The sequence below is a fragment of the [Lactobacillus] rogosae genome (genome assembly GCA_900112995.1).
In the GTDB taxonomy this organism is placed as follows: domain Bacteria; phylum Bacillota; class Clostridia; order Lachnospirales; family Lachnospiraceae; genus Lachnospira; species Lachnospira rogosae.
In genome coordinates, this window is record FONU01000006.1 from 1 (window position 1) to 115,343 (window position 115,343).

The following is a 115,343-nucleotide window of genomic DNA, read 5'->3' on the forward strand; positions in this document are numbered from 1 at the left end:
CGCTATTAGGATATATCCTGTATTTATATGCTTTTAACACCTACTGTCGCCACCTTCCTACCCTTGATTTTCTATATATTTTCGTGGCATCTCTTCTGAAACATTTCCTACACTGCATACAAAATATCCGTCCGTCCAAAAAGTATGTTCTTTATCTGTCTCCATATATCTGATAATGACTTTATGCTTTTGACATATCTCATAAGAAAACTGCTTTATATCATCTGATATTTGTTTTGACATCAGCAATTTCTTTCTATACTTGCATACGAAAATAATATGATACTGTAACAAATATTTGTGTCTGTTTTTTGATTTCCACGTTCCCATAACGCAAGTATAGCACACCCCTCCGCTTCCGGCTACCTTAACCCACCGTCTAAAGCCAGTGGGATTGCGGTAGCCCTATTTCAACTTCTTTAATCTTACAAACAACCTTATACCATTCGGACACATCTCTTCAAGTTCCTCAAGGCTGTATCTTCTCAAATAAACAACCTAACAGCTACAGTATCCCTGTAGCCGCAATACACTAAAAAAGAGGCTTAACGCCTCTTAAATATAAAATATTCACTTAATTATAACCGCCAGCCTTGGTAATACATTTCTCACAGCAAACTTAATATTATGACAACTCAAATGCCCCTGTATACAAGCTGTAATATGTTCCCTTGCCGGCAATAAGTTCATCGTGTGAGCCTCGCTCAATTATATTGCCGTGGTCAAGTACCATTATGGCATCTGAATTGCGGACAGTTGAAAGTCTGTGTGCTATTACAAATACTGTTCTGCCCTTCATTAAGTTATCCATACCTCTCTGGACAAGTGCTTCTGTTCTTGTATCAATTGAAGATGTCGCCTCATCAAGAATCATTACTGGTGGGTTGGCAACTGCTGCCCTTGCAATTGATATAAGCTGTCTTTGTCCCTGTGAAAGACTTGCACCGTTCTGTGTAAGTACTGTCTGATAGCCGTCTGGAAGTCTTGTTATAAAGTCATCTGCATTGGCAAGCTTAGCGGCTTTAATACATTCCTCATCGGTCGCCAAAAGGTTACCATATCTTATATTATCCATAATAGTTCCTGTGAACAGATTAACGTCCTGTAATACAATGCCAAGTGAATGCCTTAAATCGTCTTTCTTAATTCTATCAATGCTTATTCCGTCATAGAATATATTTCCTGAATTAATATCATAAAATCTGTTAATCAGGTTAGTTATAGTCGTCTTTCCTGCACCTGTTGCACCAACAAATGCTATCTTCTGTCCTGATTTAGCCCATAGATTAATATTATTAAGTATAATCTTATTCTCATTATATCCAAATATTACATCATCAAATACGACCTTTCCCCTAAGAAGTATATAACCTGTTGTATTATCAGCTTTCCTACACTTCCAGGCCCATCTGCCGTCTTTGTCAGTTGTTTCTGTAACTTCACCTGCTATAAATACCATTCTGGCATCTTTATTGTCGGCTTCTTTGTTATTAAGCTCTTTATCATCACACTTTACGCGTACTAAAGTAACATCACCTTCATCTTCTTCAGGCTTTTCATCAATAAGTCCGAATATTCTTTCTGCTCCTGCCAACGCCATAGCTATCATACTAATCTGCTGTGCTATCTGCGATACTGGCATACAGAATGTCTTAGAAAGGTTAAGAAATGCTACTATCATTCCGACAGTAATTCCACCAACCCCTCTTAATGCAAGAAATCCTCCGATAAGAGCAATGAGAACATACTGTAAGTTACCAAGCTGTGAGATTGCCGGCATAAGTATGTTACCGTATTTATTGGCATTAGTTGCATCACTGCAAAGCATTTCGTTATTCTTATCAAAATCGTACTTTGCCTCATCCTCGTGACAGAATACTTTAATAACCTTCTGTCCATTAATCATCTCCTCGATGAAACCTGTAACCTTACCTATTGTTATCTGCTGTCTTATAAAATATCTGGCACTTGCCCCGCCAATCTTCTTAGAAACAATCTGCATAATGCAGGTTACTGCTAATACAAGTATTGTAAGCGGTATACTGTTGACAATCATAGACACAATAACAACTACTATTGTCACAACTGCTGAGATGAACTGTGGAAGAGCCTGCGATATGAACTGTCTTAATGTATCAGTATCATTAGTATAATGGCTCATTACATCACCATGTGTATGAGTATCGAAATATCTTATTGGAAGTGTCTGCATATGTGTAAACATATCATCACGGATTGCTTTTAAAGTTCCCTGTGATATTTTAATCATCATTTTGTTGTATGCAAATGTTGATAATACACCAACAAGATACAGACATCCAAGCATAATTATTGTCTTTAATAATGGTGCAAATGATGGATTAACTTCTGATAACATAGGTGTTATATAGTTATCTATAAGTATCTGTAAGAATAATGAACTTACTACTACTGTACAGGAACTAATAAGTATACATACAACAACCATAAAAAATGTCAGTTTATGTCTGCCTACAATATATGACATAAGTCTTTTTAATGTCTTTCCATCTATTGATGGCTTCCCTGATTTATTACCAGTCATACTGATATCAGCCTTTTTCTCATTACCTGCCATTACTGCTCATCTCCTTTCGTCTGTGATTCATATATTTCTTTATATATAGCATTTTCTTTTAATAACTGCTCGTGTGTTCCACAGCCATCAATCTTTCCGCCCTCCATTACAATAATGCAGTCTGCATCCTGAACTGATGATATTCTCTGTGCTATTATTATCTTAGTTGTATCTGGTATTTCATCTTTAAATGCTTTTCTTATTAAAGCATCTGTCTTAGTATCAACGGCACTTGTAGAATCGTCAAGAATAAGGATTTTAGGCTTTTTAAGAAGTGCTCTTGCTATACATAATCTCTGCTTCTGTCCGCCTGATACGTTAGTACCACCCTGTTCGATATATGTATTATATTTCTTAGGGAATGTCTGGACAAATGGATCTGCCTGTGCAAGTTCACAGGCGTGTATTATCTCTTCATCTGTTGCCTCTTTATTACCCCAGCGTAAATTTTCTTTAATAGTTCCGGAGAATAATACATTTTTCTGAAGCACCATTGCAACTTCATTTCTTAATGTATAGATATCTATATCCCTTACATCAACACCGCCAATCTTAACGCTTCCCTCTGTTACATCGTAAAGTCTTGGTATAAGCTGCACTAATGAGCTCTTACCGCTTCCTGTTCCACCTATAATTCCTAGTGTTGAACCGCTTGGAATATTGAGGTTAATATTTTTAAGACATTCTTTTTCTTTATCATCTATATAACTAAAGCTTACATTATCAAACTGGATTGAGCCGTCATTTACCTTATCCTCTGGATTGTCACAGTTGTGAAGTGTACTTTCCTCGTCAAGAATTTCAACAATACGCTCAGCCGAAGCTCTCGCCATATTAATCATAACCATAACCATTGATAACATCATAAGGCAGTTAAGAATTGTCATAGCATAAGCTATAAGACTTGTAAGCTCACCAGTTGTAAGTGCTGTAGCTCCTGATGTAATTATCATTCTTGCACCGAACCAGCATAAGAAAAGCATACACGAATATATGCAGAACTGCATAAGCGGCATATTGTATGCAACAATACCTTCAGCCTTTAAGAACATTTTATATATCGCTTCTGATACCTTAGTGAACTTCTTTTCTTCAAAATCTTCACGGACAAAGGACTTAACTACTCTCATACCTGTAAGATTTTCTTCTACTACTTCATTAAGATTATCGTATATCTTAAATACTCTCTCGAAATATATATGCGATCTGCTTACTATTATATAAAGTCCAATACCAAGCACTGGAATTGCAATAAGAAATATTAATGAAAGCTTAGTACTTGTCATAAATGCCGCAATAAGTGCGAATATAAGCATAAATGGTGCTCTTACCGCAATTCTGATAATCATCATATAAGCATTCTGCACATTAGTTACATCTGTTGTAAGACGTGTCACAATACTTGATGATGAGAACTTGTCAATATTCGCAAATGAATACTCCTGAATTTTGTAATACATATCCTTTCTTAAATTCTTTGCAAAGCCTGCCGAAGCTGTGGCACATAGACCTCCTGAAAGGATACCAAATACAAGACCTGCCATTACGCAGAGTATAAGCAAAGTCCCATATTTAACAAGTGCACTTTCATTACCTGAACTTATTCCTGAATCAATCATCTTTGCCATCATAAATGGGATAAGTATTTCAAATATTACCTCAAATACGATACACACTGGTGTCATAATTGATACCATTTTATATTCCCTTATTGAACGGGAAAGCTTTTTAATAATGTCCATATCATTCCTCTTTTCTGTACACAATTGCTACTATACATATGTTACTGGCTGAATATCTTCCCCAATTAACATTGCTATTCTTAATTATTATCATCTGGTGTACACAGACAAATTAATCCTATCAGCGTGAACGATTTTAACACTATTATTAAAAAAATGGAATTTGTAAAAATACAACACCATTAGATTTTTTCTAATGCACTCTTGAAATATTAATATATTATGAACTATAATCAATTATGCAGATTATTTAATATAATTAAGGAGGTTTTTATGACTACACAGCAGTTAGAATGTTTTATAAGAGTTGCCGACAAGCTTAATTTTACAAAAGCTGCACAGGAAATGTTTCTTACAACCCCAACTGTCACACACCATATTAAAAGCCTTGAGGAAGAACTGGGTGCAACACTTTTTATAAGAACACCGAAAATGGTACAGCTTACCGATGCCGGTGCTGAATTCTATGGAGATGCAAAGGATATCCTTAATAGAATTAATCTTTCAAGCAAGAAGATTGCCAATGTGGTATCCCAGTCATTGTCCTATATAAGAATTGGCTGTACAAGCAATGCAGAATTAAAGGCACTTAAACCAGCATTAAAAGAACTAAGAAAATGTATGCCCGATATATATCCTATGCTGTTTCTGCGTGACTACTCACGCCTTAAGACTATGTTTGAAAGCGGACATATAGATATAATGCTCGTTACTAAAGATATGATTGAAAATACCGATTGCACTTTCAAGCCTATAAAGAATATGAAAAGCTATGCCTTGATATCTGACGACTATAATAAGACTACTGAGGATAATAAAGACTTACATTCAATGTCAGCTATTTCCTTTGATGACTTAAAAGGACACTGCCTTTTACTGCTTAACCAGCGTTTAATTCCTTTCACACAGGGAAATCTTTTACAGGAAAAGCTCGTGCTTCATTCACAGGATAATTATCACTTTATATGTGAGAACAGCCAGACAAGTGAGCTTCTTGCACAATGTGGCTATGGCATTGCAATACTGCCTGAATTCTGCATTGATACCCCGCTTGATAACTGCCGCATCCTGCCCATTACAGACCAGCGTGAAATACAATACGGAATAGCCTATAACAAGACCCGCTCTACCAAAGACACCAAGAAAATCTGCAACATATTAACAAGTAATCTCAAACCGCAATAAAAAGAATTTACTATTACACAAAATATAATACCGCATATATTCTACAACTTTTATGTCCCATAACCGGATACGCATTAATCTGTAGAATATATGCGGCATTTATTAATTATATTCTTTAATTATTATACATTATGCTTATGCAAAACTGAATATCGCTGTAAATACTCCTGCTGAAGCAATACCCATTATTATACCTGCAAGCAATACTCCTCCAAGAACAGCAATTACACTCTTCTTAAAGCCCATATCAAGGAAGCTTGCTGCAAGTGTTCCTGTCCACGCACCTGTACCAGGTATTGGAATACCAACGAATAATAAAAGTGCTATAAAAAGACCATTCCCAGCCTTCTGCTTTAACTTTTCTCCACCTTTGTGACCCTTTTCAATACAAAATGTAAAGAACTTTCCGATATATTTCTTGTCTGCACCCCATTCAAGAACACGTCTTGCAAAAAGATATATAACCGGAACCGGAAGCATATTACCTATTACACATATTATATATGACTGTAATAATGGAAGCTGCATTCCCTGTGATATAGGAATTGCTCCTCTAAGTTCAACAATAGGTACCATTGATACAAGAAAACATATAAGATATTTTTTTAACATTTTTCACCTCATCTAATTAATTAAACATATATACTGCATCTTTATAATCGTATTCTAACCGCATATATTATATGATGATAACACACTTATATATGTATATGCAATACTATATAACATCAAATAATGATAACTGGTTGCTCTCTGCCATTCCATCAAGAAGTCCAAGCTCGCCAAGCTTCTCTATAACCGTCTGTCCAATCCTGGCTCTCTGGCGCAGGTCGTCCTTTGATAAGAACTCACCATCCCTTGCGGCTATCTCTATTGATTCTCCAGCAGACTCACCAACCTTGGATATTACCTTAAATGATGGCATAATCTTTCCATCTATTATCTGAAATGACCTTGCCTTTGCCTTGTATATGTCAATAGGTACGAACTCAAAGCCTCTTGCATACATTTCCTGAACAATACGCATATCCTTAAGCTCATCATCTTCAACATTGGATATCGTGCCGTCTGCTTTCTTAGCTTTGTAGTCATTAATATAATACTCTAATCGTTCCCTTCCCATTGCCATTTTTTCATAATCAAAGGCATTGGCTCTTATACTGTAATATGCACAGTAGTAAGCCAGCGGATAGAACACCTTGCAGTAAGCTACTCGCCATGCCATCATAACGTAAGCTGCGGCATGTGCCTTCGGGAACATATACTGGATTTTATTACAAGACCATATATACCAGTCTGGAACACCGTGTTCCCTCATAATCTGCTCCCATTCAGGTGTAAGTCCCTTACCTTTTCTTACCTTCTCCATTATTGTAAATGCAAGCTCACTTTCAAGTCCTTTCTGGATAAGGTATATCATAATGTCATCTCGTGTACATATCGCCGTAGATATGGTTGCCTTGCCCTCTTTAAGAAGTGTCTGTGCGTTACCAAGCCATACATCAGTTCCGTGTGAAAGCCCTGCAATTCTTACAAGGTCAGAAAAATACTGTGGCTTAGTATCAATAAGCATCTGCATAGCAAAATCTGTACCAAACTCTGGTATTCCAAGTGCACCAAGCTTACAACCGCCAATATCCTCAGGTGTAATTCCAAGTGCCGAAGTATCCTTGAATAAAGACATTACTTCTCTTGAATCCAGTGGTATTTCCAGCGGGTCAATACCTGTTAAATCCTGCAGCATTCTAATCATAGTAGGGTCAAGATGTCCAAGAATATCAAGCTTTAACAAGTTGTGGTCGATACTATGGTAATCGAAATGTGTTGTTACAATTCCACTCTTTACATCATTAGCAGGGTGCTGTACCGGTGTAAATGAATGTATCTCATCACCAATAGGAAGAACTACAATTCCTCCTGGATGCTGTCCTGTTGTTCTTCTTATATCTATACAACCCTCAGCAATACGTTCTATTTCACAACGGCGTTTAACCTTGCCTCTTTCCTCAAGATATTTAAGAACATATCCATACGCTGTCTTTTCGGCAACAGTACCGATTGTACCAGCCTTGAATGTCTGTCCCTTTCCAAATATAACCTCTGTATAAGCATGTGCCTTACTCTGGTATTCATTAGAAAAGTTAAGATCGATATCAGGCTCTTTGTTACCCTTAAATCCTAAGAATGTTTCAAATGGTATATCAAAACCTAATTTATTTAACTTATGACCACAATTAGGACACACCTTATCTGGCATATCACAGCCTGCACCACCAGCGAACTTCTTAACTTCCTCTGAATCAAAGTCAACATAAAAGCACTCTGGACAAAGATAATGCGGACTAAGCGGATTAACCTCTGTAATACCAGCCATAGTTGCCGCTAAAGATGAACCAACAGAACCTCTTGAACCTACAAGGTATCCATCATCATTTGACTTCCATACAAGCTTCTGTGCAATAATATACATAACGGAGTAACCATTAGATATAATTGAATTAAGCTCACGCTCAAGTCTTTCTGTAACAATCTGTGGAAGTTCTGGTCCATATATTTCGTGTGCCCTGTTATGGCATATATTCCTTAACATCTGATCTGAATTCTCAATTACAGGAGGACGTTTATCAGGACGTACCGGACTAATCTTCTCGCACATATCCATTATCTTATTCGTGTTAGTTACAACTATCTCATATGCCTTATCATTTCCAAGATAATCGAACTCAGAAAGCATTTCCTCTGTAGTATGCAGATACAGTGGTGGCTGGTTATCCGCATCGTCAAAGCCTTTTCCTGCCATAATTATTCTACGGTATATTTCATCTTCTGGATTAAGAAAATGCACATCACACGTTGCAACTACAGGCTTGTCGAACTTTTCACCTAAAGATATGACTCTTCTGTTAAGATCTCTTAAGTCCTCCTCGTCTTTAACGTAATAATCTTCCTTCTCAATCATAAAACTGTTATTACCGATTGGCTGCACCTCAAGATAATCATAGAAATTAACTATTCTTGCAATCTCCGCATCTGATCGTCCATTTACCATAGCACGGAACAACTCTCCTGCCTCACACGCACTTCCTATTATAAGACCTTCCCTGTACTTATTAACAAGGCTCTTTGGTATCTTGGGAAATCTGTTAAAATACTGCAGATGTGAAGCCGACACAAGCCTGTACAGATTAATTCTTCCCATCTCATTAGAGGCAAGTATTATACAGTGGTACTGGTGAAGCTTCTTAATTGACTCATCATCAAGCGTTCCCTCTTCATTAAGCTTATCAAGTGTATATATATCCCTCTCATAAAGCATCTGCACAAGCTTTAAGAATATATGTGCTGTTGCCTCTGCATCATCAACCGCCCTGTGGTGGTTATCAAGCACAACATTAAGATGCTTGGTTAATGTATCAAGCTTATAATTATGTAATGCCGGTATAAGGAACTGTGACAAAAGCACTGTATCTATATAAGTAGGTGCAAATTCTATCCCCATTTTCTCAGCATTATTAATTATAAAACTCATATCAAATTCCGCATTGTGGGCTACCATAACACAACCCTTACAGAATTCTATAAAATCAGGCAGTATCTGCTCGATAGTTCCTGAATTCATAACCATCTGGTCATTAATACCTGTTAAATTCTCAATTCTAAAAGATATAGGTATCTGTGGATTAACAAATGTTGAAAATCTGTCTACAATCTCATTATTCTTAATCTTTACCGCACCTATCTCTATTACCCTGTCTACCAAAGCCGAAAATCCCGTTGTTTCCAGATCAAATACAACGAATTCCCCTTTAAAGTCCTGTCCAGCCGGATTAATTACTATCTTCCTGGTATCATCGACAAGATATGCCTCAACACCATATATAACCTTAAAATCTAACTTCTCACCCTTTTTATTATACTTAAACTCCAGATCCTGCATAGTGTGATAAGCTTCCGTGAATGCCTGCACAACTCCGTGGTCAGTAATCGCAATTGCCTTGTGTCCCCAGCTTATCGCCTGCTTTATTATATCCTTGGCATAAGATACACCATCCATATCACTCATCTTGGTATGGCAGTGAAGCTCTACCCTCTTATGAAGTGATAAGTCATTTCTTACTGACCTGTTATCACTTCCTTTTCGTATTCCTGACACATTGGCTATAGTAATCTCCTGATCATACTTATCCATTGAAGCTATGCCTTTTATCTTAAGAAAATTACCCTTTTTAATGAATTCATAAAGATCTGGAAGCTGTTCATTTCTTGCAAACATTTTCACTACAATGCTGTCTGTAAAATCTGTAACAACGATAGATAATATAGTTCTTTCGTTTCTTATCTCTCTTGTTTCTATGCTTCTTATCATACCATTTATGACAACTTCACCTATTGGCGATTCTATCTGTTCTATGGCAGTAACTTCATCGTCAAAGTCCCTTCCATATAATATATCTGTATTAGCTGGCTTTCTATAACGTGTAAGATCTTTTCCAGAAGCTCCTCTTTCATTAAAAAATGCAGCGGCTTTAGCTTTCTGTTCGGCATACTTTTTGTTCTTCTCTGCCCCATTATCGCTCTTGGCTTCTTCGCCTGCTGCCATAAAGTTATCTTCAATCTGCTTAATTCTAAGATTAAGCTTATGTTCATTTTCTTTCTCATAACGCTTCTCAAGCTTGGCAACATACTTATATTCAACATCTATCTCAAAGCCAAAACGGTTAAGAAATATAAGCTGAAAATATTCCTTAAGGTCATCTGCATAGGTTCTTGCAAGAAATCCGTCCTCTAATGTAAGCACAAGCAGGTCATCCTTTTCAAACTCCCACGTTGAATTCTTTAAAAGATTATACTCAAGTGTCCAGTATTTCTCCAATTCAAATAATATGCTGTCATAATACACATCCATTATTGTCTGTGGCGTATACTGCTTTGACAGATTATATCTGTCTATAATTCTTACATCCATATTCTGTATACGGAATATCTGCTTTTTAAGGGCATCTTCTACCCTGTATATTATCTTCTTGCTTATAACCCTGTCATTCTTTATGTATACTCTCGCCAATGAGTTCGTTGATGTCTTGGATACTCTCGTAACCTCAACATTTTCCATATACATACCAATATCCTCTGGCAGTTTTAATGTCTTAAATACTTCAAAAAATCTACGCATCTTTAACCAACACCTTCTGCCAAAGGATAATAATAATCAGTCTTTCCAATTATCTAATTCGTCCTTCAGCACTGCTAACAGTTTATCTTCTTCAAACTTCTTAATTATTTCGCCATGCTTTATAAGAACACCACAGCCGTCACCACCTGCTATTCCTATATCAGCCTCCTTAGCTTCTCCAGGGCCATTTACAACACAGCCCATAACAGCTATCTTAATATCAAGGTCATAGTTTCTAACAAGCTCCTCAACCTTTGAGGCAAGACCGATAAGGTCAATTTTAGTTCTTCCACAGGTAGGACAAGATACAACCTCAATACCACCTTTTCTTAAACCAAGTGTCCTAAGAATAAGCTTAGCTGCCTCTATCTCCTTTACAGGGTCATCTGTAAGTGAAACTCTTATTGTATCACCTATGCCCTGTCCTAATATAAGCCCAAGACCTATTGATGACTTAATGCTTCCGCTGAATAACGTACCCGACTCGGTAATTCCAACGTGAAGCGGATAATTAGTCTTCCTTGCTATAAGTTCGTGTGCCTTAACACACATCATTACATCTGACGATTTAATGCTTATAACAAGATTATCATAACCAAGATCTTCTATAATCTTTACTTTATCAAGTGCACTCTCAACAAGTCCTTCGGCTGTAACACCGCCATATTTCTCTATAAGGTCTTTCTCAAGTGAACCACTGTTGACCCCTACTCTTATAGGGATATTCTTAGCCCTGGCAGCATCTACAACAGCCTTAATCTTATCTGTTCCACCGATATTGCCTGGATTAATTCTTATCTTGTCAGCACCATTATTAATTGCCTCTATTGCCATTCTGTAATCAAAATGTATATCTGCAACCAATGGAATATGAATATGCTTCTTAATCTCCTTGATTGCTTTAGCGGCATTAATATCTGGAACTGTACATCTTATAATATCACAGCCTGCTTTCTCTAAAGCCAGTATCTGGCTGACAGTTGCCTCAACATCATCAGTTCTTGTGTTAGTCATAGACTGAATCATTATAGGATTGCCGCCACCGATTAACTTATTGCCTATTTTTACAACCTTTGTATTATCTCTATACATATTAAGCCTCATTTCTTAATTAAAAAAGTCCTCTTATATCTTTAAACATAACATATATCATAAGAACAAATAAGAATATCATACCAACAAAATGCACCATACCCTCGTGTTCTTTCTTGACCGGCTTGCCTCTTAATACTTCAAGTATAAGAAATACAAGTCTTCCGCCATCAAGTGCCGGTATTGGAAGAAGGTTCATAACGCCAAGGTTGGCACTTATAAGTCCTGCAAGATTTAAAAGATTAAGGATTACATAAAATGTTCCATCTGCCTTGCTTTCTTCTACAATATTACTCATAGCACTTACTGTTCCGACAGGACCAGAAAGATCATTAATCCCCACCTGTCCTGTAAACATCATTCCAAGGCTCTTAACTACAGTATTAACACTATATCCAACTTCCTTAAATGCATAGCCGATTACTGATATAGGCGAAACCTTCTGTCTTGCCCCATAACTTGCAAAGCCTGTATAGTAATATTCATTCTCTACAGAATCCGGTGTCACATTTAACTGCATTGTACTACCATCTCTGTTTATTGTAATATCAACACTCTCGCCATTACACTGTCCTACAAGCTCAATAATCTTGGTACTTCCGTCAACTGCAACGCCATTAACCGCTGTTATTATATCACCCTTCTTAATCCCAGCCTTCTGTGCTGGTGTTCCGTCAGATACGCCTGCTATTGTCCCATTCTGCTCTAAAGTAACACCCATCTGGTACTTCTGCTGTTTAACATATTCAGGAGTAAGAGTTGTTGTATATTTCTGTCCATCTCTTTCATATGTTATATTCATAGTATCATCAGCGTGGTACACCCTATAGAAAGAATAATCCCTGTAAAATGTTATCTTCTGGTTATTAACCTTTATAATCTTGTCACCTTCCTGAAGCCCTGCACTTACCGCTGGTGAATTATCATATACAACATCAACCATACAAGGGTCATAGCCTATACTTCCAATAATTACAACCGAGCAGACAAATGCCAGTATAAAGTTAAATATTGGTCCAGCTGCTATAACTGCAATCCTTGCCCACACTGATTTATTAGCAAATGATTTGGACATATCATAGCCAGCTTCCAGTGCTTCCTGCTTTTTCTTCTCAGACATATAGCTTCCAGCCGATGTATTATCAGATGAATACCTTGAAGCATTTCCAAAGCCATTATCTTCTGCTGTTTTACCATTGCAAAAGTCATTATCCAACTCGCTTCCAGATTTGCCAGTATTATTGCCTTCTGTTGCATCTTCCTGCTCATCATCATCTGCCTCTAAGAAATCCTCACCAAGCATTATACAGGCTCCACCAAAAGGAAGCAGCTTAAGACTATATTCTGTTTCACCTTTCTTAAAATGTATAAGCTTAGGTCCAAATCCAAGTGAGAATTCCACAACTGTAATTCCATTTGCCTTAGCTACAATAAAATGTCCAAACTCGTGTATAATTATGATTATGCTTAATACAAGTATCGCTAATATTATATTTATAACCACTCTGCTCCTCCATTCTTCAAACGGTTTTCTATCATTTCATAGACTGTCTGTTCTGTTTCTAATATTTCGTCTACAGACGGATTATCAATATAACGTACTTCATTCATTGCATACTCTATAATATCAGGTATATCAAGATACTTTATCTTTCTGTCAAGGAACTTTGCAACTGCAAGCTCATTTGCCGCATTAAATGCTGTTGGAATGTTACCGCCCTTATCAGAAGCTGTATAAGCAAGCTTAAGTCCTTTAAATGTATCCATATCAGGCTTTTCAAATGTAATATTGCCAAGTTCAAAGAAATCCACTCTCTTAGTGTTAAGCTCTCTTCTATGAGGATAATAGAGGGCATACTGTATAGGAAGGCGCATATCAGGACTTCCAAGCTGTGCCATTATTCCTCCGTCAATGAATTCAACCATAGAATGTATTATGCTCTGTGGCTGTACAACCACTGTGACCTTAGATGATGGAACATTGAATAACCACTGTGCTTCCATTACCTCAAGGCCTTTATTAACCATAGTTGATGAGTCTATCGTTATCTTTCTTCCCATAGCCCAGTTAGGGTGGTTAAGTGCATCCTCAACTGTCACATTTACAAGGTCAGCTCTTTTCTTTCCTCTGAATGGACCACCTGATGCTGTAAGAAGTATTCTTTCAACCTCCTTAGGATATTCGCCGTTAAGTGACTGAAATATCGCTGAATGTTCGCTGTCTACAGGATATATATTAACATTATTGTCCTTAGCAAGCTTCATTATAATATGTCCTGCTGTTACAAGTGTCTCCTTATTGGCAAGTGCAATATCCTTATGTGCTTCAATTGCTTTAATCGTTGGAACAATGCCCATCATTCCAACAACGGCCGTAAGAACAATATCAGCTTCTTTATGTGTTGCCGCTTCTATAAGTCCCTCATCACCATACACTATCTTTACATCAATATCTGAAAGCAGAAGCTTTAACTCGCCCGCAAGCTTTTCAGTTCCAATACATACCAAAGATGGTCTGAATTCCCTTACCTGTTCTGCTAATTCTTTCACTCTTGTTCCTGCTGCAAGTGCAACAACCTTTATATCTTTATTTCTTCTAATAACATCTAAAGTCTGAGTTCCTATTGAACCAGTCGAACCTAGAACTGATATTCCTCTCATTATCTACACCCTTTCCTAATCTATACTATAGTAACTTTAAAGTCCTATACTGTTAAGCAGTATTATCGCCCAGTATACAACCGGTGCTGTGAATATTACGCTGTCAAATCTATCCATAATTCCACCATGTCCCGGAATTAATGTACCATAATCTTTAACATTATAATTTCTCTTAATTGCAGATGCCGCCAAGTCACCAACTATTGACAATAACGCCCCTGCAAGGCTTGCTACTGCAAATGCCACAGACGAATTATCAATAACACCTGCCATTTTAGAACTTACTAAAGCTCCGTATACCGCACCGAGTATTGTTGCACCAATCACTCCGCCTATTGCACCTTCAACCGACTTCTTAGGTGATAACACAGGTGCCATTTTGTGCTTTCCTATGCACACTCCTGTGAAATAAGCAAATGTATCATTTCCCCACGAAGCAATAAATATAAGCCACACAATAAATATTCCATTATCTGACATTCTTGTTTCATATATATAAGCTATCATCACGGTTACATATATGATTCCAAAGAATGCCCACATAACATTTTCCGCCTTATACTTTGGAAACGTGAATACATACACGCTCATCATAACAAGAAATGTTACTACAAGAATTAGCGTAGTATATCTATGCTCTGCTATGTTAAGGCTTATAAAATATGCTATTGTTGCCGCATATGCACATATTCCCAATGGTGTCTTTTGAAGATTGGTGACCCTTAACAATTCAAAATTACCTATAAGTGCTACCATAAGACATACCGCATATAACAGCCAGCCACCAAAATACAATGATGGAACGGCAATTGCCACAAGGCATATTCCGCTTATTATCCTCTTTAACAAATTCTATTCCTCCTTAACTCCGCCATATCTTCTGTCTCTTTTATTATATTTCTCACAAGCCTTAATAAGTTCTTCCCTATTAAAATCCGGCCAGAATACATCTGTAAAGTAGAATTCTGTATATGCAAGCTGCCATGGAAGATAATTAGAAAGTCTTTGCTCGCCACTAGTTCTTATCAAAAGATCCGGGTCAGGAATATCCTTTGTGTCAAGATTAGCATTTATCATAGCCTCATCTATAGCCTCTGGTGCAATCTTTCCCTCTTTAACATCCTGTGCAATCTTCTGGACGGCTCTTACAATCTCATCTCTGCCACCATAATTGATTGCTATTGTGAAATTGAGTCCTGTATTATTCTTAGTCTTTTCTTCAAGATTATTAATACTCTCAACTATATCATCACTTAATTCTTCCCTGCGTCCTATAACACGGCACCTTACATTGTTCTTCATAGACTTCTTGACACAATCTTTAAGATACTTTCTTAAAATGCTCATAAGAGTGCCTACTTCTTCTTCTGAACGCTTCCAGTTCTCTGTTGAAAAAGCATATACTGTAAAATATTGTATGCCAAGGTCATCTGCAACATACAACATATCTTCTACAACTTTACTTCCCTGCATATGTCCATATGTTCTTGGCATATGCTTCTTTTTAGCCCAGCGTCCATTACCATCAAGTATGACAGCAACATGAGCAGGTATCTTAAGCCCTAATTCCTCATTATATTTATCCATACATTACCCCACAGTCAATATTTTATAGTTTCATATATCGGTATCCTTATAACTTCATATTTAGATACATTTATCATTTCATATATTATTATATTTTTATATGCCAGATAGCATCATTATATTAATGTATATATAATATTATCCATATAACTTATTAGGAGGCTGTTGCTATAAACCAACAGCCTCCCCATATATTATTCATTATACTGTAAGTATCTCAGAAGTCTTTTCTTCTATTGCCTTATCTATTAAAGCTATATATTTATCTGTAAGCTTCTGAACATCATCTTCAAGATTCTTAGCTTCATCATCTGAAAGCTCTCCTGCCTTGTTCTCTTTCTTAACAGTATCATTAGCATCTCTTCTTACATTTCTTATGGCAACCTTAGCATTGTCACCCTTCTTCTTTACGTCCTTAGCAAGTTCTTTACGTCTTTCCTCTGTAAGTTCAGGGAATATAAGTCTTATTACCTTACCATCATTATTAGGTGTAAGTCCAAGGTCTGATACAAGAATAGCCTTTTCAATATCTTTAATAAGGCTTGCTTCCCAAGGCTGAATCTGAATCATTCTTGCTTCTGGAACAGAGATATTAGCCACCTGCTGAAGTGAAGTAGGTGTTCCATAATAATCAACCTTAATTTTATCTAATATATGTGGGTTAGCTCTTCCTGCTCTTATTGTTGTGTAGTCCTCTTTTAATGAGTCTACTGATTTCTTCATTTTATCTTCGTATTCTTTAATGTCACTCATTATATTTCTCTCTTTCTTAATATCTTTTATTATATAACTGAATATTACAATAAATCGGCAAATTAATCAACAGTTACAATTGTTCCATTAAATTTACCTGAAAGTGCATTAACAATGCTGTCTTTCTCATTAAGTCCAAATACCATAAGCGGCATCTTATTCTCCATACACATAACAGAAGCCGTCATATCAATTACGCCAAGATGCTTATCAACAACATCTGTAATGGATATTTTATCATACTTCTTAGCTTTTGGATTGATCTTAGGGTCGCTGTCATATACGCCATCAATTGCCTTAGCTAAAAGTATAGCATCTGCATCTAATTCAATGGCTCTAAGCACTATACCTGTATCTGTTGAGAAATATGGATGTCCTGTTCCACCTGCAAAGAATACAACCATCCCCTTTTCAAAATACTTATTAGCTCTATCCTTAGAGAAAAGCTTTGTCATACTTCCACACTCAAATGGTGTAAGTATATTAGTCTTAAGTCCCTGTGATCTGAATATTTCTGATACATATATGCAGTTCATAATGGTTGCAAGCATACCAATCTGGTCAGCCTTTGTTCTGTCGATATTATCATTAGAACGTCCTCTCCAGTAGTTACCACCACCAATTACAACACCTACATTAATGCCTTTGTCTATAATCTGCTTTACCTGTCCTGCTATATCCATAATTAATTCATCATCATAGCCTGACTTCTTATCACCTGATAAAGCTTCTCCACTTAACTTAAGAATTACTCTTTTAATGTCGTTCATATTATTTCTCCATTCTTTATATATATTGTATTTTATCAGAGTACTAACTATTATCTTTACCGATTATTAACTGTTATTTCTTTATTATCTATAATATCTGTTAATTCGCTGGCCTGCTGCCGGCTGTACTGTTATCAGCTGACATATTATCTGCTGCTTTGCCATCGACCGCTCTGTCGTTAGCTGACTTACTATCTGCTTCTTTGCCATCGACTGCTCTGTCGTTAACTGACTTGCTATCTGCTGACTTGCTGTCTAACCCTGCTGTCTCTTTATTGACACTACTCTTAATCTCGTCTTTGTTATGCTTTCCAACTGCCTTTATATCAAATATTGAAGATGTATCAACATCGGCATAGCACTGCGAACATCTTCCATCTATTGTAGCTCCATTATTAATCTGAACTGACTTAGACTTAATATCACCAACTATTACAGCGGATGAGTCTATGACAACCGGGCCATTAATGTCCACATTACCTTTAACAGCACCAGCTATAACGGCAGATGTTGCTGTTATATTACCTATAACAACTGTACCCTGCCCTATCTTAGCTGAACCCTTAGACTGTATATCTCCTGAAATCTTTGCATTATTAGCAAACACTTCATTAGCCATAATCGCTCCTTCTATTGTACCGCTTACTGTAAGCTTTCCACAGCAGGCAACATTACCTTCAACAGTTCCAAATACATCTATAGAACCTACTGAGTCCAAATCACCGCTGACAACAAGACCTGCTGTTATAACCGCTGTCTCCTCTGCCATCTGCTCTAACTCCGATCTTGGTTCATCTTGTGCAACACTGTCACTGAACGTCTCTATAGCTTCGCTCTCATTATTAAGCTCTGCCTCAAGCTTATCTGTAATAGACTCTCTGCTCTCTGAGCCTGTAAGCTCACTTTTCATTCCAGCTGCTAACTTAGCCAGATCATTATCTTCTAATGTATTGACCATCATATCTTCTTTAACTTCTTTTCCAAGTCTGCTGAATACATCTTTAGAATTATCATCAGATTTACTGCCAAATAAGCCCATCTTAATCCTCCATTAGTCTGATATATATAAAATATTGTCCATTATAACCAGCACTGATTATAACCATAATTCAAGCCTGTCTTATAATGCAAACCAGCCAAAAAAATGTATTGCATTATAACAATCATTATCCGATTAATTATAACACAATACATTATATTCTTCAATATTAATTAATCTCTAAGTGTGAACTGTGAAATTAATTCATTCATAGCTTCTGCCTGTGCAGAAAGCTCTTCACTTGTAGCAGAACACTCTTCTGATGCTGCTGAGTTAGACTGTACAACTTCTGAAATCTGGTCGATTCCCTTTTCAGCCTCTCTCATAGCTGCAATCTGAACATTAGAGTTCTCGCTAAGCTGCTTAGATACATCAGCAATATCATTGATTCCCTGAACAACTGAATCCATTGATTCAGCAACCTTCATAGCTACTGTATTACCTTCTTCTATTTCATTTAATGCACCTTCAATAAGAGTTCTTGTATCAACGGCTGACTGGGCACTCTGGTCAGCAAGCATTCTAATCTGCTCAGCAACAACTGCAAAGCCCTTACCAGCCTCACCTGCTCTTGCTGCCTCAATAGCTGCATTAAGAGAAAGAAGATTAGTCTGGCTTGCAATACTTTCAATATCAGAAATGATATTCTCAATCTTCTTAGATGTATCACTAATACGCTGCATAGCTTCCATAAGTGAGTGCATCTCTACCTTGCTGGCATCAGCATTCTTCGCATGGTCTACAGCCTTGTCACTTGTCTTTTGTAAATTATCTGCTGTATCTGCAATCTGCTCAGTAAGAGTTGCTATTGTAGCCTGAAGCTCTTCAACAGCTCCAGCCTGTTCTGTAGCGCCTTCTGCTAATTCCTGTGCAGACTGTGCAAGGTTCTCTGAACCTACTGTTACCTGCTGTGATGATTCATCAACACTCTTAAGTGTAGCATCCATCTTTCTATTCATATTACGAATTGCATCTTTAAGATTAACAAATTTACCAACATATTTATCTTCGATATCTGTCTTAATCTTAAAGTTACCGGCTGCCATCTCATCCATAAGTCTGCTTAAGTCGCTGATGATAAGATTAAGGTCAGCAGCCATCTCCTTAGCTACATTATTCATATAAGCTATCTCATCATCAATCTCACTTTCTGGGAATTCGCTGTCAAGATCACCTGCTGCGAACTTCTTAAGTCTTTCAGCCAATGCTTCTACTGGCTTCTCAATATTATCAGCAATTCTTCTTCCAAGGTGTGTTGACATATATACACTAAATGCAATAATTGCAACAACTAAAACAATTAATATATACATAAGAACATTCAATGTATTCTGTACTTCATCACCCTTAGTAACATTGATATCCATTATATTCTTTAATGCAGCATATACATTATCGTACATAGGTGAAAGCTCTTCAATCTCTTTCTTCTGAGCTGCACCAGAAGCTCCATTATCTGTTGTAGCACCCTGCTTTAAAATGCTGTCAGCCTTGGTCCAGTAACCATTAAGTGCTGATTCAACCTGTGCATAAGCATCTTTACCGGCCTTAGTTACTATTGTCTTCTCAACATCTGCCATATAACCTTCAATTGCTGACTTCTTAGTCTCATAATCCTTCTGTTCATCAGCAATCTCATTCATATCTGTATAACCAATTACAGCTCTTAACGAACTTCTTGCCTCAGAGAATGTTGTCATAGCCTTACCAATATCTCCCTGGGCAAATCCATAATTAGTAAGTGCATTATGATACTGGCTGCTTATTGCAAATAATGAAATACCACATATAACAAGACCAATACTGCATACAAGAGAAATTATAGTAAAGCTCTTGTTCAACCTTTTTCTAATCGAATCTTTTACATTCATATCTTTCTCCTTTTTATGTAACTTTTTTGTTTCATACAAGGCGTGCATAAAATACACATAATATTATACCCCGCATATATTAATTGTCATATGCTGATATTTTATATCCTGATATATAACATACTAATATATACTTCACAGCATTAGATGGTTCTTTTAATATGACATAATAAATCCAATTTTCCAACAATTATTATTCAAGATTAACACGTCTCATATATAACTTAAATTTATTATATCAATCACTCTTTTATATTTCAATAGAAATTATTAAATTTCATTAAATACTATTCAGAACAAAGAGTCACTTTGTGACTCTTTGCGCGCCCATGTGGGCACGCAAGTGCATCTTCATCTCCACATGGGTCGCATCCTTGCGGAGTGTTTTTACTTTATAGGAAATGCAATTTCCTATAAAGTAAAAAACCATATCCTGTATTAACAAGATATGGTTTAGTAAATATAATTATTAATTACTGAAGCTGAGCTGCAACTTCCGCTGCGAAATCTTCATTCTTCTTCTCAAGACCTTCACCAACTTCAAAACGAACAAAGTTCTTAATAGTAAATGGTGAACCAGCTGCCTTGCCTACTTCTGCAATATACTTAGATACTGACTGCTTTCCATCCTCAGCCTTAACATATACCTGATCCATAAGGCAGATTTCCTTAAGCTGCTTAGACACACGGCCTTCTACTAATCCATTAAAAATCTTATCAGCAGCAATATTAGCTCTGTCAGCTAATGCAAGCTCAGCTAACTGAGAAGCAGCTTCCTTTGAAAGGAAGTTGAATAAATACTGCATATTGCTCTTATGTTCTTCATATGTTGCAATATCTTCATCGCTCCATACTTTATCATTAACAGCCTTATCAATTAACTTATTTAAGATTGGCTTTGGAAGAGTAGCTGGGTCATTTAACGCACTCTCTTCGATGATTTCTCTTAACTTAGTAAGTTCTTCCGCTGACATATCATTTCTACTGATATACTGTGGGTTCATAGCTGCTATCTGCATAGCAATGTTAGTAAGTGCTTCTTTAACTGCATCTCCTGTAGCACCTTCTGCTGCAACAAGAACGCCAATTCTTCCACCACCGTGAACATATGAAGCAACACAGTCACCTGTAAGCTTTTCAAATCTTCTTAAAGAAAGCTTTTCACCGATTACGATAGTCTTTTCTTCAAGCTCAGACTTCATATCAAGAATTGCACATACATCTTCGCCATCTCCAGCCTTATCAACTGAAGCCTTAAGAGCCTTATCAGCTACGTTCTGAACAAATTCCTGGAATACAGCGTTCTTTGCAACGAAATCTGTCTCTGAGTTAACTTCTACTACTACTGCTGTGTTGCCTTCTGATGCAACTCTTGTGATACCTTCTGCTGCGATTCTGCCGGCTTTCTTTTCTACCTTAGCTGCTCCGCTCTTTCTAAGAACATCAACAGCTGCTTCCATATCTCCATCTGTCTCTGTAAGAGCCTTCTTACATTCCATCATACCTGCACCAGTAGACTCTCTAAGTTCTTTAACCATTGCTGCTGTAATTGCTGCCATTTTACTTTCCTCCAAATTATAATATTTTAAAATAATCTTAAAAAATGCTTCAACCTGAAACTACAGGCTGAAGCATACATAAACTTAAGTCAAACCTTAAATATTAAGCTTCCTCAGCTACTTCTTCTGCATCAGCGGCTACAGCTTCTTCACCCTGATTAGCTTCGATAACAGCGTCAGCCATCTTTGAAACGATTAAGTTAACAGCTCTGATAGCGTCATCGTTACCAGGAATAACATAATCTAATTCATCTGGATCACAGTTAGTATCAGCGATACCGATTAATGTGATACCAAGTGCGTGTGCTTCCTGAACGCAGATTCTTTCCTTCTTAGGATCTACGATAAAGATAGCATCTGGAATTCTCTTCATTTCCTTGATACCACCAAGGTTCTTCTGAAGCTTTTCTAATTCCTTCTTTAAGTTAATAACTTCCTTCTTAGGAAGAACATCAAATGTTCCATCTTCCTGCATTGTTTCGATTTCTTTAAGTCTTGCAATTCTTGACTGGATTGTCTTGAAGTTAGTGAGCATACCACCTAACCATCTTTCGTTAACGAAATACATACCACATCTTGTAGCTTCATTAGCGATTGCATCCTGTGCCTGCTTCTTTGTACCTACGAAAAGGATTGTACCACCATCAGCAACGATATCAGAAACTGCCTTATAAGCTTCATCAACCTTTCCTACTGACTTCTGTAAATCGATGATATGGATACCATTTCTTTCTGTGTAGATGTACTCAGCCATCTTAGGATTCCATCTTCTTGTCTGATGTCCGAAATGAACACCTGCTTCAAGTAACTGCTTCATTGAAATTACGCTCATTTTAATACCTCCATTGGTTAAATTATCTTTTGCAGGCTTCCTGGATTATGCAACACATCCCGTATAGCCACCGTCTGCGTACAACGGCACCCGCTATGCCATCCACCTGCATGCTTTTTCACACGAAATGTATTATATCAATACCATTAAATAATTGCAAGCATTTTTTATACAAAAACAAACAGCAAAGATAAATACAGGCTGACCAAATAATCTTAGTCAGCCTGTGTGTTATTATTATTATCTACATCGCTTCTTGTTATTATTCTTGCGATATTCTCATATGAATCACCCTTAATCAATTCAAAGTTGCCCTGCTGGACTATTCTTGAATATCCATAAGTTGCCATATACTGTGTAAAAGCATCTGCATCTTCTATAACACCCTTATTCTTAAGTATCTTTGATATATCAGCCGCAACCTTTATATTCTTAGGATTGATATTAACTATAACCTTATCTTCCTCCGATACATACCTTGTTGTAGCTGTAGTAGAACTATCCGTCGCTTTTACTACCGAATTCTTTGCTGTGTCAGCTGATGTTGTATCTTCGTTACCCTTATTCTCTGAATGTTCTGTGCTTTCAGCCTGTATTGTTTCATTATCTTTATCCGATTGTGTTGTATAGGCTATAACAGAACCAGTCGTCTCCTGTGGGACATTTGAACCATTAACATTATTATTAACCGCTGTAACTTTGTCAGCAATAAGCATAATAAGAACTGCGATAATAATTCCGCTTCCAAGACCGCTTAAATAATATCTTAACTTCATTGTATAATGCACCTGTTCCTTAATTCTAACATAATTTCACCTGATAACAATCAGTATTAATCACTTTATACACTAACCTCATTAACCAGTAATTACTTTTATTCGCCTGCTGCATTAACATATAACTTGATAACAAGACGAACCTCTCCAACTCCAAACTTTAAACGTTTAGCTATATCAATATCGTTATAGCCATTATTATATAAGGTCATAATCTTCTGATTCTTATCTAACTTATCATCAAGTGGAAATTCATCAACACTTATTCTCTGTGGTGCTTTCTGTGTTTCATCAAGCTTTATAAGTCTTTCCCTTACTGTTCCCATTCCTCTTGCCTGTGTGTTAGTTGCATTGACACTCTTAACTGTAGTCTTAATCTCTTTATCCTTCTCGTTAAGCATATCATACATAAACATTACTTCATTATGATTACGATTGATTTCTTTTAGAACATTGTCTGCATACTCATTCATTTCAAGAATCTTGGTATTGGATATTTTATCAAGGCTTGCCTCAGTCTTTTCTTCTATATCCTGCATTTTCTTCTCAATTATGTCATCTATAGCCTTTGATACCTGTGACACTTGCTTTGCCGAATCATAATCTGATACATATGAAGCAGTATCAGCCTGTTCTTTATTATCAGTTATTCCAAGTATAATGCTTATTATAACGCATATTATACCTATAACTATTAAAACTATCGCTACAGTTCCCATTATCTCTCCATTAATCATACTTTGACGTCAAAGTCTATATCTTCCAAGTCTTTAATAAACACTTTACCGTCTTCTGATGTCTGATTTTTCCTTTCTTTATGTCCAGACTGATACTCGTTATCACTTTTATCCTTAGCATCAAACTTTTTCTGTCTGTTATTAGGGTCTTCTTTATGATTCACCTGTTCAGCTCTTGTGTGGATATCTTTCTGTAACTGAACCGCCGTCGTCTGCTGTTCTACCATAGGTCTGACATCTTCATTATGTCTGACTTGTGATACCGTATTCTGCTGTTGAATCATACCAAATTCCATCGGTCTTACTATCATATCAACACCTCTTTATCACAATTAACCACTTAATAATTAAAGTGGCAGACTCTTTATTTCAGCTCCTTCTTTTCTGAACTGGCAATAATCATATTTTTCTTTCAGGAACATACATATATCACCAAACATAAGCTTAGTACCAACATAAGCCCTGTTGCTTACCTTTATACAAGCATTCTTTTCTTCACCTATGCAGGATCTTATGTCTTCGTATTCTTTCTTTTCTTTAGCCAGCTGCTGATCCATAACCAAAAGGTTACGCATAGTCTTTGAGAGCATCTCCTGCTTCTCAGGACTAAGTGTTCCTTCTGCATCCTGTTTCTTTCTAAGTGCTGTCATAAGCTGTGCAAGCTGGATTTTCTCATCCCCCATCTTACTCAGGCCCTTCTTAAGCTCATCCATCCGCTTCTTCATTGTAGGGTCAACACCAACTCCTACAACTGTAGCTGTACCCATTTCATTACCTATGGTCTTTGCCTGTATCATAACTGTTGATTTAACATCGCCACCTATTATAAGACCATTCTTTCCATTGGCATTGATAACACCTTTAGCTACTACCTTGCTATGAAGAATAGAATCTGCTTCAATATTACCGCCTGCCTCAACAAGCTGTACGCTTTCTATGAACTTGGATACAATTTTACCGCCTGCCTTTATAACAGCCTTGTTCATTCCCTGAACTCCTCTGTTTAAAGTGATATCTCCACCAGCTATTACTGTTGCACCTTCAACCACACCTGTAACTACTACATTGCCCGATGCCTTAACAGTAAAGCCTGCAAGTACATTTCCTTTAATACTGACATCACCATTGTAATCTATATCACCAGTTGAGTTATCTACATCAACAAGCTCAAGCACATTAGATACAAACACTTTATCAGACTCAAGTACTACGTGTCCGCTTACCAGTGTAATTAATTCTTTGCCATCTTCCGATATTACAAGATTACGCCCAAATCTGAACACAACGTGCTTTACCTTATCTGGATTAACACTTCTGTTAAGTACATCTGTTCCAGCTTCACCAACATACTCTGGATGAAGAACTGCAACTGTATCTCCCTTGGTTACATGATTAACATTCTCTAATGTATGGAAATCTACTGTGCCATCCTCGTTCATCTTTGGTCTTGGCTTTAATTCTGTATTGAACTTATATTCAACATAACCTTCCCTGCCGCTTACCGGCTCAGTTCCTTTAGCCACTGTATAGGCTTTGCCGTAATGCCTGTCTTTTAAAAACGAGTCTATAACTTCTTCATCCACACCATAAGTAACACCGATATGCTGTAAATCCCTTATAATCTCATCTTTATCTAACATTCCACCATTCTCAAAAGGAGGATAGAAACAAGCTTCCACCCTCATACAATCACTGCTTATTCTGTAATCAGCAAATTCACTACATTCCAGCTGACTTTCTTCTGACACCTTAACAGTTGTCTCTGCCGCCGAACCTGCCTTAACAGCTTCCATAAGCTTTACACTATCACAGCTTATATTCTTATTATCAACATAAAACATTACATCATCAATGCTGGCTGCTCCATAACCAGACTTAGGTGGATATACTGTAATATATAATCCATCTTCCTTTGATGAAAATTGAAAATACCCTGACATACATTCTTTAATCATATATGACTCACTTTCTGCTTTTTGCCACTATATTTCTGCACTACAGCTTTTGTCTACGCTGGAAACATATAATCACCCATTATTTTCTTCATTTTACTGAGAGCCTTGGTATGAAGCTGCGATACCCTTGATTCTGAAACATCAAGCGTCATACTTATCTCTTTAAGAGTCATATCCTCATAATAGTATAACACAATAACACTTCTCTCCTTCTCTGTAAGAAGGTCTATTGCCTGTACAAGCTTCTTCTTAAGTTCTTCTTTCTCCACTACATCTTCTGGTTCTTCAAAATGTGAGTTACCCACGCTCTCCATCTTGACTTCACTTCCAGCTTCTGTATATTCATCCAATGATATAAGATTAGAAGACTTCATCTGACCTTGCCAATCGCTTAATTCATCCATTGAAATCCCTAATTCCAACGCAAGTTCATCATCTGTTGCTACTTTGCCGCTATCTGCCTCAATTTTAGCCATAGCAGCATCTATTTTCTTCTGTTTCTGCCTTAAGGACCTTGGAATCCAATCCATTTTACGAATCTGATCGAGAATCGCACCTCTTATCCTTAAACTGGCATATGTCTCAAACTTGACATTCTTACCACTATCGAACTTGTCTATCGCATCAATCAGACCAAATACACCATATCCTACAAGGTCGTCATATTCAACATTATAGCCAAGATACATATTCATTCTTCCTGCAACAAGCTTAACCAGCTGTGCATATTCAACTATGAGCTGTTCACGGATTTCGCTGTCGTGACTTGCAATATACTTTTCCCATAGCCTGTTTCTTCCCGCTTCATCCATACAAAGAATGCCCCCGTACTTAATAATAATGTATATTATCTGTTAGCTCTCTGATTACCATTCATAGCGTCAGATTCATCATTTTTGCCTTCCGTGGCCTCTTTTTCTTCGGCCTCAAGCCTCTCTTTTTCCTTCTCTAGTCTTTCAGCTTCTTCCTGTTCTTCTGCTTTGGTAATCTTTCTGTCTACTATAAAACATATAATTCTGCTCACAGCATAAAAACACACCATTACCCCTATAAGAATCCACAGGAATGAAACAAGACTATACCTGTTGATTATCATAACAACAGCAGTAATAAATCCAGCAAGCAATGTTACTATAGCAGAAACATTTCTAAATCTTTTCATAAGCTTATATAACCTTTCTTGGCTTACCAACTGATTTTATTACATATTCTCCCGTCTCTGAATAAAATTCAACTGTACGTCCATAATTCAATCCGCAATCTTCTGATAATAAACGTATATTTAATTCAGATAACTTCATCTTAACAGCCGCCACATTACGTTCACCCACTCTTAATGTGTCGTTGTTAGTATTCATCGCAAACATCTGAGCACCTCCAGCTATCTTGGCAACAAGCCTTACTTTGCTTGCTCCTAACTTTAGCATCTGGGCTACAAGCTCATCTATTCCACTGTCTGCATATTTTGCTTTATTAGAATTATTTCTAAACTGTGTACTGTCTGGCAGCATACAGTGCAGAAGTCCACTAATCTTAGTAACTGGATCATATATAGCAACTCCTACACAAGAGCCAAGTCCCAGAGTTGTTAAAACATCTGGTGACTTACCTACTTTTAAATCTGCCATACCCACTTTTATCATCTCATCTAAATTCATAATGTTACTCTCATCCCAAGAATATTATCAGCTAATAACTCCTAATGAACGAAGAATCTTATCGTATGATTCAAGCTCTGGAATAAGAAGAAAATATCCTTTAACAAAATCTAATTCGCCAAACTGTGTCTGAATTAATAATAACTTATCACCATACTTACCAAATTCTGATGCCGGAACACTTAAAAGTGCTCCAATCATATCTATAGTCATCTGCGGAACAGTCGCTATAATATTAAGCTTTGTAAGTGATGATATAGCAGTAAGATATGAACCTGATGCTATATTACCAATTTCATTCAATGCCGACATTTCCATATCAGTAAAATCTGCACTCTCATCAACAACATCATCATTCTGTAACATAAGGCTGTTAACAAGGTGATGTGCCGACTTAGTATCAAATATGAATAACATCATACCATCGATATCGCCCTCTAATCCCAAAAGAATTCCAACAACAGTCTGATCTTCACTTCCTATAATTGTTGATATATCCTTGAACTGTATTAAAGCAACATTAGGTACAGACATATCCATCTTTACGTTAAGCATTGTAGACAATGCTGTTGTAGCATTGCCTGCACCTATGTTACCGATTTCCTTTAATACATCTAACTGCATATCATTGAGCTGTTCTAAATCTACGTCTGACATATTAAACCTCAATTCCTAACATTTATATTTTATTTATTCTCTACAATAAGGCTGACTATGTCTAACAATGAAATAAGCTCTCCGCCATGCTTTCCGATTGCACTTATATAATTATTAGTAACTTCATCACCTGCTGAACGGTTAACACTTTCTGTGTCATCACTATTAAGTGTAACAACTTCTCTAACCTCGTCAACAATAATACCAATTGTAGCACCTTCAACCTTGACAATTATATATCTTGTCTTATCTGTGTATACATCATCCTCTAAGCCAAGCTTTAATCTTACACTCATTACCGGGATAATCTCACCTCTTAAATTGATTACTCCCTTATAATAATGCTGAGTCTTAGGTACTCTTGTAATATCCTGCTTTCTTACAATGTTATCAATATATTTGATATTGATACCATACTGCTCATTACCAATCTTAACTACTATATACTGTACAGTTGTTGAAACTTCTTCTTTCTTTTCTTCTATTGCATTAACATTCTCCATAACTAATGCCACCTCCTATACTAATGTGTTCGCATCGATAATTAAAGCTACTGAACCATCACCAAGAATAGTTGCTCCACTTATCATTCTATTAATATTAATATACTTGCCAAGTGACTTAATTACGATTTCCATCTGACCAATAAGACTATCAACAACAAGACCTGCGAGCTTGTCACCCTTTCTTACAATTACAACTGTAATTGTATCTGACTCTTCCTGTTCACCCGGAACATCAAGAATATCTCTTAATCTTATAAGAGGTATTACGCTTCCTCTTAAGTTGATTACCTCTTTAGCATGTATATACTTGATATCAGTTACTGGAACATCTTCAATTGTTTCAATAGCACCAAGTGATATAGCATATTTCTCATCTCCAAGCTTAACCATAAGAGCTTGAATAATAGCAAGTGTAAGTGGAAGTCTGATACTGAATGTACTTCCTTCGCCATACTTTGTCTTAACTTCTACATCTCCACCAAGTGCTTCAATCTTAGACTTAACAACATCAAGACCAACACCTCGACCTGATACATCTGTAATCTTCTCTGATGTTGAAAAGCTTGGTCTGAATAAGAGGTCAATTGCTTCTTTCTCTGTCATAGCATCAGCCTGTTCCTGAGTAACTGTACCCTTCTCGACAGCCTTTGCCTTAACTCTCTCTATATCTATACCATTACCATCATCAGATACTTCGATAACAACATTATTACCTTCCTGGAATGCATTAAGGTAAATAGAACCAACTTCCGGCTTACCTCTTTCTGCTCTTACCTCAGCACTTTCAAGTCCATGGTCAGCAGAATTTCTTAAAAGGTGCATAATAGGATCACCAATTTCATCAAGGACAGTTCTATCAAGCTCTGTCTCTTCACCAGTGATATAAAGCTCCATTTTCTTATTGAGCTTCTTATTAAGATCTCTGATCATACGAGGGAACTTACTGATTACACCTTCAATAGGCATCATTCGTACCTTCATAACTGATTCGTGAAGGTTAGTTGTTACTCTTTCAAGGTATTCAATCTGTTCTGTAAACTTCTGATTATTAGTTGTTGCTGCTTCGTCTGAAGAAATACTTGCTGATACAAGACCATTCTTAGCAATAATAAGCTCGCTGACAAGGTTCATAAGGACATCAAGCTTATCTATATCAACTCGTACTGTATGACTTACAGCCTTGTTATTAGCTGTTGCCGCCTTCTTAGCTGGCGATGCAGCCGCTGTCTTCTTAGCTTCTTCCTTCTTGGCTGGCTCTGTAACAGCTGGCTGTTTCTTAACTTCTTCCTTCTTCTCTTCTTCTGCTGGTGCATCATTAACTTCTTGAAATGGAACTGTTATTGCCTTTCCTTCTGCTGTCTTAATCTCTGATACACTCTTAATAATAGATATTACTTCATCAAGGCTTTCGTGAGATACAACAACTATTGTGAAATCTTTCTCAAACTTCTCATCTTCTATATCCTGTGTTGATGGCTCTGATTTGATAACATCGCAATGTCCTTCAAGATTCTTAAATACAAGAAATGCCCTTGCTGCCTTAAGTATACAATTCTCATCAACTGTTACTACTATCTCATATACTCCAAGACCCTTCTTTAATGCTTCATTAACTGCATTCATCTCAAAGTCTGCAAAAACAAGCTCAGATGTTGTTCCCTGTGCTGCTTCTTCTGCTGGCTGGCTGGCTGAAGCTTCTTTCTTCTCCTCTACTTCATTACCGCCAATGAATGAATTAAGTGCTTTTATTATAGGTTCATTATCATCGGTTCCTTCATCCTGTGTATTCTGGATATTGGAAACATAACTCTCAAGTGCATCAAGGCACTTGAACAATACATCACACATATCTGATGTAACTTTAATATTACCATTACGTACTTCTGAGAATACATTTTCCATATCGTGTGTAAGATTCTGCATTCTCTTATATCCCATAGTACCAGCCATACCCTTTAAAGAATGTGCTGCTCTGAATATTTCATTAATAGTATCACTATTCTCTGGTTCTTTCTCAAGAATTAATAACTGATCACTAAGAGACTGTAAATGTTCATTTGATTCATCAATAAAAATCTCTAAATACTGGCTAACATCCATTTTAAGACACCCCCACGTTTTTTGTAATTGCTTCAGCTACACGGTTTAATGGAACTACTTCATTGACCAGTCCCGTGCCAGCTATTGCCTTTGGCATTCCATATACTACACTGGTCTCTTCATCCTGAGCTATAACATATATGTTCTTATGATTCTTGTTAAGAGCCTTAATACCATTGGTACCATCTGCTCCCATACCCGTAAGGACTACACATGTAATCTCATCATAATTACTTGATGTAAGTGATTCATACATCACATTAGCACACGGTCTTAAGCCTTCTATTGGTGGTTCTGTGCTTAACTTTATAACTGAGTCAGTTCCTTTCTTCTCAATTCGTATGTGCTTACCACCTGGTGCTATATATACCCAGCCTTTCTTTATTACATCACCATCTGCGGCTTCCTTAACATTAATATCACTCATCTCGTTAAGTCTTGCTGCAAGTGACGCTGTAAAACCTGCCGGCATATGCTGAACAAGAACTACCCCTGCATCAAGCTTTGCCGGAAGCATAGGTATAACCTGCTGCAATGATTTAGGGCCTCCTGTTGAACAAGCAAGTGCGACAATCTTCTTCTTTCCAGTCTTAACACTTGTAAACATACTTCCATCAACCTTCTTGGCTGGTGTATGTACAACTGTTCTTACTGGTGCTGGAGTAATACCTGTACTTCTTGTTCTTTCTGTACGGGCTATGACCGATGTTAAAGTTCTGCCGCTCTTTAAGTCTTTCTTTACCGGAGCTATTGTCTTTGACATTGATGTACGTCTTATAGATGCCTTGGAATTAGTTGCAACATTGAGCATCTCGAATATTCTATTCTTGAATTCAACGCTCTTAGTTTCAAGATAATTCTCAGGCTTAGTGACAAAATCAAATGCTCCATATTCAAGAGCCTGAATAGTCTCTTTAGCACCTTCCCTGGCAACAGTACTTACTACAATTACAGTCTGTTCAATATGATCCTTCTGTAATCTTTGCAGGAGTTCCAATCCATTTAGCTTTGGCATATTGATATCAAGAATGACTGCACTGTATTCGTAAGGATTAGAAACAATCATATCTAATCCCTCAAGTCCATCCTTGGCAATAGCCGCAACTTCGTATTCATTGCTTTCGTTGATTATATCAGATATTACCCTTCTCATAAGTGCAGAGTCATCTATAACCAATATTTTTTTAGCCATTACTACTCAACTCCTTTTTTAAGATATTTCTTTGCTGTCCAAATATATATTTAATAATCTCCTCTCTGTCGAGTCTGTCAATATCGACAAATTGAAGTCTATTAGCAAATAATGTTCCATCATTATCATTAGCTCTTGATTCTACAACCTTGCCAATAATGCTTTTATGTGATATTGAACCATCAATATCTAAGTCAAAATCTAACATCATATAATCATCCTTCTGATATTTCTTCTTTGACTGAAGTCTTATTCCACCACCGCTTATATCAACAATCTTGCAGTTATCTATATCTTCCTGTTCTTTGCATGCAGTCTTTTCTTCTGACTTTGTATTTGTGACAGCTTCTTCATCTGCTTTTACATTGAGCGTTATAACCTTTTTCACACTCACCGGAAGAACACAACTGAGTCTGAAATATTCTCTTCTCTGGAACTTAAGAAGTTCTGAATCTAGCTGTATCGTAACTGTATGGATATTGTTATCCCTGCCTCTGTCAATTGCAGTGCAGTCAGCTCTGAATATCTTAGTTCCTACATAGAAATATGCATCAAATCTTTTCCCTGCCTCAAGTGGCACAATACGTCCTTCATATATTGGCATAGCACACACAATGCTGTCATCATTAAAATCTAATATCTGGCTTGCATATACTATTCTTTCTTCGTTATTTCTTAGTGACTTCTTTGACACTAATTCCATTCTGCTTCCTATTACAAGTGGTTTGAACATTACTGACACCTCCATACACATAGATTATCACTTTACAAGGTAATTACATCTTGCGTGAAAATACATTTTTAAAATAACTTCTAATTCCCTTTTTATGCATTGGAGCATCCCCTTCATTTCCTAACAATTCCTCAGCTATATACCTAAAATGCCTGGCTGCAAAAGAATTAGGGTATACTATTGTAACAGGCTTCTGCTTCATAACTGCCTTCCTTACAGTTGAATCCTGCGGAACACTTCCAAGATATTCCATATTAATCCCTAGGAACTGTGTTACAACTGCATTAAGCTTGTCATAAAGATTCTTTCCTTCACTCTCTGAATCAACTCTGTTAGCTACCATTCTTATTGTACACTCTTCGCTCTTGTAATTCTCATTCATACTGAGTGCTTTAAGAAGTGCATATGAATCGGTTACAGATGTCGGTTCAGGTGTAGTAACTATGATTGTCTCAGGACTTGATAACAGGAATTCCATAACACTAGGTGATATTCCAGCTCCTGTATCTATTATTATTATATCTGCCAGTGCCTCAAGGTCTGACAGCTTATTAACCAGTCTTTTAATCTGTTCCTGGTCAAGATTAACAAGATTAGCTATCCCAGAACCTCCAGAAATAAATCCAACTCCCTCTGGTCCTTCTGTTATAATATCTTTAATCTCCTTGCCCTTAAACATAAGGTCGCTTAAGTTATATTCTGGTATAACACCGAACATAACTTCAACATTAGCCAGACCAAAATCTGCATCAAGTATTATTACTTTCTTGCCCATTCTTGTAAATTCAAGTGCAAGATTGACCGAAAGATTAGACTTGCCAACACCTCCCTTTCCGCTTGTTACAGCGATAACTCTGGCATTGGTAATGCTGTTCTGATTTTGTTGTCTAATTATATTACGCAGATTTTCTGCCTGATCCATCATCATTCGCCGCCTCCTAAAAGCTGTTTGGCAATCCACTGCTCATTGATTACTTCAATGTCATTAGGAACATTCTGTCCTGATGTCGTATAAGCAAGTGGTCTGTCTGTCAACATTCTCAGATTAAGGATGTTGCCAAGTGAACAAGTTTCATCTAATTTAGTAAAAATAATTGACCAGTCTACATCATCATATTTGTCCGCTATACTCTTAAGATCTTTATATTTAGTTGTTACACTTAATGTAAGATAGCTTTCAAAATCAAACTCATCTTTTCTTTGGACAACCTGCTCTATAAATGACTTTAATTCATCCATCTGGTCGTCTGCTTTATGCGAACGTCCTGCTGTATCAATAAGTATTAAGTCATAATCCTTATAATCTGTAAGGCTCTTATCCATATCCTCAACAGAATACACAACACTTACAGGGCAATCTATAATAGAAGCATATGTATTAAGCTGCTCTACAGCCGCTATTCTATATGTATCTGCTGTAATAAATGCAACTTTTGCCTCATGCTCTAACTTAAAGCTTGAAGCTATCTTGGCAATTGTAGTAGTCTTTCCTACTCCTGTAGGTCCTATGAAGAATACGACCTTCGCCTTATCTGATAATGTAATAGCCCTAGGCTTTCCAAGCTTTAATATAATCTTCTGGTATACTGCAGAAAGAATACTGTCTATGTTAGACTCTTTCTTTAATGAGTTCTCAATCTCACCAATAATTTCATCTGCATATCTGCTGTCAACTTCATTATCAATAAGCTTCTTATAGATTAACTGTAATGATTTGTAGTTAGCATTTTCTCTCTGCTTAACCTGCTGTCTTTCAGTATTATCAGATGATGCAGGCTTAATATCTGTATCATCATTATACAAGCTTCTTACGCTGCCTGCCACCCCTGAATAAGGATTAGACACTGTTCCCTGCACATCAGCCGGCTTATTAAAACTCTGGTTCTGTAAAAGATCGTGCAGCGAGTCAAGCTTCTGCTCTATCGCAGAAGCCGTCGAAGATGACGACAGATTAACTGAATCATCAGCCACAAGATTAATCGATGGAAGGCTTCCTGTTGAAACCATACTTCTGTTAATCATCTGTTCTTTATTCATTGTATTATCAAATGATGGTCTTGACTTGTTAATTCCATCAACAAAATCTTTTTCCTCAAGAGCTGCCGTAACTTCTACAGCATCTTTCTTAAAAAGCTTTGCAAAGCCTCTCTGCTTAATTGTCTTAACATTAAGCACAACTGCTGTGCTTCCTAATTCTTCCTGAGCTTTTATTATTGCCTCTCTTTCTGTAGGCGCTTGAAATTTCTTAACTATCATTATGCTGTCACCATCCCAACTGACTGTAATTCAACATTTGATTCCACTTCATTATATGAAATCACAATTATATCTTTATAGTAATCAGATGCTAACTTCTTAAAATACAATCTGACTATAGGCGAAGTTATAACAATCGGATTCTTTCCCATATCTTCAAGCTTCTTTAATTCTTCACCTAAAGAATCCATAATAGCTTTAGTACGGGCAGGGTCAAGTGACAGATAAGCTCCCTGTTCTGTATTCTTAACAGCCGCCATAATCTCCTGTTCAACCTTAGGGTCAAGAGTAATAACATTAGTAACCTCGTTAGGTGGAAAATACTTGCCAGAAATAGCACGCTTAAGGCTCTGTCTTACATATTCAGTTAATATATCTGTATCTCTTGTGACTGCCGCGTGATCAGCAAGTGTTTCAAATATAGTTACAAGATCCCTGATTGATATGCCTTCTGATAAAAGGTTCTGTAACACCTTCTGTATCTCACCAATACCGATAAGCTTAGGTACAAGCTCATCAATAAGTGCCTGGTTATTATCTTTAATATTGTTAATAAGATTCTGAACATCCTGTCTTGTAAGAAGTTCTGCAATATGCTGTCTTATTACTTCAGTAAGATGTGTAGCCATTATTGATGGTGGGTCAACAACAGTATATCCCATAGATTCTGCTCTTTCTCTCTGGCTTTCAGTAATCCATATGGCTGGAAGATGGAAAGATGGTTCAAATGTTGGAATACCTGTTATCTCTTCTTCTACATAACCCGGGTTCATCGCCATATAATGGTCAAAAAGTATCTCGCCCTCACTTACCTGTATGCCTTTAATCTTAATTACATACTGGTTAGGATTAAGCTGTATATTATCTCTTAATCTGATAATTGGTACTACCGCACCAAGTTCAAGAGCTATCTGTCGTCTGATCATTACAACTCGGTCAAGAAGATCACCCCCCTGATTAACATCGGCTAAAGGTATAATACCATAACCAAACTCTAATTCGATTGGGTCTACATTAAGCAAAGAAACAACATTTTCCGGCTTTCTGATTTCCTGAGCCTCATTTTCTTCTGCCTCTGCCATCTCCTCGATAGTTGCCTCGCCTGTCTTATCCTTTAACTTTCTTCCATAGATAATAAGTGCTACACCAAGTGGCACAAATATGTAAAATGGAAGTGGTGTTCCTACACCTAATAATATAAGTGCTGCACCTACCATAATAAGGACCCTGTCCATTGAGAACAACTGTCCAACCATCTCGTCACCAAGTTCACCCTCGCTTGATGCCTTAGTAACTAATATACCTGTTGACAAAGATATAAGAAGTGAAGGTATCTGTGAGCAAAGACCATCACCAATTGTAAGGATTGAATATGTAGAAAGTGCATCATTAATGGACATTCCATTATAGAGCATACCCATTGCAATACCACCAACAAGGTTGATTGCTGTGATAATAAGACCTGCTGTTGCATCTCCCTTAACGTACTTGGTAGCACCATCCATAGAACCAAAGAAGCTGTTCTCCTGCTGTAACTTCTTTCTTCTCTCTGCCGCTTCCTTATCAGTAATAGCACCTGTATTAAGATCTGAATCAATAGCCATCTGCTTACCAGCCATAGCATCAAGAGTAAATCTTGCTGTTACTTCTGATACTCTCTCAGAACCTTTATTGATAACTATAAACTGTACAATAATCAATACTATGAATATGATGGTACCAATTACAAGATTACCACCACCTACGAATTGTCCAAACACAGAAACCACGTGACCTGCATAACCATCTCTTAATATCATCTTAGTTGATGATACGTTAAGAGAAATTCTAAAAATTGTTGTAAATAAGAGCATTGTTGGGAATGATGCCATATCCAATACTTCTTTAGCAAACAATGAGTTAAATAATATAACTAAAGCCACCATTATATTAAATGCAAGCAAAATATCAAGTAACCATGAAGGAATTGAAATAATAAAGAATAATACTGCTGAAAGAATATATATTCCAATGAATAAGTCATTTCTCTTTAGCTTCACTTTATTTCTCCTTCCCATATCTTTTCATATCTTAATATCACAATATTGTAATATTAATAATAACACATATTTATATTATAATCTATTATTTGTTTTCATAACTGCGGCAAGAATTTCTGCAACTGCCTGATATAATTCCGGTGGTATCTCCATACCAACATCTATATTATGATATAGAATTCTCGCTAGTGGTTTATTCTCCACAATAGCAATATTATATTCCTTAGCTTTATCCTTTATCTGAAATGCAAGATAATCAGCACCCTTTGCAATTACTACTGGTGCCCTGCCCTCATTAGGTTCGTATTTAAGGGCGACTGCAAAATGTGTTGGGTTAGTAATAACTACATCCGCCTCTGGAAGCTGCTGCATCATTCTTCTTCTTGATACTTCCTGCATACGCTTTCTGATCTGTCCCTTAACCTGAGGATCACCCTCGGAATTCTTATATTCATCTTTAACTTCCTGCTTAGTCATCATATTATCATTCTTAAACTTGTGTCTCTGATACACAAGGTCAGCAAATCCGACTATCAGAAATATCGCACTTATCTTAATGCCAAGACCTATAATTATATCTCCTACTGTTGAAAGTGCTGTATTAAGACTAATATCATAGAATGTAAGAAGAACATTCATTTTATCTTTTATCGTTGAATATACAACAGCAATTATAATTGTAATCATCACTATTGATTTTAGCAGCTCTAATAACTGTCTTACAGAGAACATTCTCTTAAAGCCACTCAACGGACTAATCTTGCTTAATTTGGGCTGCATAGGCTTTGCTGTTATCATCCACTTCTGCTGTAACACATTACCAAGTATCGCTATTATCACAGCTACAAGAAGTATTGGAATTGCAAGCGTAATAACCTCTGTTGCAAGCTGTCTTAATGTTGCTACTGCCCAGCCGGTGGATAAGCCATCACCGCTGTCATTGCCTATTACTACAATTGCCCCATATATATTCTTAAATACATCTATAAATCCAGTGCCAAGTCTTCCAACATAAATCTTTAGGATAATAAACAATGACATCAAAGAAATGGCTGTTATTATCTCTTTACTTTTAGCTACCTGTCCTTCTTTTCTTACATCATTAAGCTTCTTACTTGTAGCCGGCTCTGTCTTTTCCCCTCCGGGACCATCTTTAGCAAAAAACTGAAGGTTCAGCCTTAATATAAGTTCATTCTCCATATCAGCTCATACCCCTTACCAATGCTGTAAATATGCTTTGAATTTCTTCCAGTATGAAATTAGAAACAGCTGGAAGCATACCTATTGTAAAAAGAATTACAAATATTCCAACAAATATCTTAAGCTGCATACCAACAACGAACATATTCATCTGTGGTGCTATCCTTGCAAGTATGGCAAGAATACAGTTAAGAAGAAGTGTTGTGGCAAACACCGGCAGTGCTATTCTGAAACCTATAACAAAATAATCTGTCATAAACTGTATAACAGTCGAATATATCGCACCGCTGAATTTGACTCCACCTATAGGTATAACATTATATGTCTCAACGATAGCTTCTATAAGAAATCTGTGCATACCTGATATTATAAGCAAAAGCATTAACATATAGTAATAGAAGTTGCCCATAATACCCACCTGCATTCTTGTTGTAGGATCATATAACTGTGCCATAGATATACCTATATCCATATCAATTATCTTACCTGAGAACTGTATAATCTGAACACAAAAAAAACTCGCCGCACCAAGTATTACTCCTACTATTACTTCTTGCAGTGCAATTATACAATAATCAATCATATTATCATATTCTACCGACATATCTGGATGAATAGCATAAACAATCACACTAAGTGCAATTGCAAAACCAACTTTAAACTTTCGTGGAACATTGGCAGTATTAAAAAAAGGTGCGGCATAAACAAATGAAGCTAATCGAATTAATATTAAAACAAATAGCTCAAATTGTCCAAGCGCAACCTCATAATTAATCATTATATCTTAATCCTTTAATTAAATATACTGTGAGAAATTCCACAAATTCCCCATAAATCCTGTAATCTGATTTAACATCCATGCCCCCAAAAGCATTAATGTTAAAAGAATTGCAATAAGCTTCGGCACAAATGTCAAAGTCTGCTCCTGAATAGATGTAAGTGTCTGAAAAAGACTTATAACCAAACCAACAATCATTGAAACAAGAAGTACAGGAACAGCTGTTTTTACTATAATCCATACTGTCTGCCTTGCAATATTAATAACTGTACCAGTATCCATATATCAGTCCCACCTTTATTATTTGAATGTCATCATTAAATTACCAATAATCAAGTTCCATCCATCTGCCATAACAAACAGAAGTATCTTAAACGGTGTAGATATTGTTGTTGGTGGGAGCATCATCATACCCATTGACATAAGCGTTGAAGATACTACCATATCAATAACAATAAATGGAAGATATATAAGGAAACCAATAATAAATGCAATTCTCAATTCACTTATTATAAATGATGGAATTAAAACCCTTAATGTTATATCATCTTCTGATTTGACTGAACCTTCTTCATATCCTGCAATTTTAAGGAATGTATCCAGATCCTTGGTAGAAGTCTGCTTTAACATAAATGTTCTTAGCGGCTTAATACCTTCATCAAATGCCTCCTCTGCCGTCATCTCATTATTAGATAGCGGCGTTATGGCATTATCATATATCTCTGTAAATGTTGGTGCCATAACAAACACCGTCAAAAACAATGATAATCCTATAATTATCTGATTAGGTGGAACAGTCTGTGTACCTATAGCTGCTCTTGTAAAATGCAACACTATAACAATTCTGGTAAACGAAGTAAGCATAATAAGTATTGATGGTGCTAACGATATTACTGTCAATACAATCAACATCTGTAAAACGCTTGCCATATCACTGCCATCACCTGCCGATATGCCTATGCTTATAAGATTGTCATCACCTTCCGCAGCAAGAACCTTAGCTGTAACGCCACACATCACACCAAATACTGCACTGACTGCTGCAAATCCTCTTATGCATGACTTTTTATGCTTTCTCAACCAATGTAACATACAATAAACCCGCCTAACCTTCTGGCTTGTCCTTTTTAAATTTCTCCAAAACAGCCTTAAAACTCTCCTTATTAATTGTACCTGTATCACTAGAAGAATTATATATAAGCTCATCTTCATTCAATTCACAAAGAAAACTCACATTATCTTTAGTAACAGCTATTGCAAAACACTTCCCGCCAACCTTAATAACCTGAATATACTTTGTATTAGATATACGCATAGTCTCTAATATCTGTATATTACTTCCGGAAAGCTTATTCTTCTGGTAATTACCAACAAAACGGGTTGCAAAATATGTAGCTGCCAATACAAATATAAATACAATAAGAAGAGTAAAAAGCTGTGCAAATGCTTCAAGCCTGCTGCTCATAAGTGCAACTGTCATTATCCAACAACTTTCTGAACAGCCTCTAATACTCTATCTGCCTGGAATGGCTTTACGATAAAATCCTTAGCTCCTGACTGAATTGATTCAATTACCATTGCCTGCTGACCCATAGCTGAACACATAATTACAGCTGCGTTAGGATCTGTTTCTTTAATCTTCTTAAGTGCTTCAATTCCGTCCATCTCAGGCATTGTAATATCCATAAGTACGAGGTCTGGCTTTAATTCTGCATATTTCTCAACAGCCTTAGCACCATTCTCAGCCTCTCCTGCGATATTGTAACCATTCTTTGTGAGTATATCCTTAATCATCATTCTCATAAATGCTGCATCATCACAAATTAAAATATTCTTAGCCATATGAATCTCCTATCTTAACTAAAATATAAATTATTCACTAAATAAAAATCCGTAAGTATTATACATCATCAAGTCCAATTTTGATATATCTTTTTATTAAAAAACAATAAATTATTACTTGATAATTTCTGTAATTCTTACACCGAAGTTCTCTTCGATTACAACAACTTCACCTTTGGCAACATATTTGCCATTAACTAATACATCAACTGCTTCTCCTGCAATCTTGTTAAGTTCAACGATTGTTCCCGGTGCGAAATCAAGAATGTCTTTAATTGACTTTGATACTCTTCCAAGTTCAACTGTTACTTCAAGAGGCACATCCATAATCAAATCGATGTTCTCCTGCTGAACAAGTGGATTAACATCAGCCTGAAACGGCTGAAATGATGCCGGTGAAACATTAACATCCTTCACAGGTGCCTGCTGCATTGGCATTCCGTATCCATAAGGCATACCTTGCATTGGCATTCCATATCCGTAAGGCATACCCTGCATTGGCATTCCCTGCTGCATCATACCCTGCTGTGACATATCTGGCATTGGCTGCTGTGGTACTGTAGCTGCCTGTGGTGCTGTAGCTGCCTGTGGCTGCGGTGCTGCCGTCTGTTCAGCGGGTGTTGGTTCTGTGCTTGCTGAACTGTTATCTGACTGTGCTTCCTGATCAATTGAGAACATTGTTAAAAGTTCCTTAGCAAAATCAATAGGATATAACTGCATAATCTCACTATCAATTAAATCCCCTATCTGCATCTTAAATGCAACAATTACAAAATTGTCATTTAAAAACTGTGGAAGTGTTTCATCCATCTCATTATATGTTTCAACAATATTAGCAATTGGAGGACTTATATCTATCTTCCTGTTAAACATTGATGAAAGAGAGGTAGCTGCTGAACCCATCATCTGGTTCATAGCCTCACCTATTGCACTAAGATGCAGATCTGTAAGTTCTTCTCCATCATCTACATTTCCTGTGCCTCCCATCATAAGGTCAGTAATTATCTTAACATCTCTCTCCTTAAGAATAAGTACATTATTGCCATCTATACCTTCCTTATATCTAATCTGAAGCATTACACAAGGTCTGTCATACTTTCTAGAAAGCTTATCCCAATCTGCTACCTCAACCCTAGGAGTCGTTATATTAACCTTCTGGTTAAGCAGTGAACTAAGTGTTGTCGCTGCTGTACCCATACTTATATTAGATATCTCGCCAACTGCATCTTTCTCAGTATCAGAAAGGGCCTCTGGTTTATCGGTGTTCGGAGTATTATCACTTGCAGACTCATTACTTTCCTGTGGTGTCTCCGATGTTTCATTGTCAGCACTATCATCAGCAGACATTCCATTCAATAATGCATTGATTTCATCCTGTGATAACATACCATCCATCTTTTACTCACTCTCCTCTCTAATTACGTCCGTTATTCTAACTGCGTATTTATCTTCAAAGTAACCAGGTAATGCTTTAAACTTCTTGATGTTGCCAACATAAACATCGAGTTCCTGATCAACTTTTTTATCAATTTTAATAATGTCCCCCACCTGAAGGTTAATGAAATCAGATACATTAATCTTGGATTCACCAAGCAATGTCTTAACAGGTACTTTAGTCCTGCTGATTGTCGATTCAATAACATCTCCATAAAGCTTAGGATCTTTTTCCTGCATATTAGCAAACCAGAACTTCGTATTAAGCTTGTCCATAACTGGCTCTAATAATGTAAATGGAAGACATACATTAACAAGACCTTCAACATCACCTATCTTGAGATTAATAGTTATAATTGCTATTGTTTCAGTTGGTGATATTATCTGTGCAAACTGAGAATTTGTCTCTATTCTTTCCAATCGCGGAGTTACTTTAATAACATTTTCCCAAGGCTCTCTTAAAAGATTAACGCATATTGAGAATATTCTTTCTATTATCGAAAGCTCAATCTCCGAGAATTCTCTTTCTTTATCAAGAGCTGCTCCTGCTCCACCTAACAATCTGTCTACAAATGCAAATCCCAGATTAGAAGCAATCTCCATAACCATATTACCTGATAGCGGAGCCATACTTACTACTCCAAGCAGAACTGGATTTGACAAGGCATTTGAGAATTCTGAATAGATTACTACTTCCGAATTGACTACGTCAACACTGACTGCTTTTCTTAAATAGGCTGGAAGATTGGTTGCCAGAAGTCTTCCAAAATGCTCGAATATAATCTCCAATGTTCTTAAATGTTCCTTTGAGAACTTAGATGGTCTTGCAAAGTCATAGTTCTTCACCTGTTTCTCTTCGCCATTCTTCATCTCATCAACATCAAGTTCACCACTGCTTAACGCCTTTAGAAGATCATCTATCTCGCTTTGCGATAAGACCTCTCCCATGTCTTCCTCACCTCCTTGTATTCATAATTAATCTTTAACATTAAACACATTCCCCTATATTACTGGACTACTACTGATACAATAACAGATGTTATACACTCAGTCTGGAATGTATCTTGAAGTGTTGCTAAAAGATTAGATTCCACTGTTGTCTTGCTTGCTGCTATTGTACTATATGTATATTTCATAGCCTCTGTCTGGACTGCGTTTACAATTACTTTCATACCATTGTTAATAGTTGTGCTCTTAGATGCATAATCCTTAGCCTTAGTGTTAAGTCCAAGAGTTACATTAACAATTGCATAATGTGTCTTACCACCATCTGTGTAAGATATCATAATATCATTAGAACCATTATTGCTTACATCTACATAAGCTACATCTTCTATGCTTGTGCCAGCTGATGTTGACTTACTGCTGTTATCAACACCTGCAACATCCAGGTCAATAATCTCCGAAACCTTAGTCACAAGCTTATTAGTCTTGTTGTTAGTTGATACAAGTGAAAATGTAAGTATAACAGTAAGCACAAGATTCACAAGAACTAGTGCAAGTGTTATAACATTTAACATACTTTTCTTCATAAACTTTCCTCCTGATATGTATCTAATATATGCTGATTATGTCTATAGCAAAATACTTTAATGAAAATCTACTGTATATCACTGTTAAGATTATTATATATCTTTATCTCAACCCTACGGTTCTGGGCACGTCCCTCTGCCGTTGTATTATCAGCTATCGGAACATTCTCTCCACGACCTGAAGATGTCATAGTCTTGGCATCAAAGCCTTTATTATTAACAAGATAATTATATACGCTATGTGCTCTATGCACAGAAAGCATCATATTATCTGGGAACTTGGCAGTATTAATCGGATTACTATCTGTATGTCCCTCTATTGTTATATAATTGTCATTATACTGGTATATTGCTCCAGCCACTGAATCTAACAGACTCACCGCTTCAGGTGTCAGATCAGCTTCACCTGAATTAAACAATATACCACCATTCATATTAAGCATTACATATTTATTAGTAGCTGTTATCTCAACCTGATTATCAACATTAGCAGCTTTAAGAGCCGATTCTATTTCATCTGCCATACTTTCAGACTCTTTAAGTCCTTCTTTATCCATCTGTTCCTTAGCTGTCTTTACCTCTTCGGTAAATTCACCGTCTGTATTAAGACCCATATTATTATAATATGAACTAAGATCATTAAGCTGTGTTGCTCCACTTCCCACAAGAATACCCTCATCAGATAATGCTGAACCTCCTGATGGAAATATACTAAAGCTCGCTGACAGGGAAGCCGCAACCTTTTCAAACTTTTCTGCATCTACTGATGACATCGAAAACAGTAAAACGAAGAAACATAATAACAAATTCATCAAATCACTGAAAGTCGACATCCACGCTGGAGATCCGGCTGGCTGGTCCTGAGGTTTCCTCTTAGCCATTAAGCTTCACCTCCTCCTTCTTCGGTAGACAATGCATTTCTTGATGCTGGTGCAAGGAATGACTTAAGCTTTTCTTCAATTACTCGTGGGTTCTCACCTGCCTGAATAGAAAGCAGACCCTCAATAACTATTTCTTTGAGCTGATATTCTATAGAATTCTGCTCTTTTAATTTATTAGCAATTGGTGTACAGAACCAGTTAGCTATCAACGAACCATAAAGTGTTGTAAGAAGGGCTGTTGCCATCGATGGTCCAATTGCTGATGAATCCTGCAAATCCTTTAACATATTAACAAGACCTATAAGAGTACCAATCATACCCCAGGCAGGACCAAGTGCTGCCCATGTCTCAAAGAACCCAGCCACACTTCTGTGTCGTTCATCCATATTCATAAGTTCTGTTTCAAGTATTCCTCTTACAAGCTCTGGCTCTGTACCATCAACAATAAGCAGAATACCTTTCTTCATAAATTCATCATCAAGATTCTGTGCCACCTCTTCAAGTGCAAGAAGGCCTTCCTTTCTTGCTACATTTGACAATTCTATAATCTTGGCTATTGTTGAACCATTGTCATACTTCGGATCTTTAAACGCAAGACCCACACCTTTAAAATTATTAAGGAAATCTTTAAGAGTATTCGACGCAATAAGACCTGCTAAAGAACCTCCAAGTGTAATAATAATTGAAGGAACATCGACGAAATTCTGCAAAGCTGATACACCATTGCCCCACAGAATACCGAATACAACCATTACCGCACCTAAGACAATACCTATAATTGAAGCTAAATCCATCAAAGACACCATCCATTCTTTCATATTGGGGCACACTTATATTATATATATACAACACCCCCATAATTAAACTATATATATTAAAACACCAATGACAAATTATTGCAATATAATACTGCCATTTTTCTACATATTTTCTTAATTAATCCGACAAATAATAACGAAATATTTCTTTATATCTTTTGTCTGCATAACTTATAGAATAAAATTCTGAAACATTCTATCCTTTCAATAAAATAATGGAACGCGGCAGAATACTCTTCTGTAGCGTTCCATAAATATGAATCGCTTTGTTATGATAACCTTAATTATCTCTTAAGATTAATAAGCTCCTCAAGCAAAGTATCTGATACTGTAATAATCCTTGAGTTAGCCTGATAGCCTCTCTGAGTTGTTATCATTGTAGTGAATTCCTGTGCAAGATCCACATTAGACATCTCTAATACTCCCGACTGGATCTTACCCTTTGTAGCTGATATATCTTTTCCTATTCCATCGAACTCACCTGAGTTAAGTGTTGCAGCGTATAAGTTCTCCCCAACCTTCTCAAGACCACCAGGGTTAGTGAATTCTGTTACAGCTATCTGTCCAATAGTCTTAACATCACCATTGCTATAGCTTGCATTAATTCTACCCATTGTATCAATACCGTAAGATGTCATTGTACCAACAGCCTTACCACCACCAATATAATTGCCAGTTGTTGCATCCTTGATACCATATGTCTGTTTGATTGATGACTTATCTGCTATCATCTTAATTCCTGACATATCAACAGTTAATATATGAGTTCCTTCAGCACCAATATTATCAAGCTGTGGATCATTAGCTGTTGGACTCTCAACTGTAAATTCAATATTAGCATTAGCTTCATTAGAAAGACCTGTAACTGAATTAAACACAAGTGTGTTACTTGTTGTAAGTGTAAGGTCTGTCTTTTCGCCATCCTTTGTTATTGAAGATGCTGTTATTGAGTATGTAACATCATTACCTGTCTGTCCTTCCTTATGAAGAACTACTGTTGCCTGATATAAACTACCAAGGCTGTCATAGAAGTTAAGCGTTGTTGTTACATCATCAGACTCTGTTGAATTAATATTACCAGCAAGTGTAAGTCCTGTTGTTCTTTCTGGTAATGTATATTTAACAGCATCACTTTCAAGATAAAGAGGTGATACCTTATCCTTTAATATCTCACCAGTCTCGCTGTCAACCTGCCATCCAAGTACGCTTGCACCAGACTGTGTAACCAATGCACCTGACTCATCCTTTGTAAAGTTACCAGCTCTTGTAAAATATGTATTACCACCGCTGCTTACAATAAAGAATGCGTTACAGCCTGTAATAGCGAGATCAGTTGCATTATCTGTTCTCTCTGTTGCACCTTCTGTTGTCATTGCTGTTGATATAGAACCCACTGAAGAGCCAAGACCAATCTGCATAGCATTAGTACCACCTTTACCTGTATCGGCATTAGGTCCTGTAGCTGTCTGTGTTGTCTGATAAAACACTTCACTAAATGTCATCGACTGTGATTTGTAAGCTACTGTATTAACATTTGCAATGTTATTACCTATAACATCCATTCTTGTCTGATGTGATTTTAAGCCTGACACACCAGAGAACAATGCTCTCATCATAATATTATTCCTCCATACTGCGTAACCGCGTTATTTAATATTCTTATTAAACATTGAGGCGTATCATCTCATCTGTCAGTCAGAGATGAATAACATCCTTACCGGTCCTGTTACATAACTACTGCGCCATCAATATTGGTATAAATGTTGTCATCACTTGAATTCTGGTCAATAGCTGTTATTACTGTCTTCTTATCAGTATTGACTATGAACGCAAGATTATCAACAAGAACCAAAGACTCTTTGATTCCTTTGCTATATGCCTTCTTCGTTCCCTCTTCAAGCCTTATCATCTGTTCGTCAGTTAGTCTTATATCTCTCTGTTCAAGTCTTGCATCTGCATGTTTAGTGAATTTAAGCCCATATGCTACACCTGAAGTTCTGTCTGCGACAAGCTCATCAATTGACTGCTGACGACTTAATATTTCAGTAAATGAAGGGCCATCATATGTGGCATTAACATCCTGTTTCTTTCTCTTACTGATAACCTCTGCCATTCTTTCAATTGAAGTAACGCTGCCATTGAGTATATTATTCATAGACATCTCCCATCTTACATCAATTAAATTAAAGCATTATGTACATTCAATCCCTTTCCTGTACGAATTCTATTCTTCTGACCCAGCTGCTTCTGACTTATCAGTAGAATCTGTGCTGTCCTTTTTATCATCTGTTGAATCAGTACTGCCTGTTGTGCTGTCTGTACTTCCAGATGAACTATTAGAACCATTAGATGCATTCCATTTTTCATAGTAATCTTTGTCAATCACCTGATCAACATCATTAATATCATAAAGACCGCCGTTAATACCAAGATATATTATACCATCAATCTCCTGCCAGCCATTAACCACACCACCAGCATAGCCAGATGTATTCATATCTGTCTTTACAATAACAGCTTTACCAATAAGATTAGATGCTGTCTGGCTAAGCACTTTTTCATTCATCTCTGTTGTAGCTTCTACCTGTGAGAATGTTGCCATCTGAGCCATATAATCTGAATTACTTGTTGGTTCAAGCGGATCCTGATTCTGCATTTCTGCTACTAAAAGGCTCAAGAAGTTCTCCATATTAAGTGTGTTAGACTTCTTAGTATTCGTTGTCTTAGATGTAGAACTGATAATCTGGCTTTGCGATACTGCATTAGATGAATCTACTGCCATATGTGTTCTCCTTTCTTTATTCAATTAAAATAGTAATTTAATACATGTCTTTGTTCTATGCAAGATATTCAACACTGCTTCCCTCTGCCTTAGGTGCTGGAGCTGTACTCTCTAAATCTTCTTCTAATTCATCATCAAATGAAGAAAGATCAAGCTTTCTATGCACCTTGCTTTCGCCCTGCTTTCTTTCAGATTCACTCTGTCCGAAATTCTGGCCTGCTTCAAAGCTATGTGCCATAACTGTAATCTCCACAGCATCAACTTTAAGTCCCTGACTTTCAAACTGCTCCCTTAATGTAACCATCTGGTTCTCAAGTGCTGTCTTTACCTGCTCATTCTGAGCTGCAATCTGTGCAGAGACAATTCCGTTGCGGGCTGTAACTGTAATGTGCACGCTTCCAAGATGTTCTGGATTAAGCATAACTTCCATACTTGTAAGTTCTCTTGATGCCATAAGCTTTACACTGTCTATAACCTGATTGACGATGTCGGCTTCTTTAACCGTTGAAATATCTTCTGTTATAATGTCAGCAAATGTATCTGTAATATTAGATATCATATTATCCGCAACATCAGCATATGTAACTTTGTTGTTGGCTTCGTTAGACTCCGACATATTATTCTTTGCCTTGCCATCGCTTTCTGTTGTAATCTTCTTAGCAAGAACTTCACTTAAGCTTTCCTGATTATCTACTGTCTGGTTAATATTATCATCTGCATTCTTAGCATCTGATTCTTTAACATTATCCTGCTTAGCTGTATCTTCTGAATTAACTACAGGTGCTATATCGTTCTGTCCAAGAACAATTCCAACTTCTTCTGTCTTAACTCCAAGCATACCTGCTATATCAGCATTAGCTTCATCCACAACATTGATAATGTTATTAAAGCTCTGCATCATATCCTCATTAGTTATTAGTGTAAGTGCATCTGTTCCTGTAAGCTGTTCAATAAGCTCTGCTACTTTGGCAGTTGAAAGAAGATCCAGTGCTGTAAGCCCAAGTAACTCCATAGCCACTTTGATGTCTTCATCTGATACATCGAATTCTTCTTTAATAGCATCTTTAATATCTTCGCACACTTCTTTTACTGTATCTGTGACATCTTTATTATCTGCCTTGGAATTAACATCTGATATACTAGATGTATCAGCATTCTCAGCCGAACCTGTAACACTGCTCTTATCTTCTGATGTATTATTCTTTGCAGATATCTTATTAGTGTTAGTATTCTGAACATTAATAAGGTTATCTTTGATATTAGTCTTGCCAATATTACCATTAGTTGCCCCATTTGCAAGAGAATCTGCCATCACTGACTTGAAATCGCCCGATTTCTTAGCTGATGCCTTAGTCTGTGCAGTTCCAGACACCTTATTGGTGCTGCCTGTTCCAACTACTGCTGGACTAACCATATGTATTCCTCCTTTCTTGTAATGATTATATGTAATAAGACATTATGTCTGATTACCAAAATATTATGGATGAGTAATCTTTGTAATCTTAGCTGCATATACCGGATCCATCTCTGCAAGTACAGCTGCTCTCTGCTTAGATGTCATACACTGTAATATCTGTGATACAAGGTTCGTATCACCTGTCATCTCTTCAAGAATTGCAGCGGCACTGGCTGCATCCATCTTAGCATATGCCTCTGCCCAGTCCTTAATCTTCTGAGAATACTCAAGATCTTTTATAACCTGCTTATATAATTCTGCCGCATTATCTGCATCTATAGACTCATACCACGATTTGTAATTGGATATATCTGGTGCATTATCTGTATAGACAACTTCCCTGTCGAACTTATCCTTTAAATCCTGATAATACTGTGCGTTATCTTCAAATACTTTTAATCTGGCAATCTCTGCCTGTAAATCAGCAATTGTTGATGAATCAGCTGTTCCTGCATCCTTATACTGTGCAAGTTCTGCTTCGAGTTCATTAATTCTGTCTATTGCCTCAGCAAGATTCTTATACTTGCTTCCTGTCTCTTCAGCTATCTCTTCATCTGTTGCCTCTGGAAGAATTCTGTTGATAACTGGAACATTCTTAAGGAATGGTCTTAGCATACTTCCTATTCCACCGACATTCATCTTTATCAACAAGCCAAATATGACAAGCCATATAGCAATTACAACCACTACAATAAATGCGTTAAGAAGCTTATTGCCGCCTGAACTTTCTTCTTCATCATTCAGATCTAAGCTGTCATCAATATCTAATTCTTCCTTGGATTTCTTCTTTGCCATAGTAATCTGCTCTCCGTTTATTCGTCTTCTTCTCTATCATTATAATTAAAGCTTACAACTTCATCAATCTCTTTCATCTCCTGTGCATTAAGCTCCTGTAGGAACTGCTCAAAAGCCTTTTCTTTCAGCTTTTCCTGAACCTTTCTTTCCTTAACTGCATCTGCAAGACGCTTCATTGAAGCCTCAACATTTCTTTCCGCCAGCTTAACCATTACAGCCTGGTTCTTTGCCATATCTTCTGTAATCTTAATAGCTTCATTACATCTTCTGATCTTAGCTATATCAAGCTTTCCTATAGATAGCTGCGAAGCCTGTACCTTATACGAATTAAGTGTTGACATAATATTGTGCATCTTCACTTCCTCATCATGAAGTGCTCCAAGCATCTGGGCATATTCTGTCTTAGCCTGTGTCTCCATTCTTTCTTTTATGTTAAGTACATTCTGCATACTATATATGAATTTTGCCATATTATATCAGCCCTCATACCTGTTATATTTTATCACAACTTATCGATAATTGGTATATATTTACATTAGATATATTAAGATTTCAACATTTATCGTCTTGCCTGTGCTCTCTGTGGTGCTTTTGGCTGTTCGCCAAGCTTCAGGCTTCCATTCTCAAAATCCTCATAATCACTGAACAAATCATATAAAGCATTCAATTCTTCATCCAGTGAGAACTTCTCATCTGTCTGCTGCATAAGAAATCTGTTAACAGCATCTATCTTGGATATCGCATAATCAATATTCCTGTTCGAGCCGCTCTTATAAGCCCCAATATTAATAAGGTCTTCCGCTTCATTATATGTAGCAAGCACTGTCTTTAACCTGCCTGCTGCTTTCTTATGTTCCTTGGATACTATCTGGCTCATACATCTTGATATACTTTGAAGCACATCAATAGCAGGATAATGATTCTTATGTCCTAACTTTCTTGAAAGCATTATATGACCATCAAGGATACTTCTTGCCGTATCTGTAATAGGTTCATTAAAATCATCACCATCAACAAGAACTGTATACAGACCTGTAATTGAGCCTTTATCTGACATACCTGCTCTCTCAAGCAGCTTAGGCATCTCACTATATACACTCGGTGGATAACCTCTTGTAACAGGTGGTTCACCAGATGCAAGTCCAATCTCTCTTTGTGCCATAGAGAAACGTGTCAATGAATCCATCATAAGAAGAACATCTTTTCCCTGATCCCTGAAATATTCTGCAATAGCTGTCGCTGTCTTAGCAGCCTTATTTCTTATAAGTGCCGGCTTATCTGATGTAGCAACTACAAGAACACTTCGTTTCATACCTTCAGGACCTAAATCCCTCTCAACAAATTCTCTTACTTCCCTGCCTCGCTCGCCTATAAGTGCAATAACATTAATATCTGCCTTTGTATTTCTTGCAAACATACCTAGCAATGTACTCTTACCTACACCACTACCTGCAAATATGCCAATTCTCTGTCCTTTACCTACTGTAAGCAGGCCATCAACTGCCTTAACTCCAAGTGGAAGAATTTCACTGATAATCTCTCTTTCCATAGGATCTGGTGGTGCAGCTTCTACCGAATAAGCACTCTCAAGGTTAAGCTCTGCACCGTCTGTAGGATTGCCAAGTCCATCTAAAGTATGTCCTAAAATATCATCTCCAACCTTAACCTCTAATGGTTTTTCAGTATTCTCAACAATACTTCCAGGTCCAATTCCATCAACAACATCAAATGGCATAAGAAGAACTCTAGAATCCTTAAATCCTACCACCTCTGCAAATAACACCTGACTTCTGTCAGCTGAGTAAATTTTACATAAATCATTAAGCTTGGCATCCGGTCCTATTGACTCTATTGTAAGACCTACAATCTTAGTAACCTTTCCAAGCTTCTTATAGAAAGATTTCTCTGTCAAAGAATAATATTTATCTATATTTAGTAGTGACAAATCTTCTTCCTCCCTGTATCTGTATAACAATATGCCAGAGTACCTGCCATATAATTATCATTTTATATAGCTTTATAACTTACATACAGCTTAACAACTTAATATCCTTAATAAGATTGTTAAGTTCTATATCAAGGCTACAGTCAAATACACCTGCATCTGTCTCTATTATACATTCATTCTTCTTCATTGTTGTATCTGCAACAATATCAAGATTAATCTCTTTAGATACCGCACAATATATCTTGCCCTGATTATTTGTTAAGAACTTATAATCTTCTGGTGAAACCTTAATAACAAAATCATTGCTTGTCTCTGCATTCTTAAGGACATTACCGATAAGGCCAAGTATTATATCCTGATTATCATCAGATACAACTCTTGTAACTTTTCTGAATACATCAGTTATTGTATTAACAAGCTCTGGCTCAATAGCTGCTTTAAGCTGTTCATATTCATTTGTTAACTGTTCAGCCTTTGCTTCATAATCTCTTGCAAGCTGAGCCGCCTTATCTTCGTATTCCTGTCTTGCACCTTCTGCACCTTGTTGGTATCCTTGCTTCTTAGCTTCTTGTAAAAGCCTGTCCGCCTCCATATGTGCCTGTGCAAGAATTTCATTAGCCTCATCCTTGATACTCTGTGCTTCGTTGCTGGCATTCTCTATTATTGAAGCAGCTTGTGCTTCATAACTGGCATCAGTTGCCGCTTCTTCATTCATATCGTCTTCTGAACCTGTGAGCAGCTGTTCTACAACATCTGCCTTAAGTCCATTAACAAAACCGTCTGCATCAACATTATCTTTGTTATTCTGAATTTCTATAATATGCTTTAACTTACTTTTAACAAGGTCGTTATAATCTATAACTCTCTCATCACTACTTACTGTAGTGCCTCTTTTTAACAGATTAGACAATTATCTCGTCACCTCCGCCTCTTGCAATAACAATCTCTGCTGAATCTTCAAGCTTTCTTATAATATTAACAATCTTCTGCTGTGCCTCTTCAACATCCTTCATACGAACAGGTCCCATATATTCCATATCTTCCTTTATCATAACAGCAAGACGCTTTGAAAGATTATTAAGAATAACATTCTGAACTTCTTCTGCAGCTCCCTTAAGGGCAAGAGCAAGATCTCCATTATCAACATCTCTAAGAACTCTCTGGATTGCTCTGTCATCAAGCGAAAGAATATCTTCAAATACGAACATTTTCTTACGGATTTCATCAGCAAGCTCTGGCTCTTCGACTTCGAGAGTTTCCATAATATGTCTTTCTGTTCCTCTGTCAACAGAATTGAGGATTTCAACAATGGCATCTACACCACCAACAATTGTGTAATCCTGATTTACTAAAGAAGCAAGCTTCTTCTCAAGTACCTTTTCAACCTGCTTGATAACATCTGGTGATGTTCTATCCATCTGGGCTATTCTCCTTGCAACATCTGCCTGCTTTTCAGGTGGCAAAGATGATATAACTGCCGATGCCTGTGAAGGTGGAAGGTATGATAATATAAGAGCAATAGTCTGTGGATGCTCATCCTGTATAAAGTTGAGCAGCTGTGAAGAATCTGTTCTTCTGATAAATTCGAATGGACGTACCTGAAGGCTTGCTGTAAGTTTTCCTATAACAGCCTTTGCCTTTTCTTCTCCTAAAGACTTCTCAAGAAGCTCTTTAGCGTATCCGATACCACCTTCTGCAATATACTGCTGTGCAAGACACACTTCATAGAAATCATTGAGCACCTGCTCTTTTGTCTGTGGAGATACACTGCTAGTATTAGCAATTTCAAGTGTAAGCTGTTCTATTTCGTCTTCTTTAAGATGCTTGAAAATCTGTGCTGATTTCTCAGGTCCAAGTGCTATAAGAAGTATCGCAGCCTTTTCAACTCCATCCATATTTTTTTCGCCGTTAGCGTTCTGTCGTGCCATTTATCCTCACTCCCAAATCAAATCATTAATTCCAATCTTCATTAAGCCAGTTACGCAATAGCAATGCAACAGCTTCTGGATTCTCGTCCACGAACTTCTCGATTGCCTTTCTCGTCTCTGACTTCTCCTGTAAGTCAATATCGTCAACTGATGGCTGGTTCTCTCTCGTAGAAGCAAGCATTTCCTCAACAGAAAGCTCTGGTTCTTTTTCTTCCACTGTAAGAGGTCTTGCACTTCTAATAATCACAAGCACAAGGATTCCAAGTATTGCAGCTGCAAGTACAATCTGTACCCAGAACGATGCCTTGCTTAATATATTGCTTGAAGCCTTATCCTGGAATGAATTCTTCTGGTAAGCCACTACTGATATATTAGCCGGGTCAATACCTGTACCCTTTGATATAATATCCACCCACGAATTATCAACATTAAGTGTTACTGGTTCAGAATTCTCACTCTTAAATGTATCCCAGTCTTTTCCATCAAGATAACCAAGCTTCTTAGCCTGTGTCTCTTCATATGTAACATTCTTAATAAGTGTTACAGCTATAGATGAACCATTTTTCACTATAGCACCTGGGTCTGTATTAGTTGTTGTTACAAGCTCGTTAGGAAGATAATCATATTCCTTAACAGTATATGTAGATGTTGATGTTGTACCATCTGTAATATCATATGTTGTTCCACTGTTACTTGTTGTACCAGGTGTACCACTTGCACCATTAGTACCTACAGACTCCTGTTCATAAGAATGACTGTATAACCCTTCTTCTCTTCCTTCCTGTGCTGTATATTCTTTTGCAATTGTATTAACTGTATTCCAGTCAAGTTCATAATTAAGTGTTATAACAGCATCATCATATAATCCTGTTGAAACAATATTTCTAAGAAGCGAACTGCTTGTTGTAGCTTCAATCTGTGATTTGTACTTTAACTTGCTGTTCATTCCCACACCTGATGTTGAATTATTACCAGCAGCTCCATTAAATAATGTATTACCTTTGTTATCTATAATAGTAATGCTCTTAGTTGAATCATTGCCAACCGCCATAGCAAGAAGCGAAGCCATACTCTCAGCTGCATCTTCATTAATATCCTTTGTTGTAACGAGTTTAACTGCTACTGTAGCATCTGATGCTGCCTGATAAAATGAATTAGTCTTCTCAGGCATATTAATTGTAACGGAAGCATCCTTAACTCCGTCCATATCCTTAAGATCGCCCTCTAGCTTAGTCTCAAGATAATGGGCATACTGCTTGGTACTGTCCGAATCTGTTGTTGTAAAGCTTCTCTTCATAGCATCTTCAAATGTATAGCCATCTGACTGTATATTCTGGCTTGCAAGAAGCATTTTACAGGCTGTAAGCTCTTTGGAATTAACACTTACTACCATATTATTAATTTTATATTTGTGATTATTGTCCGTAAGCAGTGTAGTTACCGAATTCATCTCTGTATAATCTTCACACGTTACAAGTACCTCATACTTAGGTCTTGTAAGCACAATTGCCACTATGCTCACAACCGCTATAAAAGCAACGATTGAACCTATTATTAATACTCTTTGTTTTACTGACCAACTCTTCCAGATGTCTAATAACTTCTGAGGGATCTGTTTCAATTTATCTGCCATTATTAACTCCTAAGTAATTATATCTGCATATTCATTATTTCTTTATATGCCTCAAGTGCTTTATCTCTTATTGCAACTGTATATTGCAGGGCAATATTAGCTTTCTGCTGATACACTCCTAACTCGTGTGTATTAGTCATATTACCAAGTGCATAATCAACTTCCGCCTGCTGTGCCTGCTGAATATATGAATTGGTACTATCCAATAGTCCCGAAACAGCATTAAATACTGAATCAAATGATGAGTCATCTGTTGTGCCTGAAGCTGTATTAGTCTTATTAGTTAAAAGGTCAGACACCTTATTAACATAATCACTCCCAAGCGAATTAACTGCTGTTGTTAAATCCATATCACAATTCCTCCATCCAATCTATATTAATTAATCTTTTATCTGATGATATAATTCAATCCCTGAATTATGACTGTCCGATAGTAAGTCCCTTTGATGCCATATCTTTACTTGAGTTAAATGCTGAAATATTAGCTTCATATGACCTTGATGCATCTATAAGGTCTGTCATCTCCTGAACAACATTAACATTAGGATATGTAACATATCCATTCTCATCTGCATCCGGATGAGATGGGTCATATACCATATTCATATCTGTAGAAGTATCATCATATATAGATGTAACTTTAACACCGCTGCCCACTACTCCACCATTAGCTGCTCTTAACGCATCTGCAAATGTTGTTCCTGATGATGAATAAACTGACCTTCCAGCCATACCTGATGTAACAGTCTTTTCTGTAAATACAACCGACTTCTTAACATATGCTGTTCCGTCACTTGTTCTTGTAGTATTAGCATTAGCTATATTCTGTGAAATAACATCTGTTCTTAACTGCTGTGCTGTCATTCCTGATGCACTTATATTAAATGCCGCAAACATTGACATATCAATAATCCTCCAATCCCGCTTTAAATAAATATTAACTTCTTTAGTAAACTAACCAGTCTTATTACTTAAGTACCGCTTTAAAACGTGTAAATTCATTATTCATACTGTCAATCAAGCCATTATAATTAAGCTGTTCTGATGCAAGTTCAACATTCTCTGTTGATAAATCCACATTATTACCATCTAATCTGTATGATAAAGTAGAATTATCAGTATAAGTTCTCATAGTAACATCATTATAATTAATATTGTTAACTCTGTTAGTAAGAGATGTTGAATCTCCTCCTGAACGGCTCAATGCAGACTTTAAATAAGTAGTAAATTCCACATCCTGTCTTTTGTAATTAGGTGTATCAACATTAGCTATATTATTAGTCAATACTTCCTCTCTCGCCCAGCTTGCATCAGCTGCGGTCTTTAATACATCTACATAACCAAACATTCCCGAGCTCATATATACCCCTTTCCAATTATGGACATTAAACATAATTACACTAACTACCATTATAATAATTTACGACAAAAAAACAAGTTTTTTTTAATCTTTTTGAATATTTTGCTGTATTTTTACAAAAACACTTAATATTTTATTACTAAAATAAAAAAGGAAGAGCTGACAACAGCTCTCTCCCTCTATAACCATACAAACAATTCATTAATAATTGCTTTATATATGCAATTACCCATCCACATATATCATACATAATTAATCATCAAGTTTAGAAAGCTCTTCAAACACATATTCATTAACGACTTTTATATATGTTCCTTTCATTCCTGATGACTTGCAGTCAATAACACCCGCACTCTCAAATTTTCTTAAAGCATTGACAATTACTGATCTTGTTATGCCGACATTATCAGCAATCTTACTTGCGACAAGCGTTCCTTCATTACCATCAAGTTCTTTAAATATACTCTTAATAGCATCAAGTTCAGATGTTGACAGTGTATCAATAGCTGATCTTACTATCTTCTTCTTTCTGCTTTCCTCTGCAGTCTCTTCATTAACTGAACGCATCATCTCAAGTCCAACTACTGTCGTGCCATACTCGCTTAAAATAATATCGTCTATTTCATATGAGCTGTCACTCTTATACATAAATAATGTTCCAAGCCTCTCTCCAGCTATCTCCACAGGAGCAATTAACGCCTGAAACTTCTTTACATTCTCAATTGTAAATCCTAATGTTGAAAGATTAACATTCTCCTTGGTTGACAATACACTTAACAATCTTTCGTTAAGCATCTCATCAACAAAGCCGCCTACCTTATCATATACAAGCTCACTGATTACTTCAACACCCTCATAGTATCCAGTGCCAAGGACTTTACCTTTTCTGCTTATAACAAGAATATTAGACTCAAGTATACCGCTTAACACTGCACACATATCATTGAATTCAACTCTTGCAGAATGATTGTTATGCAGAAGCTTATTAATTTTTCTTGTCTTATCCAAAAGTTGTACACTCATCTTTTATTCCTCCATATATTAAATTACACCGATAAACATCTGTATAATCAAATACTATCACACAACTTTTGAATTTTCAACTAATTTACCACATTTTATCTGACAATTCTCTGTAAAACATACCCAAATTGTTCATTATCACTTTTTAATTTGATATATGTTACATATCAATTATCATTTTTTAGCAGTATCTAATATATAACCGCACTCTTCATTGGCACATACAAGCTTGTTGCCTTTTATTAGCATTATGCCACCGCACTTAGGACACTTCTTATCCGATGGTCTCTGCCAGCTCATAAAATCACATTCCGGATATCCCTCACAACCATAGAACATCCTTCCTTTCTTAGTCTTCTTAAGAATTATATCCTTACCACACTTTGGGCAGGCAACACCAATCTTTTCAAGATATGGCTTGGTATTGTGGCACTCTGGAAATCCAGGACACCCTAAGAACTTGCCATGTGGACCATATTTTATAACCATATTACGTCCACATTGGTCACATATTACATCTGTAACTTCATCTTCTATCTTTACATTTTCAAGATCCTTTTCTGCCTTATCAACAGACTCCTTTAAATCTGGATAGAAATTCTTTATAAGCTCTTTCCACTTAACATCTCCGTCAGCAACTCCATCAAGAAGCGACTCCATATTAGCTGTAAAGTTGACATCAACTATCTGCGGAAATGCTTTCATCATTGAGTCATTAACAGCCTTTCCAAGCTCTGTTACATAAAGATTTTTCTGTTCCTTAGCGATGTAATGTCTTGCAATTATAGTTGATATTGTAGGAGCATAAGTACTTGGTCTTCCTATTCCAAGCTCCTCAAGAGCCTTTACTAATGAAGCTTCCGTAAAATGTGCTGGTGGCTGTGTAAAATGCTGTACTTCCTTAAGTTCTTCCAAAGAAAGCTTTGAATTCTCATCAATACATTTTACTAAAGCATTAGCCTCTTCCTTGTCATCATCACTCTTGTATACAGACATAAAACCATCAAATGAGAGCTTTGAAGCTGATATATTAAAGCGGTAATCACCAGCAGCTATCTTAACAGAAGTTGTCTCATATACAGCCTGTGCCATCTGGCTTGCAACAAATCTTTTCCATATAAGCTGATATAATCTGAACTGATCCCTTGATAACGACTCTTTAATAACAACTGGAGTAAGTGTAATATCAGTTGGTCTTATCGCTTCATGGGCATCCTGTATCTTTTTATCTTCTTTTTTCTTAAGGTCATCTTTCATAAGATACTCTGCACCATAATTAGCTTCAATATATTCCTTTGAAGCTGCCTGTGCTTCCTCTGCAACTCTTGTAGAATCAGTTCTTAAATATGTTATGACACCAATAGTTCCCTTGCCGGCAATATCAACGCCTTCATATAACTGCTGTGCAATACGCATAGTCTTGGCTGTAGCAAAGTTAAGTGTCTTTGAAGCCTCCTGCTGTAATGTACTTGTTGTAAATGGAAGTGGGGACTTCTTAATCTTCTCCCCTCTCTTTATGCTGTCAACGCTGTACTCACAGCCTTCAAGCTTTTTCTTGATATCTTCCATCTGTTCTTTATTCTTGATATCAATCTTTCCATTGACATCACCATAGAACTTGGCAGTTACTGGCTTTTTCTCTCCCTCTACGTCTAAGACTGCATCCATTGTCCAGTATTCTTCTGGAATAAAAGCATCTATTTCATTCTCCCTGTCACATATTATTCTCAATGCCACAGACTGTACTCGTCCTGCACTAAGACCTCTCTTTATTTTAGCCCAGAGTACAGGGCTTATACTGTAGCCAACAACTCTGTCAAGAGCCCTTCTTGCCTGCTGTGCATCAACAAGATTCATATCTATCTTTCTTGCATCTTTTATAGCTGCTTTAACTGCTGTCTTAGTAATTTCGTTAAATGTTATTCTGTATATATCCTTATCTTCCAACTTTAACGCCTTAGACAAATGCCACGATATAGCTTCCCCCTCTCTATCGGGATCGGTTGCAAGATATACTTTATCAGCCTTCTTGGCTTCCTTACGAAGTGCGGCAAGTATCTCGCCTTTACCACGGATTGTAATATATTTAGGCTCAAAATCATTCTCTACATCTATTCCCATCTGGCTTTTCGGAAGATCTCTTACATGCCCTTGAGATGCCATAACTTCATAATTAGAACCCAAAAACTTTTTAATTGTCTTCACCTTTGCTGGTGATTCCACTATTACAAGATACTTTGCCATTAATATTAACTCCTTTAATATATGCTACCACAATGCCTAATCTCTAACAAAACAATATATTCTACTGTCTTTTAGTATTAACCAAAAGCTACACTCTTGCATAACAATTATGTGCAGTCTCTTTGATTTTACCCTCTAATTCCAATTCAACTAAGGCACCGCTTACTGTCTGTAATGATAATCCTGTCTTATTAATTAGTTCATTAATACCCACTGGATACAAATCCACACAACTATACACCATATTTTTAGGTGTTGCAAGTTCAAATTGTGATACAGATTCCAACTTTTGCAGATATTCCGGTATACCGTTAATGCCTGACAGCTTATTTTTTATCCTGTCACACTCTAATATATCCTCAGCTTTAGTCATTATATAAGCTCCTGATTTTATAAGTTCATTACAGCCCTCACTTAATGAATCTCCAACTCTCCCCGGTATAACATATACATCCTTATTCTGCTCTAACGCCTGGTCTACAGTTATTAACGAACCACTCTTTGCCCTTGCCTCAACAACTACAACTGCATCAGACAGACCGCTTATTAATCTGTTTCTTTCCGGAAACTGTCCACAGACCGGTTTTACTCCTGCCGGATATTCTGACATTACACCACCAGTCTTTTTTATATCAGTAAACAGCCCTATATTACAAGCTGGATAACAAATGTCAACTCCACTTCCTAATACTGCACAAGTATATCCTGAATTATCAAGTGTTCCTTTATGTGCGGCAGTATCTATCCCAACAGCCATGCCACTTATAATCTGTATTCCATATGAAGACATCTCATATGCCAGCCTGGCCGCTACCATCATTCCATATTGACTTGCCTGCCTCGAACCTACAATTGCCACTGAAGGCTTATCACTGTCAGGAAGCTTTCCATTATAATATAGTCCATATGGATAATCATATATTTCCATAAGCTGTGCAGGATAGTCCGCTTTCCCCGGATGTGTGAATTTAATACTGCTTTTCACTAAGGCATTATAATCCCTATATATCTGTTCATCTTTAACTGAGCTGATTATATTTTCTGCATCTTTGCAAGACAATCCGCAGCATTTTAAATATTCTGAGCCAGCGTTATATATTTCCTTAGGGGAATCGAATCTTTTCAACAGCTTACTAATCTTTCTTCTTCCTATGTTTCTAATATTATTAAGCCAATACCAGTAATATTCTTCAAGAAATTCATCATATTTTATCAACTTTTCACCTCACAGTTCTTATAGAATAATGCTTCCGTAAGGTGCTCTTTTTCTATATTAACACTTCCCTTCAGATCAGCGATTGTCCTTGCTGTCTTTAGAACTTTATTATATGCCCTGGCACTCATATTGTGCTGCTTATACATTCTCTCCATAAGCTCATTGCACTCCACATTCAATGTACAGTATTTATGTATTTCCCTCACTCCCATCTGCGAATTATAATTAATATCAAGCTTTTTGAATCTGTCCTTTTGCATTTGTCTTGCGGCTTCAACTTTATTTTTCATATCGGTAGAATTATATATAGTATCCACATTTCCCTTATTCCTCATAACTTCATAGGATACCTCATCAACCTTAACACACATATCAAATCTGTCCCACATAGGATTGCTTATTCTTCCTATATATCTTCTTATGTCATATTCCGAACAATGGCACCTGTTCCTGTCAGGATAATAGCCGCATTTACACGGATTGATAGCTGCTGCAAGCATAAAATGTGCTGGATATGTATACGCTGCATTAACCCTTACAAGCGTTATAACCTTATCCTCCAAAGGCTGTCTTAACGCTTCCATAATAACCTGATTAAATTCCGTCATCTCATCCAAAAATAACACACCACCCTCCGATAACGTTATTTCTCCCGGTCTTGGCACAGCTCCTCCTCCAAGCAACGCCGCCTGTGTTATTGTATGGTGTGGATTTCTAAATGGTCTTTTTACCATAATTCCACCCTCACTATCCAGCAGTCCTGCGACACTATATATCTTCGTAAGCCTTAACTGCTCCTCATAATCCATATCCGGCATTATTGTCGGTATTCTCTGGGCAAGCATTGTCTTGCCGCTCCCTGGTGGACCTATATACATTATATTATGCATACCTGATACAGCTATCATCGTTGCACGCTTTGCAGCTTCCTGCCCTGATATATCACTATAATCAATATTATAACTGCACGAGTGATTATTATTTTTCACTTCTGAACCATATGTAAACTTAACCCGCGAGCGTTCCAATACATTATAAGTATCATTATTAATGTTGCCATCTGACTTATTACATTCACCAGATTTCACATCAGCCTGCTTTATATTCTTTCTACTTCCATCTATTACGGCTATATTCTTTAATATCTCTATAGTCTGGCTTAGCGTTTCAACTCCATATATATTAATATTATTCATAATTCTGCCCTCTGCTATATTAGCCTTCGGAATTATGCAGTTGTCAATTCCTGCCTCTTTAGCCGCACATACCATAGGAAGCACTCCTTTAACCGGATTAATGCTTCCGTCAAGACTTACCTCGCCTATAATCAATACATTTTCCAATATCTTTAAATCAAAACAGCCATTTGCCGCCAGTATCCCTATTGCAATTGGAAGGTCGTATATTGTGCCCTCCTTTCTTATATTGGCTGGCGATATATTAATAACTATCTTCTGCGGTGTAAGTTCAATACCCGAATTCTTAATCGCCACCCTGACCCTGTCTTTCGCCTCTCTTACCTTAGACCCAAGTGCTCCACTCATATCAAATGTCGGAAGTCCAAAACCAACGTCTGTTTCTACATTAACAATATATGCATCAATTCCGTATACAGCCGCACTTATCACTCTGCTAAACACATCTCACCCTTTTCCTTTCTCAAACTTATCACTACAACTATAACTAAAGCTATAGCCATAACTAAAACGATTATAATAACTACAATAATCATAAGTCCCTGCAATACTATTTAGTTGTAACATTTTAAATAATTGGGAATGTAATATTATAGAGCATAATATTACCAAAGAATACTCATTAATAACTGCTCAGCAATTATTAACAACAACTCACTAATCATCAATATCAGCCTGTTAATTGTTAATATTAACTAATTATTCATTAACGATAACTCACTAATCTTAAGACATACTGCCTAAGATTACTAATATTGAAATATTATTATTATCGACTGGCATAATATGTATTTCAATATATTATATATATCATATGTATACATATTATGCAAGTCTTTTTTATTATTTATTTACTTTATTAACTTCTGACATAAATCTGTTTTTTATGATTTCTCTTATGCCTGCGGCATCTTTTCTTTCTAACTTATCATAGCTTATAAAACCACCAGCCATATGCTCGTGTCCGCCACCATTACCTATATCACATAATGCTTTATTAGATATTCTTCCCGAATCGTAGCTTCCATTACTTCTTATTGACAGCTTTATACCCTCTTCTTTAGCCGAATATACTATTGCAAGATTAACACCATCCAAAGACATTATAAAATCGCATATAGAGGCAATCAATGACTCCTTGCAGTTGTCCCCTGCACTGGCAAAACAGATGTCATTCTGTATATCAACATTGGCAATTGCATAGGCATAAGCTTTTAAATCGTCATACTGTCTTACGCTTGTGTCAAGATTATTAAGAACTTTATGGTCTGCACGGTTGTAAAGATAATAGAACATATCAAGATCCAGCTTTGTAACACCACGCTTCATATCTGCTGTATCAACCTTTATTCCATAGAGCAGTGCCGTTGCCATATGAATATCAATAACAACATCATTTTCTATATAATACGAAGCTATGATTGAAGCACATGCCCCGACATCTGGTCTTATGTCCTTAAATACATATTTGCTGTCATTATATACTGGGTGATGGTCTATACAGATTGTCTTGTCTGAGTGCATATCTATTATGTTGGCATTGCCATTCTGTGCATCAACAATAATAACTTCTCTGTTACAATCCAGTTCCCAGGCACTTTTTACTTCAAGAATATCAATATTAAGAAGCTTTACCATCTTTGCGGTAACTGTATTTTCAATACTGCCCTTATATACAATCTGTGCATCTATCCCTTCTGCTCTTAAAAGATACTTCATACCATATGCACTTGCTATAGCATCAGGATCTGGAAAATTGTGCATCTGTACATACACACTGTTTCCTTTAATACAAGATATTATTTCTTCAAGCTTTGTCATCTTAACCCTCATTTTCTTAATTAATCTTTAATATCTCAAAAGAAGCCTTTATGCCATATTTATCCTGTTGTATTAACTTCTGTGACACAACCATTTTTAAGACTTCCTTAAGCTGTGTATTTATCTTCTCTTTCTCTGAAGGAGGAAATTCATCAATAATGCTCTGAATTATATCTTTAGTACCAGCGACATCAACAGCAGCAATAACAAAACTTCCTGCTTTAGCCGCTTTTATTACTGCTTTAACCGTATCTGGCTCACTCATTCTTCCAACCTGAATCACATCTACATCTTCTCTTATTGCAAGCTTAAGCCCCTCATCATAAGAAGCCACATCTATGCCTACCTCACGCTGGTTCACAATAGCATTTTTATGGGTGTGTACATACTCAATAGGGTCTTCCAATGTCAGTATATGAACACATTTATTCTCATTAATATAATCAATAATCGAGGCAATTGTCGTAGATTTACCGCTTCCTGCCACTCCGCCAAGAATAACAAGTCCGCTTTCGCTATCACATATGTCAATCAACTCTTTAGGAACACCTATATCCCCTGGTGCTGATACACTGTCTGTTACAAGTCGTATTGCACAGGCAGGAAGCCCTTTTTGCATAAATGCACTGACTCTGTATCTTCCTGCCTTAGGCACTGACAATGCAAATTCAATCTGCTTATTATCCCTGAACAGTTCCATCTGCCTGTCATCCATTATACTGTATATTATCTTACTACAATCTGTCTCTGACAAGCTTGGATAATCAAGATTAGCAATTCGTCCGTTCACTCTCATTCTTGGAGGCACACCAACTGTAATATGCACATCTGACGCGCCTTCTTCCCTCGCTGTCATCAAAAGTTGTTCTACTGTTATCAATTCAACTTCCTCCCACTGTATCCATAATTACTATCTGTTCTTAGATTACTTTTATTAATTCTTCTGCACACTATAACAGCAAATATTAATTATTATCTATTCTTCGACTGTTTCTATTAATTTCTCTGTATGCTGTAACGCCAGCTATTAATTATTGTCTATTCTGTCTATGCTGTAATTATCTGAAAGGGCGCCTATATACTCCTCATACAGTACCCCTCTGTCTGTTCCGCATATAAAACGCTTATTCTGGTTATCGTGTCCTACATTAAAATCACCATCAACTGTGATATACGCATTAGCATATCTGAATACATAGCTGACAGGCTCACTGCTCTCATTATCACTTACAACAGCCGATGCCTGAACGATAATATAATTATCCGCTTCCTGTCCTGCTGCCAAAGCCTTAAGGAAATACGCCGCATCAATATTGACATCAGATACATTTTCTTCATTAAGATGATACAGGTAATCTGTGTTGCCTGTTGCCACATACAACATTCTGTAGGTTGCATCTTCTGTTTCTTTAGTGATAGTTTCCTTAATCTCTTTATATATGTCAGCCATAACATCTTTATTAACTTTAGTATAATCATCGCAGTAAGCAGCAAGTTTATCTGCTGTATAAGTCATCTCACAGGCTTTGGCAAGTATGCCGTGCCTTGCCATATCTTCATAAGATACATCACAGCTTACCTTAATACTGTCATTAAGCTTAATTGAAGATGCCTTGTCCGCAGTAAATGTAAGTGTCTTAAGATAATCATCATCCCAGTCATTGTCTATTATAATTCTGGCATCAGGGCTTATTCCTGAAAATGTTACATCAACCCCGCTGTATATGTCTATCTTTGCACCTGCATTAATGCCTTTAGCCTTATAAGTATACTGCTTCTTATTAATATCAACACCTGCATTATCTGCATAAGTATCATTAAATTCTATCTCGCAGTGGACTTTATCACCATTTTTAATATCGGTATCTGTTGTGTATACATTTATTGATTCAATGAACTTTCTAACATAATATTTCTTATCGTCATCAGCTTTCTTTCCTAAAAGCTTATTAGACAGTGCATCTTCATCTACAACAAATGTCACCGAAGCATATCCGTCAGCACCTGTATACACAGGCTTTATATAATCTCTTATGTCAAATTCATTAACATTTATAAATACTGCAACTATCAATATCACTGCAAGGACTATTCCACCAACAGCAAAATATACTTTATTGCTCAAAGACTTATCCTTCACATCTACTTCTTTTTCTTTAAACTCTTTAATCTGCATACACCAAAAGCCTCCTTACAATTCTCTTGTGCTATATACAAGCTGTTCTAATTCCTCACCTTTCATATATGGGCTTAACACATTATACACCTGTTTATTATAATTATTAAGCTGTTCTATATCTTTATAGCTAAGATATTGTACATCAACAAGGTCTAAATCCACAGGAACCATAGTAAGCATTTCAAACTTAAGCCACCTGCCATATTCATTTTCCTTATCCTCTGTAACTATTATTTCATTCTCAATTCTTATTCCGAATCTGCCATCAGCATACACTCCGGGTTCATCTGATGTTACCATACCCGGTGTTAATACAGCAAGGTCATTTACCCCCTGTATATGCTTCCACCTAAATCCATTAGGTGCTTCGTGGACATTTAAAAGATAACCAACTCCGTGACCAGTTCCACATCTGTAATCAATATTCTCATTCCACAACGGAGCTCTTGCCATTATATCAAGATTATATCCGGTACAGCCGTGAAGAAACCTTGTATTGGCAAGATTCAACATTCCCTTAAGTGTAAGCGTATAGCACTTCTTCATCTCATCTGTAACTTCACCTAACGCAATAGTTCTTGTAATATCTGTTGTTCCACGCATATATTGTCCACCTGAATCAACTAAAAGCATCCCCTCCTGCTTTAGCGTACTGCAGTTATCCTTTGAAGCCTGATAGTGCATCATTGCCGCATTATCAGCGTATGCACTTATTGTATCAAAGCTTAATTCAATGTAATCCTTTATACCACTTCTAAGATTATCAAGATATTCTGCCGCTGATGCTTCTGTTATTGTCTGTCCTGATTTAACTGCCTTCTTAAGCCAGAATATAAATCTTGTCACGGCAAGACCATCATCAATATGTACATTCTTAAGGTTGGTTATTTCTATGTCATTCTTCACTGCCTTAAGGAGAACCTCTGGATTTTCCTTTTCGACAAGTTCTATCTTATCATTGTCCTTAGCATAAAGATATAATCTTGTATTAACCCTCTTTTTATCAATAAGCACTTTATGTCCTGCTATGCTTCTTATATCCTCATATATATCATTATAAGGCTTAACCTCAACGCCAGCCTCTATAAGTTTATCTATACAGTCATCAAGCCTGTCTATATCTGTATACAGAACAGTCTTGTCCATATATACTGCCGCATATGCCATAATAACAGGATTACAATGTACATCCCTGCCTCTTATATTAAAAAGCCAGCATATATCATCAAGCGAGGCAATAATATGTACATCTGACATATTGTCTTTCATTGCACAACGCACATCAATAAGCTTATCTTTAATAGTCTTTCCTGAATACATAGTATCAAGATAAAACGCCTTGCTGTGTGGGAATTCTGCCCTGTCATTATATATTTGTTCTATGGCATCAAATGAATAGTTACAATGTGCCTTGTTAAATTCAGCCATTTTCTTAAATTCTATTCCCTGTCCTGCCTGTACACATCTTCCGTCAAATCCTATTGTCATTCCCTCTTTTAAAAGTTCCCTGCAATATTCATTGAGTGCAGGTACCCCTGCACTTCCCATTCTCATAAGCTTATACTCTGTACCGCTAAGCTGTTTCTCAGCCTGCACAAAATATCTGCCATCTGTGAAAAGCACTGCAGTGTCACTTGTTATAACTGCTGTTCCTGCTGAGCCTGAAAAGCCAGAAATGAATTCTCTTTCCTTAAAGTAATCACCTGCATATTCAGAAATGTGGTAATCGCCCGTTACTACAACATAGATATCCACGCCTTTTTCTTTCATTATGCCACGTACTGCCTCAAGACGTCTGCTTATAACTGTATTATTATTACTGCCATTATTCGTAGCATTATCGTTAATTATTTTATCATCAGAGATATTATCCATTTTAAATACTCCTTTTATCTATTACGGCAGTATTATCCGACTGCGGCGGACATCTTAGCGATATATTTCTCCGCCACAGCACGACTTACTGCTTAAGCATAAGTATACCATACCCTGCTGTCGATTTTGTAGTTTTTATGTTAAGTTTTGCTATCCTATTAACTTTTTATTCTCCAAAAGGGCATATAACTTGTTAAGAGCGTGCCTTTCTATACGGCTTACATAACTGCGACTTATGTTTAACTTTGCCGCAAGTTCATTCTGGGTCATTTCCTTACTTCCAAACAGCCCAAATCTTCCTATTATTATCGTCTTTTCCCGCTCTGTCAATATATTATCCATATTGTCATATATGCACTTTAACTGCTCTGCTGTAAGCATCTCGCCTACATCATCTCTTGTTTCATCACCGACAACATCTATAAATGTTATATCATTGCCCTCTTTATCAGTGCCAATCGGCTCATATAAGGACAGCTCCTGCATTTTCTTCTTATCATTTCTTAACATCATCAATATTTCGTTATCTATACATTTTGCCGCATATGTCGCAAGACGGATTTTCTTATCAGGGTTAAAGGTATTAACTGCCTTTATCAGTCCTATTGTTCCTACTGATATTAAATCCTGTGTATCTTTCTCAGCACAAGCATATTTCTTAATCATATGTGCTACAAGGCGCATATTCTTCTCTACAAGTATATTCCTAGCCTCTATATCCCCATTACGGCTTCTTATTAACATCTCTTTTTCTTCCTGCTCTGACAATGGTTTCTCAAACACCTTCAAGAAAAAGCACCCCTACACATATTTCTATATTTTATGCGTAGGACACACCTTTATTGCATATCCATATAATTTATTGCATATTGCTCAAGTGTGCATCATCGGCACATAGTGCCTTTTATGCAACTGGGAATTCCTATTACATAAAAATACGCCAGTATGGACTATTCATTCATACTGACGCACATAAATCTTAATATATTATTCTTCTTTTCTTCTTAAAATGTCATATCTTTCAAGTTCTACACCAAGGTCAATATAAAGCTGCTGTTTAGGATGTGGACAGCTTTCCATATCAACGCCCTTTTCGTCAGTTATCCGCTTAACTGTAACTAAAAGATTAGTTCCGTCCGGCTTCATAACTTCAATCTCCTCACCAACCGAGAACTTATTACGCTGTTCTATATTGTAAAGACCTTCTTCGTTCTTATCTCCTACAATTCCAAGATAAGTGTATTCCTTAATGTATGTGTTGCTTTCATATATCTGTGTATTTTCATCTGGCTTTCCAAAGAAGAAACCTGTTGTATACTGTCTGTAAGTACATTTGCTTATCTCTGACTTGTAAAATGGAATTCTTGACTTATAAAGTTCTGGGTCTTTTAAGAAATCATCAATTGCAAGTCTGTATGTTCTTGCAACTGTAGCTACATAAAGGGCTGTCTTCATTCTTCCCTCTATCTTAAAGCTGTCAATTCCTGCCTCTATAAGCTCTGGAATATGCTCAATCATACATAAATCTTTAGAGTTAAAGATATAAGTTCCTCTTTCATTCTCATATACAGGCATATATTCGCCTGGTCTGTTCTCCTCAACAACAGCGTACTTCCATCTGCAAGGATGTGTGCAGGCACCTCTGTTAGCGTCCCTTCCTGCCATAAAACTACTAAGAAGACATCTTCCTGAGTATGATATACACATAGCACCATGTATGAATGTTTCTATCTCCATCTCATCAGGAATATTCTTTCTTATATTCCTAATCTCATTCAATGAAAGCTCTCTTGCTGTTACAACTCTCTTAGCACCCTGTTTCCACCAGAACTGGTATGTCATATAGTTAGTATTATTAGCCTGTGTGCTTATATGAATATCTATATCGTGAAGTTCTTCCTTGGCAATTGTGAACATTCCCGGATCAGATATAATAACTGCATCTGGCTTTATAACATCAAGCTCCTTAAAATATTCCCTTGCTCCGTCAAGGTCATAGTTATGTGCAAGTATATTAGCTGTAACATACACCTTAACATCTCTTTCGTGGGCAAATTTAATTCCTTCTACCATATCCTCTTTTGAGAAATTCTTAGCCTTAGCTCTTAAGCCAAAAGCCTCTCCACCGATATATACTGCATCAGCACCAAATATAACTGCAATCTTTAATACTTCAAGACTGCTTGCTGGTATTAAAAGTTCAAGTTCCCTGCCATTATAATAATGTCCTGCCATATTATTTTCCTCCATTTATTTTTTAACGCTCAATGTAATTCCGTCTCCAATTGGTACAATTGAAGTTATAAGATTATCATTATGTGTAAGCTCATATACATACTCTCTAATTCTTGTATGTATTGTCCTGTCCCTCCTTGTGACAACATATCTGGACTCTACAAGCTCACCCTCCTGAAGTATATTATCTGTTATAAGAAGTCCGCCCTTAGGCATAAGCCTTAATATTTCAGGCAGATAATTAATATACTGTCCCTTGGCGGCATCCATAAATATAAAATCATATGGACCTTCCAGCTCTTTTAAGACTTCCATAGCATCGCCCTCTATAAGCCTTATACAATCCTCTTTTCCTGCCCTCTTGAAATTATTGCGGGCTATAGGTATTCTTTTATCATAATTCTCTATTGTATCAATTATACAACCCTCAGGCATATTCTCACTCATAAGAATAGATGAGTAACCTACTGCCGTTCCTACTTCAAGAATCGACTGTGGCTGCTTTAATCCAAGCAGCACCTTTAGCAGATTGCCCATCTCTTTTCTAATAATCGGGACATCGTCCTCAATTGCTTCCTTTTCGATTGTATTACAGATTGGTGAATTACCTCTATCAAGAGAATTAATATAAGCTACTATTCTTTCGTTGACAATCACCTTAGTAAACCTCTCATTAATATTTATTCACTATCACCAGTATCAGTTGTGCTGATGCCAGCTAATATCTTCATCATATCTGTTGGCTTCATACCTGTATTAAGACTGTATGTTCCCGCCTTAAACTTATCTTTATAATCAGATAACTTTACCTGAAAATAAAATATTTTCTCATCACTAATAAGACCTTTTTCATATAACTGGCTGGCTAACCTCTTAGCTGTTACACCATCAGCTATTGTCACTTCAACCACTTTGGCATTATCAACTGTGTCCACCGACTTCTCATTAAATATATTGTTACCAAATGTATAGGCTTTTGTTCCAAACATAACAACCACTACTACAGCAATTGCAATAAACAATGCATTAAGTGACAATGAAACAACCATTCTTATAGATTTATTATTCATAATCAAATATCCATTCCCGTCCGACTAAATATAGTTATGATGATTAATTATTCAAGAAATCAACATCGAATTCAATTGTCTCAACTACAGTTCTGCATATATCCTGAACCATACGGCACAGACAGACCTCAGACAGCAGATATCTGTTGACCATATCCTGTCTTCTCATATCTGCATATCTGTTATTAAGATCCTCCTGTGCGGCAAATATATCATCAACCTTACCACTATTCTGTATATCAAAATTCTGTCTTCTGAACTCATCAATACTTCTCTTTAAATTAGGGTCTTTATCTATAATAGCCTCTAGTCTTTTATATTCAATATATTCAGGGCTTTCTTTTATAGCTTTGCTTAGTTCAAGCTTTAACTGCTCAATTCTCTGCATTAATATCTCCCATTATAACTGATTACATCTGAGCTTCCATAATAATTGGAAGAATAACTGGATTTCTCTTCATCTTCTTCCACAAATATTCGCTGAGATCATCTTTGATAATGTTCTTAATCTTACTCCAGTCAGTGATATTCTTATCAAGACATCTAAGAACAGAATCTGTAACTATAGCTCTTGCCTCATCAAGCAGTTCTTCTGCCTCTCTTACATATACAAAGCCTCGAGTTACAATATCCGGTCCTGCAACAAGCTGTCCTGTATACTTCTCAAGTGTGAGAACAACAATTATAATACCATTCTCTGCAAGATTCTGTCTGTCTCTTAATACAATATTACCTACATCACCAACTCCAAGTCCATCGACAAGAATAGCTCCTGTGTGAACCTTTCCAACGATTGCAGCCTTCTCATCACTAAGTTCAATAACATCACCAGATTTGGCTATAATAACATCTTCCTTATCATATCCAAGTGACATTGCAACTTCCTTCTGTGCTATAAGGTGTCTGTATTCACCGTGTACTGGTATAGCATACTTTGGCTTAAGAAGTGAATATACAAGCTTTATCTCTTCCTGACAGGCATGTCCAGATACATGTGTATCCTGGAATATAACCTTAGCGCCCTTCATTCCAAGTTCATTGATAACTCTTGCTACAGACTTCTCATTACCAGGAATAGGTGTTGATGAAAATACAACACAGTCGCCCGGCTGGATAGATACCTTTCTATGAAGGTTAGCTGCCATTCTTGAAAGGGCTGCCATTGACTCTCCCTGACTACCTGTTGTAATAAGCACAATCTGCTCAGGTGTGTAATTCTTCATAGCCTCTGTCTCTATAAGAGTACCATCTGGAATATGAAGATATCCAAGGTCTTCAGCAACATCTATAATATTGACCATACTACGGCCTTCTACGCATACTTTTCTTCCATATGCAACTGCCGCATTAATAATCTGCTGTACTCTGTCTACATTAGAAGCAAATGTTGCAATTATAATTCTGCTGTTCTTATTATCATTAAATATCTTGTCAAATGTACTTCCTACAGTTCTCTCTGACATTGTAAAGCCCGGTCTTAAAGCATTAGTACTATCGCACATAAGTGCAAGCACGCCCTTCTTTCCAAGCTCTGCAAATCTCTGTAAATCTATTGGTTCACCATTAACTGGTGTATAATCAACCTTAAAGTCACCTGTATGGACAAGAATACCTGCTGGAGAGAATATTGCAAGTGCAGCTGCATCTGCAATACTGTGGTTAGTTCTTATAAATTCCACCCTGAAATCACCAAGAGTAACTGACTGTCCATATCGTACAACTTTTCTTTTAACTTCACGAAGCATATTATGTTCTTTTAGCTTAGACTCTATAAGTCCCATTGTAAGACGTGTAGCATATATAGGAACATTAACTTCCTTTAATACATAAGGAATTGCTCCGATGTGATCCTCGTGGCCATGTGTAATAACAAATGCTTTAACCTTATCAATATTCTCCTTAAGATAAGTAACATCTGGAATAATAAGGTCAATACCAAGCATTTCTTCTTCTGGAAAGCTTAAACCGCAATCCACAACAACAATACTGTCATCGTATTCGATGGCAGTTATGTTCATTCCAATCTGTTCAAGGCCTCCAAGTGGAATCACCTTAACAGAACCGACATTTTCTTTTTTCATTAAGCACCTCATTCTTTATTCAATTATATAAGTTCAATATCATCATCCATAAGTTCCGCAAATATTCTGCTGATTGCATCAAATTCTGTATCGTCCTCAACAAATTCATATACTGCATCTGCATCTGCTTCACTTGATGTGTCTTTTAAAATGTAACATTCCGCATCTGTATCTTCCTCATCAGAAGAATCTGTTACTAATAAATAATTAACTCCATTCGCTCTTGTCTCTTCAATAATATATAATTCAACATTCTCGTTATCATCTGTAACAAATGTGAGCTTTTCCATATTAATTATAACCACCTTTATTAATTCATTTACCTGCCTGCATTAGCCTGACAGTCAAGATAACCTTGTAATATAAACACAGCAGCAATCTGGTCAATAACTGCCTTTCTGTTCTCTCTTCTTACGCCGCTTTCCATAAGTGCCTTCTCTGCTGAAACTGTTGTAAGTCTTTCGTCCCACATAATGACTTCAAGCCCTGTTCTTCTCTCAAGATTCTTAGCAAACTCTTCACAGGCTATAGCTCTCTCACCTACAGTATTATTCATATTCTTAGGGAGTCCGACAACTATCTTCTCAACGTCATTCTCTTCAATAATAGCTTCTATTCTGGCGTATGTCTTTCTAAGCTTATTCTCTTCTTTTCTTGTGATTGTCTCAACAGGCTGTGCTGTAATGCCAAGTGCATCGCTTAACGCCACGCCCACTGTCTTTGTTCCATAATCCAATCCAATTATTCTCATAACTTAATTATAAACCCTTACCCTCTATGAAGTACTTGATAACCTCTTCTACAAGTTCATCTCTTTCTACCTTCATAATAAGGCTTCTTGCATTGTTATGACTTGTAATATATGTTGGATCTCCTGACATAATATAACCTACTATCTGGTTAACAGGGTTATATCCTTTTTCTTTTAATGCAAGATATACTTGTTCAAGTATTCCTTCTACTGATATTGTCTTTTCTGGCTGTGTTCTAAAAAATTGTGTATTATTATCTATCATATCTACCACGTCCCTTTCGTATACCTTATTATAATATAACATATCACCAAATAAAACAAGAGAAAAATCAAAAACCACCATCTGATGAATAACATAATACTATCATTCATCAAATGGTGTTTAATTTGTTATACTATATAATCTTCCACTTAATATGTCAACATTTAATTCAATGCCGATACGCTGTTTTCTGGCATAATTCCTACTGATATATTAAGATTTCCATTTCTTACCCTTAATTCGTCAATGAAATCTTTTTCTGCATCATCATTTTTTAATCTGATTTCATATGTAAGCTCATACATTGTGCCCATATTAGTTGTCTTAACTTTATTTAATCTGTTCTCAGACGTGTATTTATCAAACAGATCATCAAATACCGAATTATAGTTAAGGCTTTCTGGAATAACAATTTTAAGCTGCTTACGTCCTTCATTCCTATCTGCAAAACCGAATGCTGATATAAGTATTAAAAGCAAAAGCATAACTGCTGTAAATGCTGCTGCAAATGTTACATATCCAAGACCACAAGCAAGACCTGCTGCCATTGTAAAGAACACAATTGAAATATCCTTAGCACTTCCCGGTGCACTTCTGAATCTTACAAGTGCAAATGCTCCTGCCATCGAAAATGCTCTTGCAACATTGCTTCCCACAAGAAGAATAACGACTGATACAACCGCTGGAAGCATTAAAAGACCAATTATAAAATTCTTCTGGTAACCTTCTTTTTTGCTGATGTACATATATACAATTGCAATAATAACTCCGATTACGATTGATGCACCTAAAGATATTGCCGCCTGGCTGATATTTATTGAATTATCCGCTGTTGATGTAAATATTGATTCAAACATAATATTGCTCCTTTTAATTTATACTTTTATTATTAGATACATATTGCACTTTTTCCATACTGTCCATACTGACAGCCATATACATTACCGTATTCCTTTGCATATTCATTAGGTGCTATCTGGTTACTCAATTCCTCTGTATCTTTATCATAACCTTCAAGCACATATCTTTTATATTCTGTTCCATATTTAGAGAATGAAACAGAATATATATGCAGATCCGAAAGACATCTTGTAAACCACATCGGTACTGCACCGCTTATTTTAATCTCCATAAGATACAATCTGTCAGGAATAAGCTTATTGCCATAGCTTCCGCTCTCAAGCCTTACATCGCCTCTCCTTGTTGTTATATTAGTATCAAATGTAACTCTGAAATCACCATCATTTTTTTCAAAATAAGCATACCTGTCATATGAAAGATATACCTTTGGCTTTAATGTATACATTTTCTTAAAATAATCAATCTCTTTAAGCACCTGTGTGTTAATACATTGTGTGTCACTCTCAGGATACACATCACTTTCCATATACTTATATGCGTCTTTTAGTACAATTGATGTTCTGCGTTTATTAACAATGCCATTATATTTCTTCTTAATCTCAAGAAATACCCTGTCTTCTCCACAAGGAGTACCATAGCTTCTCATTCTGAGTTTCTCCTTGTATACAGGCTTCTCAATTGAACTTCTTATAAGCCTGTTGTCATCAGTATCATAATAAATGTTACATATACTATAAAATTGTCCATTAAGATTATATTTATCCGGCTCCATATAATCATTTATTCGTTCAAGCAGCCTTCTGAAAGTGTGTTCATCAAGTATATATTTTTTCTCATATCTGTTAAATACTTCAATTGCCATACACTGGTCTCCAATCTTTCCTGCACATCTTAATATCCTCTGCAAGTTACTTCACAACGCGTTTTCCTGTGAACAATTGTATATTACTTGGAAATTGTGACCAAATGATGTAAAAAATAAGTAAAAAATGTGATATTGCTGTGTATTCTGGCATTCGCAATCTTAATATCCCAACGACTTAATTCTTTATGACTATATGAAATCACTCTGTCTTCTAAATATATCCATACAACTATATAAAGGAACAAAAAAATCCGGCAGTACACTGCTTAAACGCAACATACTGCCGGAGTATTTATAAGTATTAATCTTAATTCAACTGCTCACTAACTGGTCTATTCTGCCAATTAATATATACATTCTAGTAACCTACCGCTGGTGCGAAGGTTTCCTTAACTGCACAATACTTGTCAGCAAGGCATACAAGCCAGGCTTCCCTGCACATAGGTGGAACTATCGTAAGAGGAAACATATGTCTTGAGATTATATTTCTTTCTATATCGCCAAGATTATATTCCTTCTCTGCATTCCTTAGTGCTGTTGCAGGATGTGTAAAGCCGTGGAAATGATGTCCCTTTCTCTTTATGTGCCAGTCATATAAGAAATAATCGTGTAAAAGTGCTCCTCTTATAAGTGCTTTCTCATTCACCTTTAAATGAAAGAATTCTGCAAGCTTAAGACTTGCTCCTGCCACACCTACACTATGCTCATATACTGTTGTTAAACCGTGCTGTATAGCATTCTTCTCGTGTGCAAGATTGCCTTCCTGCTCTAATTCAGAAAGCACAAAATTAAAAAGCTGCTGTCTTTCTTCTGATAACTTCAATTCATTCTCCATTCTGATACTCAGCCATTAATCTTCATATCATATTAATATCCCACATACAATAAGTTACTTTATATGAACAGGAAATTCAAGTTAGTCTATATGAACCTTTCATCCCATCCGGCAACATTATAGCACACATATATTCATATAACAATATATTATCACACAATATTTATACAACAATATTTATACAATATGTACGTCCATCTGGTTAAATGGAATTTCTATGCCGTTCTTATCAAATTCCGACTTGTATTCTTCAAGAAGTGCAAATCTTGTATCCCAGTAATCTTCTGTCTTTACCCACGCTCTTGTCTCAAGTGTCACACAACTTTCATCAAGGCTCTTTACTATAACCTTCACTTCCTTATCCTTAAGGATTGAATTATCAGCTGCAAGAATATCACTTAATATATTCTTGGCAAGCTTTAAATCAGATGAGTAACCTATAGACATCTCGATATCAAGACGTCTGTTATCTTCAGCACCCACATTTACAATATTAGAATTAGATAATGCACCATTAGGAAGCATTACCACCTTGTTATCAACTGTTGTGAGCTTAGTGTAAAGAAGCTCTATAGTTCTAACAGTTCCCTCAAGATTACCAACTACTATATAGTCACCAACCTTAAATGGCTTAAATATAAGTATAAGCACTCCGCCTGCAAAGTTAGAAAGCGAACCCTGTAATGACATACCTATTGCAAGAGCTGCTGAACCAAATACAGTTACAAGTGAAGTTGTCTGTATTCCAAGTTCATCAATAACCATAAGTATAAGCACTGAATAAAGTGCAAATCTTATTATTGACATTGTAAAATTAACAACACCTGGGTCTAAGCTTCCTTTATCAAATACTTTCTTTAAGAATTTCATACAAAGTGCTATTACTTTCTTACCAACAAACCATATGATAATAGCGAATAAAATCTTCCATATTCCAGTAAGTCCCCAGTGTGTAATCTGTTCAACTATACTTGTTATCTGCTCCATAACACATATGCGTATATCGTAAACACCTTATCTTTCATATTTACTAATATACTTTCTCCTTCCTTTATAATATTGCTGGTTCTCATACTATCCAGTTTTTTAATTTCCAATGTCAGGATTATATGTCTGTCCTGTCCCCATATGTTCCAGTTTATTTTTTAAGCTGACTTAACCTAAGCTTCATTTCCTCGTCTATTCTTTCGCTTTCCTTAACTGCTTCTAAAGCTTTCTTCTCAGCTTCCTTTCTTGCATTCTGTGCAAGCCTTAAGCTTTCCTTGGCTTCCTTCTCAGCATTTGCCGCCCTCACAGCCTCTTCTTCCGCCTTATCAGCAAGTTCTCTTGCTAAATCAACTCTTTTTTCTGCTTCAACCTTAGCCGCCTTAGCTTCATTTTTAATCTGGATTTCTTTAATCTCAATATCAGTATATGGTTCATACTTATATACAACCATTGCTGATGCTGGTATATCAACAAACATCTTATACCTATCATTGCTGTCAGCTTCAACCGCTGACTTCACAACAACAGCTTCCACCTTGCCATCACCGCCATATTCCTCATTGTCACTGTTAAATACAAGCTTGTACTTTCCATCCTTAGGTACATTTAACTCATAAGCCTTTCTTTCAACCGGAGTGAAATTAACTGCCACTATGTCCATATCATTATCTGACGAATATCTTGCATATGAATAAACTGTTAATTCTGCATTATAATTATCAACCCACTCAAAACCATCTGATGAGCTGTCTGCCTCATACATTGAATTATCTGTTGTATACAATGTGTTGAGTGCCTTTATATATGCTTTCATCTGCTTATACGCCGGTTCTTCAAGTCTGCTTAAAATCTGCATTTTATCATCATCTACAGACACTAATGCACCTGTATCATTGCCATAAGACACACATACTGGTCCTGGGTAAGTATATATATATCCTAATACTGCCCTTATATCAGAAAGTCTCTGCTTATCGTCATTGCCAGATACCATTGCATATAAAGTATCATCTTTTAATGCCTCGTAAGTAAGGTTGGTAATAAAATGTTCCTTATAATGATATAACATTTCATAAGTAACCCTGTTATACATTCCCTTTCTAAACAATGGATCCTGCTTTACAAACTCAAAGAATTCCTCATTAAAGCCATCATTTAACTTATAATCAAAACCAAGACTGTCCTCATTATCATTATTTCGTGTAACGTCTGACCACAAGCTCTTTTCATCTGCTATAGTTATCACGCCGTCATTTCTCTTATGGACATATTCATTCATCTGCTTTATGAATTCTATGGCATCAAGATTTTCATTGCCGCCATACATATTAGGCGTCCATTCGCCAGGATTCTTGCCATAATCAAGATATAACATCGTTGCTGTGTCTGTAATCTTAATTCCGTCTATATTATATTCATCAAGCCACATAGCTATAGCTGATATAAGGAAGCTTCTTACCTCGCCCTTCTCATAGTCAAATGTTGTTATATTCATCTGAGGCTTTTCAATTATCCTTGGCTTAAGATAACCATAACAGTCACCACCATCATAATTAACTATACTTCTTATATCAATGCCAAAATAAGCTACATTAAAATCAATAATTACACCTATTCCGTTATTATGAAGTTCCTTAATCATATGCTTGAAATCTGTAGCTGTTCCATACTGTGATGATGGTGCATAATAACCTGATGCACCATAACAATAACCTGTCTTTTCAAAAATACTGTCACTGCCCTTTATAAGAACATAAGTATATCCTGTATCTTTAACATACTCTGTAATATATCTGGCTATATCCATATAATTAACCTTAGCCTTATTCACAGGAATATTATCATATGCAATCTCAAGTATAGACAAAGGCTTATTAACACCCTTTATCTGTTTTCTTTGCTTTACCCATTTAACATTATCTTGTACAGCCTGTGGCTCACCTGTTACAGAGTGTGCATCTGCGTACTGTGTAATCTGTCTGGCATACGGATCAAGCTTTAATACAGTATTAGTACCTTTGAACTTTATCTCATACATATATTCCTGTCCAGCTTCAAGTTGTGGAATGAATATTTCATATATACCATTGTCGGTAATACGCTCCATCTGGTATATCCTTCCATCCCAGCTATTAAATTCGCCTACAACACTTACTCGTAACGCATTAGGTGCCCATGTTCTAAAAAGCACACCTGAAATGCCGTCTTTTTCGCATACCTTATTACCAAGAAGGTTATATGCATTGTATTCAGTTCCTGCTGCGAACTTGTTGAATATAACTTCTGACTTATCAAATCTGCCAAATGAATATGGGTCACGTAATCTTGTAATATGCCCATTCTTATCTTCAATATTAAGAACATATTTAACATTTTTCTTAATCGGTATTAATGCCGCAAAAAATCCAGCATCATCAACTTTTTCAAGTTGTATGGCTCTTTTTCTTTCACTTACTGATACACTTACAGATACAGCATCCGGTCTGAACACCTGTATAAGATACCCCTCTTTTACAAGGTGGCCGCCTAATATACTGCAAGGCTGACTGCTTTCCGAATACACAATTTCTTCAATCGCAGGCCAGTCCATAAGCTTATATAACTTATTATCCATACCCTTCTCCATTTCTATGGCTGTTTCTTATGCCATACGGTTCATCCACTGTTCAAACAACTTAGTCCATTCATATACTTCCGGCTGATAATGTTTGCCACCCTTTGTAGCAGTTTCTTTAGTTCCAAGTCCCAATCCATGACAGCCATCTGGAAATACGTGATATTCAAACTTAACATTATTCTTTCTTAATGCTTCTACAAACAAAAGTGAATTCTCTAATGGAACAGAATTATCATCAAATGTATGCCATACAAAGCTTTCCGGTGTATCTTTAGACACCTTATTCTCTAATGATATATCATCTATATATTTATCATAGTTTTCACCAAGCAGCTTTACAAACGAACCCCTATGTGAATTTTCCCCAGCTGTTATTACAGGATAACCTAAAAGAAGTCCATCTGGTCTTACATATTCCTTATCACATCCCAGATATTTTTTTGCAAATGATGCAACCATATCACCACTCCACATAGTACCAAGACATGCCGCAAGATGTCCTCCAGCTGAGAAGCCTGCAAGTATAATTCTGTCAGGATTAACATCCCATTCCTTAGCGTGATCCCTTACCCACTTAACTGTATAAGCCGCTTCATATACCTGTGTCGGATATACATATGGTGCAAGGCTGTATCTTAATACTACCGCATTATACCCAAGATCCAGCATTTTAATAGCCATAGACTCGCCTTCTCTTGGTGAATGATGGTCATATCCACCACCTGGACATATTATAACAAGTGGTCTGTTAAATGGGTCCTGATAATCCGGGTACATTTCTTTAATATATGTTGTTATTGTTGCTTTTTTATCCGGTGTCTTTAACCCAAGTTCCTCATATGGAAGTTCAATATCGTATACTTTATGTAACATAATAATCCTCTTTTCCATTCTATATTCTTTACATCTATTTTGAACCATATACTTATTCTTCAATCTTATGTATAAACAATCCACTTCTTAACTTTGGCTCAAACCATGTAGACTTTGGTGGCATAAGCCTGCCCGCATCGGCTACTGCAAAAAGCTCTGCTATGGAAGTTGGATACATTGAAAATGCCAGCACGCAATCAGTATGACATCTTTTCTCAAGCTCCAAAAGTCCTCTTATTCCGCCAACAAAATCAATTCTCTTGTCCGTCTTAGGGTCATGTATACCAAGTACAGGCTCTAACAGGTTATTCTGAAGTATTGCAACATCAAGCCCATCTACAGGATCATCTGATAATATATCCTTCTTAGCCTTAAGCTTATACCACTTCTCATCAAGATACATTCCAAATTCCGCCTTATAAGCCGGTTCTACTGCTGCAGCACTTTCTTCTATTTCAAACTTTTCTTCTATCTTCTTAATAAATTCTTCTTTACTGTAACCATTAAGGTCTTTTACAACTCTGTTATAAGGCATTATCATAAGTTCTTCATCTGGGAAAAGAACTGAAAGGAAATAATTAAATTCCTCCTCACCTGTATAATCAGGGTGTTCTTCCCTTCTCTTTAAACCAACCTTAACTGCTGATGCCGCCCTATGATGTCCATCTGCTATGTAAATATCATCTATTCCTGCAAATGCTTTCTCAATATTTTCTACTGACTGTGCATTTGAAATCTTATACACCTGATGTCTTATACCGTCTGGTGAGGTAAAACTGTAGAGCGGCTTTGTTTCCTTGGCTTTGGCTACTTCGTTTCTTATAACCTCATCAGCCCTGTAAGCAAGGAATATAGGTCCTGTCTGTGCAGAACATCTGTCAACGTGGTTAATTCTGTCCTGTTCCTTATCAGCCCTTGTATTCTCGTGCTTTTTAATAATATTGTTATTATAATCATCTATGGAAGCACAGGCAGCTATTCCTGTCTGTGTTCTGCCATTCATTGTAAGCTCATACACATAATATGCCTTATCTGTATCAGTAATAAATGTACCATCTGCAATTCTGCTATCCAAAAGCTCCCTTGCCTTGTCATACACACAGTCTGCATATGTATCTACACTGCTGTCAAACTGTGTCTCAGCCCTGTCTATCGCAAGAAATGACAATGGCTCACGTTCTACTTCCTTTAACGCTTCCTCTCTGTTGTATACATCATAAGGAAGTGCCGCCACTCTGTCTGCAACCTTTTCATCAGGTCTTATACACTCAAATGCTTTAATAACTGCCATACTGCCTCCAATCTGCCCTGCATAACAGGGCTTTATCTTATTTTATACTTAATTATCTTATTCATACTAACATTGTATATCAATAATTCGTATAACATATTATACAAATACACAGGTAGTGTCACTTTACCTAATGGCTGATATGTAATAATTCATGTGCCTTGTGTGATAATGGCTCACCAAAATAATCTTTGTAGCACTGCATTACTGATGGATTTTCGTGTGAAAATCTGAGATTATTCACTTTATCAAGTCCATAAAGCACCTTGCTTCTATTGGCTACTTTGTTATCATCATCTTTAATAGGCTGTCCACCACCATTAATACATCCACCAGGACAAGCCATAACTTCAACAAAGTCATAATGTGCCTTGCCTGTTGCAATAGCTTCCATAAGCTTTCTTGCATTAGAAAGACTGCTTGCAACCGCAACCTTAAGTATATTGCCATTAATTGTAAACTTAGCTTCCTTCCAGCCGTCAAGACCTCTTACACACTGGAAAGCATCAGGTTCTGGATTAGTCTTATTAACAAGGTAATAAGCACTTCTAAGTGCGGCTTCCATAACTCCGCCTGTAGCACCAAATATAACACCTGCTCCGCTTCCTACACCTAATGGGTCGTCAAATTCTTCTTCCTCAAGTTCCTGAACTTTTATAAAGAAAGACTTTAACATACGTTCCACTTCTCTTGTAGTAAGAACCGCATCAACATCTTTACCATTATCCCATGTACATTCATCTTTCTTGGCAAGACAAGGCATAAGTGATACACAGAATATTCTTTCAGGCTCTACGCCCAGCTTTTCTGCATAATATGACTTAGTAACCGCTCCAAACATCTGCTGTGGTGACTTTGCTGTTGAAAGCCTGTCCACATACTGAGGATATTCCTTCTTTATAAAGTTGACCCAGCCCGGACAGCACGATGTAAACATTGGAAGTCCTGACTCCTTAATCTCTGGAAGTCTTTCAAGAAGTTCGCTTCCCTCCTCCATAATAGTAAGATCTGCTGAAAATGTTGTATCAAATATGTAATCAAAGCCAATCCTTCTAAGTCCTGCAACAAGTCTTTTGGCTGTTGCGAAATCTTTAGAAAGTCCAAAGCCTTCACCCCACGCTGTTCTTACAGCTGGGGCTATCTGAACGACTGTTATAATATTCTCATCTTCAACTGCATCAAGAACACGGCCTACATCATCTCTTTCCCTTAATGCACCTACTGGACAGTTCACAACGCACTGTCCACATAGAGTACAGTTAGTCTCCTGAATAAGTCTGTTCTTAGCCACATTCACAGTTGTTCTTGAACCTGTATTAACTACGTCCCATACGTGCATACCCTGAACATTATCACATATCTGCACACAACGCATACATTTAATACATTTGTTATTCTCTCTTATAAGTGGAAATGTCTTATCCCATTTATTCTTTTCAAGAATAGAGTCATAAGGCATCTCAGATATATTAAGTTCATTGGCAAGTGACTGTAATGTACAGTTACCGCTTCTTACACAGGAAGCACATTCATAATCGTGCTGTGAAAGTATAAACTTAACATTAGTCTTTCTTGTTGTACGTACCTTTCTTGTGTTAGTACGGATAACCATACCTTCCTGAACAACATTATTGCACGCCGTAACACATCTGTCCTGTCCCTCAACCTCAACAACGCACACACGGCACGCACCTATTTCATTAACTTCCTTAAGATAGCAGAGTGTAGGTATCTCAACGCCTACTTTTCTTGCAGCTTCAAGGATAGTTGTACCATCTTCTACTGATATAGCTATACCATTAATTGTTGCATTTACCATTGTTCTTCTCTGCCTCCTCTGAATGCTCCAAATCCAAAATGGTCACATCTTAGACAGCGCCCAGCCTCCTGACACGCTTCCTCACAAGAAAATCCATATTCGATTGGCTCAAAATCATTCTTTCTTTCTGCCGCATCTCTTAACGCAACCTCAACTCTTCCACAGGCAACCTTATCTTCATTGCTTGCATACGGAATTTCAACATCACATGTAATCTCATGGTTAAATCCTAAATATTCATCTATATTAGCCGCCGCAACTTTACCTGCCGCAATAGCCTTAATAACTGTCGCTGGTCCAGTTACACAGTCACCACCTGCAAAGACACCCTCAGACATTTCTCCGTCCTGTGGTGTAATATTACCTGTATTAAGTGCTGATATAACACCTCTCTGAACCTTAATACCGTGTTCCTCGAAGCTCTTAGTCTCTATACCTTGTCCGATAGCAACAACTATAAGGTCACTTTCTAATAAAACCTCATCTTTAGCCGCTGCCTTAGGAGCTGGTCGTCCGTGTGAAACCCTTGATATCATCTGTGGCTTTACAATAAGTCCTATAGCATTACCTTCTTCGTCCTGCTTAATACGCACTGGTGACATAAGTTCAAGAACATCACAGCCTTCCGCCTCTGCACCCTCAACTTCTTCTTCAAGGGCAGTCATATCTGCTTTACGTCTTCTGTATACAATGCTTACCTTGCTCGCACCAAGTCTTATTGAAGAACGGGCAACGTCCATTGCCACGTTACCACCACCGATAACGATAACCTTCTTGCCTGTATAATCTGGCATATCTCCATCACCGATAGCACGAAGCATCTCTACAGCAGATGTAATGCCGCTCTTGGCATCCTCGCCTTCTATACCAATCTTTTTATCAGCGTGTGCTCCAATTGATATGTATGTAGCATCGTATTCTTTGGTTATATCATCAAATGATATATCCTTTCCTACGCTTATATTCTTCTTAACTTCTATTCCTGTTGAAAGTATTGAGTCAATTTCCTCGTCAAGCTTCTTTCTTGGAAATCTATAATTAGGAATACCATATCGTAACATTCCGCCAAGCTGCTTTCTCTGCTCAAATATAGTAACCTTATGTCCCATAAGTGCAAGATAATAAGCCGCACTAAGACCACCCGGTCCGCCACCGATAATAGCAACCTTCTTGCCTGTCGGTGCTTCACATTCTGGAACCGGAACAATACCTGAATTATCAACAGCCATTTTCTTAAGTCCACGGATATTAACAGGTGCATCTATAATTGTTCTTTTACATCTGTTCTCACAAGGGTGCTCACATATATAAGCACAGGTTGTTGGCATTGGGTTATCCCTTCTTATAAGTCTTACCGCATCAGCATATCTTCCCTGCTGTACAAGTGCTATGTAACCTGGAATATCAACACCTGCAGGACATGACTTAACACAAGCAACCGGCTGGTTACTGTTGCATGAACAGAAACCATTATGTATATGTGATTCAAAATCATCTATACAGCCATCAACTGACTTTAATGCAAGCTTTGCAGCTTCATATCCTATTGCACAGTCTGCTGAATAATATATACCTTCTGCTGTAAGCTTAATATTCTCTACTGTCTCCTCATTTGCCTCACCATCAAGAACATTATCAAAAAGTCTTGCAAGCTGTCTTAATCCTACACGGCAGGGAACACATTTACCACACGACTGTGCAAGACACATTTTTATAAATGACCTTGTAAGGTCAACTGGACAAAGCCCAGGAGGACTGGCTACAATTCGTCTTTCAAGATCCTGATATAAAGACTCCATCGTAACCTGAGCCTTATCTTTAGTTAATATCGTTAATCTACTCACTAATAAATAGACCTCGCTTTCTATAATAATATTACTGCTTTCAATCTGCAATCCGACATCAATATACCTCTTAATATCAATATATAATTAGACACCAATGTATCATTTAATATCAATATATAATCTGATATCATCATTGCAGCTTTCTTCTATATCCAAACTATTATAGTGTAACATTACCATTAATAATTGACAACAAAGGTTATTTCTTTAACAAACTAACACAAATACCATATTTTACATACAATTCTTAATACAATGTGCTGTCCTGCAAACTTTTACAACTAAACACCTTATTATCCATATAATACACGATATCACTATAAATACACCATACAATTAACTTAATCTAATATTATACCGCCACGCACTATTATGCAAGCAGAAACGATTTCGGCATTTCACACTACTATGCAGAAAAAAAGCAGGTGCAAAACGAATTTCACACCTGCCAAAATAAAATATATAACATTTATCATTCTTAATTATCAAAACAAGAACAAACTGCTATTAAATTCTATAATTACTTAACAACTCTTACCTTAATAACACCATCTATAGCTGAAAGCTTAGCTGTTACATCTTCTGTGATAGCTGAACCTGTATCAAGAACAGAGTAAGCATAATCTCCTCTTGACTTGTTATCCATAGATTCGATATTAATACCTGCATCACCCATAACGCTTGTAAGCTTGCTTATGATTGCTGGAACATTCTTATGGCATACTGTAACTCTTCCTGCTGATGTACATACGCCACAATCACAGTTAGGATAATTAACAGAATTAACAATATTACCGTTCTCTATGTAGTTTCTTAATTCCTTAACTGCCATAACAGCACAGTTATCCTCTGCTTCTTCAGTTGAAGCACCAAGATGAGGAAGTACAATAACACCTTCCTGACCTGCTGTTGTTGTATTAGGAAAATCTGTAACATACTTAGCAACCTTGCCAGACTTAATAGCATCAAGAATAGCTGGCTCATCAACAAGTACATCTCTTGCACAATTAACAACGACTGTACCCTTCTTCATCATATCAAATGCTGCCTTATTAATCATGCCCTTAGTACTATCAAGTGCTGGCACATGGATTGTGATATAATCACATTCCTTGTATATATCCTCAACATTAACAATATGCTTAACTTCGCTTGAAAGATTCCAGGCTGCATTAACTGAAAGATATGGGTCATATCCATATACTTCCATTCCAAGGCTTATAGCTGCATTAGCAACTAACTGTCCGATAGCACCAAGTCCGATAACACCAAGCTTCTTGCCTTTGATTTCCTTACCAGCGAATGCTTTCTTAGCCTTTTCTGCTGACTTTGCAATATCCGCATCATCTTTATTATCTTCTACCCACTTGATACCGCCAAGTAAATCTCTTGAAGCTAAAAGTAAAGCTGCAAGAACGTGTTCCTTAACCGCATTAGCATTAGCACCTGGTGTATTAAATACAACGATACCCTTATCTGCACATTTATCAAGTGGAATATTATTAACACCAGCTCCAGCTCTTGCTATAGCAAGAAGATTATCTGGTAATTCCATATCGTGCATCTTAGCACTTCTTACAAGTACTGCATCCGCTTCTTCAAATGCTGCATTAGCATTATAATCGCTTGAGAAAAGGTCAAGACCTACAGAAGCTATATTATTAAGACAATTTACGTTAATCATTAGGCATTCTCCTTTTCGAACTTCTTCATAAATTCAACTAACTTCTCAACGCCTTCGATTGGCATTGCATTATAGATAGAAGCTCTCATACCGCCAACTGTTCTGTGACCCTTAAGATTTACAAATCCAGCCGCTTCTGCTTCTTTAACAAATTTAGCATCAAGTTCTTTATCACCTGTTACGAAAGGAACATTCATAAGTGAACGGTCTTCCTTAACAACTGTTCCCTTAAACATCTTAGACTCATCAAGGAAATCATAAAGAATTTTAGCCTTCTTTTCATTGTGTTCTTTCATAGCTGAAAGTCCACCCATCTTCTTAATCCACTTAAATACCTTGCCGCAGATATAGATATTGTAGCAAGGAGGTGTATTATAAAGAGAATCTGCATCTGCCTGTGTCTTCCACTTTAACATAGTTGGTGTTCCAGGAAGTACATCATCTGTTATAAGGTCTTCTCTGATAATTGCAATAACAACACCAGCAGGTCCGATATTCTTCTGAACTCCGCCGTATACTACACCATATTTTGTTACATCAATTGGTTCTGATAAGAAACAAGATGAAACATCTGATACAAGTATATGTCCCTTAGTATTAGGGAGTGTCTTATACTTTGTTCCATATATTGTGTTGTTCTCACAGATGTATACATAATCTGCATCCTCTGGAATATCAAGATCTGAACAATCTGGTATGTATGAATATGTCTTATCCTCTGAGGAAGCTACAGCAACAGCCTCACCATAGATTTTAGCTTCATTAAATGCTTTCTTAGCCCACTGGCCAGTGATAATATAAGCTGCTTTTTTGTTCTTCATAAGGTTCATTGGAACTTCTGCGAAGAACTGCGATGCACCACCCTGAAGGAATAATACCTTATAATTGTCAGGTATATTCATAAGCTCTCTTAAGTCTTTTTCAGCTTCTTTGATGATGTTATCGTAAACCTTGGAACGATGGCTCATCTCCATAACCGACTGACCAGAACCCTGGTAATCTAACATCTCATCTGCTGCTTCCCTTAATACTTCTTCGGGTAATACTGCTGGACCTGCACTAAAGTTATAAACTCTTGCCACTTTCTCTTCCTCCTGATTCATTTCAATAATTAATCATAAACATTTAATCATAAGTAAATATATTCAAAATAACTTAATATATTAAAAATTTATTAACATTTATTCTATTCCTGCTAAATCGCTCTGTCAAGTTAATATTTTATCATAATAAAGTATTTGCTGTACTTTTTTTAATACCAAAAGGCTGATGCTTAATTAGCACTCTCCTTTTTATTAAGATCATCTCTGTCAAATGCTTCTGATATAGGTGCTCCAGGTGCAACCATAGGGAATACCTTATCATCTTTGCATATATCACATTCAATGACGCAAGGTATATTAAGCTCGATAGCTTCTTTAAGAGCCTTCTCAAAGCTTTCTATATCTGCTACACGGTATGCCTTAGCTCCCATACCTTCTGATACCTTAACAAAATCAACCTGATCGTTAAGTACTGTTGCAGAATAACGCTGTCCATAGAAAAGATCCTGCCACTGGCGTACCATACCAAGAACGTGATTATTAAATATAACCTCGATTATTGGAATATTGTAACGTGTAGCTGTTGCAATCTCATTCATATTCATACGGAAACAGCCATCTCCTGCTATATTAATAACAACCTTATCACGACAGCCAACCTTAGCACCTATGCTTGCACCAAGTCCATATCCCATTGTGCCAAGTCCACCTGATGTAAGAAGTGTTCTTGGACTTTTGAACTTATAATGCTGTGCAGCCCACATCTGGTGCTGTCCTACATCTGTAGATATAATTGCATCTCCGTTAGTAATCTCATATATCTTTTCCATAATATATGGTCCATTAAGAACATCTTTTCTATACTTCATAGGGAACTTTTCTTCATAATTTTTGATATGTTCCATCCATTCTGTATGCTCTGACTGCTCAAGCTTGGCATTAACTCTCTTTAGTATCTCAGCCGCATCACCTATTACAGAAGCATCTGTATGTATATTCTTATTAACCTCAGCCGCATCTACATCAAACTGAAGAATTTTCGCATTCTTTGCAAATTTCTTTGTATTTCCTGTAACCCTGTCAGAAAATCTTGCACCGATTGTAATAAGAAGGTCACATTCTGACACACCAAAGTTAGATGTCTTAGTTCCGTGCATACCAAGCATACCTGTATAATGAGGATCTGAACCATCAAATGCACCTTTACCCATAAGTGTATCGCATACAGGTGCATCTATCTTTTTAACGAATTTTCTTAATTCATCCGAAGCTTCTGATGCAATAACTCCGCCGCCGACAAATACATATGGCTTCTTAGCGGCCTTAATCATAGCAACTGCATTTTCTACATCTTCTTCTGTGATTGTATCTGTAACTCTCTCAATTGGCTTAGGAGTTTCTTTAATGTAATCACACTCATTAGCTGTTGCATCTTTAGTTATATCAACAAGAACAGGACCCGGACGTCCTTCCTTAGCTATCTTAAAGGCTCTTCTTAATGTAGCAGCAAGATCCTTTACATCTTTTACAATAAAGCTGTGCTTAGTAATCGGCATAACTATTCCAGCTATATCTACTTCCTGAAAACTATCTCTTCCAAGGAGTGGAAGTGTAACATTACATGTAATGGCAACGATTGGAATTGAATCCATCATAGCTGTTGCAATACCTGTTACAAGATTAGTGGCACCAGGTCCTGATGTCGCAAAACATACACCAACCTTTCCTGTTGCTCTCGCATATCCGTCTGCGGCGTGAGATGCACCCTGTTCGTGAGATGTAAGGATATGTGTTATCTCATCTGAGTGCTTATATAACGCATCATAGACGTTAAGAATGGCTCCACCTGGGTATCCAAATACAGTATCTACACCCTGTTCTTTTAAGCATTCAACTATAATCTCTGAACCATTTAATATCATTAGTCTGTCTTCCTTTCATTATATTTATCATTCTATTTTATCTAAATATACTTATTATGCCTCTGGTGTCTTTAAAACAGCACCTCTGTTACCTGATGTAACCATTGAAGCATATCTCTTAAGATATCCTGTTGTTACCTTAGGTTCTCTTGGCTGCCATTTTGCTTTTCTTGCGGCAAGTTCTTCATCAGAAACTTTAAGTTCAAGCTTTAAGCCTGGAATATCAATGCTTATGATATCGCCTTCCTCTACTAAAGCAATAGGACCGCCTACTGCTGCTTCTGGTGAAACGTGTCCAATAGAAGCACCACGGCTTGCACCTGAGAAACGTCCATCTGTAATAAGTGCAACTGATGAACCAAGTCCCATACCAGCAATAGCTGATGTTGGGTTAAGCATTTCTCTCATACCAGGGCCACCCTTAGGGCCTTCATATCTGATAACAACAACATCACCAGGTACAATCTTTCCGCCCTTGATAGCTGCAATAGCATCTTCTTCACAGTCAAATACTCTTGCTGGACCTTCGTGTACAAGCATTTCATCAACAACTGCTGAGCGCTTCACAACTGAACCATCTGGTGCAAGGTTACCAGAAAGAACTGCAAGACCTCCTGTCTTACTATATGGCTTATCAACTGGTCTTATGACTTCTTCATCTTTATTATAAGCCGTAGCAATGCACTCACCAATTGTCTTTCCTGATACTGTCATACAATCTGTATTAAGAAGTCCAATATCAGCAAGCTCCTTCATAACTGCATATACACCACCGGCTTCATTAAGATCTTCCATATATGTAGGACCTGCTGGTGCAAGGTGGCAGAGGTTAGGTGTCTTTTCGCTTATTGGATTAGCGAACTTAATATCAAAATCAAAACCAATCTCGTGTGCAATAGCTGGAAGATGTAACATACTATTTGTTGAACAGCCAAGTGCCATATCAACAGTAAGTGCATTCATAATAGAATCCTTTGTGATAATATCTCTTGCTGTAATACCCTTATTAACCATATCCATAACAGCCATACCAGCGTGCTTAGCAAGCTTAATTCTCTCTGAATATACGGCTGGGATTGTTCCATTCCCACGAAGTCCCATACCAAGAGCTTCTGTAAGACAGTTCATAGAGTTAGCTGTATACATACCTGAGCAAGAACCACAAGTAGGACATACCTTTTCCTCAAATTCAAGAACATCTTCTTCTGTCATTGTTCCAGCCGCATATGAACCAACTGCCTCAAACATAGATGAAAGACTTCTCTTCTTACCCTTTACGTGACCTGCAAGCATAGGACCACCTGATACAAATACTGTAGGAAGGTTAAGTCTTGCTGCTGCCATAAGAAGTCCCGGAACGTTCTTATCACAGTTAGGTACCATAACAAGTCCGTCAAACTGATGTGCAATAGCCATACATTCTGTTGAGTCAGCTATTAAATCTCTTGTTACTAAAGAGTACTTCATACCAACGTGTCCCATAGCAATACCATCACACACAGCGATAGCTGGGAATACTACTGGAACACCACCAGCTTCTGCTACTCCTAGCTTAACTGCATTAACAATCTTATCAATATTCATATGACCTGGTACTATTTCATTATATGAACTTACGATACCAATCATAGGTTTCTTCATCTCTTCTGCTGTGAAGCCAAGTGCATTAAAAAGGCTTCGTGCAGGTGCCTGCTGCATACCGCTTCTTGCGTTATCACTTACCATAACTATTCTCCTTGTAAATCTAATTCTTTAAGTTAAAATGTTCTCTTAGCCCACATATTTACATAAAATACATAACTTATTCCAATATTCGTTAAGCCTTCATACATTATACTGCTTCACTAATTATCCAGCTTTTATACATTATGCTGCCAGGAAACATTTATCATTACTGTCTATACTTTATTTATACTCTCTCTGCTATAAGGTCACCCATCTTGTCTGTTCCGACCTTTGTGCAGCCTTCTGAATAAATATCTGTTGTTCTGTAGCCTTCCTTAAGGACTGCTGCAACTGCTGCCTCAATGGCATCTGCTTCCTTATCAAGGTCAAGTGAATATCTTAACATCATAGCTGCTGAAAGGATAGTTGCTATAGGGTTAGCTATATTCTTTCCTGCTATATCTGGTGCTGAACCATGGCTTGGCTCATATAAGCCTAACTTAGTCTTACCAAGGCTTGCTGATGATAACATACCGATAGAACCTGTTATCATACTTGCTTCATCTGAAAGAATGTCACCGAACATATTCTCTGTAAGAATTACATCAAACTGTCCCGGATTCATAACAAGCTGCATAGCACAGTTATCTACAAGCATATCCTCTAATTCAACTTCTGGATAATCTTTAGCAACTTCGTGTACAATCTTTCTCCAAAGTCTTGAAGAATCAAGTACATTCGCCTTATCAACACTTGTTACTTTCTTTCTTCTCTTCATAGCAATTTCAAAACCCTTGATTGCTATTCTTCTAATCTCTTCTTCATTATATGTAAGAGTATCTACAGCAGTCATAAGTCCATCAACTTCTTCTGTGTGTCTTTTACCAAAATAAAGACCGCCAGTAAGCTCTCTCATAATAACCATATCGAAGCCATCGCCGATTATCTCTTCCTTAAGAGGGCAGGCTGTCTTTAACTCATTGTATAAATATGCAGGACGAATATTAGCAAATAACTCCAAATCCTTACGAATTTTTAATAATCCTGCCTCTGGTCTTAGGTCAGGTGCAACATCATACCATCTTGAGTTACCCACGTTGCCACCAACAGCACCAAGAAGCACTGCATCTGAAGCCTTAGCAATTGCTACTGCCTCATCTGTAAGAGGTACTCCACACTCATCAATAGAGCAGCCTCCCATTAAAATCTTCGTATAATCGAACTTATGTCCATATTTGTCAGCCACTGCATTTAACACTTTAACTGCTTCTGCGACTATCTCTGGTCCGATTCCATCACCGGGAATTAAAGTTATTTTACAATCCATAACGTATCCTGCCTTTCCTTCTTGTACTAACGCCCTACTTAAGTTTATTAACCCACTTTCAGGCTATTGGTTAATATATTACTCCATAATAGTGCATTTTTCAAGTATTTGTACAATATCGACAGTATCAAAACGCCCATTTTTATCAAAATAGAAAAAGCACATTCTCGCACCGTATTCGGTCGTTTGCATCAACCCACATCTTCGTGCGGACGCGTATTATCGTCATATGATATTTTTTGTATAACAGAGAATCCTATCAGAATTTCCCATTACACAAAAAAGCTTCCAGTACCATTTACCGGCACTGGAAGCTAAATCTTTTAATTCTGATTTATTATTCTCTCTGATTATTCTTCTGATGAAGCTGGCTTTTCTACCTGAGCAATTGCTTTCTTCTGCATTGTTATACGGCAGTTCTTATTGTTACCAAATTCAACGATAACATCATCTTCTGTTATATCAAGAATAACACCATAGAAGCCACTTGTTGTAAGAACATAATCACCTATCTCCATAGAGTCCATAAGCTGCTGCTGTTCTTTCTGCTGTTTCTTCTGTGGCTTAATTGCGAAAAAGTACATTAATGCACCAAGTGCAACTACATATACTACAATAATACCAAGCTGTCCCATATATATTCCTCCTAATTACTTGCCTTCATATAGGCTCAATATTGTTATAATACCTTAATTGTGGTCATATGTCCATTGTTTAATGATAAATTTATAGCATTTTTATGATTTTAAATATTTATGCACTGCCATTAATTATTTCTTATCATAAGTCTTAAGCAGATACAATCTTTCATCCTTAAAGCTCTTATAATTTCCTGCATCAATAGCCCCCCTTATATCTTCCATAAGGTGATTATAAAAGTAAAGGTTATGAAGCACACAAAGTCTCATTCCAAGCATTTCCTTAGCCTTAAGCAAATGTCTTATATATGCTCTGGAATAATTCCTGCAGGCTGGACACTGGCAGCCATCCTCAATAGGTGCTGTATCTTTTTCATACTTTGCATTAAAAAGATTAATCTTTCCAAACTTTGTATACACGTGTCCGTGACGTCCATTTCTTGATGGATATACACAGTCAAAGAAATCAATACCCCTGTCAACCGACTCTAAGATATTAGCTGGTGTACCAACTCCCATAAGATAAGTTGGCTTGTTCTGTGGAAGGTATGGAACAACCTCGTCCAGAACGTGATACATTTCTTCGTGTGTCTCACCAACCGCAAGACCGCCAACTGCGTATCCGTCAAGATCAAGCTCTGATATGCGCTTTGCGTGGTCAATTCTTATATCATCATAAATTGCCCCCTGATTAATACCGAATAACATCTGACTCTTATTTATAGTATCTTCAAGTGAATTAAGACGATTCATCTCCTTCTTACAACGCTCAAGCCATCTTGTAGTTCTCTCAACTGAATTAATAATATACTTTCTATCAGCCTTAGCAGGCGCACACTCGTCAAATGCCATTGCTATAGTCGAACCCAGATTAGACTGAATCTGCATACTTTCCTCTGGCCCCATAAATATCTTATGTCCATCTATATGTGACTGGAAAGTTACTCCTTCTTCCTTAATCTTACGAAGTCCCGCAAGTGAGAACACCTGAAATCCACCCGAATCTGTAAGAATAGGCTTATTCCAGTTCATAAACTTGTGAAGACCTCCAAGCTCTTTTATAAGCTTATCACCCGGTCTTACATGGAGGTGGTAAGTATTGGATAACTCTATCTGTGTTCCTATTTCCTGTAAATCTGTTGTAGCAACTGCACCCTTAATAGCAGCCACTGTACCAACATTCATAAATACAGGTGTCTGCACAGTTCCATGAACTGTTGTAAATTCAGCTCTTTTTGCTCTTCCATCTGTCTTTAATATCTTGTACATATTCTCTCTTTCCTTATATATAATCTTAAATTAATTGCCCTTAAATATACAACCTATATTTCTCAACAAATATATATAATCTGCATCTCTTAATAAAATGCAATCTATATATCTAACAAATATATAACTCTTAATCACTCTGTTCTATAATAAATAATTCCTGATTAATCTCTCTTATAAAACTCTGTTATCCTGTCAATTCTTGATGTCATATTGGCAAATATCATATCCACAAGCGTAACTGCTGTCATCGCCTCGACAACAACTACAGCTCTTGGAACTATCATTGGGTCGTGTCTTCCCTTTATTGATACCTCTATATCTTCGCCAGATTTGCTGACCGTCTCTTGAGTTCTTGCTATTGAAGGTGTAGGCTTGACTGCCGCTCTTATGATTATATCAGAGCCATCGCTCATACCACCAAGCACACCACCACTGTGATTGGTCTTTTTGACAATCCTTCCATCTTTAATAGTAAAGCTGTCATTATTCGTACTTCCTGTACTGTCTGCTGCTGCAAATCCATCACCAATTTCAAAGCCTTTTACAGCACCAATGGACATTATAGCCTTTGCAAGATTAGCATCCAGCTTCTCAAATACAGGGTCTCCAACACCAGCCATCATACCAGTTACAACACACTCAATTATTCCACCCATTGAATCCTGCTCTTTCAGCTTCTCATCTGCGTACTTCTCAACCTGCATAGCAGCATTACTGTCTGGCATATTAAATGCGTTATTATCACGTTCTTTCAAATCAAAATTATTATAGTCTATATTAATTCCGCCAATTCTAGATGAATATGCGCATACATTTATTCCAAGCTCCTCTAATATCTTAACAGCTATCGCACCTGCAGCAACCCTGCCTATAGTCTCTCTTCCAGAACTTCGTCCGCCACCTCTGTAATCCCTGAAACCATATTTTTCATCAAATGTATAATCTGCATGTCCAGGTCTGTAATAGCCTGCTATCTCAGAATAATCTGCTGAACGCTGTGTTTTATTATATACTACCATAGAAATCGGCGTTCCTGTCGTCTTTCCTTCAAATACACCTGACAAAATACTTACTTTATCATCTTCTTTCCTAGGTGTAGTATACTTTGACTGTCCTGGTTTTCTTCTGTTAAGAAACTTCTGTATATCTTCTTCACAAAGAGAAATTCCCGCAGGACAGCCATCAACAACAACTCCGAGTCCCTCTCCGTGAGATTCACCCCAAGTCATAAATTTAAAAATATTACCATATGTTGAACCAGCTGCCACTTATCTGCCTCCCATTCTGTATACATCTATATAAAAAACTGATATTATCTATAAAATAACACTCTATAGATAATATCAGATTTCTGTTAATTATTCAAAACATTTTCAAGATTAATTCTAAGCTCATCTAACTGATGTGCTAAATCTGCATTCATCTTCTCAGGCTTACACTTGACAACAATTCTTTTCAACTGGTTCATAGCTTCCTTTACAGCCTTCTTCTTAGCTTTATCCCATACCTTTTTATTCTGGCTGTATTCGCCCTCAGCTCTCTTTAAAGTATTCTCAGCTTCAATATGCGAATTCCAGTATTCCTCATTCTTCTTATCCTGCTCGCCATACACTTCCGCTTCCCACTTAGCTCTCTCAATCTCTTCCTCTGACATATTAGAGCTTGAAGTTATCGTAATAGACTGCTCTCTTCCAGTTCCAAGGTCTTTAGCTGATACATTGACAATTCCATTGGCATCAATATCAAATGTTACCTCTATCTGTGGAACACCTGCCATAGCCCTCTTGATACCATTAAGCTTGAAATTACCCAAAAGCTTATTATCCCTTGTAAATCTTCTCTCACCCTGAAATACCTTAATATCTACTGATGTCTGGAAATTACCAGCCGTAGTAAATATCTGGCTGTGTCTTGTAGGTATTGTAGTATTACGCTCTATAAGTCTGCTTGCAATTCCTCCAACAGTCTCTATTGACAAAGACAAAGGTGTTACGTCCATAAGTATAATCTCTGATGCCGCTGAGCCTGGCATAAGCTGGTTGCCAAGCTTGCCACCCTGAACCGCCGCACCAAGTGCCACGCACTCATCAGGATTAAGATTTCTTGATGGTTCTTTTCCCATAATCTGCCTTACCTTATCCTGAACCGCCGGAATCCTTGTTGAACCTCCAACAAGAAGCACCATTCCTATATCATTCTTATTAAGTCCTGCATCATGGAGAGCATTTTCAACAGGAATAACTGTCTTATCAACCAGATCAGCCGTCAGCTCATTAAACTGCTGTCTTGAAATATTCATATCCATATGATGTGGTCCATCTTTAGCCATCGCAATAAATGGGAGATTAATATTGGCATTAAATGCAGACGACAATTCTTTCTTGGCTTTCTCAGCCTCTTCTCTTAATCTCTGCATAGCTGAAGCATCTTTAGACAGATTAATTCCATCAGTCTCTTTAAAGCGTTCAACAAGATAATTAACAAGCCTTGCATCAAAATCATCTCCACCAAGATGATTATCACCTGACGTTGCAAGCACTTCAATAACATTATCCCCTATATCAATAACCGAAACGTCAAAAGTTCCTCCGCCAAGATCATAAACAAGTATCTTCTGAGGATTGCCATTATCAAGCCCATAAGCAAGTGCCGCACTTGTTGGTTCATTAATGATTCTAAGGACATTAAGACCAGCTATCTTACCCGCATCCTTAGTTGCCTGTCTCTGTGCATCATTAAAGTATGCCGGTACTGTTATAACAGCATCTGTAACTTCTTCGCCTAGGAAATTCTCCGCATCTTTCTTTAACTTCATCAGAATATATGCTGAAATCTCCTGCGGTGTATACGACTTGCCATCTATCTTCTTCTTATAATCCGTACCCATATATCTTTTGATAGAGAAAATGGTTCTATCTGAATTAACTGATGCTTGTCTTCTAGCTGTATCTCCAACAAGACGTTCTTTGTTCCTGGTAAATGCAACAACTGATGGTGTCGTTCTATAGCCCTCACTATTAGTTATAACTGTCGGTGTATCACCTTCTATCACCGCCACGCAGCTATTAGTTGTTCCCAAATCAATTCCGATTACCTTGCTCATAATTCCTCCAACACTCATAGATTATCAATAAATCACAATACAATTCCATTAATGATATAAGTGTATCACATTTATTGGGAATTACCATTAATAAAAGCGGAATTAATTAGAAAAATTATATAAACTTGTATTACCAATTTACACGTCTCTACTTATAACTATGCGGTAGCCGGACCCTAAGCACCTTCCTCTTAAGCATTTTCCCATCCCAGGGAATAAGCGGATATATATAACTCTTACCCGTTATAGTCCTGTTAAACGCTATCATAAGCACAGATATTACAACTCCTGCAATAAATCCGCCAAGATTAAATATCTGTGTGAGTATAAGAGTAAGCACCCTTAAGAACTTAAATGCGTAACCCATTTCAAAGTTTGTCTGTCCATAAGTTCCTACTGTTACAACCGCCATATAAAGAAGTGCCTCCGGATTAAACCAGCCTGAACTAACTGCATATTCACCAACAACAATACCTGCTACAATACTTAGAGGTGTCGATAACATAGTAGGTGTATTGACTGCCGCAAGCTTAAGACCATCAACTGCAAGTTCAAGTATAAGGAGCTGTAAAAGCACAGGCACGGTTATATCATCTGTTATAAGCACGAATTTCATAAATTCAGGGACCCAGTCAGGATTGTTTACAAAAAGCAGCCATAACGGAGTTAATATCCACGTCACAATAGAGAAGAAAAATCTTGTAATTCTAAGATATGAGCCAATCATTGGTGAAAAGTTAAAATCATCCGCTTCCTCTATAATATCAAAGATAGAGGCTGGAATTATCATAACTGCGGGAGAATTGTCTACCATAATTACAATATTCCCGTCAAGTATTGCCGCTGTCGCGGTATCTGGGCGTTCTGAGTATTTAAACTTCGGAAATGGGTTAATCCATTTATGTGTGAACATACACTCTGCAAGACTTTCTATATTCATAGTGAGCGCATCAACATCTATTGATTGTATAAGCTTTCTCATTCTATTAAGAATATTCTGGTCAACGGAGTCTGATATATAACATATTGCAACATCTGAACGTGAACGTCTGCCAACTCCATATAATTCCATAGAAAATCTTGGGTCACGTATCCTTCTTCTTAAAAGTGCCGCATTGGATACAAGTGTTTCCACAAAACCATCCCTTGAACCTCTTAACACCCTGTCTTTCCACGGCTCTGATACTGAACGCATAGGATACGTTCTGCAATCTATTAACAGACATTCATCAAAACCGTCTATCGTCATAATAGATACACCTGACAGAAACTGTGTTATAACATAATCAACATTTCCACTCCTTGTAACCTCTGTATAAGGCATACCTTTCTCCAGAAATATATCAAGACTTGTTATGTCCGATTCTTTCAACGAATAAAAGAACTGCATAAGCTTCTCAGCCATATCTTCCCGAACAAATCCATCTATAAAAAAGAAGCCAGCCTTACGCCCCGCAATTATTACTTCTCTCTGAAGTATATCAAAATTACGTTCTACGTTAAGACTGGTTTCCAACCTTTTAATATTCTCTTTAACATTACAGCTAAAATCACTCATTATAGGCATCCTTTCAAACAATCTCAACCAGCTAACATTACCTCACAGTGCTGTGATGTAACATCACCACCAGCCCTGAACAGATAACTATAACATTAAGATTGCCCTGTTACCGTGATTTTATTCATATCTCTTAAGCTTATTACAACAGTGTATAAATGCCGGAATTAAGAATAAATCAGCTGCTATCCACGCCGCCGGATTGGCAAGACACGCACCATTAAAACCAATATGTGGAATTAAAAGTATTGCAACAAGTGTTCTTGCAAGCATTTCAAATACACCTGCTAATATAGCAAATACCGAAAAGCCCATTCCCTGTATACAGAATCTGTATACATTAACACCTGTAAGCGGGATATAGAACAATGCTGATGCCATTATAAATCTTCTTGTCAATTCTATAATTGCAGTTTCTCCTGCATCAACGAACAGGAGTGCAATATAATCAGCCGAGAAATATAACACCACAAGTGCAACAACACTGTATACTGCACCAATTAACATTGCAGCTTTTATGCCCTTTCCGAGTCTGTCTATCTTTCCAGCACCAACATTCTGTCCTCCGTATGTTGCCATTGTAGAACCAAGTGCATCAAATGGACAGCAGGTAAAGTTAAACATCTTAGAACCAGCTGTCATAGCCGCTACATATGACGAACCAAGTCCATTTACTGCCGCCTGAAGTATTGTACTTCCTATTGCTGTTATCGAATACTGAAGCCCCATAGGAACCCCTATAAAGCACAGGTTGCTTATATGTTTTTTACTTATCACTTTTTCCTGCTTAGTGCCCTTAAGTATGTCAAACTTCTTGTACATATATATTGTACAGCCAACTCCTGCTATAAGCTGTGATACAACAGTTGCAACGCCTGCTCCTGCAACACCCATCTTTACATATAATATAAGTATGAAATCCAAAGCTATATTTATGACTGATGACAACACAAGAAAATATACAGGTGTCTTGCTGTCACCAAGCGAACGAATTATACCTGACACAATATTATATAAAAATACGGTTGGAATACCTGCAAATATAATCACAATATAATTATAAGCATGCATAAATATATCATCCGGCGTGTTGAGCAGTCTTAATATCGGAGCACAGAATACAACTGACAATATCGTCATAACAACAGCAAATACTGCACTGCATACATACCCATTAAATACATATTTTCTAAGTTCACTGTATTTCCCTGCACCAAACTGCTGTGCAACCGGAATAGCAAAACCACTGCATATACCCATACAAAAACCAATAATCATAAAATTGATAGAGCTTGTTGCGCCAACACCAGCCAGTGCTGACACACCAAGCGTTTTACCAACTATCATTGTGTCAACAAGATTATAAAATTGCTGAAAAAGCATTCCAAGAAGCATTGGAAATGCAAATCCAAGAATTAATCTAAGGGGTGAACCCTTTGTCATATCCTTTGTCATTGTCTTTCTCCTTGTCCGCTAAAGTGTTCCGTTCTAATTAACCGTCACTCTGCCCATTGTTATTTTATCCAGCAGCTTGTGATTCTCAGTAACATCATATTTAATCTTAATCTTTTCTTTGTAGAAATCGCCATCATAATTAAACAACGAACTGTCGCCCTCAAAGCCTTCTTCCTGTACCTTCTGTGCAGCTCTTGTTACATATTTCTCAACAAGCTTCTTTCGACACAAGATGTTATATATATCGTCTTCTGTCAGCTTAGTATTATTATGAGCTTTTTCAGACATATCTTCATAGGTATCGTGTGCATTTGATTTGCACGATTGCTTATCACTATCTGTCAGATATAGATTATATACTGTTGACTCATATTCCATTATATAATCATACTCACATAAATCTATCGCCAGTTGTTTAGCATAATCCCTTGTAAACACACTGTCAAGTGAATTCTTAAAATGTGTATTCCAAAATTCATTAGCATCATCAGGATTATACTGTAACGCCATCTCATTTATCTTCTTTTCCACAACATACACATAATAAGAGAAATCTTTCAAAGTTATGTTCTCACTATTAATTGTTATAACATTTTCCTGTAAATGTTTCTCGTATATGAAATCTTTATTCTTATTATACCTGTATACAAGGAATCCAAGTGCAACTATAAAAGCCGCAAGGATTACCAATGCTATTACTTCTATTTTTTTGTTTTTTAATGCACCTTTTTCACTCATACAAGCCTCCAATCTTTTGTTTAAAAAAGAACCCCTTAACAATTAAATTATATGTTAAGGGGTTCATAACCATAATATCCGGATAATTATCTGTAAAGATAATTACTCAGGTATTTAATTTACAATTACTTGTATAAATCAACAAGCTTGAGTAAATGCTGATATCTCTCATTAGCAACTTCCTCAGACTTAGCAAAGAGTCTTTCTGCTCTTTCTGGGAATGGCTTAACAAGACGTGTATAACGTGCCTCATTGTTAAGGAAATCCTGATATGAGCCATCGCCTTCCTTAGATGTTAATGTGAATGGATTCTTTCCTTCAGCCTTTAATGCAGGGTTGAATGAGAAGAGATTCCAATATCCAGCCTTAACAGCCTTCTTCATTTCATCCTGGCAGTGGTTCATACCACCCTTAGCGATACCGTGAAGTTCGCAAGGAGCATAACCAATGATTAATGATGGTCCGTTGTAGCTTTCAGCTTCTTCGATAGCCTTTAATGCCTGTGCTGGGTTAGCACCAAGAGCAATCTGTGCTACATATACATAGCCATAGCTCATAGCGATTTCAGCAAGTGACTTCTTGCCGATTTCCTTACCAGCTGCAGCGAACTGGCAAACTTCACCGATGTTAGAAGCCTTAGAAGCCTGTCCACCTGTATTAGAATACATTTCTGTATCGAATACCATAACATTTACATTCTCACCTGAAGCAAGTACATGGTCAAGACCACCGAAACCGATATCGTAAGCCCAACCATCACCACCGAAGATCCATACAGATTTCTTAGCAAGGTAATCCTTCTTAGCAAGTACTTCTGGAGCTATTGGGCATCCATCTGCTGCTGCCTTTTCAAGTTCTGCAATAAGAGCTTCTGTAGCTGGTGTGTTTGCCTTAGTATCATTCTTTGTCTCAAGGTACTTAGCTGCTGCTGCCTTAAAGCTGTCTGTTGCCTTATCAGATGCAGCCATTTCTTCGATCTTGGCAATAGCCTGGTCACGAAGAACCTTCTGTCCAAGATACATACCAAAACCATGTTCTGCGTTATCCTCGAATAATGAGTTAGCCCATGCTGGTCCCTTTAATGTATCCTTGTTTACTGTATATGGTGATGTTGCAGCTGGACCACCCCAGATTGAAGAACAACCTGTAGCGTTAGAAATATACATCTGCTCACCAAATAACTGTGTAATTAATCTAGCATAAGATGTTTCTGCACAACCTGCACAGCTTCCTGAGAACTCAAGGAGTGGCTGGTTATACTGAGAACCGATTGGTGTATTTACTAATGCTGGCTTAATATCCTTCTTACCTACGTTAGCTACAAGATAATCGAATACTGGCTGCTCTTCTGCCTGTGATTCCTGTGGAACCATCTTAAGAGCTTCTCCAGCCTTAGGACATACAGTAACACATTCGCCACATCCCATACAATCTAATGGAGATACTGACATTGTGTACTTCATTGTTGTGTCTGTTGCATGCTTAGAATCAGCAAGCTTAATCTGTGAAGGAGCTTCTGCCTGTTCCTTAGCATCAAGAATGAATGGTCTGATAGTAGCATGTGAACATACGAATGCACAGCTGTTACACTGAACACAGCTTGCTGGATCCCACTCAGGAACCATAACGGCTGTTCCTCTCTTCTCGTATGCTGAAGCACCTGTCTCAAACTGACCATCTGCAATATCCTTAAATGCAGATACTGGAAGGCTGTCACCATCCATCTTTCCGATAGGATCAAGAAGTTCGTTAACCATCTTAACTGTAGCAGGACGTCCTGTTCTTTCAACTGGCTTCTTATCATCAACTGCTGTTGCCCAGTCTGCTGGTACTTCTACCTTATGTACTGCATCAACACCTGCATCGATAGCCTTATAGTTCATCTCAACTACTGCATCACCCTTCTTGCTGTATGACTTCTTAGCAGCTGCCTTCATATATTCAACAGCTTCATCAATAGGCATTACGTTAGCAAGCTTGAAGAATGCTGACTGTAAGATTGTGTTAGTTCTCTTACCCATACCGATTTCAATAGCTTTATCAATAGCGTTGATTGTGTAAAGCTGGATATTATTCTTAGCAATATACTGCTTAGCTTCTGCTGGCATATGCTGATTAAGTTCTTCATCTGACCACTGGCAGTTAATCATAAAGATTCCGCCTGGCTTAACATCCTGAACCATCTTATAACCCTTAACAACATATGAAGGATTATGACATGCTACGAAGTCAGCCTGATTGATATAGTATGGACTTCTGATTGGGTTATCACCAAATCTTAAGTGGCTGATTGTAATACCACCTGTCTTCTTAGAGTCATACTGGAAGTATGCCTGAATATACTTATCTGTATGGTCACCGATGATCTTAGTAGAGTTCTTGTTAGCACCTACTGTACCATCACCACCAAGACCCCAGAACTTACATTCTACTGTACCAGGAGCTGAAGTAATAGGAGCTGGCTTAACCTCTGGAAGTGAAAGGTTAGTAACATCATCAACAATACCGATTGTGAATCTGTTCTTTGGCTCATCCTTCTCTAATTCCTTATATACAGCGAATACTGATGAAGGAGGAGTATCCTTTGAACCTAAACCATAACGTCCACCAACTAATGTGATATCGTTAAGACCTGCTTCACGAAGTGTTGTAGCAACATCAAGGTAAAGTGGCTCACCAAGTGATCCTGGTTCCTTAGTTCTGTCAAGAACAGCAACCTTCTTAGCTGTCTTAGGAAGAACCTTTAAGAGTGCCTTAGATGACCATGGACGGTAAAGTCTTACTTTAACAAGACCAACCTTCTCACCCTTAGCTGTTAAGTAATCAATAACTTCTTCTGCAACGTCGTTGATAGAACCCATAGCTACGATAACTCTGTCTGCATCAGGTGCACCATAGTAGTTAAATAAGTCGTAGTTAGTACCAAGCTTCTCGTTAACCTTCTTCATGTACTTTTCTACTACTTCTGGAAGTTCATCATATACTGTGTTACATGCTTCACGATGCTGGAAGAATACATCTCCGTTTTCATGTGAACCACGCATAGCTGGCTTGTTAGGGTTAAGTGCATGAGCACGGAACTCTTCAACCTTGTCCATTGGGCACATTTCCTTAAGATCTTCGTAATCCCACTTTTCAATCTTCTGAATCTCGTGTGATGTACGGAAACCATCAAAGAAGTTGATGAATGGAACCTTGCCATCGATAGCTGCAAGATGTGCAACTGGGCTTAAGTCCATAACTTCCTGTGGGTTTGTCTCAGCAAGCATAGCAAAACCTGTCTGACGACATGCATAAACATCACTATGATCACCGAAAATGTTAAGTGACTGTGTAGCAACTGTACGGGCTGATACATCAAATACACAAGGAAGCTGTTCAGCAGCAATCTTATACATATTAGGAATCATAAGTAAAAGACCCTGTGAAGCTGTGAATGTTGTTGTAAGAGCACCTGCTGCAAGTGAACCATGTACTGTACCAGCAGCACCTGCTTCAGACTGCATCTCTGTTACCTTTACTGTATTACCAAAAATATTCTTTCTTCCTGCTGCTGACCACTGGTCAACAACATCCGCCATTGGGCTGGAAGGAGTGATAGGATAGATACCAGCTACTTCTGTAAACGCATACGCAACATGAGCAGCAGCTGTATTACCATCCATTGACTGTTTTTCTCTAGCCATTGTTATATAACCTCCTAAATCGAAATATGAGATAATAATCTCTCTATATATGTATATTAGTATTATTCGACAAAAAAGTAAAGCCATTATCTAAAATCTATTGTACCTATTTTTGTAATATTTGATTATTCAGAATGCAAAAGTATTTTTACTATATTATTAAAATACATTCCAAAAAAATCTTTTTAAAAATTTAATATTTTTTTCAAAAAAGTGTTAATTTTTTCTATAAAAAGGAATATAATGCTCTAGTTAGAATAATAAGTCAGGAGATAACACCTATGATTACAAAAGAACTTAAGAACAAAAAGCTTATAATAGCAATTACTTCTGTTGTAGTTGTACTATTGCTTCTTATAATTTTATTTTTTTCCTTATTTAACATCAATATCATTGTAAATGGAAAAGAGAACGAAACAATAGAATATGGTGATACATATACAGAGGAAGGAGCTTCTGCTTCATACAATACACTTTCTTTTAAGAATAAATCTGTTGATGTATCAATAAGCGGCGAAGTAGACTGCTCTAAACTCGGAACATACCATATACATTACAAAGCTAAGAAAGGCTTTCTTTCATCGACTAAGACAAGAGAAGTTAAAGTCGTTGATACAGCTGCTCCCGTGATAGAACTTAACACAGTTGAGGGATATTACCCTAAGACAGGTGAAGCTTATAAGGAAGAAGGTTTTACAGCCACTGACAATTATGATGGTGATATTACCGATAAGGTTACACGCCACGAAAAGGACAATGTCGTTACTTACACTGTCAGCGACTCCTCTGGCAATAAGACAACTGTTACAAGAACTGTTGAATATAATGACGGAATTGCTCCTTCACTCACACTCAATGGTGACAGCCATGTAACAATTAAAGCCGGAACTAAATACAAAGATACCGGTGCTGCTGCCACAGATTCCCACGGCAATGACATTTCTGACAGCATAACAGTATCTGGTGAAGTCAAGAATTACCGTTCTGGTGACTATACTTTAACATATACAGCTACTGACAAATTTGGCAACACCAACTCAATTGACAGAACTGTAACTGTTGAAGCCGTAAAGCAGGCTGACTCTGCCGCTGTCAATCCCGGTTCAAAGGTTGTATACCTTACATTCGACGATGGTCCTGGTGCTTACACACAGCAGCTTCTTGACGTGCTTGCCAAATATAACATAAAAGTTACATTTTTTGTAACCAATGTAAACAGCGGATATCAGAATATGATTGCGAAGGAAGCCGCTGCAGGACATACAGTTGCAATACACAGTGCTTCCCATAATTACCAGCAGATCTATTCAAGTGTTGGTGCTTATTTTGATGATTTGAACGAAATGTCAGATATTATATATTCGCAGACTGGAAGCCGTCCAACATTAGTACGTTTCCCAGGTGGAAGTTCTAATTCTGTCAGCAAGAAATACTGCAAAGGAATTATGACTGAGCTTGCAAAAGATGTTACTGACCAAGGTTATAAATACTATGACTGGAACGTATCAAGCGGCGATGCCGGTGGAACAACAAGCACAAGTGAGGTATACCAGAATGTAATCAATGGTATCCAGAGCCATAATGTATCCGTTGTATTACAGCACGATATTAAGAGCTTCAGCGTTGATGCAGTTGAGAGCATAATCCAGTGGGGACTTGCTAACGGATACACATTCCTTCCTTTGACAACATCAAGCCCTGATGTACACCACGGAATTAATAATTAATGAGCAGCAATCAATAATATGAACCCAAAATAATATCAATCAGTATTTAATATTAGAACAAAAAACTATGTATTACATCATCTATTCCAGTTAGTTAAAATCTCTTACTTTAACTAACTGGCAGGACTTAGGTCAGTCTTATCCAATCCTGATGTAATACATAGTTTTTTTATTTTATATCTTTCCTTATTTCCCTGCCCTGTTAAGAGCTGCAAGATAACCAACAGCTGATAGTGCCGCCACATTTCCTTCTCCTGCCGCTTTAACATACTGGTAAGGTACTCCTGTTATATCACCAGCCGCATATAAACCTTTTATATTAGACGCCATACTTTTATCTGTAATTACTTTGTTATCTTCTATCTTAATTCCTGGAACTAACTGGGCTGGCTTCATCGACTCCCTTAATACAAATATTCCGTCTGCCGCAAGTTCTCTGTCCTCCATAATAAGAACCATTTTATCCTCCCTACGCTCAATTGACAGCGGTTTTCCTTTAATAATATCAATATTATCTTTTAATGAATCTTTGCCTGCCTGTAATGTATTTATATCTTTATCCTTATTATAAAGAGGCATATAATACACCTTCTTAGCCGTCTGTGCAAGAAACTCTGCTTCGCTTAAAGCCTCCTCATTAAATCCTATAACTATCGCTTCTCTTTCTTTATATAAAGCGGCATCACAGGTAGCACAATAGCTTACACCACGTCCAAGATTTTCATATTCACCTGCATATGGCTTTGTAACATCTACACCTGTTGCAAGTATAACTGTAAGTGCCTCATAATTATTCTTTTTGCCCTGTATATGAAAATATTTTCCCATTGCATACACTGCATTCACCATATCTTCTGTTATATCTATTGAAAGACTTTTAAGGTGATTGTTAAATGCCTGTGACAGTTCCTTACCTGTAATATCAATAAAACCAGGATAATTCTTTATTATATGTGCCTTTGACACTTTATCACTAATCTTGTTATTACCTATAAGGAGTATTTTCCTGCCTCTTATCTTAGCAGTTATTGCCGCTGACACACCCGCTGGACCTGTTCCTATTATAGCTATATCATATCTTTCCATATCTTAATCCCTTTCCTGCCTTTTATGTTTAATTATATTATTATTAACAAAATGCTTAATATACCAAACATTACTTAATCGTTTTGTCTTTTAATATATTATAGACATACTAACGCATATTATAATAATTGTAAAATCAAAAAAGATGCAGACACATTTTATTGATATCGCACTGCCACTTAACAGCAGTCATATCCAAAATGTATCTACATCTTTATGGGTAATATTAAATCAAATTTATTGGGAATTAGTCATCTTCGCCCTGAAGTGCATCGTATCCTGTTTCACCTGTACGAACCTTTACTACATTTTCCACATCATATACGAATATCTTACCATCACCGATATGACCTGTGTAAAGTACCTTTCTTGCGGCATTGATAACATCCATTACAGGGACTTTGGAAATAACCATTTCAACCTGTACCTTAGGAAGAAGCTGCATTTCCATCTGAACTCCACGGTAATACTCTGGAGCACCCTTCTGAGCGCCACAGCCAAGTACCTGCGTAACTGTCATACCAGTTACTCCGATGTCGTTCATAGCCTTCTTTAACTTTTCGAAACGCTCCTGCTTCATAAGGATTTCTACCTTAGTAATCTTATTCTCATCTGGAATATCAGATGTCTTAATCATAGCTGGAACTGAATTTTCCATACTTTCTGAACCAACTGATACAACATCTTCATATGTTATATCTGGCATACCTGCTGTACCAAGTTCAAATCCTGCATATGCACTTGTAAGTCCGTGCTCACATATATCAAGACCCTTTATTTCCTCTTCCTCTGTAGCTCTAAGTCCAATTGTTGCCTTGATTACAAAGAATACGATTGTCATACATACAGCAGCCCATGCTGCTACTGATACAAAACCTAATAACTGAAGTCCAAGCTGTGTAAATCCGCCACCGTAGAATAAACCTTCTGCCTTAATCGCACCACTCTCAATAGCAATTGCATAACCAGGGGCTTTGCTTGTAGCAAATAAACCAACTGCGATTGTGCCCCATATACCATTCATCATATGAACAGCTACTGCACCAACCGGATCATCAATGTGAAGCTTATAATCAAGAAGCCATACACCAAATACCACCAAAAGACCTGCTACAATACCTATTACTATTGCACCTGCTGCATCTGTTACATCACAAGAAGCTGTAATAGCTACAAGTCCTGCAAGTGAAGCATTAAGACACATTGAAACATCCGGCTTACCATACTTAATCCATGTAAATACCATACAAGTTACAGTTGCAATTGCTGGTGAAACTGTTGTTGTAAGGAATACCGAACCTAAATCCTCAATTGTTGTACAAGCTGCACCATTAAATCCATACCAGCCAAACCATAATATAAATACACCAAGTGCACCAAGTGGAATACTATGTCCTGGGAAAGCATTAACCTTAACTACCTTACCATTTTCATCTTTAACAAATTTACCAATACGAGGTCCTAATATCTTAGCACCTATAATAGCTGATATACCACCAACCATATGTATACAGCAGGAACCTGCGAAATCATGGAAGCCTAACTGTGATAACCAGCCTCCGCCCCATATCCAGTGTGCTTCAATAGGATATACAAGTGCCGATATAACACCTGAATATACACAATATGAAAGGAACTTTGTTCTCTCTGCCATAGCTCCTGATACAATAGTAGCTGTTGTTGCACAGAATACTAAATTAAATACAAAACTTGAAAAATTGAAATTATCATAAGCTGTAAAAATATCAAATCCAGGTTTTCCAATAAAACCAAATAAATCTTCACCTAATAATAAACTGAAACCTATTACTATGAATACTACTGTTCCTATACAGAAGTCCATAAGGTTCTTCATAATAATGTTACCTGCGTTCTTAGCTCTGGTAAAACCAGTCTCAACCATTGCAAATCCTGCCTGCATCCAGAATACTAATGCAGCACCTATAAGAAACCATATACCAAATGTCTGGTCGCTTATCAAGCTTGTTAATTCTTCTATTGCCATATTCGTTTCCTCCCTGTTCGCGCCGGCACATAATATTTATTTATGTACCCTTGACAAATACTTTTTATTGTGGTTGATGAAGTTGATCAGGTTTCATCTGGTATCATAACAGTTGTTACTAAACGGCTGCTTTATTCCTATAGTTAAATAAAACAAAAAAAGACGTGTAACCATATATAATGGATACACGCCTTTGTGCAATCAACTGTTTGATTTATGTGTTTAATTATACATATCTTTCCAAATAAGTATTGAAAAAATCGGACATATTATTGACTTTTTTAATATTTGTTTTATTATTATTTTATAAATGTAATCAAATATACTACTTATCAACATTATTTTAATGTATATAATATCAGAAGTGAAATGACTTTGACACCGATATTATAATAATACCAATTAATGCAATTATAAAATCAGGAGGGTACTTATGAAAGACCATTTACACCAGCCATTATTATTTAATCCAGCAATATATAACAGCTCAGATGGTAAACAGCACATCAATTACAAATATATAACCATGCCACAGACTATGCTTGTATACGCCATAGACAACACCACCGGCTCTGCAAGTAGGAAAGTATCCACTCTTATTCCATGCTCTAGTGCAGAATGGATAATAGGATATAATAAGAATAACAGCCGTTCTTCCTTCTACTGTATTGGACCAGTAAGCAGACGTTTTGACTATACTTTTGGAGAGTTTGATTATTATTTTGGAATTCGTTTTGCGGATAAAGGCTGTTATTTTGCACCATCCGTTGATGACAGCGTGCTTCCAGCTTCAATTGCCAATCAGGTATTTGAATACGAACCTGCCACAGAGTCTTTTGAATACAGACTTATATCTGAATTAATCCAAGCCAAAGATTTTGACGGACAACTTGAAGCTTTAATATGTTTCCTTAATGTCAGCAAGAAATATATAGCTGTCCCTGACAATATCATACATATGGCTAATGAGATAAAGAAAGCTTCCGGCAATATTCATATATCTGATTTATCCGAAATGTCAGGGTACTCTGAACGGCACATTAACAGATTATTCAAATCGGCATATGGTGCAGGTCCTAAAGATTACTGCAAGAATATCAGATTTCAGAAAATCATATCTGATATTATAAATGACCCATACAAAGAAAACAGCGATTATATTGCCAATGCCGGATATTCTGACCAGGCACATTTCCAGAGGGAATTCAAGGCTTACACAGGCATTACACCTAGAACTTTTATTAAGGAATTAACCGCATAATATATTATATAACTATACTGTCAATTAAATTACCTGACTGAATTTTTCAGAGTTATAAAATATGCGTGGTGTTTACCGCCATCCAGACGATAAGCACCACGCATATTTATTTCTACACAAAATCAGACATAACAGTATTGCTTATATCTATGCCTCTGTCTGTAAGTGCTATTCTTGTACCATTCTGCCACAAAAGACCTTTTGCTATATTATCTTTTATCTGCTCTTTATATACACTGTATATATCTTTTCCAAATATATCTTTAAAATCGCATATATCAATCCCAGCAGACTTTCTTAAACCAAGAAACATATATTCAGCCATCTCATCTTCCAGCGTGAGAACCTCTATATTTTCTTTAAGGTCCTGACAGTTATTATTTATTTCTAAAGAATTCTTAAGAGTCTCTTGGATATTCTTTATATTTTCCACAATACACTCTTTATTGCTTTCTTTATTATCAGCATATTCCACACATAATGCCTTAATATAATTATTAATATCGCTGATGTTAGTATACCTTTTATGATTACATAATGAAGCTGCACCAATTCCAAAACCGATATAATCGGTTCTATCCCAATATTTAAGATTATGCTTACATTCATAACCTGCCTTGGCATAATTGGATATTTCGTATCTTTCATAACCTGCCTGACCTAATATCTCTTTAGTAAGTGCATACATTTTCCTGTCGTCATCATCATCAGGAATATCCGGATAATTGTCTATGTTATCATACAGCCTTGTGCCTTCTTCTATTATAAGACTGTATACAGATATATGCTCTGTATTAAGTGATACAGCCTCCTTTAGCACTCTGGTAAAGCTTTCTATGGTCTGACCCGGAAGTGCTGACATAAGGTCTATATTGATATTAGTAAAGCCTGCATTCCTTGCTATGGCAAGGCTGTTCTTAAACTGTTCAAATGTATGAATTCTTCCAAGCATACGAAGCTCTTTATCATCAGTGCTCTGCAATCCAAAGCTTATTCTGTTAATCCCAGCTTCCCTGTAAATGTATGCTTTTTCACTATTTATTGTACCTGGATTACATTCTATTGTTATCTCTGCATTGCCATCAACACGATATCTTTGCTTTACAGCCTCTAATATATCTTTAATATATTCAGCATTTATTGCTGACGGAGTTCCACCACCGATAAATATTGAAGTTACATTTTTATCAAGACCAGCCTCACTTAATGCTATCTCATTAATTAAAGCTTTAACATAACTGCTTTTCGTCTTATCATCTGCTGGTGCAGATAAGAAATCACAATATATACATTTTTGCATACAAAAGGGGATATGTATATATATCCCCAGTTCGTTATTATTCTTCATCTAACTTTAATACACTCA

Annotated in this window: 101 protein-coding genes (1 of these 101 running past the window's edge); 3 read left to right on the top strand and 98 right to left on the bottom strand. The window is 37.0% G+C overall.

Features of this window, described 5'->3' with window-relative positions:
* Positions 1 to 57 precede the first annotated feature (57 nt).
* The 3 genes from BM157_RS02365 to BM157_RS02375 form a co-directional block, all read right to left on the bottom strand.
* Complete coding sequence (locus BM157_RS02365) at positions 58 to 330, bottom strand: transposase (RefSeq protein ID WP_090139827.1); 273 nt, start codon at positions 328 to 330, stop codon at positions 58 to 60.
* 295 nt (positions 331 to 625) lie between these two features.
* Positions 626 to 2,563 (bottom strand): ABC transporter ATP-binding protein, encoded by a 1,938-nt coding sequence (locus tag BM157_RS02370; protein ID WP_318255784.1) that lies wholly within the window; start codon positions 2,561 to 2,563, stop codon positions 626 to 628.
* 32 nt (positions 2,564 to 2,595) lie between these two features.
* Positions 2,596 to 4,332 carry an ABC transporter ATP-binding protein gene (locus BM157_RS02375; RefSeq protein ID WP_090139893.1) on the bottom strand — a complete coding sequence of 579 codons (1,737 nt, stop codon included), beginning with the start codon at positions 4,330 to 4,332 and terminating at the stop codon, positions 2,596 to 2,598.
* A gap of 279 nt (positions 4,333 to 4,611) precedes the next feature.
* Between BM157_RS02375 and BM157_RS02380 the strand changes: the two genes are divergently transcribed.
* Positions 4,612 to 5,523, top strand: coding sequence for a LysR family transcriptional regulator (locus tag BM157_RS02380; RefSeq protein ID WP_022502664.1), 912 nt, complete (start codon positions 4,612 to 4,614; stop codon positions 5,521 to 5,523).
* Positions 5,524 to 5,658: 135 nt separating this feature from the next.
* Here BM157_RS02380 and BM157_RS02385 read toward each other — a convergent pair whose 3' ends face one another.
* From BM157_RS02385 to nifJ, 91 genes are all read right to left on the bottom strand, one after another.
* Positions 5,659 to 6,135, bottom strand: a complete 477-nt coding sequence (locus BM157_RS02385; RefSeq protein ID WP_055174436.1) for a COG2426 family protein — start codon at positions 6,133 to 6,135, stop codon at positions 5,659 to 5,661.
* A 106-nt stretch (positions 6,136 to 6,241) separates the two neighbouring features.
* Positions 6,242 to 10,696: a PolC-type DNA polymerase III gene (locus BM157_RS02390; protein WP_090139832.1), complete on the bottom strand. Its 4,455-nt coding sequence runs from the start codon at positions 10,694 to 10,696 to the stop codon at positions 6,242 to 6,244.
* A gap of 36 nt (positions 10,697 to 10,732) precedes the next feature.
* Complete coding sequence (ispG, locus tag BM157_RS02395) at positions 10,733 to 11,788, bottom strand: flavodoxin-dependent (E)-4-hydroxy-3-methylbut-2-enyl-diphosphate synthase (RefSeq protein WP_022502666.1); 1,056 nt, start codon at positions 11,786 to 11,788, stop codon at positions 10,733 to 10,735.
* Between the two features lie 19 nt (positions 11,789 to 11,807).
* The gene (gene rseP / locus BM157_RS02400) at positions 11,808 to 13,292 is read right to left on the bottom strand and encodes an RIP metalloprotease RseP (protein ID WP_090139834.1); all 1,485 of its coding nucleotides are present in this window, start codon (positions 13,290 to 13,292) and stop codon (positions 11,808 to 11,810) included.
* Complete coding sequence (locus BM157_RS02405; RefSeq protein ID WP_055174431.1) at positions 13,283 to 14,449, bottom strand: 1-deoxy-D-xylulose-5-phosphate reductoisomerase; 1,167 nt, start codon at positions 14,447 to 14,449, stop codon at positions 13,283 to 13,285. Before BM157_RS02405 ends, rseP begins: the two co-directional genes overlap by 10 nt.
* A 36-nt stretch (positions 14,450 to 14,485) precedes the next feature.
* Entirely contained in the window at positions 14,486 to 15,298 is an 813-nt protein-coding gene (locus BM157_RS02410) for a phosphatidate cytidylyltransferase (RefSeq protein WP_022502669.1), read from the bottom strand.
* A gap of 3 nt (positions 15,299 to 15,301) precedes the next feature.
* A complete protein-coding gene (locus tag BM157_RS02415; RefSeq protein ID WP_022502670.1) occupies positions 15,302 to 16,036 on the bottom strand; it encodes an isoprenyl transferase in 735 nt (244 codons plus the stop codon).
* A 201-nt stretch (positions 16,037 to 16,237) separates the two neighbouring features.
* Complete coding sequence (gene frr, locus BM157_RS02420; RefSeq protein WP_022502671.1) at positions 16,238 to 16,789, bottom strand: ribosome recycling factor; 552 nt, start codon at positions 16,787 to 16,789, stop codon at positions 16,238 to 16,240.
* Positions 16,790 to 16,851: 62 nt separating this feature from the next.
* The gene (gene pyrH / locus BM157_RS02425) at positions 16,852 to 17,559 is read right to left on the bottom strand and encodes a UMP kinase (RefSeq protein WP_022502672.1); all 708 of its coding nucleotides are present in this window, start codon (positions 17,557 to 17,559) and stop codon (positions 16,852 to 16,854) included.
* Between the two features lie 100 nt (positions 17,560 to 17,659).
* Positions 17,660 to 18,598: a polymer-forming cytoskeletal protein gene (locus tag BM157_RS02430; protein ID WP_022502673.1), complete on the bottom strand. Its 939-nt coding sequence runs from the start codon at positions 18,596 to 18,598 to the stop codon at positions 17,660 to 17,662.
* A 173-nt stretch (positions 18,599 to 18,771) separates the two neighbouring features.
* A complete protein-coding gene (locus BM157_RS02435; protein WP_090139837.1) occupies positions 18,772 to 20,469 on the bottom strand; it encodes a methyl-accepting chemotaxis protein in 1,698 nt (565 codons plus the stop codon).
* Positions 20,470 to 20,942: 473 nt separating this feature from the next.
* Complete coding sequence (gene tsf, locus BM157_RS02440; protein ID WP_090139839.1) at positions 20,943 to 22,028, bottom strand: translation elongation factor Ts; 1,086 nt, start codon at positions 22,026 to 22,028, stop codon at positions 20,943 to 20,945.
* Positions 22,029 to 22,131: 103 nt separating this feature from the next.
* The gene (rpsB, locus tag BM157_RS02445; protein ID WP_055174425.1) at positions 22,132 to 22,860 is read right to left on the bottom strand and encodes a 30S ribosomal protein S2; all 729 of its coding nucleotides are present in this window, start codon (positions 22,858 to 22,860) and stop codon (positions 22,132 to 22,134) included.
* A gap of 215 nt (positions 22,861 to 23,075) precedes the next feature.
* Positions 23,076 to 23,636, bottom strand: a complete 561-nt coding sequence (locus BM157_RS02450) for a hypothetical protein (protein ID WP_055307028.1) — start codon at positions 23,634 to 23,636, stop codon at positions 23,076 to 23,078.
* A 98-nt stretch (positions 23,637 to 23,734) separates the two neighbouring features.
* Entirely contained in the window at positions 23,735 to 24,355 is a 621-nt protein-coding gene (locus BM157_RS02455) for a DUF6115 domain-containing protein (RefSeq protein ID WP_055174421.1), read from the bottom strand.
* A 14-nt stretch (positions 24,356 to 24,369) separates the two neighbouring features.
* On the bottom strand, positions 24,370 to 24,684 hold the full coding sequence (locus BM157_RS02460; RefSeq protein WP_022502679.1) for a hypothetical protein: 315 nt from the start codon (positions 24,682 to 24,684) through the stop codon (positions 24,370 to 24,372).
* A 36-nt stretch (positions 24,685 to 24,720) separates the two neighbouring features.
* Complete coding sequence (locus BM157_RS02465; RefSeq protein ID WP_022502680.1) at positions 24,721 to 26,328, bottom strand: DUF342 domain-containing protein; 1,608 nt, start codon at positions 26,326 to 26,328, stop codon at positions 24,721 to 24,723.
* A gap of 53 nt (positions 26,329 to 26,381) precedes the next feature.
* Complete coding sequence (locus BM157_RS02470; protein WP_022502681.1) at positions 26,382 to 27,140, bottom strand: FliA/WhiG family RNA polymerase sigma factor; 759 nt, start codon at positions 27,138 to 27,140, stop codon at positions 26,382 to 26,384.
* 35 nt (positions 27,141 to 27,175) lie between these two features.
* Positions 27,176 to 27,490, bottom strand: a complete 315-nt coding sequence (locus BM157_RS02475; protein WP_022502682.1) for a hypothetical protein — start codon at positions 27,488 to 27,490, stop codon at positions 27,176 to 27,178.
* A 4-nt stretch (positions 27,491 to 27,494) separates the two neighbouring features.
* On the bottom strand, positions 27,495 to 27,986 hold the full coding sequence (locus BM157_RS02480) for a chemotaxis protein CheD (protein WP_022502683.1): 492 nt from the start codon (positions 27,984 to 27,986) through the stop codon (positions 27,495 to 27,497).
* A gap of 27 nt (positions 27,987 to 28,013) precedes the next feature.
* A complete protein-coding gene (locus BM157_RS02485) occupies positions 28,014 to 28,643 on the bottom strand; it encodes a chemotaxis protein CheC (RefSeq protein WP_022502684.1) in 630 nt (209 codons plus the stop codon).
* 29 nt (positions 28,644 to 28,672) lie between these two features.
* Positions 28,673 to 29,146, bottom strand: a complete 474-nt coding sequence (locus BM157_RS02490) for a chemotaxis protein CheW (RefSeq protein WP_022502685.1) — start codon at positions 29,144 to 29,146, stop codon at positions 28,673 to 28,675.
* A 15-nt stretch (positions 29,147 to 29,161) separates the two neighbouring features.
* A complete protein-coding gene (locus BM157_RS02495; RefSeq protein WP_055174414.1) occupies positions 29,162 to 31,249 on the bottom strand; it encodes a chemotaxis protein CheA in 2,088 nt (695 codons plus the stop codon).
* A 1-nt stretch (position 31,250) separates the two neighbouring features.
* Positions 31,251 to 32,441: a chemotaxis-specific protein-glutamate methyltransferase CheB gene (gene cheB / locus BM157_RS02500; protein ID WP_022502687.1), complete on the bottom strand. Its 1,191-nt coding sequence runs from the start codon at positions 32,439 to 32,441 to the stop codon at positions 31,251 to 31,253.
* The gene (locus tag BM157_RS02505) at positions 32,434 to 33,174 is read right to left on the bottom strand and encodes a flagellar brake protein (RefSeq protein WP_022502688.1); all 741 of its coding nucleotides are present in this window, start codon (positions 33,172 to 33,174) and stop codon (positions 32,434 to 32,436) included. Before BM157_RS02505 ends, cheB begins: the two co-directional genes overlap by 8 nt.
* Before the next feature lie 43 nt (positions 33,175 to 33,217).
* Positions 33,218 to 34,096, bottom strand: coding sequence for a MinD/ParA family protein (locus BM157_RS02510; RefSeq protein ID WP_055175030.1), 879 nt, complete (start codon positions 34,094 to 34,096; stop codon positions 33,218 to 33,220).
* A 2-nt stretch (positions 34,097 to 34,098) separates the two neighbouring features.
* Complete coding sequence (gene flhF / locus BM157_RS02515) at positions 34,099 to 35,430, bottom strand: flagellar biosynthesis protein FlhF (RefSeq protein ID WP_055174412.1); 1,332 nt, start codon at positions 35,428 to 35,430, stop codon at positions 34,099 to 34,101.
* Entirely contained in the window at positions 35,430 to 37,469 is a 2,040-nt protein-coding gene (gene flhA / locus BM157_RS02520; RefSeq protein ID WP_022502691.1) for a flagellar biosynthesis protein FlhA, read from the bottom strand. The genes flhF and flhA overlap by 1 nt, the downstream gene beginning before the upstream one ends.
* 75 nt (positions 37,470 to 37,544) lie before the next feature.
* Positions 37,545 to 38,669 (bottom strand): flagellar biosynthesis protein FlhB, encoded by a 1,125-nt coding sequence (gene flhB / locus BM157_RS02525; RefSeq protein ID WP_055174408.1) that lies wholly within the window; start codon positions 38,667 to 38,669, stop codon positions 37,545 to 37,547.
* 1 nt (position 38,670) lies between these two features.
* Positions 38,671 to 39,447, bottom strand: a complete 777-nt coding sequence (gene fliR, locus BM157_RS02530; RefSeq protein WP_055174406.1) for a flagellar biosynthetic protein FliR — start codon at positions 39,445 to 39,447, stop codon at positions 38,671 to 38,673.
* A gap of 18 nt (positions 39,448 to 39,465) precedes the next feature.
* Positions 39,466 to 39,729, bottom strand: coding sequence for a flagellar biosynthesis protein FliQ (gene fliQ / locus BM157_RS02535; protein WP_022502694.1), 264 nt, complete (start codon positions 39,727 to 39,729; stop codon positions 39,466 to 39,468).
* A gap of 18 nt (positions 39,730 to 39,747) precedes the next feature.
* Positions 39,748 to 40,539, bottom strand: a complete 792-nt coding sequence (gene fliP, locus BM157_RS02540; protein WP_022502695.1) for a flagellar type III secretion system pore protein FliP — start codon at positions 40,537 to 40,539, stop codon at positions 39,748 to 39,750.
* Positions 40,540 to 40,552: 13 nt separating this feature from the next.
* Entirely contained in the window at positions 40,553 to 40,927 is a 375-nt protein-coding gene (locus tag BM157_RS02545) for a flagellar biosynthetic protein FliO (protein ID WP_022502696.1), read from the bottom strand.
* Positions 40,927 to 41,289, bottom strand: coding sequence for a response regulator (locus BM157_RS02550; RefSeq protein WP_022502697.1), 363 nt, complete (start codon positions 41,287 to 41,289; stop codon positions 40,927 to 40,929). Before BM157_RS02550 ends, BM157_RS02545 begins: the two co-directional genes overlap by 1 nt.
* Before the next feature lie 114 nt (positions 41,290 to 41,403).
* On the bottom strand, positions 41,404 to 42,684 hold the full coding sequence (gene fliY, locus BM157_RS02555; RefSeq protein WP_090139841.1) for a flagellar motor switch phosphatase FliY: 1,281 nt from the start codon (positions 42,682 to 42,684) through the stop codon (positions 41,404 to 41,406).
* 3 nt (positions 42,685 to 42,687) lie between these two features.
* A complete protein-coding gene (fliM, locus tag BM157_RS02560; protein ID WP_022502700.1) occupies positions 42,688 to 43,671 on the bottom strand; it encodes a flagellar motor switch protein FliM in 984 nt (327 codons plus the stop codon).
* A 59-nt stretch (positions 43,672 to 43,730) separates the two neighbouring features.
* A complete protein-coding gene (locus BM157_RS02565) occupies positions 43,731 to 44,255 on the bottom strand; it encodes a hypothetical protein (RefSeq protein WP_022502701.1) in 525 nt (174 codons plus the stop codon).
* A 68-nt stretch (positions 44,256 to 44,323) separates the two neighbouring features.
* On the bottom strand, positions 44,324 to 45,136 hold the full coding sequence (locus BM157_RS02570) for an OmpA/MotB family protein (protein ID WP_055174402.1): 813 nt from the start codon (positions 45,134 to 45,136) through the stop codon (positions 44,324 to 44,326).
* Positions 45,136 to 45,954, bottom strand: a complete 819-nt coding sequence (locus BM157_RS02575) for a MotA/TolQ/ExbB proton channel family protein (protein WP_318255764.1) — start codon at positions 45,952 to 45,954, stop codon at positions 45,136 to 45,138. Before BM157_RS02575 ends, BM157_RS02570 begins: the two co-directional genes overlap by 1 nt.
* Before the next feature lie 284 nt (positions 45,955 to 46,238).
* On the bottom strand, positions 46,239 to 47,570 hold the full coding sequence (locus tag BM157_RS02580; RefSeq protein ID WP_022502704.1) for a flagellar hook protein FlgE: 1,332 nt from the start codon (positions 47,568 to 47,570) through the stop codon (positions 46,239 to 46,241).
* Positions 47,571 to 47,680: 110 nt separating this feature from the next.
* Positions 47,681 to 48,109, bottom strand: coding sequence for a TIGR02530 family flagellar biosynthesis protein (locus BM157_RS02585; protein WP_055174398.1), 429 nt, complete (start codon positions 48,107 to 48,109; stop codon positions 47,681 to 47,683).
* Positions 48,110 to 48,178: 69 nt separating this feature from the next.
* On the bottom strand, positions 48,179 to 48,736 hold the full coding sequence (locus BM157_RS02590) for a flagellar hook assembly protein FlgD (RefSeq protein ID WP_055174395.1): 558 nt from the start codon (positions 48,734 to 48,736) through the stop codon (positions 48,179 to 48,181).
* A gap of 55 nt (positions 48,737 to 48,791) precedes the next feature.
* Positions 48,792 to 50,150 carry a flagellar hook-length control protein FliK gene (locus BM157_RS02595; protein ID WP_090139844.1) on the bottom strand — a complete coding sequence of 453 codons (1,359 nt, stop codon included), beginning with the start codon at positions 50,148 to 50,150 and terminating at the stop codon, positions 48,792 to 48,794.
* Positions 50,151 to 50,213: 63 nt separating this feature from the next.
* Positions 50,214 to 50,987 (bottom strand): MotE family protein, encoded by a 774-nt coding sequence (locus BM157_RS02600; protein ID WP_055174390.1) that lies wholly within the window; start codon positions 50,985 to 50,987, stop codon positions 50,214 to 50,216.
* 17 nt (positions 50,988 to 51,004) lie between these two features.
* On the bottom strand, positions 51,005 to 51,457 hold the full coding sequence (gene fliJ, locus BM157_RS02605) for a flagellar export protein FliJ (protein WP_022502709.1): 453 nt from the start codon (positions 51,455 to 51,457) through the stop codon (positions 51,005 to 51,007).
* 89 nt (positions 51,458 to 51,546) lie between these two features.
* Entirely contained in the window at positions 51,547 to 52,932 is a 1,386-nt protein-coding gene (gene fliI / locus BM157_RS02610) for a flagellar protein export ATPase FliI (protein WP_022502710.1), read from the bottom strand.
* 79 nt (positions 52,933 to 53,011) lie between these two features.
* Positions 53,012 to 53,845, bottom strand: a complete 834-nt coding sequence (locus tag BM157_RS02615) for a FliH/SctL family protein (protein ID WP_055307031.1) — start codon at positions 53,843 to 53,845, stop codon at positions 53,012 to 53,014.
* Positions 53,838 to 54,863 carry a flagellar motor switch protein FliG gene (gene fliG / locus BM157_RS02620; RefSeq protein WP_055174387.1) on the bottom strand — a complete coding sequence of 342 codons (1,026 nt, stop codon included), beginning with the start codon at positions 54,861 to 54,863 and terminating at the stop codon, positions 53,838 to 53,840. Before fliG ends, BM157_RS02615 begins: the two co-directional genes overlap by 8 nt.
* Positions 54,864 to 54,888: 25 nt before the next feature.
* On the bottom strand, positions 54,889 to 56,496 hold the full coding sequence (gene fliF, locus BM157_RS02625; RefSeq protein WP_022502713.1) for a flagellar basal-body MS-ring/collar protein FliF: 1,608 nt from the start codon (positions 56,494 to 56,496) through the stop codon (positions 54,889 to 54,891).
* A gap of 17 nt (positions 56,497 to 56,513) precedes the next feature.
* A complete protein-coding gene (locus BM157_RS02630) occupies positions 56,514 to 56,846 on the bottom strand; it encodes a flagellar hook-basal body complex protein FliE (protein ID WP_022502714.1) in 333 nt (110 codons plus the stop codon).
* A gap of 67 nt (positions 56,847 to 56,913) precedes the next feature.
* Positions 56,914 to 57,399: a flagellar basal body rod protein FlgC gene (flgC, locus tag BM157_RS02635; protein WP_022502715.1), complete on the bottom strand. Its 486-nt coding sequence runs from the start codon at positions 57,397 to 57,399 to the stop codon at positions 56,914 to 56,916.
* 64 nt (positions 57,400 to 57,463) lie between these two features.
* A complete protein-coding gene (flgB, locus tag BM157_RS02640; RefSeq protein ID WP_022502716.1) occupies positions 57,464 to 57,856 on the bottom strand; it encodes a flagellar basal body rod protein FlgB in 393 nt (130 codons plus the stop codon).
* 252 nt (positions 57,857 to 58,108) lie between these two features.
* Complete coding sequence (gene codY / locus BM157_RS02645) at positions 58,109 to 58,879, bottom strand: GTP-sensing pleiotropic transcriptional regulator CodY (protein ID WP_022502717.1); 771 nt, start codon at positions 58,877 to 58,879, stop codon at positions 58,109 to 58,111.
* 174 nt (positions 58,880 to 59,053) lie between these two features.
* Entirely contained in the window at positions 59,054 to 61,123 is a 2,070-nt protein-coding gene (gene topA / locus BM157_RS02650; RefSeq protein ID WP_090139846.1) for a type I DNA topoisomerase, read from the bottom strand.
* An 88-nt stretch (positions 61,124 to 61,211) separates the two neighbouring features.
* Positions 61,212 to 62,339 (bottom strand): DNA-processing protein DprA, encoded by a 1,128-nt coding sequence (gene dprA / locus BM157_RS02655; protein ID WP_022502719.1) that lies wholly within the window; start codon positions 62,337 to 62,339, stop codon positions 61,212 to 61,214.
* The gene (locus BM157_RS02660) at positions 62,336 to 63,979 is read right to left on the bottom strand and encodes a YifB family Mg chelatase-like AAA ATPase (RefSeq protein ID WP_318255767.1); all 1,644 of its coding nucleotides are present in this window, start codon (positions 63,977 to 63,979) and stop codon (positions 62,336 to 62,338) included. Before BM157_RS02660 ends, dprA begins: the two co-directional genes overlap by 4 nt.
* Positions 63,980 to 64,378: 399 nt before the next feature.
* Positions 64,379 to 65,356 (bottom strand): DHH family phosphoesterase, encoded by a 978-nt coding sequence (locus BM157_RS02665; RefSeq protein ID WP_022502721.1) that lies wholly within the window; start codon positions 65,354 to 65,356, stop codon positions 64,379 to 64,381.
* A 16-nt stretch (positions 65,357 to 65,372) separates the two neighbouring features.
* The gene (locus tag BM157_RS02670) at positions 65,373 to 66,236 is read right to left on the bottom strand and encodes a type IV pilus twitching motility protein PilT (protein WP_147581261.1); all 864 of its coding nucleotides are present in this window, start codon (positions 66,234 to 66,236) and stop codon (positions 65,373 to 65,375) included.
* Between the two features lie 147 nt (positions 66,237 to 66,383).
* The gene (locus tag BM157_RS02675; RefSeq protein ID WP_090139848.1) at positions 66,384 to 67,532 is read right to left on the bottom strand and encodes a hypothetical protein; all 1,149 of its coding nucleotides are present in this window, start codon (positions 67,530 to 67,532) and stop codon (positions 66,384 to 66,386) included.
* A 15-nt stretch (positions 67,533 to 67,547) separates the two neighbouring features.
* Positions 67,548 to 69,410, bottom strand: a complete 1,863-nt coding sequence (locus BM157_RS02680; RefSeq protein ID WP_055307036.1) for an aminopeptidase P family protein — start codon at positions 69,408 to 69,410, stop codon at positions 67,548 to 67,550.
* A gap of 150 nt (positions 69,411 to 69,560) precedes the next feature.
* Positions 69,561 to 70,199, bottom strand: a complete 639-nt coding sequence (gene sigK, locus BM157_RS02685) for an RNA polymerase sporulation sigma factor SigK (RefSeq protein ID WP_022502725.1) — start codon at positions 70,197 to 70,199, stop codon at positions 69,561 to 69,563.
* A 198-nt stretch (positions 70,200 to 70,397) separates the two neighbouring features.
* Entirely contained in the window at positions 70,398 to 71,645 is a 1,248-nt protein-coding gene (locus BM157_RS02690) for a peptidase U32 family protein (protein ID WP_022502726.1), read from the bottom strand.
* A gap of 15 nt (positions 71,646 to 71,660) precedes the next feature.
* Positions 71,661 to 72,302 (bottom strand): O-methyltransferase, encoded by a 642-nt coding sequence (locus tag BM157_RS02695; protein WP_022502727.1) that lies wholly within the window; start codon positions 72,300 to 72,302, stop codon positions 71,661 to 71,663.
* Positions 72,303 to 72,325: 23 nt separating this feature from the next.
* Positions 72,326 to 72,715 carry an endolytic transglycosylase MltG gene (locus BM157_RS02700; protein ID WP_022502728.1) on the bottom strand — a complete coding sequence of 130 codons (390 nt, stop codon included), beginning with the start codon at positions 72,713 to 72,715 and terminating at the stop codon, positions 72,326 to 72,328.
* A 43-nt stretch (positions 72,716 to 72,758) separates the two neighbouring features.
* On the bottom strand, positions 72,759 to 73,103 hold the full coding sequence (locus BM157_RS02705) for a YlbF family regulator (protein ID WP_022502729.1): 345 nt from the start codon (positions 73,101 to 73,103) through the stop codon (positions 72,759 to 72,761).
* A 22-nt stretch (positions 73,104 to 73,125) separates the two neighbouring features.
* Positions 73,126 to 74,796: a ribonuclease J gene (locus tag BM157_RS02710; protein ID WP_055174379.1), complete on the bottom strand. Its 1,671-nt coding sequence runs from the start codon at positions 74,794 to 74,796 to the stop codon at positions 73,126 to 73,128.
* Between the two features lie 23 nt (positions 74,797 to 74,819).
* Entirely contained in the window at positions 74,820 to 75,086 is a 267-nt protein-coding gene (locus BM157_RS02715; protein WP_055307037.1) for a DUF1292 domain-containing protein, read from the bottom strand.
* A gap of 29 nt (positions 75,087 to 75,115) precedes the next feature.
* Complete coding sequence (ruvX, locus tag BM157_RS02720; RefSeq protein WP_022502732.1) at positions 75,116 to 75,547, bottom strand: Holliday junction resolvase RuvX; 432 nt, start codon at positions 75,545 to 75,547, stop codon at positions 75,116 to 75,118.
* Between the two features lie 7 nt (positions 75,548 to 75,554).
* Positions 75,555 to 75,812 (bottom strand): IreB family regulatory phosphoprotein, encoded by a 258-nt coding sequence (locus BM157_RS02725; RefSeq protein WP_055175014.1) that lies wholly within the window; start codon positions 75,810 to 75,812, stop codon positions 75,555 to 75,557.
* Positions 75,813 to 75,976: 164 nt separating this feature from the next.
* A complete protein-coding gene (locus BM157_RS02730) occupies positions 75,977 to 76,669 on the bottom strand; it encodes a DUF4956 domain-containing protein (RefSeq protein WP_090139849.1) in 693 nt (230 codons plus the stop codon).
* A 32-nt stretch (positions 76,670 to 76,701) separates the two neighbouring features.
* Positions 76,702 to 77,535 carry a polyphosphate polymerase domain-containing protein gene (locus tag BM157_RS02735; RefSeq protein WP_090139851.1) on the bottom strand — a complete coding sequence of 278 codons (834 nt, stop codon included), beginning with the start codon at positions 77,533 to 77,535 and terminating at the stop codon, positions 76,702 to 76,704.
* Positions 77,536 to 77,896: 361 nt separating this feature from the next.
* Entirely contained in the window at positions 77,897 to 78,373 is a 477-nt protein-coding gene (locus BM157_RS02740; RefSeq protein WP_055174376.1) for an HD domain-containing protein, read from the bottom strand.
* Positions 78,374 to 78,550: 177 nt separating this feature from the next.
* Positions 78,551 to 79,360 carry a mechanosensitive ion channel family protein gene (locus BM157_RS02745; protein ID WP_055174375.1) on the bottom strand — a complete coding sequence of 270 codons (810 nt, stop codon included), beginning with the start codon at positions 79,358 to 79,360 and terminating at the stop codon, positions 78,551 to 78,553.
* 151 nt (positions 79,361 to 79,511) lie between these two features.
* Positions 79,512 to 81,974: a GlgB N-terminal domain-containing protein gene (locus BM157_RS02750; RefSeq protein WP_318255770.1), complete on the bottom strand. Its 2,463-nt coding sequence runs from the start codon at positions 81,972 to 81,974 to the stop codon at positions 79,512 to 79,514.
* A gap of 27 nt (positions 81,975 to 82,001) precedes the next feature.
* Complete coding sequence (locus BM157_RS02755; protein WP_055307040.1) at positions 82,002 to 82,850, bottom strand: alpha/beta hydrolase; 849 nt, start codon at positions 82,848 to 82,850, stop codon at positions 82,002 to 82,004.
* Positions 82,851 to 82,902: 52 nt separating this feature from the next.
* On the bottom strand, positions 82,903 to 84,141 hold the full coding sequence (locus BM157_RS02760; RefSeq protein ID WP_055307041.1) for a DUF1015 domain-containing protein: 1,239 nt from the start codon (positions 84,139 to 84,141) through the stop codon (positions 82,903 to 82,905).
* Positions 84,142 to 84,271: 130 nt separating this feature from the next.
* Entirely contained in the window at positions 84,272 to 85,960 is a 1,689-nt protein-coding gene (locus tag BM157_RS02765; RefSeq protein ID WP_055174371.1) for an NADH-dependent [FeFe] hydrogenase, group A6, read from the bottom strand.
* Positions 85,954 to 87,804 carry an NAD(P)-binding protein gene (locus BM157_RS02770; protein ID WP_022502742.1) on the bottom strand — a complete coding sequence of 617 codons (1,851 nt, stop codon included), beginning with the start codon at positions 87,802 to 87,804 and terminating at the stop codon, positions 85,954 to 85,956. Before BM157_RS02770 ends, BM157_RS02765 begins: the two co-directional genes overlap by 7 nt.
* 523 nt (positions 87,805 to 88,327) lie before the next feature.
* Positions 88,328 to 89,491 (bottom strand): phosphoglycerate dehydrogenase, encoded by a 1,164-nt coding sequence (locus tag BM157_RS02775; RefSeq protein ID WP_090139856.1) that lies wholly within the window; start codon positions 89,489 to 89,491, stop codon positions 88,328 to 88,330.
* Positions 89,491 to 90,573 (bottom strand): 3-phosphoserine/phosphohydroxythreonine transaminase, encoded by a 1,083-nt coding sequence (serC, locus tag BM157_RS02780; RefSeq protein ID WP_318255772.1) that lies wholly within the window; start codon positions 90,571 to 90,573, stop codon positions 89,491 to 89,493. Before serC ends, BM157_RS02775 begins: the two co-directional genes overlap by 1 nt.
* A 191-nt stretch (positions 90,574 to 90,764) precedes the next feature.
* Positions 90,765 to 92,456, bottom strand: a complete 1,692-nt coding sequence (gene ilvB / locus BM157_RS02785) for a biosynthetic-type acetolactate synthase large subunit (RefSeq protein ID WP_055174368.1) — start codon at positions 92,454 to 92,456, stop codon at positions 90,765 to 90,767.
* Positions 92,457 to 92,510: 54 nt separating this feature from the next.
* Entirely contained in the window at positions 92,511 to 94,181 is a 1,671-nt protein-coding gene (gene ilvD / locus BM157_RS02790; protein ID WP_022502746.1) for a dihydroxy-acid dehydratase, read from the bottom strand.
* Positions 94,182 to 94,365: 184 nt separating this feature from the next.
* Positions 94,366 to 95,448, bottom strand: a complete 1,083-nt coding sequence (gene leuB, locus BM157_RS02795) for a 3-isopropylmalate dehydrogenase (RefSeq protein ID WP_055174367.1) — start codon at positions 95,446 to 95,448, stop codon at positions 94,366 to 94,368.
* 350 nt (positions 95,449 to 95,798) lie between these two features.
* Positions 95,799 to 96,083: a preprotein translocase subunit YajC gene (gene yajC / locus BM157_RS02800; protein ID WP_022502748.1), complete on the bottom strand. Its 285-nt coding sequence runs from the start codon at positions 96,081 to 96,083 to the stop codon at positions 95,799 to 95,801.
* Positions 96,084 to 96,218: 135 nt separating this feature from the next.
* Complete coding sequence (gene tgt / locus BM157_RS02805) at positions 96,219 to 97,355, bottom strand: tRNA guanosine(34) transglycosylase Tgt (protein WP_090139862.1); 1,137 nt, start codon at positions 97,353 to 97,355, stop codon at positions 96,219 to 96,221.
* A 164-nt stretch (positions 97,356 to 97,519) separates the two neighbouring features.
* Positions 97,520 to 98,587 (bottom strand): chorismate synthase, encoded by a 1,068-nt coding sequence (aroC, locus tag BM157_RS02810; RefSeq protein WP_090139897.1) that lies wholly within the window; start codon positions 98,585 to 98,587, stop codon positions 97,520 to 97,522.
* Between the two features lie 125 nt (positions 98,588 to 98,712).
* Positions 98,713 to 100,461, bottom strand: coding sequence for a molecular chaperone DnaK (gene dnaK / locus BM157_RS02815; protein WP_055307046.1), 1,749 nt, complete (start codon positions 100,459 to 100,461; stop codon positions 98,713 to 98,715).
* Between the two features lie 148 nt (positions 100,462 to 100,609).
* Complete coding sequence (locus tag BM157_RS02820; protein WP_090139865.1) at positions 100,610 to 102,019, bottom strand: spore germination protein; 1,410 nt, start codon at positions 102,017 to 102,019, stop codon at positions 100,610 to 100,612.
* A gap of 120 nt (positions 102,020 to 102,139) precedes the next feature.
* Positions 102,140 to 103,474 (bottom strand): MATE family efflux transporter, encoded by a 1,335-nt coding sequence (locus BM157_RS02825; RefSeq protein ID WP_022501376.1) that lies wholly within the window; start codon positions 103,472 to 103,474, stop codon positions 102,140 to 102,142.
* A 33-nt stretch (positions 103,475 to 103,507) separates the two neighbouring features.
* Positions 103,508 to 104,212 (bottom strand): hypothetical protein, encoded by a 705-nt coding sequence (locus BM157_RS02830; RefSeq protein WP_022501377.1) that lies wholly within the window; start codon positions 104,210 to 104,212, stop codon positions 103,508 to 103,510.
* A 125-nt stretch (positions 104,213 to 104,337) separates the two neighbouring features.
* Positions 104,338 to 107,898: a pyruvate:ferredoxin (flavodoxin) oxidoreductase gene (nifJ, locus tag BM157_RS02835; RefSeq protein ID WP_090139867.1), complete on the bottom strand. Its 3,561-nt coding sequence runs from the start codon at positions 107,896 to 107,898 to the stop codon at positions 104,338 to 104,340.
* A 281-nt stretch (positions 107,899 to 108,179) separates the two neighbouring features.
* Between nifJ and BM157_RS02840 the strand changes: the two genes are divergently transcribed.
* The gene (locus tag BM157_RS02840; RefSeq protein ID WP_022501379.1) at positions 108,180 to 109,625 is read left to right on the top strand and encodes a polysaccharide deacetylase family protein; all 1,446 of its coding nucleotides are present in this window, start codon (positions 108,180 to 108,182) and stop codon (positions 109,623 to 109,625) included.
* 186 nt (positions 109,626 to 109,811) lie between these two features.
* Here BM157_RS02840 and BM157_RS02845 read toward each other — a convergent pair whose 3' ends face one another.
* Positions 109,812 to 110,711 carry an NAD(P)/FAD-dependent oxidoreductase gene (locus BM157_RS02845; protein WP_022501380.1) on the bottom strand — a complete coding sequence of 300 codons (900 nt, stop codon included), beginning with the start codon at positions 110,709 to 110,711 and terminating at the stop codon, positions 109,812 to 109,814.
* Positions 110,712 to 110,958: 247 nt separating this feature from the next.
* A complete protein-coding gene (locus BM157_RS02850) occupies positions 110,959 to 112,716 on the bottom strand; it encodes an ammonium transporter (RefSeq protein WP_055174363.1) in 1,758 nt (585 codons plus the stop codon).
* A gap of 433 nt (positions 112,717 to 113,149) precedes the next feature.
* Between BM157_RS02850 and BM157_RS02855 the strand changes: the two genes are divergently transcribed.
* A complete protein-coding gene (locus BM157_RS02855) occupies positions 113,150 to 113,977 on the top strand; it encodes a helix-turn-helix domain-containing protein (protein ID WP_055307051.1) in 828 nt (275 codons plus the stop codon).
* Between the two features lie 112 nt (positions 113,978 to 114,089).
* Here the strand turns inward: BM157_RS02855 and hemW are convergent, their stop codons facing one another.
* Both hemW and lepA read right to left on the bottom strand, forming a co-directional pair.
* Positions 114,090 to 115,325, bottom strand: a complete 1,236-nt coding sequence (gene hemW, locus BM157_RS02860) for a radical SAM family heme chaperone HemW (RefSeq protein WP_022501383.1) — start codon at positions 115,323 to 115,325, stop codon at positions 114,090 to 114,092.
* Positions 115,315 to 115,343, bottom strand: partial view of a translation elongation factor 4 gene (gene lepA / locus BM157_RS02865; RefSeq protein ID WP_055174360.1) — the 3' end only. The gene runs 1,786 nt beyond the window's last position; only the last 29 of its 1,815 coding nucleotides appear in the window; its start codon lies beyond the right edge, outside the window; it ends in the stop codon at positions 115,315 to 115,317. Before lepA ends, hemW begins: the two co-directional genes overlap by 11 nt.

What these genes read in the sequence shown, in the direction of transcription:
- BM157_RS02365 (WP_090139827.1), bottom strand. Translation starts at nt 330, where the DNA reads ATGGGAACGTGGAAATCAAAAAACAGACACAAATATTTGTTACAGTAT.
- BM157_RS02370 (WP_318255784.1), bottom strand. Translation starts at nt 2,563, where the DNA reads ATGACTGGTAATAAATCAGGGAAGCCATCAATAGATGGAAAGACATTA.
- BM157_RS02380 (WP_022502664.1), top strand. Translation starts at nt 4,612, where the DNA reads ATGACTACACAGCAGTTAGAATGTTTTATAAGAGTTGCCGACAAGCTT.
- BM157_RS02385 (WP_055174436.1), bottom strand. Translation starts at nt 6,135, where the DNA reads ATGTTAAAAAAATATCTTATATGTTTTCTTGTATCAATGGTACCTATT.
- BM157_RS02390 (WP_090139832.1), bottom strand. Translation starts at nt 10,696, where the DNA reads ATGCGTAGATTTTTTGAAGTATTTAAGACATTAAAACTGCCAGAGGAT.
- ispG (WP_022502666.1), bottom strand. Translation starts at nt 11,788, where the DNA reads ATGTATAGAGATAATACAAAGGTTGTAAAAATAGGCAATAAGTTAATC.
- BM157_RS02405 (WP_055174431.1), bottom strand. Translation starts at nt 14,449, where the DNA reads ATGAGAGGAATATCAGTTCTAGGTTCGACTGGTTCAATAGGAACTCAG.
- BM157_RS02415 (WP_022502670.1), bottom strand. Translation starts at nt 16,036, where the DNA reads ATGGATAAATATAATGAGGAATTAGGGCTTAAGATACCTGCTCATGTT.
- frr (WP_022502671.1), bottom strand. Translation starts at nt 16,789, where the DNA reads ATGAGTGACATTAAAGAATACGAAGATAAAATGAAGAAATCAGTAGAC.
- pyrH (WP_022502672.1), bottom strand. Translation starts at nt 17,559, where the DNA reads ATGAACGACATTAAAAGAGTAATTCTTAAGTTAAGTGGAGAAGCTTTA.
- BM157_RS02430 (WP_022502673.1), bottom strand. Translation starts at nt 18,598, where the DNA reads ATGGGCTTATTTGGCAGTAAATCTGATGATAATTCTAAAGATGTATTC.
- BM157_RS02435 (WP_090139837.1), bottom strand. Translation starts at nt 20,469, where the DNA reads ATGAATGTAAAAGATTCGATTAGAAAAAGGTTGAACAAGAGCTTTACT.
- tsf (WP_090139839.1), bottom strand. Translation starts at nt 22,028, where the DNA reads ATGGCAGCAATTACAGCAGCAATGGTTAAAGAACTTAGAGAGTCTACT.
- rpsB (WP_055174425.1), bottom strand. Translation starts at nt 22,860, where the DNA reads ATGAGCGTAATTTCAATGAAGCAGTTACTTGAAGCAGGTGTTCATTTC.
- BM157_RS02450 (WP_055307028.1), bottom strand. Translation starts at nt 23,636, where the DNA reads ATGAAGTTAAGATATTATTTAAGCGGTCTTGGAAGCGGAATTATTATC.
- BM157_RS02455 (WP_055174421.1), bottom strand. Translation starts at nt 24,355, where the DNA reads ATGGGAACTGTAGCGATAGTTTTAATAGTTATAGGTATAATATGCGTT.
- BM157_RS02460 (WP_022502679.1), bottom strand. Translation starts at nt 24,684, where the DNA reads ATGATAGTAAGACCGATGGAATTTGGTATGATTCAACAGCAGAATACG.
- BM157_RS02465 (WP_022502680.1), bottom strand. Translation starts at nt 26,328, where the DNA reads ATGATTAAAGAATGTATGTCAGGGTATTTTCAATTTTCATCAAAGGAA.
- BM157_RS02470 (WP_022502681.1), bottom strand. Translation starts at nt 27,140, where the DNA reads ATGGATGAAGCGGGAAGAAACAGGCTATGGGAAAAGTATATTGCAAGT.
- BM157_RS02475 (WP_022502682.1), bottom strand. Translation starts at nt 27,490, where the DNA reads ATGAAAAGATTTAGAAATGTTTCTGCTATAGTAACATTGCTTGCTGGA.
- BM157_RS02480 (WP_022502683.1), bottom strand. Translation starts at nt 27,986, where the DNA reads ATGAATTTAGATGAGATGATAAAAGTGGGTATGGCAGATTTAAAAGTA.
- BM157_RS02485 (WP_022502684.1), bottom strand. Translation starts at nt 28,643, where the DNA reads ATGTCAGACGTAGATTTAGAACAGCTCAATGATATGCAGTTAGATGTA.
- BM157_RS02490 (WP_022502685.1), bottom strand. Translation starts at nt 29,146, where the DNA reads ATGGAGAATGTTAATGCAATAGAAGAAAAGAAAGAAGAAGTTTCAACA.
- BM157_RS02495 (WP_055174414.1), bottom strand. Translation starts at nt 31,249, where the DNA reads ATGGATGTTAGCCAGTATTTAGAGATTTTTATTGATGAATCAAATGAA.
- cheB (WP_022502687.1), bottom strand. Translation starts at nt 32,441, where the DNA reads ATGGCTAAAAAAATATTGGTTATAGATGACTCTGCACTTATGAGAAGG.
- BM157_RS02505 (WP_022502688.1), bottom strand. Translation starts at nt 33,174, where the DNA reads ATGTTCAAACCACTTGTAATAGGAAGCAGAATGGAATTAGTGTCAAAG.
- BM157_RS02510 (WP_055175030.1), bottom strand. Translation starts at nt 34,096, where the DNA reads ATGGATCAGGCAGAAAATCTGCGTAATATAATTAGACAACAAAATCAG.
- flhF (WP_055174412.1), bottom strand. Translation starts at nt 35,430, where the DNA reads ATGATAGTTAAGAAATTTCAAGCGCCTACAGAAAGAGAGGCAATAATA.
- flhB (WP_055174408.1), bottom strand. Translation starts at nt 38,669, where the DNA reads ATGGAGAATGAACTTATATTAAGGCTGAACCTTCAGTTTTTTGCTAAA.
- fliR (WP_055174406.1), bottom strand. Translation starts at nt 39,447, where the DNA reads ATGATTAATTATGAGGTTGCGCTTGGACAATTTGAGCTATTTGTTTTA.
- fliQ (WP_022502694.1), bottom strand. Translation starts at nt 39,729, where the DNA reads ATGGATACTGGTACAGTTATTAATATTGCAAGGCAGACAGTATGGATT.
- fliP (WP_022502695.1), bottom strand. Translation starts at nt 40,539, where the DNA reads ATGTTACATTGGTTGAGAAAGCATAAAAAGTCATGCATAAGAGGATTT.
- BM157_RS02545 (WP_022502696.1), bottom strand. Translation starts at nt 40,927, where the DNA reads ATGACAGTTGCACTTATGAGCAGCAGGCTTGAAGCATTTGCACAGCTT.
- BM157_RS02550 (WP_022502697.1), bottom strand. Translation starts at nt 41,289, where the DNA reads ATGGCTAAGAATATTTTAATTTGTGATGATGCAGCATTTATGAGAATG.
- fliY (WP_090139841.1), bottom strand. Translation starts at nt 42,684, where the DNA reads ATGGATGGTATGTTATCACAGGATGAAATCAATGCATTATTGAATGGA.
- fliM (WP_022502700.1), bottom strand. Translation starts at nt 43,671, where the DNA reads ATGGGAGAGGTCTTATCGCAAAGCGAGATAGATGATCTTCTAAAGGCG.
- BM157_RS02565 (WP_022502701.1), bottom strand. Translation starts at nt 44,255, where the DNA reads ATGAAGAAAAGTATGTTAAATGTTATAACACTTGCACTAGTTCTTGTG.
- BM157_RS02570 (WP_055174402.1), bottom strand. Translation starts at nt 45,136, where the DNA reads ATGGCTAAGAGGAAACCTCAGGACCAGCCAGCCGGATCTCCAGCGTGG.
- BM157_RS02575 (WP_318255764.1), bottom strand. Translation starts at nt 45,954, where the DNA reads ATGAAAGAATGGATGGTGTCTTTGATGGATTTAGCTTCAATTATAGGT.
- BM157_RS02580 (WP_022502704.1), bottom strand. Translation starts at nt 47,570, where the DNA reads ATGATGAGAGCATTGTTCTCTGGTGTGTCAGGCTTAAAATCACATCAG.
- BM157_RS02585 (WP_055174398.1), bottom strand. Translation starts at nt 48,109, where the DNA reads ATGAATAATATACTCAATGGCAGCGTTACTTCAATTGAAAGAATGGCA.
- BM157_RS02590 (WP_055174395.1), bottom strand. Translation starts at nt 48,736, where the DNA reads ATGGCAGTAGATTCATCTAATGCAGTATCGCAAAGCCAGATTATCAGT.
- BM157_RS02595 (WP_090139844.1), bottom strand. Translation starts at nt 50,150, where the DNA reads ATGGTTAGTCCAGCAGTAGTTGGAACAGGCAGCACCAATAAGGTGTCT.
- BM157_RS02600 (WP_055174390.1), bottom strand. Translation starts at nt 50,987, where the DNA reads ATGGCAAAGAAGAAATCCAAGGAAGAATTAGATATTGATGACAGCTTA.
- fliJ (WP_022502709.1), bottom strand. Translation starts at nt 51,457, where the DNA reads ATGGCAAAATTCATATATAGTATGCAGAATGTACTTAACATAAAAGAA.
- fliG (WP_055174387.1), bottom strand. Translation starts at nt 54,863, where the DNA reads ATGGCACGACAGAACGCTAACGGCGAAAAAAATATGGATGGAGTTGAA.
- fliF (WP_022502713.1), bottom strand. Translation starts at nt 56,496, where the DNA reads ATGGCAGATAAATTGAAACAGATCCCTCAGAAGTTATTAGACATCTGG.
- BM157_RS02630 (WP_022502714.1), bottom strand. Translation starts at nt 56,846, where the DNA reads ATGGATTTAACAACAGCAGTTAATTCGCTTGGGAGTGATTATGTTAAT.
- flgC (WP_022502715.1), bottom strand. Translation starts at nt 57,399, where the DNA reads ATGTCAATGTTTGCGGCATTTAATATAAGTGCATCAGGAATGACAGCA.
- flgB (WP_022502716.1), bottom strand. Translation starts at nt 57,856, where the DNA reads ATGAGCTCGGGAATGTTTGGTTATGTAGATGTATTAAAGACCGCAGCT.
- codY (WP_022502717.1), bottom strand. Translation starts at nt 58,879, where the DNA reads ATGAGTGTACAACTTTTGGATAAGACAAGAAAAATTAATAAGCTTCTG.
- topA (WP_090139846.1), bottom strand. Translation starts at nt 61,123, where the DNA reads ATGGCAAAGTATCTTGTAATAGTGGAATCACCAGCAAAGGTGAAGACA.
- BM157_RS02665 (WP_022502721.1), bottom strand. Translation starts at nt 65,356, where the DNA reads ATGACAAAGCTTGAAGAAATAATATCTTGTATTAAAGGAAACAGTGTG.
- BM157_RS02675 (WP_090139848.1), bottom strand. Translation starts at nt 67,532, where the DNA reads ATGCAGATTAAAGAGTTTAAAGAAAAAGAAGTAGATGTGAAGGATAAG.
- BM157_RS02680 (WP_055307036.1), bottom strand. Translation starts at nt 69,410, where the DNA reads ATGGATAATATCTCTGATGATAAAATAATTAACGATAATGCTACGAAT.
- BM157_RS02690 (WP_022502726.1), bottom strand. Translation starts at nt 71,645, where the DNA reads ATGGCAGGACATTATTATAATGGCAGGGAACTTGAACTTTTAATACCA.
- BM157_RS02700 (WP_022502728.1), bottom strand. Translation starts at nt 72,715, where the DNA reads ATGAATAATAAATCTATAAGAATGGTTGTTTCATTGTCACTTAATGCA.
- BM157_RS02705 (WP_022502729.1), bottom strand. Translation starts at nt 73,103, where the DNA reads ATGCAGAGAATTGAGCAGTTAAAGCTTGAACTAAGCAAAGCTATAAAA.
- BM157_RS02710 (WP_055174379.1), bottom strand. Translation starts at nt 74,796, where the DNA reads ATGAAAAAAGAAAATGTCGGTTCTGTTAAGGTGATTCCACTTGGAGGC.
- BM157_RS02715 (WP_055307037.1), bottom strand. Translation starts at nt 75,086, where the DNA reads ATGGAAAAGCTCACATTTGTTACAGATGATAACGAGAATGTTGAATTA.
- ruvX (WP_022502732.1), bottom strand. Translation starts at nt 75,547, where the DNA reads ATGAGAATAATTGGATTGGATTATGGAACAAAGACAGTGGGCGTGGCG.
- BM157_RS02725 (WP_055175014.1), bottom strand. Translation starts at nt 75,812, where the DNA reads ATGATAGATAATAATACACAATTTTTTAGAACACAGCCAGAAAAGACA.
- BM157_RS02730 (WP_090139849.1), bottom strand. Translation starts at nt 76,669, where the DNA reads ATGTTTGAATCAATATTTACATCAACAGCGGATAATTCAATAAATATC.
- BM157_RS02735 (WP_090139851.1), bottom strand. Translation starts at nt 77,535, where the DNA reads ATGGCAATTGAAGTATTTAACAGATATGAGAAAAAATATATACTTGAT.
- BM157_RS02740 (WP_055174376.1), bottom strand. Translation starts at nt 78,373, where the DNA reads ATGGAGAATGAATTGAAGTTATCAGAAGAAAGACAGCAGCTTTTTAAT.
- BM157_RS02745 (WP_055174375.1), bottom strand. Translation starts at nt 79,360, where the DNA reads ATGGAGCAGATAACAAGTATAGTTGAACAGATTACACACTGGGGACTT.
- BM157_RS02750 (WP_318255770.1), bottom strand. Translation starts at nt 81,974, where the DNA reads ATGGATAATAAGTTATATAAGCTTATGGACTGGCCTGCGATTGAAGAA.
- BM157_RS02755 (WP_055307040.1), bottom strand. Translation starts at nt 82,850, where the DNA reads ATGTTACATAAAGTATACGATATTGAACTTCCATATGAGGAACTTGGG.
- BM157_RS02760 (WP_055307041.1), bottom strand. Translation starts at nt 84,141, where the DNA reads ATGGCAGTTATTAAAGCATTTGAGTGTATAAGACCTGATGAAAAGGTT.
- BM157_RS02765 (WP_055174371.1), bottom strand. Translation starts at nt 85,960, where the DNA reads ATGGTAAATGCAACAATTAATGGTATAGCTATATCAGTAGAAGATGGT.
- BM157_RS02775 (WP_090139856.1), bottom strand. Translation starts at nt 89,491, where the DNA reads ATGATTAACGTAAATTGTCTTAATAATATAGCTTCTGTAGGTCTTGAC.
- ilvB (WP_055174368.1), bottom strand. Translation starts at nt 92,456, where the DNA reads ATGATATTAAATGGTTCAGAGATTATAGTTGAATGCTTAAAAGAACAG.
- ilvD (WP_022502746.1), bottom strand. Translation starts at nt 94,181, where the DNA reads ATGGTAAGTGATAACGCAAGAAGCGGTATGCAGCAGGCACCTGCACGA.
- leuB (WP_055174367.1), bottom strand. Translation starts at nt 95,448, where the DNA reads ATGGATTGTAAAATAACTTTAATTCCCGGTGATGGAATCGGACCAGAG.
- yajC (WP_022502748.1), bottom strand. Translation starts at nt 96,083, where the DNA reads ATGGGACAGCTTGGTATTATTGTAGTATATGTAGTTGCACTTGGTGCA.
- tgt (WP_090139862.1), bottom strand. Translation starts at nt 97,355, where the DNA reads ATGTACAAGATATTAAAGACAGATGGAAGAGCAAAAAGAGCTGAATTT.
- aroC (WP_090139897.1), bottom strand. Translation starts at nt 98,587, where the DNA reads ATGACTTGGGGTGAATCTCACGGAGAGGGACTCGGAGTTGTTGTTGAT.
- dnaK (WP_055307046.1), bottom strand. Translation starts at nt 100,461, where the DNA reads ATGAGCAAGGTAATCGGAATTGATTTGGGAACAACTAATAGCTGCGTG.
- BM157_RS02820 (WP_090139865.1), bottom strand. Translation starts at nt 102,019, where the DNA reads ATGAGTGATTTTAGCTGTAATGTTAAAGAGAATATTAAAAGGTTGGAA.
- BM157_RS02825 (WP_022501376.1), bottom strand. Translation starts at nt 103,474, where the DNA reads ATGACAAAGGATATGACAAAGGGTTCACCCCTTAGATTAATTCTTGGA.
- BM157_RS02830 (WP_022501377.1), bottom strand. Translation starts at nt 104,212, where the DNA reads ATGAGTGAAAAAGGTGCATTAAAAAACAAAAAAATAGAAGTAATAGCA.
- nifJ (WP_090139867.1), bottom strand. Translation starts at nt 107,898, where the DNA reads ATGGCTAGAGAAAAACAGTCAATGGATGGTAATACAGCTGCTGCTCAT.
- BM157_RS02840 (WP_022501379.1), top strand. Translation starts at nt 108,180, where the DNA reads ATGATTACAAAAGAACTTAAGAACAAAAAGCTTATAATAGCAATTACT.
- BM157_RS02845 (WP_022501380.1), bottom strand. Translation starts at nt 110,711, where the DNA reads ATGGAAAGATATGATATAGCTATAATAGGAACAGGTCCAGCGGGTGTG.
- BM157_RS02850 (WP_055174363.1), bottom strand. Translation starts at nt 112,716, where the DNA reads ATGGCAATAGAAGAATTAACAAGCTTGATAAGCGACCAGACATTTGGT.
- BM157_RS02855 (WP_055307051.1), top strand. Translation starts at nt 113,150, where the DNA reads ATGAAAGACCATTTACACCAGCCATTATTATTTAATCCAGCAATATAT.
- hemW (WP_022501383.1), bottom strand. Translation starts at nt 115,325, where the DNA reads ATGAAGAATAATAACGAACTGGGGATATATATACATATCCCCTTTTGT.